The organism is Psychrobacillus soli, assembly GCF_006861775.1.
In the GTDB taxonomy this organism is placed as follows: Bacteria; Bacillota; Bacilli; order Bacillales_A; family Planococcaceae; genus Psychrobacillus; species Psychrobacillus soli.
The window spans coordinates 1-97922 of the sequence record NZ_VDGG01000010.1; the positions used below are offsets into that span (position 1 = coordinate 1).

A 97922-nucleotide genomic window follows, 5' to 3' on the forward strand; every position below is an offset into this window, starting at 1 on the left:
TAACCATTGTTTTCAGCTCCTTTTGATGTGGGTGGGTATTGATGGAAGTTCTGTGATTGGTACTTCTTGTTTACCCTGAAAACAATGGTTTTTAACTTTGTTATCTATCTATTTAACATTGTAGGGATAAAATTCAGTCCTGATATTGGTAATCGAACAGAAGTCATAAGCCGCCCTCTTTTCCAATAACTGAAAATAAAGATATATACCCTTCCGTTTTTACAGTATAATTTAACCAATCTGTTTTAAAAAGTGAGGTGGGATTCCGTTGTTGGACTTGCTTGTTATAATGCTTGAGAGGGTTGGCATGCTTGTTGCGGTTGCCTTCATTTTGACTCGTTTTCAGTTTTTTAAAAACTTAGTGCATCGGGATAAATTGAATCGTAAGCAGGAGATTGCGGCGATTTTGTTTTTTGGCTTTTTTGGCATTGTGGGTACGTATTTTGGAGTCGCGCTTGATACGAATACACTGCATTTTAATAGTGTTGCAGCAGTATTGGGTTCAGAGGAGGCGATTGCGAATTCGCGTGTCATCGGGGTGGTTGTTGCAGGTCTGTTAGGTGGTTACCGTGTGGGAATTGGTGCAGGGCTGATTGCAGGTATTCATCGTATGACATTGGGCGGATTTACAGCTGTCTCCTGTGGTCTTTCAACCATCATTGCGGGAGTGGTTGCAGGCATTTTTTATCGAAAAGGGAGAGCACTTAAACCAATTACAGTGTTTGGTATCGGGGCACTTATGGAAGCAATGCAAATGTCTATGATTTTGTTGATATCCAAACCATTTGAGCAAGCGCTTACACTGGTTAAGGTCATTGGTTTACCGATGATTTTAGCAAATGGTGTTGGAACTGCACTATTTCTTTTGATTGTCCATAATGTGATCAGCCAACAAGAGAAAGTAATGGCATTGCAGGCGCAGAAAATGTTGCGCATTGCGAATCAGACACTAAGTTACTTGCGTACAGGTATGAACACTGACACGGCACAAGCTGTTTGTAATATTTTATTCCGTGAATTACAGCCAAGTGCTGTTGCCATGACCAATCAAACAGACATTCTTGCGCATATTGGGCTCGCCAGTGATCACCATAAGGTAGGCAGCTCGATACGGACGGATGAAACCAAGGATGTCATTCAACATGGAGAAGTGGTTGTTGTCAATGATGGCACTATTCACTGCGATTATCCTGGTTGTCAATTAGGAGCAGCGATCATTGTCCCACTCATTCAGCGAGGCGAAACTATTGGGACACTTAAACTGTACTATCCATCTGAAAAAGTCATTACAGATGTTAATATTGAATTAATCGTCGGATTGAGTTCTCTACTAAGTAACCAACTTGAAATTGCCGAAACCGATCATGCTTACCAGTTGGCAAAAGAGGCTGAAATCAAAGCGTTACAGGCACAGATTAATCCCCACTTTTTATTTAATTCGATGAATATTATTGTGTCGTTGATTCGCACAGATCCTGATCAGGCAAGGAAACTACTGACGTCATTATCCTACTTTTTGAGGCAAAATGTCACAGGGACAACTGCGTCTCAAATAACACTTGAGCAAGAACTTTTGCATGTGAAAGCATATTTGGAAATTATAGAAGCTAGATTTATAGATCGACTGACGATTTTATATGACGTGGATGAGAATCTATTGCATGAAAAGATTCCGCCTTTCACATTACAGCCCATTGTTGAAAATGCTATCCACCACGGCATTAATGATATGGAGAATAATAGTGTGGTTCGAATGACGGTGCGTGACCTTGGTGCAGAAATTGAAATTAAGGTGGAAGACAATGGGAAAGGGATATTGCCTGAACGACTCGCTGTTTTGGGCAAAATGCAGCTTGAGTCTGAATCGGGAACTGGTGTAGGACTATTCAATATTAATAGTCGCCTACTAATGACGTTCGGAGACCAAGCAGCTTTAACGATTGCAAGTAAAGAGAATGAAGGAACTACTATTTCCTTTCGAATTCCTAAATTGGGGGTGTATGTCTAATGGGGCCGATTAGTACTTTGATTGTAGATGATGAACGATATGCACGTGAAGAATTAACGTATTTACTAGGCAAGTTTCCGGACGTTCAAGTGTTTGGTGAGGCTGAGAGTGGGGAGGCAGCTATTTTAAAGGCGTTACAGCTCCAGCCGGATGTTGTTTTTTTGGATGTCGAGATGCCTAAAATGAATGGAATCGAAGTGGCTAAAACTTTGGTGGAATTAAAAAAAGTGCCACTCATCATTTTTGCGACCGCTTATCCACAATTTGCGGCGGAGGCCTTTCGAATTAATGCCGTCGATTATTTATTGAAACCATATGATGAAAGGCAGCTAAAGCAGACGATAGAGCGAATTGAAAAGAGGTTATATCCCGCACAAACGGTTGACAATACGGAGAAACTTGGCAAATTGGCGATAGAAACAGGCGGCGATATCGATTATATTCTGCCGCAGGATATTTTGTATATCTATCGAGATGACAAAGTAACGAAAATCATTACGAAAACCGATGACTATGTTGTGCGGACAACGTTGAAGGAGCTTGAAAGTCGCCTATTACCTTTTTCATTTTTTCGGATTCATAAAGGGTATCTCGTTAACTTGAAATACGTCAGCCGATTAACACCATGGTTTAACGGTGCGTATCAGCTTGAATTGGAAGGGTTAGATGAGAAGCTTTCTGTCAGTAGAAATTACGTGAAAGATTTACGACAGCGCTTGGAATTGTAATAACCTGTTATCCCCCTCTATGTGCATGTTAAACACTTAAACTTGCATGATAAACCGAAAAACTCCTATTTTTGAATATTTGCCATAAACTAAATATATGGGGTAGTAAGAAAGGTAGACAAATAGGGGAAACTAGGGGGAATTCACATGATTACATTTTTTAGCGCAATTGTACTGTTAATTATTGCATACTTTACTTATGGGAAATTCATTGAAAAGATTTTTGATCCTACGGATGCTCGAAAAACGCCTGCATATACAAATGCAGATGGTGTCGACTATGTGCCGATGCATAAACAAAAAAATGCGCTCATTCAGCTGTTAAATATAGCTGGAACAGGTCCCATTTTCGGACCAATTATGGGTGCTCTATTTGGACCAGTCGCTTTTATATGGATTGTTTTCGGAGCCATTTTTGCAGGGGCTGTACATGACTATTTAACGGGTATGATCTCCATTCGTAACAAAGGTGCACATATTCCAGAGCTAGCTGGAAAGTTTTTAGGTAATGTTTCGAAACATATTGTAAACGTTTTCGCGTTATTGCTTCTATTATTAGTCGGAACCGTATTTGTGACGACGCCGGCTTCATTATTAGCCATATTAATGGATGGTAAAGTAGCATTATGGACAATCATTACAGTTATTTTTATTTATTATTTCTTATCTACGATTCTGCCTATTGATAAAATTATCGGAAGACTGTACCCATACTTTGGCGCAGTACTATTGATCGGTACTGTGGGGGTTGGGGCTGCTTTACTGTTCTCTGATTATACAATTCCAGAATTGTCGTTAACGAACATGCACCCGGATAATGTGCCGATTTTCCCGATTCTATTCTTTACGATTACATGTGGTGCATTGTCAGGATTCCATGCGACGCAATCACCAATTATTTCTAGAACAGTCGAAAAAGAATCACAAGGTCGTTATGTATTCTATGGCATGATGATTACGGAAGCGGTCATTGCGATGATCTGGGCTGCTGCTGCAATGAGTATGTTAGACGGACAAACATTAAGTGAGTTTATCAAAACAGGCACGCCTTCTGCGGTTGTCAATGAAGTATCTATGACTTTGTTAGGGGCTATTGGTGGAACAATCGCGGTACTAGGTGCTGTTGTACTGCCGATTACTTCAGGCGATACAGCATTCCGTGCTGCACGTTCAATCATTGCAGATTACTTGAAAATTGATCAGAAAAAAGTGGCGAAACGTTTGATGATTGCAGTTCCATTGTTTGCTGTATCTGCTCTGTTAACGCAAATTGACTTCAACCTCTTGTGGAGATACTTCTCTTGGGCAAACCAAGCAACTGCGGCAATCGCCTTATGGATTGCGACAATGTATTTGTTCATTAAAGGGAAGAACTACTTTGTATCGCTAGTGCCGGCACTGTTTATCACTTATATGGTCTTTGTCTATATTTTAAACGCGAAGATTGGCTTTAGCTTAGACTTGCAGCTATCCTTCTACGTAGGAATTGTATTAACGGCTATTTTGACAATCATGTTCTTTATTAAAGCAAAAAACAATAAAGCAAATAAGATTGAAACAGATATTGTGGTGGATGATGTAGACGTGAATAAAAGTAAATTGGCTTGAATGGACTCACGGAGAAATGAAATAATTTCTCCGTGAGTTTTTTTGTGGTGATTTGACTACTAAAGTGTATAAATTAGGCTTATAACTTTTCTTTTATTTTAGCTCATTACAAGTATAATCTAACTAAAATTAGAAAAGAGGCGAATCAGAATGATGGTTAATCAATTAGTGCGTACTATGCTACTAGCATTAAAGAGTTCAGATGAATTTGAAATGTTCCCACCAAAGGAGAAAAGAAGATTAGAAGAGATTTTAGCATTTGTTGGTGGGGAAGAAATTGATGAACTGTTTGAAAGATTGGAATCAGTCCCGGAGGCTTTATATCAAATAAAGGTGTCATTGAAAGGATCGAAACCACCGATTTGGAGGCGAATTATTGTGCCATCCGATTATACTTTTAGTGATCTACATGATGTGATTCAGACGTCGATGGGGTGGATGGATATGCATTTATACAGTTTTGAAGTAGGGGATATATTAGTAGAGGAAGAGTATGAAGATGATCCATTTGGCGGTTTTAGCATGCGAGAAAAGATGGATGCAGAAACAACGCTCATTGGAGAGTTGTTGTCTAAAGAAGGAGATAAGTGCTTATATATGTATGACTTTGGTGATGATTGGCACCATACAATTTTGTTGGAAAAAGTACTGCCATTTGATGAATGTTTTACTAGTCCGGTTTGTACTAAAGGCAAAAGAGCATGCCCTCCAGAAGATTGTGGTCGAATATATGGATATGAGAATCTATTAGAAGTATTAAGTGGTCCTGATGGAGGAGAGAAAGAGGAACTCCTTGAATGGTTGGGGGATGATTTTGACCCAGAAGCATTCGATATTGATATGGTTAATACGATGTTGGCGGAAGAATTTTAAAACAAAGTAGGTGCACCAATGAATATCAAGACATTCGAACAACAATTTAATAAAACTATCTTAAACCGTGGGTACGATTATTATGTAGACGGTCATGTAGAAGACATCGTGCAAATTAATGCGCATAATTGGCAAGCGGAAGTAGATGGCACATCTAATTAGTAGCATTGGTTACCAAGGTATGCCAAAATCATTCCTCCATTAGAGCAGAGCTTGAGATGCTATTAACAAAACCGGGTGATTCTATAAAAGTTGCCGAAAATCTAATCTTACATCATATACATGACGCTCAAGACCGACGTGGTGGCTTCATACCTTGAAACCGAACGTCCAATGCATTAAAAGGTATTGATGCAAGTGCAGCAAGGGCATCTGACCGTAAACGCTATCGGGATGTTTGTCGTACCATTAAGGCGATGAGAGGAGCAGGTTATGAATTTGAGGTAAGACAATTGATTTCAGACTTATTGCAAACCTATCCAAGACGGCGCGCTTTTGTAGATGAACTGCGGAAGGTGCAGTGATAATCTCTTCCCTACGTCAGACAAAGTTCAAATAACTCTGAGTATCAAAGTTTGTACAGATGGACGTTTACGTTTGTTTTAGAAACGAAAGAATGTTCACATGTAAATAAAGGAAAGCACACATACTGAATGCGTGCTTCTTTTTATTCAGGGATTCTTTCTTAATTTAGAAGTAGAAATAATTAGATAATTTTCATAAACTGTTCCCAATTAACTGAATCATTATTAACAATTCTTCAAAATTCATTGATATATTGCATCAAATATTATATATTATAACGTATTAGCATACTAAAGTGTTAGATCGTTAAGTCGGAATTTCTTAAATGAAAGGGTGGTTTATATATATGGCATCAAATACAGTTCTTCAACAAATAGAGGATGTTTATCAAGAGGTAATTGGGTGGCGCAGACATTTACATCAGCATCCAGAACTTTCATTTCAAGAATACAACACATCTCAATATGTGTATGATCTACTCGAAAGTTTTGGTGGTTTTGAATTATCAAGACCTACTAAAACGAGCGTAGTGGCTCGATTAAAGGGTGCTCAGCCTGGAAAAGTGATTGCACTTCGTGCGGATATGGATGCTCTTCCTATAAAAGAAGAAACTGCGTTGCCATTTGCATCTATAAATGATGGTGTAATGCATGCGTGTGGACATGACGGTCATACGGCAATGCTTTTAGGAGCAGCAAAAGTGTTAAAAGATAACCGGAATGATTTAAGTGGTGAAGTGGTTTTCATCTTCCAACATGCCGAAGAATTACCGCCGGGTGGAGCACAAGAAATGGTTGCTGCAGGCGTACTTGATGGGGTAGATCAAGTGGTGGGCGTTCATTTATTTTCAACGGTTCCAACTGGTACTATCCATATTCGTTATGGTGCTGTTACGGCAGCAAGCGATGTATTTGAAATGACTGTTCAAGGAAAAGGTGGACATGCTTCCACACCAGAATTGACGGTAGATCCTCTTGCTACAGGTGCACAAATTGTAACAGGGTTGAATCATATCATTTCTCGATCAGTAGCTCCTTTAGAAGCGGGGGTAGTGTCTGTCACTAAATTTACTGCTGGCGGTGAAGCACTGAATGTTATTCCCGATACAGTGGAAATTGGTGGGTCTGTTCGAACGCTTAGCACGGACGTCCGTGAACTTGTCAAAAGTCGCATTATAGACGTTGCGGAAGGAATAGCAAAAGCAAATGGTGCAGAAGTCAATGTTACTTATACGTATGGCTATGGGTCTGTCATGAATGATAAGGAAGTAACAGACCAAGTAGTGGGTGTATTAGAGGAGCATTTATCGGAAAATAAGCTTGAATGGGTTGATCCGATACTTGGAGGAGAAGACTTTTCTGCTTTTAGTGATGAGTTGCCTGCTTGCTTCGTTTTTATAGGTGCTGGAAACGTAGAAAAGGGTATAACGTATCCACATCATCACCCGAAATTTGACATTGATGAAAATGCTTTTATGGACGGGTTAAAATTCCATGTGTTTACTGCCTTAACTCTAACCAAAAATAAATAAGCATCTTAGAAGGAGAATTTATGGCTCAAAATACAGAGAAAAAGAAAAGGTCATTTTTTGACCGAATGCTCGATTCAATAGAGTTTGCCGGTAACAAATTGCCGGATCCGATTGTATTATTTATCATTCTTTGCGGGATCGCTTTAGCGGCCTCTTTTGTTACCTCGTTATTTAATGTATCTGCAATTCATCCAGTTACTGGAGAAACGGTAAAAGCAACTAATCTCTTAACTGGTGATGGTCTAGTTAATATTTTGACGAATTCCGTTACGAACTTTAGTTCATTTGCTCCGCTTGGTATGGTTCTTGTCATGATGATTGGGATTGGACTAGCAGAACAAAGTGGTTTCTTTGCGGTACTTATGAAGCGTGCAGTAATGGCGACACCTAAAAAGTTGATCATTCCAAGCGTGATTCTTATTGCCATTATTGGGAATGCTGCGGGAGATGCAGGTCCAATCGTTTTACCACCGCTTGCGGCCGTAGTTTTGATGGCGTTTGGTTATCATCCTTTAGTTGGATTAGTTGTCGCATATGCTTCGACGTTAGGGGCGTTTGCGGCTAACTTAATAATCGGTATGTCGGATACGCTAGTTGCCGGATTTACAGGACCTGCTGCGCAAACAGTGGATCCAAGTTATGTAGCAAATCCTGCTATGAATTATTATTTTATCGCTGTATCAACTGTTGTGCTTTTATTTGTTTCTTTATGGGTTACGCATAAGTTTACGATTCCTCGTTTTGGCACTTATACAGGCGAAATAGAAGAAATGGAAGTTGTCTCTTCTGAGGAAAAGCGAGGACTCCGATGGGCTGGTATTTCTGTTGTTGTTTTTGTGCTTATTCTATTAGCAATGATCATTCCTGAAAACGGGCTTTTACGTAATCCTGAAACAGGTTCTATTATAGAGGGTTCCCCATTAATTACTGGAATTGTACCACTATTAACAATCTTTTTCTTTATTCCGGGATTGTTTTATGGAATTGGTTCTAAGTCCATTAAAAGTTCAAAAGACTTCGGGAATATGTTAGGGAAGTCTATGAGTACTATGGGACCGTATATTGTATTGGTATTCTTCGCTGCTCAATTACTCTCGTTCTTCGCAGCTAGCAATCTTGGTCCGATTATCGCAATCAAAGGGGCAAACATTCTGGATAGTGCTGGGATTACAGGTATTCCTTTAATCGTCCTATTCATCATTTTTGTTGCATGTGTGAACTTATTGATCGGAAGTGCATCCGCAAAGTGGGCCATTTTAGCTCCAATATTCGTGCCGATGTTCATGTACTTGGATTATGATCCAGCATTTACGCAAGCAATTTATCGTGTTGGAGATTCCATTACAAATCCAATTACTCCGATGCTTCCATATTTAGTATTATTATTATCATTTGCGAAAAAGTATGATAAAAATATTGGTTTGGGAACTTTAATATCCGCCTTATTCCCATACACTGTATTCTTTGGAATCGTATGGATTATACTTGTTATCGTTTGGTACTTATTAGGATTTCCTGTTGGACCTGAGGGACCTATTCATTTATAGACTAAAGCACCCTGGAAATTTTCCAGGGTGCTTTTCAAATCTATTCTATTTATACGGTTAGTTTTTGTGCTTCTAATGCTTTTTCTAGGAATTTGGCTAGCTCCAGCATGCCGTACTTGCCTTCCTTCGCTTCTGCATCACTATTATAGTTTGTGTTTGTATTAATGTCATAAGTGTACACTGAACCATTCTCATCCGAAATAAATTCAATCCCTGCCACTGTGATTTTGTTGGTCTGTAAAAAAGCTTCGTATTGTGCAATTTGTTCTGAATCAACCTCGTGAATGATTTCGAATTTCGGCTTTTCTTCCACTTGTTCGCCAACAGGGCAAAATAGATCATCGATTTGGCAAGCGTCTGCTGGGCAAAGTTCGAAGCCGTTTGATGTGTCCACTTTAACTGCATAAACAAATTTTCCGCCTACAAATTCAGCACGGGTAATAAACGATTCTGGTGCTTTAATGTATTCTTGAATTAACGTAATGCCGTCCACTGGTTCTTCATATAGTTCGCTTTTTAAATAAGCCTTTAACGCATCGATGGAGTGGAATAATTGTACGCCTAATCCTTTTCCAGCCCGATTATGTTTTGTAATAAAGGAAGCTTTCCCTAATTTTTCAGCAGCTTTTATGACTTGCTCTTTCCCAACTGCACCGATTGTTTTAGGAGTACGAATGCCTGCTTTTTCTAATGCAAGATATTGGTTAATTTTACTTAATTCTAACGATAGTGCACTCGTGCCATTAAATACTGCACGTCCGTGAAACTCCAACCATGCAAGCACTCCAGCTGTTAGTTCCGGTGCATAACGGTGATTGCGTGTATGGGATGAGGCACTCATGCGGCTATAGAAAACACCTTCTGGAGGCGCTACTGTTAAATCAACAATTCCCTCATCTAAATGCCATACTTCGTAAGGGACTTTTAGTTCTTCTAATCGTTTCGTTAAATGAATTGTCCATTCATCATTTTCGTGGATAACATAAATTTTTGACATATTAAAGAGCTCCTAACTTTTGGGATCTAAGCTGTTCAACAATTGGCATTACTTTCTCAGAGAAGCGTTGCATTTCCTCCAGTTGTGGAGAAAATTGAAGAATAAGTAGGTTCACTCCTACCTCTTCATATGCTAATATTGTTTTCGCGATTTGCTCTGGTGTTCCAATTAAATTCGGACGTAAACCACGGTTTGATACGGAATAATCCTCTAAGCTAACTTTGACATTTAGCTGAGATTTGCTAATGAAATCTTGATAGCCCGCATAACCTGCGCTTTCCTCTTGTATATTTTGAATGCGTGCTAGCTCTGCTTGAACCTCTTCTTCTGTATCGCGGCAAACAATATAAGCAGACATTCCAAACGTATCAAATGGTATTTTGCCAAGTTCTAAACGTCGTTTTCTCATATCTTCTATTTTCTCTTGCACCTCTTCAATCGTGCCACCATGCATAACGTATGAGTCACAGTCTTTAGCTATTACTTGTTTTCCTGCTTCACTTTCTCCTCCCGCATATAGGGGGATATGTTGATTGCGAACTGGTTTAGGCGATAAGTACGCATTTTCATATTCGTAAAATTTCCCTTTGAATGAGTAAGGTGTTTGTGTCCATAAGCCCTTTAATACTTCAAGGAACTCCTCTGTACGAGCATAGCGCTCATCATGAGCAGTGAAAACACCACCATATTGGCGCGCTTCCTCTTCCCACCAAGCGGAGACAACATTTAAAGAAATTCTACCCCCACTAATATGGTCGATATTTGACGCCGTTTTTGCAAACAATGCTGGATTGTAAAACCCTGGGCGGATAGCAGTTAAAATTTCTAATTTATTCGTAACCGCTGCAATTGCCGCGGTTGTAGACCATGCATCTAATGTAGGGGCTTCCACTCCTTTAATATCATTCAAGTTTAACTCTGCAATGAGTGTCATATCATAGCCTAAGTTTTCCGCATTTTGTGCCACATTTTTAACATAATCAAATGTAGCGGGCATATTTTCATCCTCTACATTACGTAGCCATCCTCCGAAAACCGGCAACCAAAAACCATATTTCATTAGTTAATCCACCTTTTTGTTTTATTAGAATTATCAGTCTATTAAATACAGATTAATCCTACCATATAACTTGTGTTTTTAACAATGAAACTCTTTAAAATTTAGTTGAAAAGTTGACTTTTTATACATTTGGCCTAACTACTAAAATAATTCTGAATTGCATTAGAACCCAGTACCTTTCAGGGAATCTAGCATGATACAATAACGATATTAAATGAGTGGAGGAATTTATATGTATAGCTTCAAGAATGATTACGCTGAAGGGGCACATCCTAGAATTTTACAGGCTTTATTAGATTCGAATTTTGTACAAGAGGCAGGCTATGGAGAGGATAGCTTTACTCAAAAAGCAATCGAGCTTTTGAGGGAGAAATTAGGAAGACAGGACGTTGATATACACCTATTATCGGGTGGAACCCAAACAAACTTAACGGCAATTTCCGCTTTTCTTCGACCACATGAAGCGGCAATTGCTGCTAGTACAGGTCACATTTTCACACATGAAACAGGTGCGATTGAAGCTACTGGACATAAAGTCATATCGGTAGAAACAAAAGATGGAAAACTGAATCCCTCTCTAATAAAAGAAGTTCTGGACCTACATACAGATGAACATATGGTAAAACCAAAGTTGGTTTACCTATCAAATTCAACAGAAATTGGCTCTATTTACATAAAGAGTGAACTGACGGATTTAAGGGATTTTTGTAAAGAGCAGAATCTTCTATTGTACATGGATGGGGCAAGACTGGGATCAGCACTATGCTCTGATGATAATGACTTAAAGCTAAGTGACATTCCATCACTTGTGGATGCTTTCTATATTGGTGGGACCAAGAACGGTGCGCTTTTAGGAGAGGCGTTAGTCATCTGCTGCAATTCTTTAAAAGAAGATTTTCGTTTTCATTTGAAACAAAAAGGGGCACTTCTAGCAAAAGGGAGACTTTTAGGTAGTCAATTTTATGAACTGTTCCGGGATGATTTGTTTTTCGAATTGGCTCAACATGCGAATAAGATGGCAACCATTCTTAGAGAAGAATGTAGCAATGCCGATTTTTCATTTTTGACCTATTCTCCATCAAATCAAATCTTTCCAATATTACCGAATGCACTAATCGCGGAGCTTCAAAAAAATTACGCATTTATTGTATGGGAAAAGGTTGATTCTACCCATTCAGCTATTCGATTAGTAACATCATGGGCGACGAAAGAGGAAGAGGTAAGAGCTTTTGTGGAGGATATGAAAAAATCTAATGAGCTGTGAAAGTGATTTTTTGTCCCTGTGTCGAAAACAATTTAGAATTGTTTCTGACACAGGGACATTTTTTTTATATCTCTTTCAAAATACCTTTAACCAATCCAACAAATTTTACCTTTACCTGACTAGCAACTTCAATTACTTCATCATGGTTCAACGGTTGGTCTAATATTCCACATGCCATATTCGTTAAGCAAGAAATACCAAGTACTTTCATCCCGCCATGAGTAGCTACAATCGCTTCTGGTACTGTAGACATACCGACAGCGTCAGCTCCTAATGTACGAATCATGCGGATTTCTGCTGGAGTTTCGTAAGTAGGTCCACTCCACCAAGCGTAAACGCCTTGTTGTAATTGCATGTTTTGTTCGTTCGCTACTTTAGTTGCAATACTACGAAGCTCCTTGTTATATACGTCTGATAAGTCAGGGAAACGAGTTCCTAATTCGTCGTTATTTGGCCCGATTAACGGATTAGCGCCTGTCAAATTGATATGGTCTGAAATTAGCATTAAGTCTCCTGGGTTAAAGCTTGTGTTTACGGCACCGCAAGCATTTGTAATAATGACGTTCTCTATACCTAGCGCTTTCATCACACGTACTGGGAAAGTTACTTCATCCAAAGTAAATCCTTCATAATAATGAAAACGACCTTTCATCGCAGCTACAATCTTTCCGTTTAGTTCGCCAATAACAAGTTCATTTGCATGTCCAATTGCTTCGGATTTTGCAAAGTGTGGAATCTCGCTATAAGGAATTTTGACAGCATTTTGAATGTCATCGGCAAGACTTCCTAGCCCCGAGCCTAAAATAAGTCCAATCACAGGACGTTGGTCTGTCTTACTTATAATGAAATCTCTAGTTTCTATAATCTCTTGAATGTTATGCATGTATAAATCCTCCCTGTAACGTGTTGTTAAGTGTACGTCCTCTTTTTAAAAAAAGCATGTTGTCCATAAAAGTTTAATGGAGGGAAGGAACATTGTAAAGAAAACTCCATAAATATCGCTGTGTTACAAACAACTGTATTGCTAGAACATTAATTCTCCAAAAAATTAAATACGTGATCCTAAAGCAATTCTATTTGTTTTAGGGTATTTTTTTGTATGAACTTGCAGAATTTGAGTAGTTACAATTACACAATTTACGGATACTGTCTACTACACTTAAACAAAAAAATAAATAGAAAGACTATTGACGCTAGTAAGTCAGCGATGTTAATATCAACTTGTACACATAAGTGGTCAACTACTAAAATGTGAATGAGGAGGATTAGAATTGCTAGATAAGAATGATTTTACTCCTTTGTATATTCAACTACATCGTCAACTGAGATTGAAGATAGTAAATGGTGAGTACAAACAAGGGGAAGCGATTCCATCTGAAACTGAGATGATGAAGTTGTTCGATACAACGAGAGGCACGATTAGAAAAGCGTTGTCATTGTTAGTGAATGAGGGGTTAGTCCATCAAGTTCGTGGGAAAGGTACTTTTGTACGTCTAAGTCCACTTCAATACAGCATTACTAATTTTGGTGGTTTTACTGATTATTTGAAAAACCGAAACGAAGAAGCTATTTCGAAAGTATTAGAGCAAAGTAGGCTGATAATTGATGGAACAGAATACTATCAGTTGACGCGAGTTCGCGGTGTGAAAAAGGAAGATGTAGTTAGTTATTTAATGATTGATACCTCATTGATACCAGTGAGCTTATTTCCAGACCTGGACAAAAATAATTTTGAAAACGAATCGCTTTACAAAATACTGCGTGAACAGTATCGAGTTAGCCCGACGCGTTCAGAAATCTCTTTGTCTCCGGTTTTAGTTGATGATCAAATGAGGAAAATACTAGAGTTAAAAGATGAAGAAGTGGCGTTATTGAAAGCGGAAGGAAATATATACGATCAAAACAATGTAAGAGTAGAAAAAGTGAAAATTATTTATGCTCCCTCTATTGAATTCAATATAATGACGAGCATTAATGCGTCTATATAAAAAAGCTTGATTTAGATAGAGACACCTATAAATTTGTGGAAGCGTATACATTTCGATAAGAGCTATATCCAGATGGTAAAGATTAAATAATTTTATTTAATTTCTATAAAAAAATTGAATGGGGGACGTCATGTGAAAAAGATGAACAAGTTAACAATCTTTTTAATTCCTATTGGTATCGCAGTCAACTTTATCGGAGGTCAAATCGCACTCTTATTAAAATTACCACTCTATTTGGATTCAATAGGAACGATTACAGTAGGAGCACTTTGCGGAGGAATTCCAGGAGCACTCGTTGGAGCAATCACAAATGTGAGTATTTCCGTAACAAATCCTACATCACTAGCTTACATTTGGTTGAATATTGGCTTCGGTTTACTCGCAGGTTATTTATCGAAAAAAGGTGTATTTAAAAAACTATGGAAGACAGTTATTGCTGGTTTTGGTTTCGCCATTATTGGTGGAGGCGTTGGGTCAATGATCACCATATTACTATTTGATGGATTAGGTGCTGGGACGACGGGCATGATTACTGGAATGTTAATGACGATAGGCTTTTCGGTACAGGCAGGTGCTTTTATTTCGGAGTTGTTTGCTGATTTACTGGATAAAATTCCGACATTAATTATTGTATTTTTCATTCTCAAAAGTATTCCAGTTAGAACATTGGCGAAGCTTCCACTTGGACATGTTCTGATTGATATGGATAAAGTGCAAGGTGCATCTCGAAAAGTAGCATAACAGTGATAGGATTTATAATTCATTCGCTTATCCCCGCATGTAACGTATTTTTGCATGTGGGGTAATTTGCTATATCTAAGTTGGAATAGATTCAAATGTTGAGTAGTTCTATGATTTTGAAAAGGAGACATGAAAATGGATTATGAGTTTATCAATTCGTTTAAAAAGCCACAAGTACAAAATAATTGGTTTTTGGATCTTAATCCACTAAGTAAGTTAAATATTATCCTCATTTTAGCTATCATTCCGATTGTTGTTAAACGTTGGGAAGTTAGCGTGGTAATCATTCTCTTTTACTTCTTAATTGCAGCAGCGTCCAGTCGACTTAAACAATTCTCGAAGGTCTACGTAAGGTTAGCGTTATTGATAGGTTCATTGCTCTTCATTATGCGAGCGATGTTCATACCTGGAGAAGATGTTTTGATGAAAATTGGCTTCCTCACAATAACACAAGAAGGAGTGGACCATGGTTTACAGTTTGCTACATTAGTCGTGGCAATTTGCGGAGCACTTGTATTGTATAGTGTTGCAACGCAAGCAAGAGACTTAATGCTCGTTCTAGAAAAAAAAGGTGTACCGCACACAGCTACCTACGTAATTCTTTCTTCGCTCCAGTCCATTATTGACCTTGGGAACATGTCAAAGCTAATCATGGAATCACAGAAAGCACGTGGAATAGAGACAGAGGGAAAAGTCACTAATCGAATCAAATCATTTTTCCCGATACTAGGACCGTTGTTTTTAGGAGCCATTTCAAATTCAGAAGAAAAGGCAATTGCGATGGATGCAAGAGCATTTTATGCACCCGGAAAAAATACGCATTTGCGAGAATTGCGTCCAGTTTCTCTGTCTGAGAAGTCCGTTTTGATACTTATCAATCTTGTTTTTGTAGGATTTATCGTATGGAGGGTTGTTGGATGAACTGTATTTCAGTTAAAAATGTATCTTATAAATATCCATATACTGAAGGTTTTGCCCTAAAAGAGCTTAACTACGAGTTCGAGAAAGGGAAGTGTTATGGAATTATTGGAGCTAACGGTAGTGGGAAAACCACATTTTGTAATTTGCTCAGAGGAATGATTCCACATTTCTTTGAAGGTGAGCTTACTGGTGATGTATTTATTGAAGAGACCGATGTACGCAATTGGGATAGTAATTTATTGTCCACGAAAATAGGGTATATCTTTCAAAATCCGTTTACACAAATAAGTGGCATTAAAGAAACTGTCTTTGAAGAAATCGCACTCGGCCTTGAAAATCTAGGAATGGAAAAAGAGGCGTTGATCGATAGAGTCATAGAAGTTGTGAAGCTTCTCAAACTTGAACAGCTAATAAAGAAGAATCCGAATAATCTTTCGGGTGGTCAAAAACAACGAGTTGCATTTGCATCTATTATTGCAATGAATAACGATATTATTGTGATTGATGAGCCGACTTCACAGCTTGACCCAGAAAGTACTGCTGAGATTTTTTCAATTATTAACTTGCTTAGAAATCAAGGGAAAACCATTTTTCTAGTTGAGCATAAAGTGGATTTGATAGCTGAATATTCGGATGAGGTTATTGTGTTAAAGGATGGACAGATTACTTTAAGTGGTTCTACGCAAGAAGTACTTTCCAATATGGACCTACTTCAAATGGGTGTCATGCTTCCGCAAGCATCTATGCTCAGTTACGATATGCAAAAGGCAAATAAACAACTAGATTCAATAGCGATAACGAAATCTCAAGTAATTGAACAGATCAAACAAAGGGTGGGTGTGTAAATGGAAGCAATTGAATTAAAAAACGTTTCGTTTGCGTACCCTGATGGACATGTTGCCAACGAAGAGCTAAATTTGATCATTCAAAAAGGGGAAAGAGTAGCGATTGTCGGACAGAATGGAGCAGGAAAGACGACGGCAGTGAAGCTAATGAATGGATTGAACAAGCCAACAAGCGGTGATGTACTCATCAATGGCATGAATACCAAAACGCAAACTACAGCTCAAATTTCAGCGTATGTTGGCTACGTCTTTCAAAATCCAGATGATCAGATTTTTAATAGCAATGTCCAGAAAGAAATCGAATACATGCTCCATTATTTGAAACTAAATCCACAAGAAATCAAACGACGTGTCAGTCGGGCGGTTGAAATGACTGGGATTGAGGGGTATCTACATATGAATCCTTTCGATGTTCCCTATTCGACCCGTAAGTTTGTAACCATCGCAATGGTTTTGGCACTTGAAACCCCGTATATCATTCTTGATGAACCAACTGCAGGACAGGATTTACATGGAATTAAAACACTATCAAATCTGTTAGATAGATTACAAGATGAGGGAAAATGTGTTATTACTATTACTCATGATATGGAGTTTGTAGCAGATAATTTTACACGCGTAGTAACGATGGCGAATAAAAGGATTATAGCAGATGATTCGGCACGGAATATATTTTGGTCCAAAGAAATAATAACGGAAGCGAGGCTTAAAAAACCTCAAATTGGTGAGATTTCCGAGGAACTCGGATTAGACGGGAATATCATTTTCCGACATGAATTGGTGGAACTACTGAAAAGGTAGTTATGAACTGGGAAACAAAAATATTCGTATGAGGTGAAGGGCTTGCGTATTCAAACAGAGGATTTTCTAAGCTTATTTAATGTAAAAAAACCTATATTGGCAATGATCCATTTAAAAGGCGAAAGCGATAAAGAGAAAATTGACATTGCGAAACATGAAATCGATCAATTGATTGACAATGGAGTTGACGCGGTTATCATTGAAAACTATTTTGGCTCTCCTGAGGTTGTCGAGGAAGTACTAAGTTATATATGCCAAAACAGGAAAAATATTATATACGGTCTCAACGTGCTTGATGACGATAAGAAGGCATTTGAGCTAGCTAATAAATACGATGCTAAATTCATCCAATTAGACTCAGTTGCGGGACATCTAAAGCAAGAGGATGATCGAGAGTTTGAAAAATGGATTATGAACGCACGTAAACAAACGAATGCTTTTGTACTTGGTGGTGTCAGATTTAAATATCAACCTTATTTGTCTGGAAGGTCATTAGAAGAGGACTTACAAATAGGAATGGACAGATGCGATGCAATTGTCGTAACAGGCGAGGGAACAGGTCTTGAAACAGATATTACGAAAATTGAGGAGTTCAGAAGAATTATGGGGAATGACTTCCCGCTTGTTGTCGGTGCAGGAATTACTGCAGATAACTTTAAAGAGCAACTAGAAGTAGCGGATGCTGCAATTGTAGGAAGTTATTTGAAAGATACATTTAAAGATGATGGAAATGTTAGTGTTGAAAACGTTCAACATTTTATGGAAAAAGTAAAAAACATACGATAGGCTTTTCTAATCGGTAGTGGAGGGATATAGATGAAAAAGGATTATTCTTTTTTTGTAGGAGACATTGCGTTAGACCAATATTATAGATCTCCATATTGGCCGGGGATTCGTGAAAAAGTCCTTGTTGAAACATTAGACGCCTACGTAGGTGGAATGATAGCGAATGCAGCAAGTGTCTATGCGTCTTATAATGAAAATATTTACTATCTTGCTTTACTAAATAGTGGAAGCATTACACAAATTCTATGTAAAGATTTACAGGATAGGGGAATAGACACACGCTATATTCTCCGTGATGATACGCTGCCAGATGCGAAGAATATGATTATACTGGCAGAAGGTGACCATACATTATTTATCCCTACAATGGGTATTACACATTTTGAAATAACGGATGAAATTATCAATGCCATGTGTCAGGCAAAATACGTCTATACTTGTATTTCAGAAATCAGGCCTTTACGCTGTGGAGATATGAGTGCACTTGATATTATTAGGAAAGTTAGAGCAAGTGGTGCGAAGATGGTTTATGACCTGGATGTAGCTCATTTAGAAGCTGGTGACGAACGATTTATTGAAGAGATGGACATCGTATTTTTTAACACGATTGGTTTTGATGTGTATAGAAACGGAAAGACATCTGAAGAAGCAGTAGCTCAATTGATGGAATTTGGAACTGAAATTGTAGTAGTAACACATGCAGAAGATGGATGTGTCGTATATACAAAAGATCAGCAGATTAGTGTTCCAGGAATTTCAGTTGAGGTTGTTGACGTAACTGGAGCAGGCGACACATTTTGTAGTTCATTTATTCATGCGTTAAATAAAAGTGATAATCTGGCACATGTGGCCCAGTTTGCAAACGCAGCAGCTGCCCGAGCAGTGACTGTAATGGGTCCTCGTGGGGGAGTAGCTTCAAACGGGGAGATTCTCGAATTTATGAAGGCGCAAAATCTTCTCGTAGACAATGCGTTCGACTGTTTCTTAGTTTAATAGAAATACGTATGGCGGAGGGGTACTGAATGAAGATAATTGCGCAACCTGTTTCTTCAATGAATTTTTCTGAATATGGTAAGTACTACAATATGAGTAGTCAACAACATAATGTAGTATGTTCAGAAGATATCAAAGCAATCATTATTCATCCAGGGGATGTTGTTGTGTTGAATGAAGGGATTTGGCATGATGCCTGTCATGGGATTAAAAGCGTTGTGCCTTATTACTGGTTCGCACAAGTCCTAGATACCCCAACTGAATGGATAGAAATAGCAGATGGTCCAGTTGAAATTCGGGTTAATGCTCACTAAAATGCACCTAATAATTTGCATGCAATTGGGCTATATTTGTAATAAATGTTGTGCATAGGTATATTAAACTAAAGTCTATTTGACTTTTTCGAAAGTATTCTATATCTAAACAGGTAGCCGAATTTAATGGGGAGAGATCATAGCTGATACTCTCTATAAAAAACTATAGATACATAACGTTTCGCCATGTCCATATTTGGGCATGGCTTTTTTATTTTTATCCTATATATTTGCGATTGACTGGTTAGAGGTAACTCTTTAAAAGTTATTTTATTATGTCTGGCAAAAGCCAAGGTTTAAAGGATTTAACATTGTTAGGTAATAGAGCGACTTGATGTTCTTTTGAGTATACGCCAGAGGAATTGGAGTCGGTGGATAATCTTTATTTATATCATGGTTATGCCTGAAGTTTAATTGTCCAAAGTTCACTAGGGGTTATGTCCGATTACACTTCAGCCTGATTTGCAACTATGTATATCTCGTACTTACTGAATAAATGTAGATCATTAAAACTAAAAATTAGTACATATGAGAAAAAAATTAATAGAAGAGAAAATTAATTGAACCTTTAAAAAAATGAAATAATTTTTACGAAAATCCCATACTTTGTTAATAGAGGGTAATTAAACTAATATAGAATTCGATTTATAGAGGAGGAAATTTGGTTTGATGAAAAAATATATGTATTTGGGAGTTACATTTTTAATTGCACTTTTTTTAGTTGCATGTGGAAATGATGAAACTCCAGCAGAAACAGAAACGGAGACAGAAACAGAAACAGAAATACAAACTGAATCAAGTGAAGATACTAATGAAGAAATGATCTCCCTTGAAAAACTATCGATTGGATTTGTTCCTTCAAGAGATCCAGAAGAAATTATTACAGCAACGGAACCATTGAAAAATTTATTAACAGAAGAATTAGCGACACTTGGTTATAAAGTAGATGAAGTAGATATCACTGTAGGTACAAACTACGAAGCAGTAGGAGAGGCACTTTCAGCTGGAACTACTGATATCGGTCTAATCCCAGGGGGTACGTATGTACTATATGATGACGGCGCAGAAGTAATTTTAACTTCTACTCGTGCAGGACTAAGTAATGATTCAGATTCGGCGAAAGACTGGAATGACAATGAGCCAACAGAACCAACTGACACGCAAACAACTTCTTATCGTGCATTAATTATTGCAGGCCCTTCAGAAAAAGGGAAGGCAATTGCTGCAAAAATTAATAATGGGGAAGAGTTAACGTTTGACGATGTAAACAACGCAAACTGGAGTGTTATGTCCTCTTCATCACCAGCGGGCTATATTTACCCTGCACTATGGTTACAAGAAAATTTCGATAAAACGATTACGGATTTGGCGAATGTTGTGCAAGTTGACTCTTACGGAAGTGCATTTGCTCAATTAGCAGCTGGACAAACGGACGTATTAGTAACATATGCGGATGCTCGTCGTGACAATGAAGAAAAGTGGACTTCCGAGTTTAGTCGTACGGCTTCCATTTGGGAAGAAACAGATGTGATTGGTGTGACACCAGGAATTTATAATGACACAATTAGCGTAAGTAAAAACGCTGAAATTATGGATGATGCTCTAAAACAAGCTTTGCAACAAGCTTTCATTAACATATCCCAAACAGATGCAGGTAAAGAAGTTATTTCTATCTACAATCATGAAGGATACAAAGAAGCGGTTGATGCAGATTATGACAATGAACGTAAAGCACAGGAACTCGTACAACAATTAGGATCAAAATAAAATAGGTAATTATTTATAACGAAAGGATGGGAACATATATATGATGTTCTCATTTTTTTAACGTATTAACATATTGATTGGAGATTATCATGATTAAATTTAGTAATGTGGAGAAAAAATATCCAAATGGTTTATTAGCTTTAAATGATATCAATTTGACGATAGAAAAAGGGGAATATGTTGCTGTCATTGGATTATCTGGTGCAGGGAAGTCGACGTTCATCCGATGTATTAATCGTATGCATGACATTACGGATGGAACGCTCATCGTAAATGATGTGGAAGTAGCGGGATTAAAAGGGAAGGAAGTTCGCCAATTTAGAAGAAATATCGGCATGATCTTTCAATCTTTTAATCTCGTTACACGTACAACGGTATTGAAAAATGTTCTAGTTTCCTTCGTACCTGATCTGCCATTTTGGCGTAAAATCTTCGGTCTATTTACGAAAGAACAAAAAATGCAAGCTTTATCTGCACTCGATCAAGTAGGCATTTTAGATAAAGCATATACACGAGTAGACCAACTATCAGGTGGACAACAGCAACGAGTGGCACTCGCACGAACTTTAGCACAAAATCCCGATATTATTTTAGCGGATGAGCCAGTAGCTTCATTAGACCCTGTAACAGCGGGTCAAGTAATGGATGATTTTAAAAAAATTAATCAAGAAATGAATATTACAGTCATCATGAATATTCACCATGTCGACTTAGCATTAGCATATGCAGATCGTATTATCGGCATCAGAAAAGGTGAAGTAGTCTTCGATGGTAAGTCTTCCATGGTGAATCAAAGCGTGCTAGATCACATTTATGGACGTGCACAATCGATTGAAGTTAGAAAAGAAGGGGCAAAGATGAATCATGTTTGACAAAATATTTGTTCCGAAGAAAATTATATTACCTAACGGAAAGGTAGTTTTGGAAAAAAGATCTTACACCCCATTGATACTATTAATATTACTCATCGCTACAATATTTTCTGTACATATTACAGGATTTAGTATGGAAGTAATAGTGAAAAGAATCAAAGAGTTTTTTGTCATTTTAGATCAAATGATTCCCCCGAACTGGGAATATACCCCTAAGCTTTGGCAGCCATTAATGGACACGATAAAGATGTCATTACTTGGTTCAGCGTTAGGGGCAATTGTGGCGTTGCCTGTTGCTATTCTAGCTTCTTCCAACATTATAAAAAGTTCGATAGTCGTTTCTATTGTTAAACTTTTACTTAGTATTCTTCGTACTTTGCCGACTTTAGTTTCAGCGCTTATCGCCACATTTATATTTGGATTAGGCACGATGGCGGGTACTGTGGCAATTTTTTTATTTACGATCGCGTATGTTGCAAAGCTCTTGTATGAGCAAATTGAAAATGCCAATATGGACGCATATGAAGCGATGGAGTCCATTGGTTTAACACGTATTCAAGCATTTCGATACGCAATATTTCCTCAAGTTTTGCCCAACTATTTATCTACTTCTTTATTCTGCTTTGAAGGAAATGTTCGTTACGCCTCGATTTTAGGATATGTAGGTGCAGGTGGTATTGGACTTCTATTAAGCGAGGGAATAGGCTGGCGAAATTATGCAAATGTCGGCATCATTCTACTCATGCTTGCCATTACAGTATTCATCATCGAAAACTTAAGTGAACATTTCAGAAAGAAGTTAGTTTAAGGAGGAAGTTGTATGAATGCTATTGAAAAGCAGCTGCTGTCAGAAAAGAAGAACTATCAATATATCACCTGGATCTTCGTTATCGTTTTTGTTCTATTTATTTGGTCACTTTCGGCAATTCAATTGAATAATATGGGAACAAGTGGCTTAACGATTGCGAAAAATATTATAACTGGTATTTTACACCCAGATTTAGATTTACTCTTTAATATTACGGAAAAAGGTGTCGCTTATTTACTCATTGAAACAATGGCGATTGCCTTTTTAGGAACAATTATTGGTGCTATTTTAGCAATTCCACTAGCTTTTCTATCAGCTTCCAATGTTGTGCCAAAGCCGCTTGCCTTTGTGACGAAAATATTATTAATTGGTATACGTACAATTCCAGCAATTATTTACGGATTAATGTTTATTCGTGTAACAGGCCCAGGCCCGTTTGCGGGTGTTTTAACGATGTCATTAATATCCATAGGAATGCTATCGAAATTATACGCAGACGTGATTGAAGACTTAGATACTAGCGTCTTAGAGTCGATGACATCCATTGGTTGTACAATGTTTGAAAAAATCCGTTATGGCATTATCCCACAATTATTGGCGATGTTTTTATCCATTGTTATTTATCGGTTTGACATGAATTTACGCGATGCATCCGTGTTAGGACTAGTTGGAGCTGGAGGAATCGGTGCACCACTTATTTTTGCGATGAGATCCTATCGCTGGGAGGAAGTTGGATCTATTTTAATAGGGTTAGTACTCCTCATTTTGATTGTTGAATTTATATCCAATAAAATTCGAAATAAATTAGTTAGAGGATATTAGATTAAGAGCGGGTTACATACAGCTGAGTCGTAATGGGGCGCGGTTCTTTCCTCAAAACAAATTAATCAAATACTAATGTAAGATATCACTAACTATTGGGAGTAAAAGTACGTTGAAAAACGTATGCATGGTATAATTTAAATATAATAGATAGGTAACTCAAGGGTGGTCGGCTCACTCCCGCTTGAAAGGGGGTGGTGCTGATGTCAGTATTCGAAGCATTATCATTCGCAGTAGCTTTTGCAACATTGATCGTAGTAATTCTGTCATTTAACCATAAAAAATAACCCATCCTTGAGTTGACAGCTCAGATGGGTTAATCCTATTTGCTAGCCAATCCCCTTGAGGGGAAACGCTATTATATTTGACCGCTTGATCTTAGCCCATCAAGTGGTCATTTTTATTTTACTCAGTTGTTACTACTAGTATACGTATGAATGGTTTGTTTTTCAAGAAATCTTTCTCCTAGAATGAAAGTAATCAGATTCTAAAATAATTTAGATTCTTTTAGAATGCTTATTTGACCTTTTGCAAAGTATTCTATATCATAAACAAGTACCCGAACTTAATCGGGAGAGGTTCATAGCTGATACCCTCTATAAAAAACTATGGATACATGACGTTTCGCCATGTCCATATTTGGGCATGGCTTTTTTGTTTTTATCCTATATGTTTGCGATAGACTGGTTAGAGATGCCTCTTTAGAAAGCATTATATTAGGAGGTTTTTATTATGTCTGGCAGAAGCCAAGAAGAAGGTTTAAAGGATTTAACGTTGTTAGGTAATCAGGGGACTCAATATTCGTTTGAGTATGCACCGGAAGTGTTGGAGTCGGTAGATAGTCTCCATTCCAATCGTGATTATTTCGTGAAATTTAATTGTCCAGAGTTTACTAGTTTATGCCCAATTACACAACAGCCTGACTTTGCGACGATGTACATTTCGTACATACCGGATAAAAAGATTGTAGAAAGTAAATCGTTAAAATTGTATTTATTTAGTTTCAGAAATCATGGCGATTTCCATGAAGATTGCGTCAACATCATCATGAACGATCTAATTAAACTACTTGATCCTAGGTATATTGAGGTTTGGGGAAAATTCACACCGCGCGGAGGAATTTCCATTGATCCTTGGTGCAATTATGGGAGACCAGGTACTAAATATGAAGAAATCGCAAATTATCGTTTGATGAATCATGATCTTTACCCAGAAAAAATAGATAATCGATAAATTGAATAGTTCGCATTATGAAGGAAGAGGTTTTTAGCTACCCTCTTTAAAAAACTAAGAAGAAAACGGCATTCTTTTTAGTGTGCCGTTTTTTTCGTTATAAGGAGTTTTACAGATGAAGCAGGAAAAAGCAATCATTGTATTTAGTGGAGGTCAAGACAGCACAACTTGTCTGTTCTGGGCAAAAGAACGTTTTAGAGAGATCGAGGCAGTGACTTTTGATTATGGGCAAAGGCATCGTCTTGAAATTGAGTGTGCGAAAGCAATAACAGAGGAGCTTGGTATCAAGCATCACATTCTGGATATGTCCCTTTTGAATCAGCTTGCACCGAATGCATTAACTAGAGATGACATAGAGGTTGAAGATGGAGAAGAAGGCGGATTGCCATCGACTTTTGTACCAGGGAGAAATCTGCTCTTTCTTTCATTTGCAGGGGTTTTAGCGAGCCAAGTAGGAGCCAAGCATATTGTGACTGGGGTTTGTGAAACGGATTTTAGTGGTTATCCGGATTGCCGAGATATTTTTGTTAAATCTTTGAATGTAACTTTAAATTTATCCATGGACGATACCTTTGTAATTGATACACCACTCATGTGGCTAAACAAGGCGCAAACATGGGAGCTTGCAGATCAACTTGGGGCACTTGAGTTTGTTCGGAAAAGAACGTTGACTTGTTATAACGGTGTGATTGCAGATGGTTGCGGGGAATGCCCTGCTTGTAAGTTGCGAAAAAGAGGGCTTGATGAGTACTTAAGCTTTAAGAAGGAGTCTTAAGGCATGACTGATTTTAGAATTGTCGATAAGCTCCAAAAAATAGAGGAAGATATTCAAAGCAATCAATTAAAGTATCATACAAAGCGAGTTCTCGTCAGCAAGGAATTCACCTTCGATGCTGCCCATCATTTACACAACTATGAAGGGAAATGTAAAAATCTTCACGGTCACACGTACCGAGCTGTTTTAGGGTTAAGTGGATACACAGATGATCGTGGTTTGATGATTGATTTTGGTGATATAAAAGAAATTTGGAAACAAAAAATAGAAATTTATTTGGATCATCGTTATTTAAATGAAACGCTTCCGCCGATGAATACGACGGCTGAGAATATCGTTGTCTGGATTTACGAAAAATTAACGGAAGCATTGCTTGATGAACAAAGATATGACGGGGCACGTGTAGAATTTATTAGGTTGTATGAAACTCCGACAAGTTACGCTGAAGCGAGACGGGAGTGGATGGAAGTTGAGTAAAGTACCCGTTATGGAGATTTTTGGGCCGACCATTCAAGGTGAGGGAATGGTAGTAGGTCAGAAGACGATGTTTGTAAGAACTGCTGGCTGTGATTATTCTTGTTCCTGGTGTGATTCATCATTTACATGGGATGGCAGTGGTAAACATCTTATAGTCCAAATGACTGCAGAAGAGATTTGGTCTGAGTTGAAGCGTCTTGGGGGAAATGGTTTTTCATTTGTCACAATTTCAGGTGGAAATCCGGCTCTTCTTCGAAATTTGGAATCACTCATTGCTGTTTTAAAAGAAAACGATATTAAGATCGGAGTAGAGACACAAGGAAGTAAATGGCAGGAATGGCTCCACGAAATTGATGAACTGACGATTTCACCAAAGCCTCCCAGTTCCGGAATGATTACGGACTTTTCAGTACTCTCGGATATCATTAGAAAACTTAAAAATCGAAACAGCGAGCAGCATATTTCCCTCAAAATAGTCGTTTTCAATCAAGCGGATTATGAGTATGCCAAGCAAGTTCACTTGCGCTACCCGACAATCCCTTTTTATCTTCAGGTCGGTAATGATGAGATTACTTCGACTGACAACCCACAGCTGATCAGCCACTTATTAGAGAAATACGGAGTGCTGATAGACCGGGTGATTGCAGACGAGCAATTAAGAGATGTCAAAGTACTACCACAGCTTCACGCGCTTGTTTGGGGAAATAAAAGAGGCGTATAGCCACAAAAATTACTTGAGGAGTAACATCATGAGAATATTATTTTATTTATTATCTATCGTCACCGCTAATGTAGTAACAGCAGCATTTGCACCATTGCAGCTTGGCATGTTTATCGTCCCTATGGGAACGCTTTTGATCGGAGCAACTTTCATTTTCCGAGATCTTGTTCAAAATAAATACGGAAGAGCAAAGACGTATTTATTTATTATTATAGCTTTAGGTTTATCCGCGTTGGTTTCATTTATGCTAGGGGACACATTATTGATTGTGGTGGCATCCGCATTGTCGTTTGTTGTCGCTGAAACAGCGGATACCGAGATCTATACACGATTGAAACTGCCAATGGCTTGGCGTGTGTTCTACAGTGGACTTGTTGGAGGATTTCTAGATTCTGTCATTTTTGTCGTTATTGGCTTAAGTCCACTTGGAGCTAACTTTCTCCCTTGGGAAGCCGTGCCTTTTGCCATTTTGGGGCAAATTATTGTGAAGACGGTTATTCAAATGTTCGGTGCGCTCATTTTGAATCAGGTTTATGTTAGTAAGGGAAAGCGTCTTATTTCAGAGTAATAGTAACAGGATGTCTCAAAGTAAACTTTTTGAGACATCCTCTCTTTTTGATGATTTATGAATATTAGAAATAGATTTAAGCTCCAAATCTCTTCCGATAACCGCATTTCCTGCACATTTCTTCCACAGCTTCTCTTCTAGAAAAGCCATCATAAAGATTATTTGCTCTTTCACCTTCGATAATTTCTGAGAAAGGTTTGTCATTAATATTTCCGAGGTCAATCACACCTTCTCCGTCTAAACAGCAAGGTACTACCGTACCATCGACAAGGATGGCTGCTTGACTGCGTAGGGCGTGACAAAATCCTTTGCCGTCATCTTCTGGTGCGAGTAAACTTGGCCATTGGAATTCATGGTCTTGGTTAATGTAAATCCGGTCTGCAATTTTCACTCCACTTCCAGGTACAACTTTTTCTTCAATTTTGTAATCTAAATTAAATTCTTTTTCCAAAATATCCAATGTTTCTTGGTTTTTTCTCTTTTGTTCACTTGTTGCATGAACCGGGTCTAAATTCCATAAACGGAAGGAGATGAGAACCCCTTGTGCGGCTGCTTCTTTTGCAAATGAAAGAATTTCCGCTAAGTATCCTTCTCGGTCGGTGGAACCTTCATGTCCATCAAAACTATGGAGTGAGAAGTTCATTTGTCGTAGCGCTGGTTTGCCTAACAATTTATGTCTATTCTTTTTGAGTAATGTCCCGTTTGTTGTAATATTTACTTTAAATTCTTTAGCATGAGCTGCATCTAGCAATTGATCGACTCTAGGATGGAGAAGGGGTTCTCCTTTTACATGTAGATAAATATATTTCGTATGTGGTTTGATTTGATCAAGTATTTCATTAAATTTATCTACTTTGAGAATATTTGCTTTCCTAGCAGTCGGAGGGCAGAAGCTACAAGCGAGATTACATACACTTGTGATTTCGATATACATTTTTTTAAATGTTTTCAACGTTTATTCACCATTCCAGTTCTAATTTTTAAGATACTATCCTCATTTTAACAGAACTACGTGTCGGATTGTTAATAGTGATATTTTTATCCTACTGGTATAATTTTGGGAGATATATTTTCTTGAGAAATGTATTTAATTGTGTAGAATATCTTTAGAAACACTGTCGCTCTCTACGAGTAAGGAGGTTTATAGATGATTGAAGTGATAACAATAGTAAACTTTGTGATAGAAGTAGCAAATGCAAAGGACTATCCAAAAAATGTGGAGAATGCATTGCAGTCAAATACTCCGATGATTCAATATATAGAAACAGTAAGCATTTCTTCTATAAATGAATACATGAAAGTAAATGCCTCAGCGAAATATAGAGTATTAATAGAAGAAAGAAAAGATAATAAATTTCTAGATGACTATGTAGGTCTTGTTCTTCCAATGTTTTATAATCGTTTTAATGGTATGCCGGTAAGTAATCTGATTTACAAAATATCGCGCATTGAAAGATAAAATAAACACCCATTTGAGTAGCGACTCAGATGGGTGTTTATTTCAGTTTTTTTATCGTTCAACAATAGTTCCATCGAAAGCTGCTTTATAAATCGCAAAAATATCGTCTTTTTGTAAAGGCATAGGACTTCGTGCTAATATACGTTTTTGCTCAATTGCGTCATTCGTTAGGCTCTCTAGTGCGTCTTCTGTAATGTTAAAGCCTTTTAATGTAGATGGAATGTTCACGTCTTCTACTAAACGTTTTAGTTCTGTAACACATTTATAAGAAGCTTTCTCTTGTGAAAGATTGGCAGAACTAAATCCCATCGCATCGTAAATATCTTTCATGCGTTTTTCACAGCTTTGACGAATATACCCCATAACATAAGGAAGTAATACAGCATTTGAGTCACCATGTGCGATGTGGAACTGACCACCTATCGGATAAGCTAATGCATGAACGCCGGCAACTCCTGCATTGAAGAATGCAAGACCAGCAAGATAGCTTCCGTAGCTCATGTCTGTACGAGCTTGTTTGTCTTCACCATTCGACACTGCAGTACGAATAGCATTACTGATTAAGCGAATTGCTTGTAAAGCAAGTGCATCAGAAACAGGGCTAGCATTTTTCGATATATATGCTTCTACCGCGTGGGTTAGTGCATCGACTCCTGTAGCAGCGGTTACTTTTGGTGGTAAAGAGATGGTCAATGCAGGATCTACGATTGCTACATCCGCTAATAAGTAATCATGTGTTACAACGTCTTTGGTTGTCTCCAGTGACAATACAGAAATATTTGTTACTTCTGAGCCTGTACCTGAAGTTGTTGGTATTAAGATTGTTGGAAGTCCCTTTTTTGTGACTTTTTTTGTGCCGGTTAAGTTCAAGTAATCAGCTACATTACCTTCATGCGAAGCTAATACACCTGCGAGCTTTGTTAAATCTAATGCACTACCGCCACCAATGCCGATCACCATGTCAAATTCGTTGTCACGTGTGTATGCAACGAGCTTCTCCCCAATTGCTAAAGGTGGTTCAGGTACGACATCTGTATAAACTTCTGTTGCGTAACCAGCGCTTTCCAAAGGTTCTACAACTTTATTAGTTAAACCGATATCTTTTAAGAATGGGTCAGTTATAACAAGAATTTTTTTTACATTAAAGCGATTTACTTCATCTAATAGGTGAGATAGCGAATCCCAGCCGGTATAACTAATGGGTGTGAATGTTATTTTTTCGGACATGCGGTTCACTCCTTAATTGTGATTCCAAACGACTAATTTTGTTTCTGTCATTTCATGAATTGCGTATTTTAAGCCTTCTTTACCAGTTCCACTTTCTTTCACTCCACCGTATGGCATTTGGTCTACGCGATATGTTGGAATATCGTTTATCATGACACCACCAACTTCTAATTGTTTGGAAGCAAGGAAAGCCGTTTGGATGTCGTTCGTAAAGATCCCCGCTTGAATTCCGTAATTGGAATCGTTAATTGCTTCGATTCCTTCTTCCACTGAAGAAATACGGTTAACTACGACGATTGGTGCAAACACTTCCTGACAAGATACTTTTAAAGTAGATGATACATTCGTTAAAATAGTTGGCATGAAAACACCATTTTCGATTGTTCCACCTGTTACAATTTCGGCCCCATTTTGAACCGCTTCTTGTACCCAGTCTACGGCACGATCTTGTTCACCTGGATGAATCATTGCAGAGACGTCTGTTGTTTCTTCGAGTGGACTTCCAATAACTAATTCCTTAGTAGCTGTAGTAAATTGTTCAATAAATTCATCAAATAGTTCCTCCATTACATACGTCCGTTGTAATGAAATACAAACTTGACCTTGGTTGGAGAATGCACCCATGACACATTTAGGTACGATTTGAGCTAAATCCACACCTTTGTCGATTATTAACCCAGCATTTGACCCTAACTCAAGTGCCACTTTTTTCAAACCTGCCTTATTGCGAATGCCAATACCCACAGCAGGACTTCCAGTGAAAGTAATTATTTTCACTTTATCGCTTTCCACTAAAGCATCACCAACCGTTTTACCACTACCTGTAATGACATTGAAGGTACCTTTAGGTAAAGCTGTTTGGTTAACCAATTCAGCTAAAAATAATGCTGAAAGGGGAGTTTGTGATGCTGGCTTCAATACAATCGTGTTACCTGCTGCAATCGCAGGTCCTACTTTATGTGCAACTAAATTTTGTGGGAAGTTGAAAGGAGTAATGGCTCCAATGACTCCTATCGGTTGTTCAATTGTATAACCAAAGCGGTTTGCCCCGTTTTTTGCAGCGTCCATCGGAATCATTTCACCAGTCAACCGTTTTGCTTCCTCGGCTGCAAATTTATATGTTTCAATTGTGCGATCAATTTCACCTAATGCGTACTTGATCGGTTTTGCAGCTTCTAACGAAATGATTTCAGCAGCTTTTTGACGATTGTCGGCAAATAATTGAGCGATATGCTCCAAAATTGCCGCACGTTCATAGGCAGTAAGCTCAGCCATTTGTTTTTTCGCAGAGTCAGCCACTTCTATTGCTTGTTCCACCTCTTCGCGAGTTGCTTGTGGAATGTGAGCGATAACTTCTTTTGTATGTGGTGACTTTAATTCAGCCGTTTTCTCTGAAGATTTCCATTCACCATTAATATAATATTGCTTGTTCATCGAATCATCCTTTCTTATTATGCTTCTTCTAGATCTGATTCTTGATCTTTTGAAAATGTATTATCAACTTCTCCTTTAAAGAAATCTTTACCAAATATTAAGAAGCAAAGTAATATCCCTACTCCAAATGCCCACGCAGCACCTTTAATGCAAAGAACAGCACCGATTATTCCTGCGATTCCTAAGTCACGTTGACTGCGGGATTCTAAAATTCCAACTTTTACACTTACATAACCTTGAATTAACATCGTTAAGGCTAAAGCGACCCCTAAAATTGGTTGAACCAAACTTACGATAGGTAGTAAAAATAATCCTGTATTAGTACCCCAACGGAATGAACCAACGCCTCCAAAGAATGAGTCCATCGCTTTACGACCTTTTTTAAAACGTTCAACCATTACTACTTGCATAGCTGACCATAATGGTCCACTCATCGTTACGTCTGGTCCTAAAATACTCATGACACTGTTACGTATACCGAAAATTAAGTGTGCACGGCTTGGGCTATACTCCACTTTCTCATCAGGGCGTTTTGCTGCCCCATCTTCCACTAAAGCTTTAGTCTGTAGTACGTCACCGAATAATACGATGTATGCTGCAAGTACAGTTGGTAAACCTGTAACAAACATCATAATTGGTGGGAATCCTATACCAAAGATTGTGTATTCATTCCATAATGTAATGAAATCAGGGGACGAGAAGCCCCATTGAATAGTTGGCCATGCTGCCTCACCAAATAGTGGTGCAATAACTACTGCTATAATGATTACTGGAAAAATCCCTAATTTAGCAACAGTTCCCCAGAATGGGTTACGATTTTGGAGTGTTGCGAAGTGTTTTGAGAATAAAAGATAAAATCCAATCCCAATTGCAATAGTAATTGTCCAAGGAAAGTCATCAAATTTCCCTCCAATTTGGAATACCGAAATGATTGCCGCGAAACCAGCTCCGAGAATTACACCTGACTTCATCGCAGAAGGAATTAACTTGACAACTTTTGCAGCTAAACCTGTTGCACCTAAGAATACAGAAAGAATTCCTAGCGTCATCTGGAAGGCGATAAGCGCATGCACTCGTTCTGGTCCTTCAGGGAATTGCTGACAATATAACATGATTAACGGAATTGCTGGAGTAATCCATCCTGGCACAGCCGGGTCGCCAAGTAAATGATGTAGTAAATAGAAGACTCCGTTTAAAACTACAATTGCTAAGGCAACTTCAAATGGCATTCCTAATAGTTCGATTAGAAGAGGAATGGCAGATAAGTCGACTGCACACATTAATAAACCTTGAACGTAATCAGGCCACTCAAACCGATAATGAATAAAAGGTAAACGAATTTTAAAAGGTCCTGCTGGTATGTATGGAGACTCTTCTCCATATTTCCTATCTTTCCATTTCATAAACTAATTTCTCCCCTTACAAATAAAATGAAACCCCTTACAAAAATGAATGAATATATAAAGTTATATCGCTAGATGAATACGTAACCATTTCCTCGGAAAAAATATTACTCAAAATGGTTACGTATTCATTTTTGGTAAAAAATTTAAAACAAACCTTTGAAAAGTTTGTTTTAAATTTTCTGCGTCGTACTTCTATGAAACACTTTAACAGATTCGGTGATTTGTATGCAACTATTTTTTTTATTTTCAATCATTTCAATTAACTCACGGATAGCCAGATAACCAAGATTTTGTTCGGAAATGCTACCGACCGTAGTAAGTTGGATTGAACCATGGCTACTTAAATCAACATTATCAATGCCAATAATACTAATATCTTCTGGGACAGTATAATTTTCTTGAATAGCGACGTCTATTAAAAATAAAGCAAGAGAATCTGCACCCGCACAAATAGCGGTAGGACGGTGTTCCAGTTGCATCAATTTATGAAAAGCATGTGTAATAGCTTGCTTAGATGCGTCCGTATTAATGATATATTGTTCAGGTAACGATAATTTGTGATCTTTTATTGCTTGAAGAAATCCAAGATAACGGTTGTTGAACGTGCTAACAGTCAATGTTCCACCAACCCATGCGATAGCTGTATGACCTTGTTCAATCATATGTTTTGCTGCTAAATAACCGGCTTCGAAATTGTCTATTTCTACAAAATACTCATTATTTTTGTGTTTTCTATTATATGTAATAAAAGGAATATTCATCCGAGTAAGCTTTTCGAATATCGGATCATCTAATAATATACAAGATAATATAACGCCGTCTACTTTATGTTCAATGGCAGTGGCGTATGCTTCATTTAACTTTTGATCATTCACGAATTGTACATTAACACGATAACCCATTTCATTGGCATAGTGAACTATGGCAGAAGTCGTGTCAACAAAAAATGGATTATGAAGTGGTCCTGATAAAAGAGCAATGGTCTCGGTTTTATTTTGTACGAGAGAGCGTGCATGACCATTTGGGACATAGTTTAAATCATGGATTGCTTTCATCACTTTATCAAAGGTAGGTTTTTTTACAAATTCCGGAGAATTTAGTACACGTGAAACCGTCGTTTGTGAGACGCCTGCGTGTTTTGCTACGTCTTTGGATGATACCAAAATAATCCCTCCTTATGTATGAAGTAATGTATAGTGATAACTATATAAGGAATCAGATAAGATGACTACTAAAATTTATAATATATAAGATGAACGAGGAAGAGAGGATTACAAATGTGTTTAATAAATTTTCAATTTCATGCACACCCAAACTATAAGTTGATCGTAGTAGCAAATCGTGATGAGTTTTATGATAGGAAAACAGAGCCTGCACAATTTTGGCAAGATGCTCCGAATTTGTTGGCTGGTCGAGATTTAGTAGGATTAGGAACTTGGCTAGGTATTACAAAAGAAGGGAAATTTGCGGCATTAACGAACTATCGCAATCCATCCGAAGTAAGTATTGGGAAGATTTCTCGTGGTGAAATCGTACAAAATTTTTTGGTTGGTAGTTTTTCATCTGAAGAATATCTTCAATTTTTAGATAGGGACAAAGAAAAGTACAATGGTTTCAACTTGATTTTAGGTAATCCAGAAAAACTACATTATTATAATAATATCGAGGGAGAAATTAGAGAGATTGATCCTGGAACACATGGATTAAGCAATAAATTTTTGAATACATCGTGGCCAAAGGTAGTTAAGGGCAGAGAGGGTTTGAAAACATATAGTTCAAGTAAAAAGGAGCTAGATTTAGAAGAACTATTTGCAATCATGACGGATGCAGAAGTTGCTATAGATGAGGATCTACCAAATACAGGGGTAGGTATGGAACTCGAGCGAAATTTATCACCGTTATTTATCAAAATGTCTAATTACGGTACTCGTTGCTCCACTGTTATACTGGTGGATCATACTGATCGAGTAACTTTTACAGAACGTACATACGTGAATGGAGAATTTGCGAGTGATAAACGTTTTACTTTTCAACTCGTGTAAATTAATACTGATTAATGGCAAAAAAAAATAACCGTTCTAAAGTGAAATACTTAGAAGGGTTAACAATTATAATATTGGAGCGGGTGAAGAGAATCGAACTCTCATCATCAGCTTGGAAGGCTGAGGTTTTACCACTAAACTACACCCGCATTATATGGTGGCTCAGGACGGAATCGAACCGCCGACACAAGGATTTTCAGTCCTTTGCTCTACCGACTGAGCTACTGAGCCACTACAGTTTGCACTAAACAGCGCATCACAAATCAAAAAAATGGCGGTCCCGACCGGGATCGAACCGGCGATCTCCTGCGTGACAGGCAGGCATGTTAACCGCTACACCACGGGACCATTTGGTTGCGGGGACAGGATTTGAACCTGTGACCTTCGGGTTATGAGCCCGACGAGCTACCGAACTGCTCCACCCCGCGACAATAATATAGGTAATGATTTAAAAAAGTAAAAATGGAGGAGGAAGAGGGATTCGAACCCCCGCGCGGTATGACCCGCCTGTCGGTTTTCAAGACCGATCCCTTCAGCCAGACTTGGGTATTCCTCCGTGATACTAATAATGTTTACTGATACTTATTAGCGACATGTTTTATTATATATTGTTTTTATAATAAATGCAACGTTTTTTTATAAAATAAAAATGAGGAGTTTATTTGTTTTAATTTGCCAAATAAATTATATCGTTAAAAAAGCATCTCTACCCAGAGATGCCATCTTAATCTACTCATTTATAATTTCCTCAAAGCCTACCATATTATCCAGATGGCTGGCGATCATAGCGATTATTGTACTTGCCTCTTCTTTTTTAAAGCTAAAGTTACTTTCGTCTTCGAAGAACTCGGAATCTTCCGTCCAGATACGGTTAACTCTTCGTAAAACGCCATCTCCATTAGCGCTATCAATGCCAAATTGATAAGTTACTTCAATCTTATCCTCAATTTGGAAAGCAGTAACTTCCGGAGTTTCCCACTCCACGTCAATTTCTTCAAGCGTAATTTCACCATCTAGCACTTCATATTCCTCTTCTAAATCATAATAATCGCCGTCATCCTCTTCCATAAATTCATGAAAGCTTTCATGAACAGCCTCTATTATATCCGTAATGTCATCTAACATAATTCTAATAGGTTGTTGGAGTATTGGATCAAAACTTTCTTCGTAAAATTCTTCATTATGAGGGTCGAAAAGCAGTGTAAAGAAATATTCTCTTTCATCTTTATCAGTTTCGACAAAAAATTCAATTCGTGGATGTTTGGAAGCCTGGTTTATACTCATATGTCCACTTTTGTCATATTCCTCACAAATGGATTCCAATTGTTCTTGAAGCTCACTAGCTACTCTGTTAAACCATTCCATCGACATGTCATCTCCGCCTCTTTTCTAGTATTTTTCCTCTTCTATCTTCTCCTAAATTGTTCATTTAATTCATGTTATTTTAACCATTTTTTTGTATTAATGATTATACTGAATAGTTTTAGTTTAGGTGGGCACGATAATTCCGGTATGACCTTATTGGAAAAAAGGAGGAACTAAAATGAGCAAAAATACACCAAAGCCAGATGATCGTTCAGATAATGTAGAAAAGCTTCAAGATATGGTGAAGAATACAAAGGACAATATGGAAGCAGCTGAAGAATTAATGGCTTATACCAATGGTAGCGAAAAAGAGGCAATCAAACAGAAAAATGAACGCCGTGAAGAGAGTCTTGAAGGCTTCCGAAAAGAAATTCTCGATGAAGAGAATGCACGAAAGAACGGTTATTCATCATAATTAGTAAAAAGATGGGGAAGAATTCTCCATCTTTTTTTAATTCCTTAACTTATTTCATTTATATGAACATATGTACTTCTTTTTTGGACAACATAAGAAGACAAAAAAGTTGTCTGAGGTGATGTTCATGATAATTGAAAGATCGTCTGATTGGAAAGAAGGTTTCATAAACAAATTAGAAAATCAGGAACCATGGGATAATTGGACATTATACAATATGAGTTACGAAGTAGTAAAAGCAAACCTTATTGAGGAATTTTCTGGTCTGCAATCACCTAAATACTTACCAAACCTAACACCTTTAGCTCATCAATTAGAAGTAGCTGAAACGGTCATCTCTAGGATGAATGGTAAAGCAATTCTTGCGGATGAAGTTGGTCTCGGTAAAACGATAGAGGCGGGTTTGATATTGAAAGAATACCTCATCCGTGGGCTTGTGAAAAAAGTATTAATTTTGGCACCAGCCTCTTTGATCAATCAATGGGTTGAAGAATTGCACTACAAGTTTTACATTCCCGCGATTGCTTTCAAAAAAAATACCCCAATCGATTACTACGATGTAGTTGTCATGAGTATGGATACAGCCAAAAAAAGCCCACATAAAGAACTTATATATGCACAAAATTATGACATGATTATTATTGACGAAGCACATAAACTTAAAAACCATAAAACGAAAATTTACGAGTTTGTTCAAGGTTTGAAGAAAAAGTTTTGTTTGTTGTTAACGGCTACACCTGTTCAAAATAATGTGTTTGAACTATTTTATCTCATTTCTTTGCTTAAACCAGGACATCTCGGTAATTACGAAACGTTTCAATCCTCATTTTCCGCTAGTAAACATAGTCTAGAACATGATGAATACTTAAGAGAATTGGTCAATCAAGTAATGGTAAGAAACAGAAGAGAAGAGACTGGTATTGAATGGACAAGTCGTCGTGTTCAAACAATTCCAATCGAGTTTACAAAGGAAGAAAGAGAAGTTTATGAGTTAATATTGGAGCTGAAAAATGTCTCCTCTGTTTTTTCAGGTGCATTTTCGATGATTACTTTGCAAAAGGAAATGTGTAGCAGTAAAGAAGCAACCTATTTGACGTTAACTAAAATGCGTCAAAACTGTACCACGCAAGCAGAAATTGACTTCGTTGACGGCATTATTCAAAAACTAATGGCATTGGAAACGAATTCAAAAGCGGAAAAAGCGTATGAGATTATTTCCGAAGCAAACGATAAGGTCATTATCTTTACAGAATATAAAGCTAGCCAAGTTTACTTGCAATGGTATTTAAATTCTAAAGGTATCACAAGTGTACCTTTCAACGGGCAGTTTAATAAGAGCAAAAGAGAATATATGAAGCATCTTTTTAAAGAAAAATTTCAAGTGCTAATCGCAACCGAGTCCGGTGGTGAAGGGATTAACCTCCAATTTTGTCATCACGTCATAAATTATGATTTACCTTGGAATCCAATGAAGCTAGAGCAGCGAATTGGACGCGTCCATCGATTAGGACAAGAACATGACGTTCATATTTACAATTTAGCGATCGAAAATACGATTGAAAAAGATATATTGGAATTACTTTACGTTAAATTAGATGTCTTTGAAAAAGTAGTAGGGGAGCTGGACGATATTTTATCAACTTTAAAAAAAACAATTTGAGGAGGATCAATATGTATCCACATCAAGTTCACGATTACTTACAAAAATTTTTTAAAGAAAATAATTGTGAAATAGTACATGGTAATGAGCACTACATGACGGTTCAATTAACAGTTGATATGGATAAAAAAATTATGAATCGCCCTTTTCATTGGCAGTATATTGAAAATACAAATGGAATACCAGATCCTGTTCAATTAACTTTAATCACTGATCAAACCAAACTTAGTAAGAATATGAAAGGAGAAGTGGTGCATTTCGGTTCTCCTAGACTAAATCAGCTCTTTCAAACAACGAACAAGCTTGGTGCCTATGTACAAATGTATGAACGTGTATCAAACAATTTGGAAACGAGACCTATTTTAACTCCGTGGCTAGGAGTGAATTATAAAGTATCGTATTATTGTGACCGAACGAAAGAAATGCTCTATTCATTAGGCATTAATTTAATGACTGGCGAGGTTATAAATAGTTTCCAGGAATCGTTAGTGACGAAAGAATTGGATGCACAAAAGTCAGAAAGGGCATTTTTATTACCATATATTATCAAGCCTCTTCGTGCGCTAGATAGGTTAGATGCTGTAATTGAAAATATAATCCAACAGGAAGATCACGCATGGGCGGAAGAAGCAAAAAGTAGATGGCAAAAGGATCAAGCCATATTAGAACACTTTTACGAAGGAGTAGAAGACAAGCCGGAATGTTATGAGATGGAGAAAAGAGCAATGGAAGAACAATACGAAGCGAGGATTAAAATTGACGTAGTAAATGGTGGATTATTTTACATGAAATGAAAAAAGGTACTGCTAAGGGATTTCCCGTTAAGCAGTACCTTTTTTCGGTTGATCAGTCTTATGAATCGCTTTCTGAATCGTTCATGATTGGGACGAGATCGAAAATCTTTTGGTCTTCAAAGACATCTACCAAACGTTCGAGCCACTCATAATAATTTTTAATGTATTTTAGTTTTTCGATATCGATTTGGACTTCTTTTTGTAATTCCTCACTAGCTGTCGGATCTATTGATAATTGCTCGAGTTCAGCTAATGATTTTTTTATCGCAACTAGATGAAGTGTAACGGATCTCCGCCATTTGATCGAAAACAGATCAATAAAGCTTTGGTACCAATCATCTGTTACTTTATATAAATCCTTTCGAACTCCTTTTTTCCAAGCGCGTTCGACTAATTTTAAATCAGACAAAGCTCTAACGGAAGTACTCATGCTTGTTTTACTCATCCCAAGCTTTTCCGTCATGTCATCTAATGTTAATGGTTCATTTTGAAAAAACATCATTCCGTACTGTCTACCTGCAGAAGGTACCAAACCGTACAGATGTATATTTTGTGCAATTGTCTCGATAATGCGTTCTCGTGCTTTTTCGAGTTTTTCATGACCTTCCATTTCCGTCTTCCCTCCACTGAAATCAGCTTCTCTTCACTAAACTAGCCGACTTTATTAAATGTATTATATCCTTCGTTAAAAAGCAATTTTTTTCTTTATAGTTTGTACGGTTTTTACTGTACAAACTATAATAAAAGTTATTACGGTTGTTTTGCAAACATATTACATATATAATAATTAGGTGTTCATTTAATATGAGCAGTTAGGAGTGTGTATATGAACGAACAAAGTATCAAGAAAAAAATCGTAGTAAAAGATACTACGAAAGTTTTCGGAAAGAACGTGAAGCGAGCAGTACAGCTTCTAAAAGAAGGAAAATCGAAAAGTGACATTTTAAAAGCAACTGGCGCAACAGTAGGTGTTAAAAATGTAACTTTTGATGTGAATGATGGGGAAATTTTTGTCATCATGGGACTGTCAGGAAGTGGGAAATCCACTTTGGTTAGGATGTTAAATCGTTTAATCGATCCGACGGTGGGGCAGATTTTGCTAGATGGTGAAGACATTGTGCAGATGAGTAAAGAGCAGCTACGCGAAGTGAGACGAAAAAAAATAGGTATGGTTTTTCAAAATTTTGCTCTTTTTCCACATAAGACAATTGTTGAAAATACCGAATATGGTTTGGAAATCCAAGGAGTACCAAAAGATCAGCGCCGAATAAAAGCGATCGAATCTTTAAAACTTGTTGGTCTTGCTGGATATGAAGATCAATACCCGAACCAACTGAGCGGTGGAATGCAACAACGCGTGGGACTTGCAAGAGCACTAGCCAATGATCCAGATATACTACTAATGGATGAAGCTTTCAGTGCACTAGATCCCCTTATTCGGAAAGATATGCAAAATGAACTCTTACAGCTTCATAGTGATATGGGAAAAACATTTATTTTTATCACCCATGACTTAGATGAAGCTCTTCGAATTGGAGATCGCATCGCATTGATGAAGGACGGAGAAATTGTTCAAATTGGAACGCCAGAAGAGATATTAATGAGTCCTTCCAATGAATACGTAGAACGTTTCGTCGAGGATGTGGACTTAGCAAAAGTATTAACGGCAAGACATATTATGAAAAAAGCAGATACGATACAAGTGGACAGAGGACCTCGCGTTGCCCTTCGTTTAATGAAACAACTCGGAATTTCTTCTATATACGTTGTAGATAAAAGTAATCGTTTAATGGGAGCAGTAACTGCCCAAGATGCAGTAGCAGCTTCAGAAACAGATAAGTCACTAGAAGATGTCATAATTTCTAATCTACCGATGATTACACCAGATACTGTGTTGACTGAGCTTTTTGATGTTGTATCCACTGCATCCATTCCGGTAGCAGTTATTAGTGAAGATCAAAAATTACTTGGAATTATTATTCGCGGTGTACTGATTGGTGCGTTATCGGGTGACAACCAGTTTATTAATAATGATGGAATAATTGAACCAGCTGACCAAACGAATTCGGAGGTGGTATAAGATGAATGAATTATTACCAAGACTTCCGTTTGCAGATTGGATTGATAGTGGTGTCGATTGGCTCGTTTCTACATTCGGTTCCGTATTGGACGGTATTGCGGATGTATTAGGAGGGGTTGTGGAAGGAGCGGTAACCGTTCTAGATATGGTCCCATCGATTTTACTTGCGATTATCTTCGCATTACTCGCTTATTTTATTTCCACGCGAAAAATTGCCTTGTTTACGTTAGTTGGGCTTTTATTCATTGATTATTTAGGTTATTGGTATCCAATGCTTCAAATGTTAGCCCTCGTATTGACTTCGGTCTTTTTGGCCGTCGTAATCGGTATTCCGATTGGTATTTGGGGCTCGCAAAAAGCGAGTGTTCGTAAGGTAGTAAATCCGCTACTAGACTTGATGCAAACAATGCCTGCATTTGTTTACTTAATACCTGCAATCTTCTTCTTTAATATTGGAGTAGTTCCAGGAGTGGTAGCTTCGGTCATTTTTGCAATGCCTCCGACGATTCGATTAACTATGTTAGGAATTGAGCAGGTACCAAAGGATTTAATAGAAGCGACAGAAGCATTCGGTTCTACGACTGGGCAACGATTATTGAAAATACAAATTCCACTCGCTAAACCAACGATTATGGCTGGTGTCAATCAAAGCATCATGCTTGCCTTGTCCATGGTTGTTATTGCATCTATGGTTGGTGCACCAGGACTCGGAGAAGAAGTTTACCGATCTGTGACACAGTTGAAAACCGGTGTAGGTGTTGAAACTGGGGTTTCTATCGTTATTGTTGCCATCATTTTAGATCGTATTACACAACAAGCAGGAACAAGAAAGAAAAAAATAGGGGGAAAATTATCATGAATTTAGCTAAAAAGATTACAGGTTTAGGAGCAATCGCTCTACTATCCATCGGTCTTGCTGCATGTGGGTCAGATGAGGATGCAGGTACCGCAGGAGCAGGTTCCGTGGGAGAGTCAGTCAAATATAAAATTACTGGAATAGATCCAGGTGCCGGGATTATGGAAGCAACTGAACGTGCTATAACTGATTATGAATTAGACAAATGGGATTTAGTTTCTGGTTCTGGTGCAGCTATGACTGCTGCTTTGAAAAAGGCGTATGATGCAGAGAAACCTATCATTATTACAGGTTGGACGCCACACTGGAAATTTGCAAAGTACGATTTGAAATATCTTGAAGATCCAAAAGGTTCGTATGGTGGAGAAGAAGAAATTCATACAATCGGTCGAACTGGCTTACAAGAAGATTTACCTGAAGCTCACCAAATCTTATCCAACTTCAGCTGGTCAGAAGAGGAGATGGGTGAAATTATGATTGCCATCCAAGAAGGTGAAAAACCTGAAGTTGCTGCGCAAAACTGGGTAGATGCAAATGCAGATAAAATTGCCTTATGGACAGATGGTGTTGAAAAGGTTGATGGTGATGAAATCAAGCTTGCATATGTCGCATGGGATAGCGAGATCGCTAGCACAAATGTGATGAAAATTGTGTTAGAAGATATGGGCTATAAAGTAACAACAGTACAAGTAGAAGCAGGCCCTATGTGGACTGCAGTTGCTGATGGTAGTGCAGATGCATCTCTAGCAGCATGGTTACCATTAACGCACGCAACGTATTCAGAGAAATTTGATGGGAAATTTGAGGATCTTGGTGTTAGTATGACTGGTGTAAAAATCGGTTTAGTTGTCCCTGCTTATATGGACATTACATCTATTGAAGATTTACAAGAATAAAAAGTATATAGAAAAGCTCATCATTCGTAACGGATGATGAGCTTTTTTTGAATTAAAGGCAGTATGGGGATACAGTGTCGTAGTGAGCTCTATAAAGAGCCCGCTATATTTCCGCCGGGCGAGTGACGAGCCGCTACGTCGCTAACGCTCTTGCAGGGTCTCACACCGACATGCAAAATTCCAAAGTTATGTAGTTATTAATTAATAAATTCCAAAGAATGGCTAAGGGAAATCAAAAAGCTATTGAAAGCAACTAATTTCAGTATGAAAGCAACTAAAATCAGCAGAAGAGCAACTAAATTGCCGATGAAAGCAACTAATTTCTTACAATAGCAAGTTTACTTGGATTGAGACGACCATGATTTGGACCCATTATAGGAATAATAGGTCGAAGAGCCCGCCGAACACGCCTGGTCGGCATCTACTCGACTAGTTTGTCGTTTCCATTTGCTAGATCGGACCAGAGACTGGCACTTTGGTCTTTTTTTACTTTACACTCGGTAATAATTTATTCAATATAATTGCAACGATGGCAGCAGTTGCAACGGGTGAGTTAAATAAATATTGTAATGTAGTAGGTAAAGCGTATAAGAAATCATCAGGAATGAATGTTAAAGCTAATGTCAAAATCATTGGCACAGCGATGACATACATTTCTTTTTCACCGATACGCTCATTTTTCATCACTTTCATTCCACTAATAGCAATCACACCACAAATGATGACGAAAACGCCACCGATTACGGCAGATGGAATAGACGATATTAGAGCCGATAATTTACTTGAAAAACCAAATAATACAAACCAGACACCAGCTACAATAAAAACAATTCGGCTAGCAACACCGGTAATTGAAATGATTCCTGCATTCGTTGAATAACCAGTTACAGGAGTCGTACCCAATAACGAAGCTACTAGACAGCCAATCCCCTCACCGATAACTCCACGATTAATGTTTTGATCGGTTAATGGTTTGTCTATTACATTACTTACCGCAAACCACGTGCCAGTTGTTTCTGCCATTAACACAACGTAAATAATAATCATTGTTATGATCGCAGATGGGTTAAAAGAAAAACTAAAATCGATAAAAGGAATTTGGGGAAGACTAAACCATTTTGCTTCTGCAACAGCAGATAAGTCCAATACTCCCATAAAACTAGCCGCCATACACCCGACGATTAGCGATATAATAACCGAAGCAATACGGAAAATGCGACCATTATTTTGAAACAAAGAACCTAGCATCACACATAGAATAAGCATAGTACCTGAGATAAGTGCTAAATACACGTTTTGGGTAACAGTAGCACCAACAGCATTATAAATATTATCATTTAAGGCAACAGGCATTAAGGACAGACCGACTACAAAAATGATGGTACCCCCAACAATTGGAGGTACAAAAGATTTAATCAATTTATGGAAGATGCCAGTAAATCCTAAAATAATTACTAGAATAGCGGCAATTAAGCTAGCACCTAAAACCGTACTCCATCCATTTATTCCACCACCACTAGCAGCGTATATACCTACGATAGCCCCGATTGGAATAAAAGAAGGCCCTTGAGCAACAGGTAGTTTCATACAGAAATAGGTTTGTATAATTGTTGCAATCCCAGCAGCTATAAAGGTAGATTGTATTAAAGCTGTTGATTGACCAGCCTGTAGAGAAATCAGCATGGCGATAATAAAGGGAACTACGTATACGTCCATAGCTAATACATGTTGTAAACCGAGTAAAATAGACTGCCCGCGTGAGACTTTTTCGTCGGGTCCAACCGTTAAGTGTTGATGGTTACTTTTTTCTTCCGTTTGTTTATTTATTGGTACTACCATTTTGGGTGAACACTCCTAAACGTTCGTATTTATTTAATATATTTGATATTATAGAGTAATATATAACGATTATCTACACTAAAAGCGAACTATTTTTATTTTATAAAAAAGAAAGTTTGTGTTTTTGGGTGGTTGCAAAATGTTCGGAATCAAATTTTATGATTACAATCATGATTTCAATGGAATTTTAGTTCAACTATTCATTCGTTTGAAGTATGGTCATAATTTGTAAATGAAATTACATACAATTCGATTGCAAGTTGCATTTCATTGGAATACCATGAAAAGAAGGAAAAAGTCGTTTGAAGTTTTAAGGGGGTTACGAAAATGGATGCAATAGAAGTACTAACGAATTTAGATAAATTAAAAGTGTGTTTTCAGCCGATTTTTAGTGCGGATGAGCATATAGTTGTTGCATATGAAATCTCTGGTAAGCTTATTGTCGACGATAACCAGGTGAATTTGAATTCATTTGCCTACGATGAGGATATTCCAGAAGAGTATCGAGTGGAAGTGACACATAAAATTTGGAGTCTTGGCCTTTCTCAATTAGCGATGGAAGCAAAAGATTTCGATATTTATTTACCGTGCAATGCCAATTTGCTCGTACTAGACTATGGGGAAAGTTATTTTGATATCATTAAACAGTATATTTCAGAAGATAAGTTAGAGCGAATCGTTGTTGTCGTTTCGGAGCATGATTTTAAAGGAGCATTTAAAGAACTAAATAATGTGCTTCGTTATTTCCGGACATACGGGATCAAAATTGCTATAAACCAAGTTGGCTCTGAAAGTCATTTAGATTATATAAATATGTTATCTCCTAACATTTTGAAGTTGAACATAGCAAAGTTGAGTTATGAGTCTTGGGGTGTGGAAAATGATTTGTTCACATCACTTAGTACAATGGCGCGTAGAATTGGTGCAAATATGTTATTTGAAGGCATCGATAGTGTTCATCAGCTTCAATTTGCATGGAAAAATGGTGGACGCTATTATCAAGGAAAATATTTAGCCGATGTACATACAACAACAATTCCACGAGATCAATTAAAAGAGAGTTTCAAAGAAAAATGTCAGCAGTTCATCTCTGCAGAAAAACGTCTTCTGGAAGGAAATTACAATGAGCTAAAAGCGTTGCAGAATATATTAGAGAAATCCGTCCACCGTTTAAAGCCTGTGAGTAATGATGCGGAGCAGCTTCTTGCACTTGCTCATGCACTTGATGATTATTCCTTCCGTCTTTATATTTGCGATGAAGAAGGTTTTCAAACATCTCCTAATATTATGCGAATCGATAACGAATGGCATATACAAAAAGAAGCGATCAATAAAAATTGGAGTTGGCGTCCATACTTTTTGAAAACTATTATTACTATGCGTAATGATCAAAATGGTGTTTTTTCCGACGTGTATAGCGACATTGACACGGGGGAAATGACGCGTACTTTTTCAGTACCAGTTAATGCGAATAGGTATTTGTTCATCGATATTTCCTACGAATACTTATTTAAACGTAATATTTTTAGATAAAATAATAAATTTACATCACGGAATAAATAATTCAAATGCTGAAAGAGAAATGAATGAAGAAGTTCTTGTCGAAAGTTGAATAACCTTAGTAACTCCATTTATGGCTAATCGTCATAGATGGAGTTTTTTTACGTGGAAAAGATCGCATAATACCATTAAATGCTAGTTGAAAAGGGTTATAGTAACTATATTTTTGTGAAAATATTGTAAAATATAAGTTTTATTTCGTGAAAATTCCATGTGCAATTTATTGTAATTATCGACAAAATACTAGTTCTTAAGAATCACAAATTATGTTGACAAAGCTGTTATGCCTGAAGTAATATTCAGAATATATTCAAAAATGGAAAATTGGATTTGAGAGGAGAATCGTAGTGGAACCTATTTTAGAGATAGAAGCCGTGTCTTTACAATTTGGGGGAGTAAAGGCATTAGATGACGTCACCTATCATATAGAAAAAGGGGAGATCTTCTCACTTATTGGCCCTAATGGTGCTGGGAAAACAAGTATGCTCAACTGTATTAGCGGTTTATATCAACCAACTAGCGGTTCCATCCGTTATAAGGGTCAGGAAATAGTTAACAAGAAGCCTTACCATCGGACAACACTTGGGATTGCGCGGGCTTTTCAAAATATTGCACTGTTTGCTCATATGTCTGTACTTGATAATTTGAAGTTAGGTAGACATACATTAATGAACTCAGGTGCAATAAGTGGAGGAATGTATGTTGGTAAAGCGGCTAATGAAGAAATTGAGCATCGCAAAAAAGTAGAAGAAGTCATTGAGTTTCTAGAACTACAAGATATTCGTCATACGCCAGTTGGAACGCTTCCTTACGGATTACAAAAACGAGTGGAAGTAGGTAGAGCGCTGGCATTAGGACCGGAGTTAATATTATTAGATGAACCAATGGCCGGGATGAACAATTCTGAAAAAGATCTAATGGCTCGTTTCATATTAGACATGCATGAGGTGATGGATATAACTGTTGTACTAATCGAGCATGATTTAGGTATTGTCATGAATTTATCCGATCATATTGCAGTTTTAGATTTTGGAAAACGTATTGGATTTGGTACGCCGGAAGAAATACAGAAAAATCCGGATGTAATCCGAGCTTATATTGGAGAAGAAACCGTTATTTAGAAAGGTGGAACAAGCGTGGGGTCAGAAAAAACATTACCTAATCTTTTAGCGGAACGTGCGTCCAAGAACGAACACGAAGTTGCATTAAGACAAAAACATCTAGGGATATGGAACGAAATCACTTGGGGGGACTATTTTCAAAAAGTAGAGCAACTGTCCATTTCACTTACTAAAAAGTTGAATTTCCAAAGCGGGGAAAAACTCGCAATTATAGGGGAAAACCGCCCACAGTGGCTCTATTCTCAAATGGCTACACAAAGTTTAGGTGGTATTTCGGTTGGGATTTATCAAGAATCGCTTCCAGAGCAGCTTATATACTATTTAAATGATTGCCAGGCCCGTATTGTTGTCGTGGAAGATCAGGAACAAGTAGATAAATTGCTAGAAATTGAAAAAGAAATTCCACTTGTCGAACATATCATTTTTTACAATAAACAAGGAATGCGCCATTATAAACATTCGAAGCTAATAGATTTCGAGGATCTATTGGATAATGGGGTCAGTTTAATAGAAGATAATCGTCACTTTTTTCAAGATAAATTGGCGCAAAGGCTTGGAGACGATCATGCAATGATTGCTTATAGCGCAGCAACAACTGGAAAACCAAGGGGGGTATTGCTTACACATGAAAATCTACTAGAAGCCGCCAAAAACCTGGCGATGGTAGACCAAATGGAAAACAAAGATGATTACTTTTCGTTTTTACCACTTTCTTGGATTAACGAGCAAGTGCTAAGTAGCGTTATGCCATTATTAACTGGAATCGTCGTAAACTTTCCAGAAAAGGCGCATACGGTGATCGGTGATTTACGTGAGATAGGACCAAAAATGCTTCTAGCATCGCCAAGGGTTTTTCAAAAGATCATGTCTGATTTTACGATAAGAATGGAAGGGGCAAGTTGGTTTAAGAAAAAGGTCTATCAAACTTTTAAGAAGTACGGAGACAAAATGGCACGAGCGAAGCTAAATAAGCAAACGCTTTCATTTGGAGAGAAGTGCATGTACCAACTTGGTGATTTCCTTGTTTTCAGTGCGATTCGAGATCATCTTGGATTAGCTAGGATAAAAAGGGCTTATATCGCAGGAGCTGCACTTCAAACAGAGGCATTTTATTTTTTTCATAGTATTGGAGTGAATGTAAAACAAACATATGGGGGGACAGAGTTAGCTGGAATCGCATTTGTTCAGCATGATGAGAATATTAAGGTGGAAAGTTCGGGTGTACCTCTACCTGGAACGGAAGTAAGAATTGGGGAAGATGGGGTCATTTACGTAAGAAACTCTTCTATTTCTACACAGTATTTACATGAGGAAGATCGCCAGACAATGACCGATGGATGGACTACTCTCGGGGATTGTGGCCGCTTAGGAACAGATGGGCATCTTTATATGCTCGATCGACAAGAGGATATTATTAAGGATCAAAATGACAAACTTATTTATCCGAGAATAGTAGAAAATACATTGAAAACAAGTCCGTATATCCAAGAGGCTGTCTGTTTCGGTAAGGATATGCCGTATATGACAGCTATTTTGAATATCGACTTGAACAGTGTAGGACGTTGGGCAGATAAAAATCGAATTGTTTATACCGAATACTCCGATTTAGCTAGAAATCCTCAAGTTGTAGAGTTTATCGAACAACAAGTGACAAAGTTAATGGACCAGATACCTTCTTACGCACGAGTAAAAAAATTTACTATTTTACACAAACAGTTTAGTGCGGATGATGGTGAACTTACTCGTACATTAAAAGTAAGAAGGAGTTTCATAGAGGATAAGTATCAAATGCTTATAAATGGTATGTATTCCGAGACTCAAAAAGTAACGATGACTAATTTTGAAAAAGAATCTATTGGGGAGATCAGTTTGCAAGTTATTCAGTTGAACATGAAACAGGGGGTGGCTTAAACATGACTTTTTTTCTACAAATGCTCGTAACAGGAGTGGTTGTCGGTAGTATTTATGGACTGGTTGCATTAGGGTTTGTCTTAATTTATAGAGCTAGCGGTGCATTGAATTTGGCAAATGGAGAATTCGTTATTATTGGACCTTATATCTGTTTAATCTTAATGACTGCTTATAAAATTCCATTCATGTATGCATTACTTATCACACTTGTGTTCAGTGCTGTTCTAGGGCTTGTTGTGGAGAGGTTGGTTATTAGACCTATACAGAATGCACCGGTTGTATCCGTCATTATGGCCACCATAGGATTGTCGAGCCTGCTCGGTGGAGCGGTGCATATGATCTGGGGTCACAAGACACGTACATTTCCACCGGTTTTTCCACAAACCCCAATAAATATTGCGGGAGTGATCATCACTCCTGTTTATCTTTGGTCATTTGTCGTGGTTGTTGTGCTACTGGTCATTTTTTCTCTGTTCTTCAAGTTTTCTAAAATGGGGAATGCGATGAGAGCGGTTGCCGATGATCGTCAAGCGGCACTATCAATGGGGATGAGTGTGAAATACGTCTATGCTGCAACTTGGATGATTGCTGCAGTTGTAGCTGCTGTTGGGGGAGTACTTCTAGGGAACATAAATGGTCTAAGCCCTACTATGTCCGCTATAGGTTTAACCGTTTTACCAGTCGTTATTTTAGGAGGCCTGGATAGTGTTTTAGGAGCAATTATTGGAGGATTTATCATTGGGATCGTTCAAAACTTAGCTGGAGGTTATTTGGACCCGCTTGTAGGAGGGGGGCTAAAAGATGTTGTCCCTTTTATCATTGTTCTCCTTATTTTGATGTTAAAACCACATGGCTTATTTGGTAGTCGAAGAATTGAGAGGGTGTGATAGAGTGCGTAATTTATTTGTAAGAGAAAGCGGGAATTATAAAACTTCCTATAGCGACGATATGAAGTTGTTTGGGACTACTGGAGCTAAAGTGAAAGCCCTGCTCATTGTGCTTATCGTTCTCACACTGCCTCTTTTTGTGTCCAATTACTGGATAGGACTATTTACACTATGTGCCATAGCGTCTGTGGGGGCAATCGGTCTTAATATTTTGACCGGTTTAACAGGTCAAATATCGATCGGAGTAGGAGCCTTTCTAGGGGTGGGAGGGTATACTTCGGCCATATTGACATCCACTTATGGTATAAGCTTTTGGATTGCATTGCCAATAGCTGGAATTGTGACGGCATTAATAGGCGGTCTATTTGGGATCCCTTCTTTACGATTAAAGGGCTTGTATTTAGCTATTGCCACTCTAGCCGCTCAAGTTATTATTCTATTTGTTATTAGCAGATGGGATAGTTTAACAGGTGGAACGGCAGGAATGGTCCTTAACCGACCTACAATCGGAGAGTTTTCTTTATCAACAAATACAGGGTATTACTATTTATGTGCCATTATTCTTTTATTAACGGTATTGTATGCGACAAATTTAATAAGAACACGAACTGGACGAGCTTTTTTAGCGGTCCGTGATCGTGATATTGCGGCACAAATTATGGGGATTAATCTATTCCAATATAAAGTAATGGCATTTGCGATTAGTTCCTTTTTTGTTGGAATTGCAGGTGCATTACTTGCCCATTACACGATGATCGTTAGCCCGGAACTTTATAATTTTCATGTATCAATAGAATATTTGGCAATGATTTTGATCGGTGGTTTAGGTAGTGTATTCGGTTCCATTTTGGGAGCTGTTTTTATCACGCTATTGCCAGTAAGTTTAAGCTCAGTTATTGATATGTTGGCTGCTTTTGCGCCGGATTTGTACCAACTGCTTTCCGCTTTTAAAGACTTTGTATTTGGTGCAGTTATTATTATATTTTTAATATTTGAACCAGGGGGGCTAGCTCATATTTGGCTCAATATAAAAAAATACTTTAAATTATGGCCGTTTTCTTATTAGAATTTCTTTTTAAAAACAGAGGGGGATATTCATGAAAATGAGAAAAAGTATGTTGACAAGTTTGTTTATGGGAATCATGTTCGTATTATTGCTTGGTGCGTGTTCATCAGATGAAAAAGTAGCAGTAAGCGGAGATGTGACAAAAGGGGAGAGAACGGTTGTAATTGGTGGACTTTATGATATTACTGGAGGAACTGGCGATGTAGGGACACCTTATGCAGAAGGGGAGCAAGCGTATTTTAAGTATTTAAAGAGTAAAGGTGGAGTAGAGGGTCTAACTATTGAATTGACTGGAAAAGATTACGCGTATGAAATTCCACAAGCGCAGAAAATTTATCAGGAACTTCGTGATAAGGAAAAAGTTTCTGCTGTACTTGGTTGGGGAACTGGAGACACGGAAGCTTTGCGTCAACAAGTAGCTAGCGATAAGCTGCCATACTTTTCTGCTTCTTATTCGGAAAACTTAAAAAGTCTTGAGGAAAGCCCGTATAATTTCTTGGCCGCTGCGTCTTACTCAGACCAAGGCCGCTCCGTTTTGAAATGGATTAAAGATAATCATAAAGGATCTGCTCCAAAAGTTGCATTATTGTATAATGATACTGCATTTGGACGTTCGCCGATTGAAGATATTAAAGCATATGGTGCGGAAATAGGCGTCGAAATTGTTGATGAGCAAATCGTTGATGTGCAAGCAACAGAAGCACAATCTCAATTGCTGAATATGCAAAAGAAAAATCCTGATTATGCAATTATTCAAGAAACATGGGGAGCAACTGCTACCATTTTAAGAGATGCTAAAACGCTTGGTATTGAAACGCAATTTATCGGTTTGAACTGGGCATCCGGTGAAGGAGTAATTGATATTGTTGGTAATGACATTGCAGAAGGTTATATCGGAATTCTTTCCCATGCAATGCCATCGGAAGACCTTCCAGGAATGGCGGAAGTGAAAGAATATTTAGAAGCAGAAGGAAAGACATTAGAAGACATTAACCAGAAATTCATTCAAGGATGGACTACTGCGAAAATTTTAGTTGCGGGGATTCAAGAAGCTGCCAAAAAACATCCAGAAGGTGAATTGACAGGGGAAGAAATTCGTTCAGGTATAGAGTCATTAAAGAATTTAGATCTTGGTGGTTTAGGAGCTCCCGTCAGCTTTAGTGCAGATAACCATACAGGTACGGAGCAAACTCGTCTTGGCGTAGTTAAAGGTGGAAAATGGGAGCCGTTGACTGACTATTTCAGCCACAAAGATTAAGGAATGGATACAAATAAATGAATTTGGTGGAGAGGAGAATACGATGCTCCATGTAAATAATATTGAAGCGGTCTATTCGAAAATTATTTTAGCGTTGAAAGGGATGTCACTTCACGTACCGGAGGGAAAGATCGTTGCACTTTTAGGTAGCAATGGAGCGGGAAAATCGACAACCTTAAAATCCATTTCTGGACTGATTACTGGCGATGGGGGACAAATCACGGATGGTACAATTGAGTTTCAAGGAAAAAATATAAATAATATTACGCCAGATGTAATTGTAAAAAATGGCATATTCCTTTGCATGGAAGGTAGGCATGTATTTAGAGACTTAACAGTAGAAGAAAATTTAATGGCAGGAGCATATTCTCGTAAAGATCGCGCCAATCTGAAAGGAGATATAGAAAAGATATTCGCCTATTTTCCAAAACTAAAAGCTTTACGGTCAAGAAAAGCGGGTTTTTTGTCTGGTGGCGAGCAACAAATGCTCGCAATTGGCAGAGGTATTATGGCTAAACCAAAGCTATTATTATTGGATGAACCATCTTTGGGGATTGCACCGTTGCTTGTAAAAGAAATTTTTCAAATCATTAAGCAGATCAATGAAGAAGAAGGTACTTCCATGTTAGTAGTGGAGCAGAATGCTAATGTTGCACTATCTATAGCAGACTATGGATATATTATGGAGAATGGTAGGGTTGTCATGCAAGGAAATGCAGACTATCTATTATCCAATGAAGAGGTGCGCGAGCATTATTTAGGGATAGGAAAAGAAGAAAAGAACTATAAAGAGAATAAAGTATATAGACGCAAACAAAGGGTGGTGTGGTAATCTCATTTTTCAGCGATCTGGGATTGTGAGCAGACAAAGCATGGAACCTTATCTTGTTTTGCGGTCAGCGTAATATATCTTGTCATATAAATGAAATCTCCTTCTCATGATTCTGCAATAGTATTGACATCTTTGAATGTTAAACTAAGTGTCGTTAGTGAAAAGGAGGAAATTCATTTTATGAAAAAACACATTGTTGCACTAACCGCAATCGCAGCACTATCAGTAGGAGCAGCGGGACAAGCATCCGCATCGAGCGTTCATACGGTAGAAAAAGGAGAAACACTCTGGTCTATTTCAAAAGAGGTGAATGTAACTGTACAAGACCTACAAGCATGGAATGGACTTGACTCAACTGTTATATTTCCATCTCAAGAGTTAAAAATAGAAGAGATGTTTGAAACGCATGTCGTTGTTTTAGGGGATACACTTTTTGATATTGCCGAACAACATAATCTTTCCGTGGATGAGTTAATGGAGCGCAATCAACTTACTAGTGATTTAATCCATCCTGGAGATGAATTAGTAATTGAAGGAACTAAAAAGGTTGAACAGAAAGTAAGTGCGGCTTCTTTACCTAGCACAAGTGTATCGAATGCGACAGCTAAAACTTCGGCACCTGCTGCGGCTAAACAATCAGTTCCTGCAGCATCAACGGCAAAAGAACTGACTGTTACATCAACCGCTTATACAGCAACTTGTGAAGGATGTTCAGGTGTAACCGCGACAGGGATTGACTTACTTGCAAATCCAGAACAAAAAGTTATATCAGTAGATCCTTCTGTTATTCCACTAGGTTCAAAAGTTTGGGTAGAAGGCTATGGTGAAGCGATTGCTGGAGATACTGGTGGGTCGATTAAAGGAAATAAAATAGATATTTTCATTCCTTCAAAAGAAGAAGCGATCAATTGGGGTAAGAAAACCGTTAAAGTGAAAATTTTAGATTAAGAGAGTATGAAAAGATGGGTCTTGCCACTCATCTTTTTTGTGTTTTAGGAGATAATCAATTATAGAATAATGTGTCGTGGAAAGTTCTATTAGATAACCGCCTGCAGCGAAAATCGATGGAAAACACTAGCTTATCGGGATCCGATATTCACTACGAACGCAACAAACCAGTCTATCAGATGCTAGCCCTGCGAGTTTGGCTGGCTTTAATACATATTATTCCTTTAATATGTCGAAATATTAGCCGTTTCACTTCAAGTCCACCTGCTATATTGAGAATTGGTTGCTTTCATCGGCATTTTGGTTGCTCTCGGACTTGATTTGATTGCTTTTCGAGTAAAACTGGATGCTTTCCATGATCAATTGGTTGCCCTAAGCCATTTACTGGATACAGGCAATGGAAAAACTGAATAAAATTTTGTTGTTTAACGAGTAGACACTGATATTTAAGCAATTTCCGTTGATTTACGCTACAATCACCCAATAAAGTTCTCTTCATCGTAATACCCCCATAATGAGTCACAGGTTTTGTCGTCTCACTCCAAGTCCACTTGCTATATAGAGAATTGGTTGCTTTCCGAGTAGAACAGAATTCATGCTTTTCCATTCATTGAAGAAACGAGAGACAAACTATATAATAACTGGATAGGCTAAACACTATGTATACTAATGATACTGAAGGCGTGAAGTGAGTTTATGGGTGTTTCAATGAAAAAAACACGAGTGACGTTATTGACACAAATGACGTTACTTATAATAGTTGTTGTTTTAATCAGTACATTGCTAGTAAGCATCCTTTTTTCTACGATGCTCGATGATATTGTGGAAAACAATATGGGGAAACAAGCGATGACTGTCGCAAAACTAACTGCACAAAATCCTACCATTATTGAAGCATTTGAAGACGAAGATCCATCCAAACGCATTCAACTAATTTCAGAAACGATACGTAAAACAACCGGAGCAGATTACGTAACAGTTGCTAATGATCAAGGAATACGTTATTCGCATCCTAATCCTGAAAATATCGGAAAGCCAACCGTCACGAGTAATGATGCACCCCTTCGTGAACACAAATCCATTATTTACAGAGGTAACGGGATATCAGGGCCAGCCATAAAAGCAAAAACGCCTATTTGGAACGATAAAGGGGAAGTTATAGGGGTCTCTTCTGTTGGATTTTTAGTAAATAGCATAGAACAACAAGTGCTCGATTATAGAAAGCATGTGATTCAACTAGCTATTATTCCGCTTCTAATAGGAATAGGCGGTGCAATATTAATAGCGAGAAGATTAAAAAAACTGACGTATGGACTAGAACCAGCGGAAATATCCTTTCTATTTACAGAAAAAGAAGCAACGCTCGAATCTATTCGAGATGCAACGATTACCGTCAACATCGAAAAGAAAATTACTTCGATGAATCGTCGAGCACGTGAATTATTCCATGATCAGCAGCTCCTAGTAGGTTCGATTATTGCAGACAACCAACTAAAAAAGTATATTAATGAAGCAATTGCAACAAAAGGAAGCAATACGAGTAAAAAGCTGTTGCTTAACCAACAACTTTATGTACTAGATGCATCTCCAATACTAATTGAGGAAGAGATTTTAGGGGTTGTTTTAACGATAAGAACTGTGTCGGAAATTGAACAATTAACCGAAGAATTCTCGAAAATAAAAACCTTCTCGGAAAACATGAGAGCCCAAAACCATGAGTTTTTGAATAAATTAAACACGATTTATGGATTGCTGATTTTGAAAGAATATGACCGAGCGATTAACATCGTCTCTTCCGAAGTGAGTGAACGACAAAATATTGTTTCTTTCCTTATGGAGTCAGTAAAAGATCCTTTAATCGCCGCTTGTTTGCTTGGTAAAATGAATCGTTCCAAGGAATTACAAGTCACTTTGAAAATTGATCCTGATAGTCGATTAGATAGCATTTTAGATAATGCAAAGTCGAATCATTTCGTCCCAATAATTGGTAATATAATAGACAACGCAATGGAGGCGGCTAGGAAAAAGAACGAACATAAAGGTGTAGTTCAAGTTTCTTTTACCGATTTAGGTAAAGAAATCATTTTTGATATAGAAGATAACGGACCGGGTGTACCTATAATGATGGAAAATGTTATTTTCCAAGATGGATACACAACTAAAAGTGGTGAAAATCATGGGATTGGCTTGGCAATTGTGAAAAACTCGATTGGATTATTAAATGGACAGATTTATGTCGATAAAAGTGAATTAGGTGGTGCAAGATTTACTATTGTTATTCCACAAAATAGTTGGGCTAAAAAGGATGTGTGAATATGTCGAATGATACGATAAACGTAATTATAGTGGAAGACGATGAAGATGCGGCAAATATTTATAAGCAGTTTACTAATCAACTTGATCATTATAATGTCATTGCGACAGCAAGTTCAGGAAGTCAAACATTGCAACTGTTGAAAGTCATACAACCTCAACTCATATTGCTCGATGTTTTTTTACCTGATATGAATGGAATAGAATTGCTAAGGGAGATTCGGAAGCAGTACAGAGGTATAGATGTAATTATGATCACCGCTGCAAATGACACCGAAACAGTTAGCGAAGCAATACGCGGTGGAGCATTCGGTTATCTCATAAAGCCCATCATCATCGATAAGTTTATTGCCGCATTAAAGCAATACGACGAAGTGAGAGAACAATTACATCTAAATCCATTAGTTAATCAGGAAAATATAGATGATTTATTCCGTTCGAACAATAAATTAAAGTCAGTATCTGGTACTAAACAAGTTACTTATCCAAAAGGAATCGATAAACATACATTGAAATTAGTTCGAAGTAAAATTGTGCATATCAATGAAAGTTTAAGTGCAGATGAATTTAGTCAATTAGTTGGAATCAGTTATTCAACTATGCGCCGCTATTTGGAGTATTTGGTTTCATTGGAAGAAATGGATGTAGAAGTTTTATATGGCAGTGTGGGAAGACCGGAGAGAAAATATAAACGACTAATCAAATAAACCTCTGTTAATGAACCTTTTGATACGTTTCTTAACAGGGGTTTTTCACGTGAAAAACCAGAACTTAAAGGCACTTGTCGTACATCTCGGTTCTCAAAACGTTAATCTATCAATTTAGAGTAGTACCAATAAAAGAGGGGATGGTGAAGAGGATGCGGAGGGAAGAACGCGAAGAGTTTTAAAGATGTATATATTATTTGCATCAAGTATAAGAATCTACTTTTTTGAACAGGCTTCGAGTATTAAATTATACTCTTAGGATGTGAAATTATGATTGTTAAATGTCCATCATGTGGGAAAAAAATTAAAATAAAAAACAAAAAATCAGCAAGATGCAGTTGTGGGGCACATGTAAAAATAATACGTGAAAAAATAGGTGGATGACATAGAAAACTATTTCTATGTATAAAAAAATGGTGGTTTTGATGTTTAGAGATGGACTTGATGTGGTTAGTGTGTAACAATAACATATATATTTATATATAAAGGGAAGTGATATATATGAAACATTTACATAAAAACTACCATGAAATGGATAGCAAAGATTTCAACTCATGTTATCAAAACAGAATTTCCTATGAATCTGCTTGCAAGCTTGATATTCAGATAAAACCAATGGATCAACCAAACTCATATCCACTTTACTATATACCTACTAATAATATAATAAATAAAATTAGTGAGGCATATAAAGCCTCCAAAAAACTAGAATTTATTTTTATGAATCTACCGGACGTTGCAAAGAATCAATTTGTAATGGAATGTTTAGTTGAGGAACTTTATAATACAAATGAGTTAGAAGGGGTTAAAAGCAGTAGGGAAGAGATAGCACGAAGTGCAAAAGAAATTAAATTAAACAGGAAAAGTAAGAAGAGATTTAATAGCATGATTAAATTGTATCTAAATTTATATTCTGGGGAAATTGGGATTCCACAAAAACCAGAGGATTTTAGATATATCTATGATGAAATAACTAAAGGTGAAATTGATGAATCGGAGCTTCCAGATGGTGAGATTTTCAGAAAAGAGCAAACGTTTGTTTTGAAAAAATCTGGAACTGGTAAAGTCATCCATCATGGTATAGTACCAGAAGAAAAATTAATTAAAAGTGTTGAATCTCTATTAACTTTTCTTAATGAAGAACAAGGAGTTCCTGATTTAATTAAAGTGGCAATAGGTCATTATTATTTTGGATATATTCATCCTTTTTATGATGGAAATGGAAGAACCTCAAGATTTATAAGCAGTGTGTATTTAACACATGTTTTAGGAAAAGTATCTGCATTTTCTCTTTCAAGAGGGAGTAATAAGTATAGAAATAAATATTTAAATGCTTTTGAGATAACTAATAGTTTAAAAGGTAGAGGAGAATTAAATTACTTTATTGATATATTCTTAGATATAATTGTTAAAACTTTAATAGAAATGACTTCAGAGCTAAAAGAGAAGGTTGAATTGTTAAACTTAGCATATGAAAAAATAGATAATGAGTCCATGCTAAATGATGTATCTCATTCTTATAAGGAAATATTATTTGTACTGGCCCAGAATTATTTCTTTGATCAAGCTAAAGGTATGACAGTTAAAGAAATATCAGAAGAATTCAATTGGTCGACTGCAACTGCAAGGAAGAAAATCAAAGAATTAATGGAAATATCACTAATAGAACAATTTGGAGAAAGACCCGCTATATATACAGTCAAAGAAGGCTACTTTGATAATTAACTAGTCTATCCCAGCCAACTGGAGGACGACATTTGAATACAGCAAACGCTGTGTCACTTGTTGTCCTTTTTTTATTAGATAGGAATGAGAACGATTCGCGCAGAACTTATGGAAAAAAGTTACAAGAGATAAATGAAAGAATGTAAAATAGTCGTGAAAAATATGAATTTAATAATAACAATAAAAAAAATACCCATTATTATCTTTTTGTATTTAAAATATTTTAAAGCTGATAAGATTATAAAAATTAGAAAAAGGTGAAGAAAGCGCTATCATTTAGTTGAGACGACGGGGATGTTAAATGAAAGCGAGCACGTTTTCGAAGTAATGGGGGTTAGTATATGTTATCACTTTTAGGTTTTTCAATGGTTGCAGTATTTATGTATTTAATCATGTCGAAGCGACTTTCAGCTTTAGTGGCTATTATGATAGTACCAATTATATTTGGAATTATAGGTGGATTCCTAACAGATTTAGGACCAATGATGGCAGCTGGTGTAGAAAAAGTGTCCATGACAGCTATAATGATTTTATTTGCTATTTTATATTTTGGAATAATGATCGATACGGGTCTATTTGATCCTTTAATCGCTAAAATATTGCAGTTAGTAAAAGGGGATCCCCTAAAGATTGTTATTGGGACTGCAGTACTTTCTATGATGGTAGCGTTAGATGGAGATGGGACAACTACTTACATCATCACGGTATCTTCATTGTTGCCACTGTATAAACGACTAGGTATGAATCGTTTAGTGTTAGCGACAGTAGCTATGTTATCTATGGGCGTTATGAATATGACGCCATGGGGTGGAGCATCCGCGATGGCGATGGCTTCATTAGGGTTAGAGTCTTCTGAATTGTTTATCCCAATGATTCCAGTAATGGGAATCGGGCTTGTTTGGGTCCTTGTAGCAGCGTTCATGTTAGGGAAAATGGAACGAAAAAGAGTGGGTGTTATTGAGCTTGAACCAATTCAGAAATCTGGAGCAAATCAGTTTGGTGCAAATCCTGAGCTAGCTGCAACAGCAGAAGTTGCGGATTATAAACGTCCGAAACTAGTATGGTTCAACCTTGGTTTAACGATTCTATTGATGGTTTGTCTAATTTTGGACTTCATGTCATTAGCTATCTTGTTTATGATTGCATTCGGAATTGCGTTGCTAGTAAACTATCCAGAGTTGAAATTGCAACAAGAACGTATTGCAGTTCATTCGAAAAACGCATTAGCGGTTGTATCTATTGTTATTGCAGCTGGTATTTTCACTGGTATTATGAGTGGTACCGAAATGATTGATGCAATGGCAAATACTTTAGTTGCGATTATTCCTGATGCGATGGGACCTTACCTAGCAGTAGTTGTTGCTTTTCTAAGTGCTCCATTTACTTTCTTCATGTCGAATAATGCATTCTACTTTGGTGTATTACCAATTATTTCGCAAGCTGCCGAAGCGTATGGAGTGAGTGCAGTAGAAATAGGACGTGCATCGTTACTTGGTCAACCAGTTCACGTACTAAGTCCTTTAGTGGCAGCCGCGCATTTATTGATTGGCTTAGTTGAAACGGAGTTTGGTGACTTACAACGATTTGCATTGAAATGGGCTTTTGGAACGGTTGTTGTTATGACGATCGCTGCATTAGTAATAGGTGTTATTACAATTGGATAATATAGAAAATGACGATGAATCCAAAAGATTCGTCGTCATTTTTTTAGGTAGATCTTAAAAGAATAGTAGCTGTTGTTTTTGCGAGATTCATTACAGTATCTAGTCTCGTGCTGTTTAACGAATTTATCGGGTAGTCTCGATCTAAATAATTCACAATTCCTTTTAAATGATAGTTCCCCACTGCAGGTAATAGGTTGTTGATAGCATACCCAGGAGTAAGTGGACCATCTTTTAATATGATGGAACCAATTTGGTGATTATCCCCTAAACAGGCATCCACACCAAAAATAATAGGATTTCTAAATTGATGATGAATTTCTTCTAGTACGACTTTTAAGTTTAGTGCATGAACAGGTTTTGCAATTGTTCCAAAAACATGGAAGGGAAAATTTTGTTCTTTTAACATCGTTCCCACAAAAGGGCCATAGGAATCCCCAGTGGAACGATCCGACCCAATGCATAGAAAGATGATATCGCTATTGGACGATCTACATAATGTTCGTAGAAGACGAGACATCTCATTCATGTCTTCTTCGGTCGATGATTCTGTGGAATAACGGTAGTACAATGTATTATTCTGCACGTTCACTCTTTCTCTTCTTTTAAAAGGAAACAATTTGTCACGCTCCCCTCGGCTGAAAGTTCACTTAAGAAATTTTTATACTTTCCGGATGTAACTGAATCTATTAGTTGTAGTATAAGTCTGAATTGTTTGAATTTCAAGTGAGGTTTCTTGGCTTTATTGAAGAGGTATTATGTTTCTAGCACAATGCGCATAGAATAATTAGTACGAACAATATGAAAGGGGCGATTTGATGTATTTTACGAACGTTCAATATCCTCCAATACGGGTTATAACAGTGACAGGGAATGGAAAAGTTGACGCACAGCCGAACTATGCGCAACTCCAGTTAGAAGTAAGTACTGAGGGGGAAGATTTAAGTGTGGCTCAACAAGAAAACGCCAACACGATGAACCAAGTCATTCAGTCTATTTTAGCATTAGGCATTCCTAGGGAAGATATTCAAACTTCGGCTTATAACATAGTTCCTAATTATGACTTTGTAGACGGTAGACAAGTATTTCGGGGGTATGAAGTGAGGAATGCGATTACTGTAAAAGTAACAGACACGAGTCAAGTTGGTACTGTCATCGATACTGCTGTACAAAACGGTGCAAATCGCGTATCATCTGTTCAGTTTAGAATTGATGATACGACCCCATTTTACCAGCAAGCTCTTCGCTTAGCGCTCCAAGATGCACAAACGAAGGCAAAAACAATAGCGGAGACTATGCAATTACCTTTGCACCCACATCCAATAGAGATTGTGGAAGAGAGTCAGAGTCAACCTGTAGCATATAAATCAGTCGCAATGGCGGAACAGAGCTTCACAACTCCAATCGAACAAGGACTAATTACGATTAACGCAACTGTGAGAGTTAAGTTTCAATATTGAATAATGAACAAAACAGTTTAGTTACATGAAATCTAGCAGATTAAAATACTGCTAGATTTCTATTTGTTTAAAATACGAAATTCATGTGCCGAACTTTTAAAGGTCGTCAAAATGGATTTCATATACTTTTTTAGGGCGTCCTCGCAGTTTTTTCTGCAATTGAGTAGTTACAGTGGCAGCCCCATTTTCCTCTAATTTCTTGAGTATGCGGTTTGCGGCTCTTGGTGTAATTCCTAAATGAATGCTTAAATCTTCTGACGCGACCATGTTAGATTGTAGTTTATCCATTACAGCGATAATTTTCTGTATTTGTAAAGGAGAAGTATTAAGCTTTACGCTTAATTTCTCAATTTCCAAATCATATTGTGTATCTACTTTTATCCAATCTTTGTCGCCTAGTGGGCCAATCAATGTTTCCTCCTTGGACAAAATATAGGACTGCGTTTCTGAAGCTGCACCTATTTGTGAAGCTTTATCTGCATTAAGTTGCGCTTCTTGAATAGAATTGCCAATACCCCACCCGATGTGTATAGGAAATTGTAATTCTTGTGTAAGGAATGAGGCCAATTGACAGCTTTGCATCTCGTTTGTGATCAATTTGAAGTCACTATAATTTGTAATAATTTCATAATAAAAAACATTTCGATGGATAATAAAGGACATTTGATTGTTCTTACTAAAATCGAGAATAGCTTTATGTAATGACATCTGTCGATATTCTAAATCCCCTACATTCTCCCGGTTAATAGCCATTTCTAAGTGAGCAATAACTACTTGATTTTCGATTAATTGAATAAGTTGTATTTCCTTTAAGAGAGTCTCGATAATCATGATCATACTTCGTTCAGAAGGAACAACTGATAATGGTTTAATACCGTATGGCTCTAACAATTCATGTAAATTGCCTAATCGCGTTATGCTAACATCTACTTTGTTTTGTCTCCACATTTCCACGTGAAAGTCACGCATTTTTTCATATACATCCGCATCTGCATATGCCTGAATGCTTGTAGTGAAAATATACGGGGCATCATCTTTCGTCGTCCATTCATGGATGCCTAAATAATTATTTTCTTCATATAAAAAATCGACTAAACATCTTTTCATTTGAAAGTCTTTATGTTTATAAATATATTCGGATAAAGTTCTATAAAAATCCTCTTGTGTGACGTCAAAATGTAACATTGGAATAGGTATATCGGTAAAATGTTGCTGAATATAAAAATAGGGAATTTGTCCACTGAACAATATACCATCCACTTGTTGAATTTTTTCTAAAAATATTTCTTTTAAATGTGCTAGTGAATCATAAATAGTAAATTCAAAATTACATGGTTCGATGCTTAATAATTCTACATTCTTTACCCATTTTAATGAATTTTTTGTAGTGAAAATACGAATTCTTGGCATTTTTATACTTTTCTCCTTTTTCTAAAAATACATTGATATTTTTTTTGTATTAGTTTACTCTGTTATTTAAAGACATATCACAAAGGGGTCTTTTAATCGAAAAAGGGGTGGATTTTATTGCAACAGGTATTTACTAAAAATGAAAAGAACGATGAAAATAGATTTTCAAAATTCTTGTCTATCATTGAGAAAGTAGGAAACAAGCTTCCTCATCCGTTTATCTTGTTTTTCTATTTAACAGTTACTCTCGTCATTCTATCATGGATTTTAAGTTTATTTAAGGCAGCGGTTGTCCATCCGAATACACAGGAAATGGTTGCGGTTAAAAGTATTTTATCAAGTGAAGGTATCCAGTTTATATTATCTGATACGCTTAAAAACTTCACTGGTTTTGCTCCTTTAGGTTTAGTTCTAACGGTTATGTTAGGTATAGGTTTGGCGGAAAAAGTAGGTTTGCTAGAAATGCTTATGAAAAGAGCTATTCTAAGTACGCCTAAAAAAATCATTACATTCGCAGTATTCTTCATAGGAATTTTAGGAAATGTTGCTTCAGATGCAGCTTTTGTTGTAATTCCTCCTTTAGCAGCGCTTGTTTTCTTGTCAGTTGGTCGCCATCCAATAGCCGGTTTAGCTGTGGGTTTAGCTAGTACAGGTATTGGTTTTACTGCGAATATATTAATCGCGGGTACAGACGCGCTTTTATCTGGTATTTCTACTGAAATTGCTCAAGCGATTAATCCAGAGGTTATGGTGACACCACTTGATAACTGGTTTTTTATGAGCGTTTCTACATTTGTTCTAGCAGGTATTGGTACGCTGATTACTGAAAAGTATGTAGAACCGCGTTTAGGAGTTTATCAAGGTAAACAACAAACGATTTCCAAAGAAATTAGTCTTGAAGAAAAAAGAGGTTTACGTAATGCCTTAATATCTGCAATCGCTTTCATTGCTATAATTGCCGTGGGTATGCTTGTTCCGAACTCACCGCTTTTGAATGAGGACGGTACCATATTGCGCTCCCCATTTTTATCGGGTATTGTGCCAATTCTATTTTTATTCTTTTTAGTAGTTGGTATTGCTTATGGTGTTAGTACGAAAAAAATTCAATCATCTGGTGATATTCCGAAACTGATGACAGAAGCTATCGGAAGTTTATCGGGATATATTGTATTAATCTTTATGATTGCTCAGTTTGTAGCTTACTTTAACTGGAGTAATATTGCCATTTGGCTTGCAGTACATAGTGCTGAATTATTAACCACTTTGAATATGACAAATGTATTTGTTATTGTGCTATTTGTTTTATTAACGGCATTCCTAAGCTTGTTTATTATTAGTGGTTCCGCATTATGGTCATTAGTTGGTCCAGTATTTGTTCCACTGTTTATGGTGCTAGGCTATCACCCAGCATTTATTCAGTTGGCGTATCGTATTGGGGAATCTTCTACCAATATGGTGACACCTTTGAATCCATATTTTGCGATCATTCTATCATTCATGCATGTGTATGATAAAAAAGCAGGTATAGGTACGCTTATGTCCCTTATGATCCCTTATACAATCGGGTTTCTTATTATTTGGATTATATTAATGCTAGTGTTTGCTTTATTTGGTATCCCGATTGGACCAGGTGTTTCATTACATCTGTAATTTACTTAATCTAAGGAGTGGTAAGGTTGGACATTTTCACAATGAATCCCAATTTGACTGAACAAATGCTTACATGGAGAAGAGATTTTCATCAATATCCTGAAGTAGGTTGGACAGAATTCCGCACTGCCTCCATTATCGCGCATGAATTAAGTCAATTAGGATTTCAAGTGCAGGTAGGAAATGAAGTATTATCAGAAAGTAGGATGGGGGTACCTTCTGAAGAACAGCTAGCATTTTATTATGAGAAAGCTAAGAGTACCGGTGGTTATTTAGAATATATGGAAAAAATGGTCGGGGGATATACAGGAGTAGTTGGAACGATTAAAGGGAAGAAATCAGGACCTACTATTGCTTTCCGTTTTGATATGGATGCATTAGAAATAGAAGAATCTCCTGAGTCTTCTCATATTCCCCAGCAATATGGTTTCCGTTCACAGTATGAAGGAAATATGCATGCTTGTGGTCATGATGCTCATTGTGCAATTGGTTTAGGGTTAGCGACGGTACTTGCAAATAATACAGATCATATTGAGGGAACTATTAAAATCATCTTTCAGCCTGCAGAAGAAGGTGTTCGCGGTGCAAAATCGATGGTTGATGCAGGAGTAGTAGACGGTGTAGATTACTTTTTGGCTATGCATGTAGGAGCAGGTTCGCCGCTAGGTACAGTGCTGGCTGGGACAAATGGATTTTTAGCAACAACTAAAATAAATGCGAAATTTACTGGAAAAGCTGCACACGCAGGGGCAGAGCCTGAAAAGGGCAAAAATGCTTTACTTGCTGCAGCTTCTGCAATCTTAGGGCTACATGCGATTCCACATCATAGTGGTGGTGCATCACGAATAAATGTAGGTACTTGTATAGCTGGAGATGGACGTAATATAGTGCCAGCGCATGCTTCTTTACAACTTGAAACGCGTGGGGAAAATAGCGACGTACATATGTATGTTCATGAGCAAGCACTAGCTGTGTTAGAGGGAGCATCGAATATGTATGGGACGGAACTTTCCTATGAAATAGTTGGAGCTGCCAAAACTTGTTCCTCTTCCGAAAAGTTAATAGAATTAGTTGCTAAAGCAGCTAGAAGTGTTCAAGGGGTAGAAGAAATCATTCCAAGTTCTAAATTTGCTGCTGGATCAGAGGATGCGACTTATATGATGGATCAAGTGCAAAAGCAAGGTGGACATGCTACCTACGCAGTTTTCGGAACAACATTAGCAGCTGGACATCATCATGAAAAATTTGATATTGACGAAGCGGTACTCTCTATCGCTTTGAGCACTTGGTTAGAAACAATTGAACAAGTTTATCAAAATGAAGGCGGGCAATTCTAAATGGATAATATGATAGATGTAATCGGTTCTTTAATAGATGCAAAAAGTAAGGAAATCACGGAGTTAAGTGATCGAATTTGGGAAACGCCCGAAACACGTTTTCAAGAATATCAATCTGCCAAAGTATTAAGTGATTTTTTGGAAGACAATGGTTTTTCTGTAGAACGTGGAGTGGGAGGCATTGAAACAGCTTTTACAGCAACATTCGGACAAGATAAACCCGTAATTGGGATACTTGGTGAATTTGATGCGCTTTCAGGACTGAGTCAAAAAGAAGCTTCCGATGTAAGAGAAGCAATTGAGGAAAACGGAAATGGGCATGGATGCGGTCATAACTTATTAGGTACTGCGGGAATTGCAGCGGTTGTTGCGATAAAAAAACTCATAGAGGAAAAGAAAATAACTGGTTCTATTAAATACTTTGGATGTCCTGGAGAAGAAGGTGGATCAGGAAAGACCTATATGGTCCGTGATGGTGTTTTTAGCGATATTGATGTAGCACTTACATGGCATCCAAATTCATACTCTGGCGTCTTTTCATTCTCATCTCTAGCAAATTATCAAGTATATTTCTCTTTTGAAGGGAAAGCATCGCATGCTGCGAATTCACCTCATCTTGGGCGAAGTGCGTTGGACGCAGTTGAGTTAATGAATGTAGGGGTCAATTACTTACGTGAACATATAATATCCGAAGCAAAAGTGCACTATGCTGTTACAAATACCGGTGGTTCTTCTCCAAACGTCGTTCAATCGGATGCGGAAGTATTGTATTTAATACGGGCTCCACATATTAAAGAAGTAGAGGATATTTATCAACGTATTATTAATATTGCTGAAGGAGCGGCTTTGATGACCGGAACAAAGGTTACGGTGCGCTTTGATAAGGCATGCTCAAATTACATTCCAAATGATACGTTAAATATTGTTTTACAAGATAAGTTGGAAGCTTTCGGATTGCCGAATTACGACGAAAAAGAACTTAGTTATGCATACAAAATGGCTAGTACTATTACAACTGAGGAAATAGATAGCGCTATTTTAGATGCAGAAAAACTATCTAATTATCAAATAACGGAGCAATTTTATACGCCAGATTATCCATTTTTCAATGAGGTCATCCCTTATGCTAAAACGCGTGAAGTTATGCAAGGATCCACGGACGTAGGAGATGTTAGTTGGATTGTACCGACAGCTCAATTTTTTACAACATGTTTTGTAGCAGGAACTCCTCTCCACACATGGCAACTTGTTTCGCAAGGGAAAACATCGTTAGCACATAAAGGACTACTATATGCTGGTAAAGTTCTTGCTGCAAGCGCTGTAGAGATTTTTGAAAATCCTAAGTTAATTGAAAAAGCGAAAGAAGAACTAGTTAAACAAACAAAAAATGCTTATCAAAATCCATTACCAAAGGTTTTACAACCAAGCATTTAGTAAGTAAGTAGAATTTATGGCTTATAATATATAGAAAAGGTACCAGGCTATGATTGTCTAATAGCTCGGTACCTTTTTTTATCATTACTATTTAATCTGCTGTTTAAAACTCAGTTATCATCATCATCCAGATCAAGCTCTAACACTTCGCCAGTAGTAGCGTCGATTGTAATGTCAGCTTCCCCGTTTTTTGTACGAAGTTCCATTTCATATTCATATCTATTGTCATCTTCGTCCAATTCGATTTCAATAACATCGCCGTTCACTTGTTTTTTAGCAATAGCTATTGCTTCATTTTTAGTAATTAATGATTTTCCAGATGGCGATTTAGTAAGGGCTTTACGATCATCACCGTCATAGCGATCATCATCTAACTTTTGTTCAAGCACTTTGCCGGTAGTAGCATCGATTGTAATGTCATAATCCTCTTTGGCTGTTCGAATATCTAACTCATATTCATATCTATTGTCATCTTCGTCTAATTCAATTTTAATAACATCGCCGTTCACTTGTTTTTTAGCAATAGCAATGGCTTCTTTTTCAGAGATAAGTGTTTTTGTAATGCCCGTGAGTTGTTTGCTTTCTAATTTACCATCATCTTCTTGTGCATAAGCGTGAATTCCGATTGCACCGCTAACTAAAAGAGTAGTTGCTAATGAACCAATAATTATTTTTTTCATTTTTTATTTCCTCCTAAGTTTGTTTTGTCTTACAGTTAATACTATAAACAGACAAAACTAAAGGACGGGGAACGGAAGGTTAAAATATGGAGAGAAAAAGACTCGTTTTTTTTCATAAATGATAAAGCGACGGACACATCCTTCGATGTATCTGTCGCTTTTAAAGTAAGGGATGGGTGGAGTAGATCAGTCGTCCCAATTAACGGATTTTACTTCACCTGTGTATGCATCGACTTGGACGGTGGCTTCACGGTCATCGTCTCCGTTCTCGATTTCCACTTCTACAAGGTAATATGGAGTTTGACCAGGTATTTGGTGAAACTCAGTATCATCACTATCTGCCGTTCCTTTAAGATGCTTGGTTGCTATGTCTATCGCTTCTTGTATAGTTATTACGCTTACTTCGGTAGGTTCATTTGCAGATGTTTTGTCTTCTATTATTGGTTCTTTTCCTTCATTTGATGATTGTTGAGGTATTTCTTGGACGGGTATTTCTACTTTTTCCGTTTGAACTAAAGATAGAACATCTCCGCTTTTTGCATTTATTTTAATGACATAAACACCAGTTTCGAGCTTCATCTCTATTTGATATTCGCTTTCGGTCTTTGTTGTTTTTATTATATCTCCGGGATACTTTTCGAGTACCATCGAATTTGCTTCTTGTTCGGTTAGGTCCTTTGCTGAAATAGAAGGGGCTATCCATAACCCTAAGCAAAAAACAAGGAGAATACCTCCTATTGACCATATCCATTTCTTATTCTTCATCCTCTATCACTCCATGTACTAATTTGTTAGCAATAGTATATAACCTGAAAGTAAGAAAATGATGAGAAAGCTAGTGGTTAATTTAGCTATTTTCTATTGGTTTGAAAAAAAAGCGTAATAGTCGTTCCAAGGTTTTCTAAGCTATCCAGTTCAATCCGTATTTCAATTGCATCGGCTATTTGCTTTGCCATCGTGAGTCCTAGGCCAGATCCACCTTGTTTTCTGCTTCTTGCCTGGTCTACACGGTAAAAGCGGTCAAAGACATGAGGTAAATCATGCTTTGGAATTCCCATTCCTTTATCTTTAATTTGGATATATGTCTCATCGGATGCTTGACCGACATAAATCGTAATTTGATCCTCGCTATATTTTCGAGCATTATCTAAAAAGATATAAAGTAGTTGTTTTAGTTTTTGTGCATCGGTGAAACCAGTTGTTATTTCATTGCTATCGACTAATACGTTTCGTAGATAGGTGTTTTGGAATGTGTTTGCAGTTTCTTTGACAAGTTCTGTTATGTTTATTTGTTCTAATTGTATATTCCATTGCTCTTGCTGCCGAGCCAGTTGTAATAACTGCTCGGTCATTTCTCTCATCCGCACTGCTTCTGAGTAAATGGCATCAATAGATTCTTCAAACAAGTCGGGTCTTTCCAAACCTCTCCGCTTTAGCAGGTCAGCGTAGTTTTCAATAATTGTAAGGGGAGTTCTTAACTCATGTGAAGCATTGGAAACGAATTGTTCTTGTTTTTCAAAGTTTGACTGGAGTATATCAATCATATGATTAAACGTTTCTCCCATTTCCACTAGTTCACTTTCCGAAGTTTTTTCCAGTTCTAGTCTTTTAAATTGAGCACTTTTTTGAATATCTTTCATTGTATCAATCATGGACCTAATTGGTTGGATAATTAATTTACTCAAAACTCTACTAGATAAGAAAACGGGAATCATAGCGATAATAGTTACTACAATAAGTATGATTCGGAGTATGTTGATCATGTCATCCGTCGCTTGAATACTGCTTGTTACTTGGAGGTTCACAACACTTCCATCATTCCAAACGACTGGGTAGGAGACGAACACATAGCGCTTATTTTCGAGGGTCATTACTTCACTAATTTCGCCAGCTAAAAAATGCTTAGGTCGTGATTCTAATGCTGGCTCGGAAGGGGAAGTAATTTTTGCGTTACTTGTTAAATCATTATTCACTACTCGAATCATCCCGTCGACGGGAACATAGGCAAGAAGCAGTTGATTAGGGGGAATACTATCCTTCGTCCTTCCGATATCAGCTACAATCTTTTCGACACTAGCTACTGCTCTATTGACTTCGTTTGTCGTCATTAAATGACTGAAAAGAAAGTAGATAGAAGCGTTCATAAGGATTAATAAAACAATAAATAACACCGAAGTATATAAATTAATTTTATTTCGAAGTTTCATGTTGCATCCTTTAAGACGTAGCCGACGCCTCTAACTGTGTGGATAAGTGCTTGATCATATCCTGCATCTATTTTTTTTCGTAAGTACCGAATGTATACATCTACTATTTTCGTTTCTCCATCATAATCATAGCCCCAAACCACTTCTAAAATTTGATTTCGTTCTAAAACTTGCCGCTTATTTTTCAATAAGTATAAAAGTAAATCATATTCTTTAGGTGTTAACTCAATATCGTTTTCTTTTCGTATGACTTCGCGTGTTTTCTCATTTACCTTCAAATCCCCAGCATGCAACCATTCATCTTGCACCACTTCTGCGGTGGAAGTTGTAACTTGCTTCATTCGTAAGACTGCTCGAATTCGTGCAAGTAATTCTTCCATTCGGAAAGGCTTTGTAATGTAATCGTTAGCACCGAGATCTAAACCAGATACTTTATCTTCAATCGAATCTTTAGCTGTAAGCAAAATAACCGGGATGAAGGAATCTTTTAATCGAATACGACGAAGTAACTCGATTCCACTCATACCGGGTAGCATTACATCTAATAATATTAAATCCCAGCTTCGCGAACGATAAACTTCAAAAGCGTCATGACCATCCATGGCTTTACCTACTTCATATCCTTCATAATCAAGTTCGATTTCCAGTAATCTTAAAATTTTTTCTTCATCTTCTACAACTAAAATAGATTCTTTGGACAAAAGCTATTCCACCCCTTGTTCTAGATCAATGTCTATATTCTACATTACTCGGGTGCATAATAAAAAGAAGTTGATATAAAATTATGTAAATAGCTCAATTGATTGATCACGTACCAATTGAGCTATACTTACTTTTTCATTTTAGACATGAATCTACATAGTGAGACGATAGGAGGTGGTAGTTTTTTGTGATCAATTAACAGAATTCAATTGAGATAAGTCTTGTGCAATCTGCTATATAATCACCTCCGAATTGCAAGTTTTCTCTCCTGTTAGAGAGATTAATATACTATATTAAATCTATTTGCTAATGCTTAGGTTCCTATCTTGAATAGAAAAAATCCTTTTTGTAAAAGTAAACTAAGGAAAGTGATTTTGAGTAAACTATCTATTACTTGTTTAGTTAGATAGTTTGGGGGAGGGTGGATAAAAGTGTATTTATGCTTCCTTTTACTTGTAAGACACTTTCTAATAAATTTTTCACTTCTTCAAAAGCTTCATCTAGCTGTAATTCTTGCTGTTTCATGTTTTTTAGAATGATTTCATTTAATTTCTGGAGTGTCTCTTGTTTCTCCAAGGATGTTTGGTTATCTAGTTGGTTTTTTTGCAGTTGATTCCAAATGGTTTCCAAATAGTTATCGTGTTTGTTAACGCTTTGTTGCAGTCTGTTTAATAATTCATACTGTTTATGTGATCGTTTCGTGAGTAACTTATTAAAATTATCCTGCTTATTTATATGTTCATTCATTGTAAGAAGGGAGTGCTCTTGTTTTTTTATATAGCTTTTGTAACTGTTAGATGTTCGAGCCATTTCAAGAAAAATATCTCTTAGATGCAGGTAATTTTGTCTCTGGATTTTCTTTTGAAGGTTAAAAGCTTGTTCTTGCTTACGAATATCTCCTAATATTGTTTGACATGTATTTTCTAGTTGGGTAATGCAGTTCATCACATGAAGATTAGCGGCTTTTTGCTCTTCTAAAGAATCTTTGTATTGATCCGTAACAAAAAGACGCTGGTCCTTATTCATTGCAAGCGCTGTGGAAAATATCTGTACCTTTGACTCTTTCATTTCTACATACTCCTTTTAAAAGTAACTGGTCGACATACCTTATGTTATGTGCCTACTTCTGTTTGGGTGAAGAATTCGCTGTAGCTTATTCAGAGCCAAGTTGTTGTCGAATGTTTGGATTTGGAAGGAAATTGGTGTTTTTTGTCGAATATAAATGTAAATCAATAAATAAAATTGGTTGCATTGGCATACTTTAAAAGAGGAAGAAATTAACTGGGGGGAGTAGTTTGAAAAAGGAAGAATTTGAAGCGCTAAATCCGTTTTACTCCATTTGGCTTTCTACAAGAGAAACGATTCGTTATGTGCTAGATTATAAGGATTTAAGATATTCGTTAACGATAGCCGCTATTGCAGGTATACCTAGTGCAATAAATGCTGCAGATAAGTTGTGGGAACGTTTTGATATTTCATTGTGGTTAATGCTAATCGGCATTATTGTACTTGGTCCTTTACTTAGTTTAGTTGGGGTGTATATTGGAGCCGCAATTTACACATGGATAGGGAAATTGTTTGGAGGTATAGGTAAGTACAAAGAGATGCTTCAGGCCATTGGAATAGTAATGGTTACACAAATTTGGATGGCTCCGTTTTGGATATTATCCGCTATTTTTGTTTATAATGATTTCCTAGTAATTGATGTAGTTTCGGGGATTAATCCAGGTGCAATTATTTGGTTTATCATTTCATCTTTAATCACGATTACGTTTTCCATTTGGGTGATTATCATCCAAAGTAAAGCAATTGGTGAAGTCCACCAGTTTTCTAGTTGGAAAGGATTTGCGACATTAATCATTCCTTCTATCGTAATTGGTATTATTGTATTTATAATTACAATCATCATTGTATTTTCATTTATTGGAGCTTCCACATACTAAAACTTTCAAAGTGCTAACACTTTAACTATTTTGAATAGTGAAGTTTTGGCGCTTTTTTCATGTTATTATGGAAACAATAGAGGGTAATGTTTAAAAGAAAATATATAAAGTGAGGATTACATAGGAGGATAAAGCAATGAGACAAATTATTGCAATGGGGGGCGGCGGTTTTTCAATGGAACCGGAAAACCCATTATTAGATCGATATATATTGAAGCAATCATCCAAAAAAAGACCCAAAATTTGTTTTATCGGAACAGCTAGTGGGGATGCAGATAGTTATATTGAAAAGTTTTATCATTTTTTTCAACAAGAAGTATGTGAACCGACACATTTATCTTTATTTAAACCTCCTACGCGTGATATTCAGAAATTCATCCTGGAACAGGACATTTTATATGTAGGTGGTGGCAACACCAAAAATCTAATGGTTCTTTGGAAAGAGTGGGAACTAGACATAGCTATTCGACAAGCTTATAACAATGGAACCATTTTATCAGGTATTAGTGCCGGCTCGCTGTGTTGGTTTGAAGAAGGGGTGACGGATTCATACGGTGACGAACTGGAGCCTATTTCTTGTCTTGGATTAATAAGCGGAAGCAATTGTCCACATTATGATGGAGAGGAAGATAGACGTCCTGTTTATCAAAAATTTATCGAAGAAGGCATTATTGGGGCGGGATACGCTGCCGATGATGGTGTTGCCCTACATTTTGTTAATGAAAAATTAAAAGATGTAGTGAGCTCTCGTCCACAAGCAAATGGATATCATGTGGATACGGGCATAGAAACAAAGTTATCCACAACATATTTAGGTACTGAACATCAATAGAAGAAAGATGATTCCTGAAAACATATCGAATTACATTGAGATAATAAATTGTAATGTGTAGTTTTTGATAAAGAGGCGATTTTTAGAAATGGATTATATACAAAAAGGAACGCGAGATTTTAAAAAAACGAATTTGGCTTTATTTGCAGCGGGGTTTATTACATTTGCTAATTTATATAGTACACAGGCTGTGCTCCCAGAGTTTTCAAGGGAATTTCAAATTTCTCCTGCTGTGGCGAGTTTGTCCTTGTCCTTTGCGACTTTTGCATTAGCGATTAGCCTCGTGATTTTTGGATCGCTTTCAGAGGCATGGGGACGTAAACGATTGATGACGCTTTCTATTGTTTCGGCATCTGTTTTAACATTGGCAATAGCTTTTTCTCCTAGTTTTGAATTTCTCCTCGTTTTGAGGGTCATTCAAGGAATCACATTTGCAGGTCTTCCCGCTATTGCGATGGCATACTTAGGGGAAGAAGTGGAGGCGAAGAGTCTCGGAGTTGCTATGGGTCTTTATATTAGTGGTAACTCGGTTGGAGGATTAGCTGGTCGTATTATTATGGGGACGATGACCGACTTGTTTAGTTGGAAAGTTGGAATGATTTTTCTTGGACTTCTGAGCATTGCGATTAGCATTTACTTTGTTGTAGCCTTGCCTAATTCTAAGCATTTTGAACCGCGAAAATTACAGTTTAAAGCGTTGGTAAGTTCACTACTAGCGCATTTAAAAGATCTAAAAATGCTGTGTCTTTTCGGTATTGGCTTTACATTGATGGCGAGTTTTGTTTCTTTGTATAACTATATTAGTTTTAAGCTACTTGCTCCTCCGTATTCATTGAGTACGACAATTGTTGGCTGGATTTTTATTATTTATTTGGTTGGAACGTTTAGTTCTACATGGTTCGGTAGCCTTGCTGATCGTTATGGACGTCCTAACGTCTTGATAACAGGTATTCTTATCATGTTTGCGGGTAGTCTTATTACACTAGATATTCATCTGGTACTTAAAATTGTTGGGATTACAATATTTACTTTTGGTTTCTTTGGTGCACATTCGATTGCAAGCGGTTGGGTGAGTCATCGAGCAAACCATGATAAGGCACAAGCTTCTTCCCTTTATTTATTTTTTTATTATTTTGGCTCGAGTATCGGTGGAACTACGGGAGGTGTTTTTTGGGAGAAGTTTGGCTGGGTTGGCGTCATTGGCTTAATCGCTTGTTTTCTCCTAGGTGCAATTGTTCTTTCGTACTGCCTTCGTCGTTTTTTAGAGCGTGAATGAAACGACATTTACTAGCCATATTAAAAGGGAACAAATGATAGGAAAAGGGGCTTTTAATATGTCTAGTGAAAATTATAAAAAAGCGAGTAAATACACGAATTCGTTAAATCCGAACGCTAAAAACAAAAACGTGAAGGAAGAAATTTCGATTGAGCTAGCTGAGTTTGACAGCTTGTTACCGAAGCAGGAACCGATGACACCGAACCAACGTAAAGAAGGTTTGGCAGATAAAATGTACAAAGATAAAGGCTAATGAGGCACAAGAAGAAAGGGCTATCCACAAGTCATTTTTGACAAGTGGATAGCCCTAAATTCGTTGTCGTTTTAGTTTAGTCCAAATTCGTTAATTAATGCAGCTAACCCACCTTGGAAGCCGCTACCGATTGCATTGAACTTCCATTCGTTGTTGTGTCGGTAGATTTCACCGACTACGAGCGCTGTTTCAATTGAAAAGTCTTCACCTAAATCATAACGAACGATTTCTTCATTCGTATCTTCGTTGACAATTCGAATAAAAGCATTGGAAACTTGCCCAAAGTTTTGTTTACGCTGATCTGCATCGTGAATAGTAACTGTAAAAACGACTTTTTGTACCACACTAGGAACAATAGGTAATTTTACAAGTAATTGTTCGTCATCTCCATCGCCGACTCCAGTACGGTTATCCCCAGTGTGGATAACAGATCCTTCTTCGCTTTGTAAATTATTATAAAAGATAAAACTTTTCTCATTAAAAGCTTTTCCATTACCGTCCACGATGAAAGCGGATGCATCTAGGTCAAAATCTTCACCGCCACTGTATCTATTTGTATCCCAGCCCAATCCGACTAAGACATTTTTTAAACCTGGATTCGTTTTCGTTAAATCAATTTTTTGACCCTTTGAAAGGTTAATAACTGACATGTTGTTTCCTCCTCATCCATTTTGTTAATCAAATGCGCCTTGACATATTTGCTTACGCTGCAGACTTTAACTTTATTCAGTAGGGATTTGAACGCCTACTGAATAAAGTTAATTATTTTCTTTGACCGTCCTCGTATTTCTTTTGTAGCTCTTCTAGTCGAAGGCGACCTTGTTCTCTCATTTTGCGATTTTCTTCTTCGATCGCTTTTGTTTCGTTCATCCCACGCATAATCGTATCCCATGTTTGTTCGATTGTTTCGATTTTAATGCTTGGTTGCCCGGACATTCTAGCGATATCCACACTTTGTTTCGAAATATCATTGGCATTGCGAAGGAGCATTTCATTTGTTCGGCGATCTAATTCACTCATTGATTGTGCTACAAGGTTTTGTCTTTTTGCAGAAATGGCATTAATCAGTCCGGTTTTAAAAATCGGAATAGTTGTTACAAACGCTGAGTTTATCTTCCCGATTAGCTTTGTATTACCGCGTTGAAGCATTCTAATTTGTGGTGCGGATTGATAGGAAACTTGTTTAGCCATTTCTAAATCATAAATTCGTTGATCGAGTAGTTCAATTGCGTTTTGTAGGCTATTTAGTTCCATTAACACAAGCTGATCACCAGATTCTGCTTTTTGTTGTAAATTAGGGACAAGCTGTCTTAACTGGTTTACTTTAAGTTCACCTGCTACGATATATTTTTCTAATTCCATAAAGTAGTTAAAGTTTTTATCGTACAATTCTTCTAGTGTAGCTGTTGAGCTTTTCATCTCTTTTTCGTATTTTGTTATTTCTACAAATACTTTATCGATTTCACTGCCCATCGTTTGGTATTTGTTAAATAACTTTTCGATGATTTTTTCACCTTGTTTAAATATTTTACCGAAGAAAGAAGGCTTTTCAACGAAATCCTTTTTGTCGAATTTATCCATAATTTTACCGAGCTGTTTTAAAAGTTCGCTTGATTCTTCCATACTGCTCGATTTAATAGTACTTAAAATTTTTCCTGTAAATGTGGATATTTCATTTGCAGGTTCACGTCCGAACTCTAAAAGCTCGATTTGGTTTTTAGGATCTATTCTAGCTACTAGTTGTAATACTTGAGGGTCTCTTTTCAGTTGTGCTTTTAAATCGGTACTTTCCTCTAATAACTGCTCTTGTTGGTCTATTTCTAACTTTTGTAGTTCCATTTCTTTTTCCTCCTCATACTAGCGAAACTTTTTAAAGATTTTTTGTACGACGCTCGGATTTTTAAATGGTTCATTAAAACTTCGATCATCCATCCAATGTAAGTCAAAAGTACCTTCCTGTACCCATTTTTCAATGTCCAGATGACCTTTTGGGTTAACGATGACGACGTCAAGTCCTAATAAATGCATCATACATAATGCGTTTGCGTCGGCTCTACTTAACTCCGGACCATTTTCCTCATTGTAGAGAAAGATGGTAGGAACGAATTGTGGATAGTCAAAAGTTTGCAAAAGGCGAATTACAAAATTCGGTAAAACCATTGATTGAGCAAATGCATATAACTGAAGATCTTCCATTGTTTCACTTCCTTGGCGAAGTAAAATTGGATCTTCGGCATGTTTTGCAATGGCTTCCCCAATGACAGTTTGGGTTCCTACAGGTAGTTTATCGTATGTCCACCAATTGGCAGCTCTCATTTTTTCGGGATTTAGTATGCCGTTTGCTCCTAGTGCATCTCGATAATGAAATAATTGATTTGTTTTTTGCTCTTTTGTGAATGGAAAATGCCGAATGACATGTGTATCTTCACGTTCAGTTAAAGAGTGCACATTATTCCAGAAGCGTTTTCGGTTTTTATCAATTCCCATCATTTTAGCAAACACAACGGGGATCGTTACTTGTTTGTTGCTTACCTCGAAATAAGGACGAATCATTGCTCTTTCTTTTGCGATTAAAAATACTTCATCCTCCGTCGTTTTTAACCGGATAGAGTTTGTGGAAAAAGATTTAAATTGGAACGGTTTATATAGTCCTGAATTTTCATGATGTAATAGTTCATTAATTTCTTGCGTTGCTTTAAATGCAACAGTTCCTGCAATTTTCGGCATTTCATCTGGTAATGGTTTTAATTCCGTTTCTATTTTGGGGAATCGATAGCTATGTTCTGCATCAATTCCTAGCATTTGTTTTGGCCATGGCTCATCAGAAGGATTAAACAGCACGACATGAAAGCCGAAGTTAGCTAAATATGTAAGGAACCACTTTTCACTTGGTGTAGCATTCCCATACCAAAGATATCCAGGAAGTCCTGTTTTAAAGTCTATTTTTTCTATAACAGGCTCAACATGATTGAAAATCCATTTCACAAGATCTGTCGTAATCCGCCGATACTCATGATGTAGTGTACCTTCCGCATAAGTAGCTTGAAGCTTCTTCAATATATCTATCAATGTTGTTCTAATTCTTCTATTTAGACCTGCATCTTTTAGGGTAGGTAGTAATGAATACCCATCTAAAAAGGCAACCATACGATTTGGAGATAATCCTTTTTCTTTTCGATGCATATCGAATAGTTGGTTGATCGAGCGTAACCTATCTGCTGTGATTTCCTTATTAAGCGCATCAGAGAGGATTGTTAACATGCCAGAAGATTCGTTTACTTGTGTATGCAGGAAAGAGAAATATTCATCTTCATCTAAGGACATTCCGACGTATTGGCACACTAATTGAGGGTAAGTTAGTCGTTCCCCGTCAATAGAAACTTGCGTAGGATCTCCTAAAGAGTCTTTTAACCAATTTCCAATATTGGATGAATCCCACGAGTTCATCCGTTTTGGATTTAAATTCACCATGGGTTCTCCCCCTATTCATACCTATTATAACAAATATTCACACACTTTTTTTACTATTTCTTCACCAGCAAGCACTCCACTATTGTTTGTAACGAAAATATGAGGGGGGAGCAGTTCCCTCTGCTTAACTGCTTCGCCGTGAGAGGGGATATAGCCTTGATCGGCACTCATAACCATGTCAAAGTCAAGCATGGAATCTCCAGCTGCAAGGACCGTTTTTGCCCCAATGCGTTCTTTTACAAATTGAAGTGCCGTTGATTTATTAATACAATTTGGCATAATATATAATTTTCTACCTTGATGGGAAAGCGTAAAGCCTTGCTCATAAAAAATTTGCGAAAGATTTTCGAGTTCTTCCACCGAGAACATTTCTTCATCGATAATCATATATACAAACCAGGACTCTGCGTGTAAAACACGAAGAACGAACTCTTTTTTAGCATATGCCTCTAATTGGGGCATTACATGTTCGATCGTCGTGCAGTCTAGCTGGAGTTGTCTTTTCACTTTGTCTGACCACTCGTTAAGAGGCCGTCCATTTTCTAAAATAACAGCACCATTGGAAACAATCGCATAAGTTGGTTTTTCAGATGGTTTAAAAATGCCTGTAATTCGATTATATTGATCCGCAGTCCTTGTAGTAACAGGTACAAAAGTGATTACGGGTGAAATTTTATGAAAGTATTTAATTTCTTTAGTAGTCATAAAAGCAGTTGGTTTTTCATCGACCCATTCTACAGCAGCAAGGTCCTGTTCGTGGACCTCCGTACCTCTGGAGTTTTTGCTGTAAATAAGTGTTCGATCTAAATCACTCGCAAACAGGATGGTCATAATAGATCCTCCGATTCAATCAGTCCAATGGCAAGATAAAATAACTCCGGAACAACTTCTATTGGAATATTTTTTTCCTTGCTTAACTGTAAGATATGTCGAACTGATTCGTGGTTAGTATCTCGTATTAATATTTTATATGGCTTTCTTCTCAATAATACCCTTGTTGTTTCTCCGACACTTGGTTTTACTTTACTAATATCTACTGTTTTGTAGAACTGTTTAGCAATTGCTTCTACTTCCTTCATGCCTCTCCAAGTTCTTTCGTTTTTGATGGGGAAGCCAGCCGCTAATTTGTTGATAGTTTCTTCCTGACTAGAAAATCGATTAGAAATATTATCTATAAAATCATTAGAAACATCTTCTTCTTCAAGCTCTGCATAATATTTGGCACCATGATAATCACCAGATTGTTGAAGTTGTTCATTTAAAACGGTGCGACTGACTAGTCCAGAAACGGTTGAGTTTAAACAAGCGTTTGGAATGAGGAAATCTTCCCTTGTGCCAAATAGAGAGGCACATTCGCCAGGGTCCGATAAAACAGCCAAATCATCATTTAAAAGAAATTGGTATGTTTCATTTAAATACTGAACTGATTTTGTCAGCTCGTTTTGGATTGCACCTTTTCCTGTCCAACCATCGACAAATTGAAGATGGCTATTCGGGTATAGTTCTCTAATTGTTTTAACTGCTTCCACATCGATTCCTTTTCCCCTTAGTATAGATATACTAAAATGTGGCCAATTAAGTTTCAAAAAACTTTTTGCGTATCTTTTCATTAATATGCCAATTGGACTTCCTGCTCGTGCAAGGGAGACGAGTACGACATCGTCTGTGTTTGCGAATTTTCTTACTCGTCTTGTTAAAATGCCAACTAGTTGTGCGACATAGTCAGCAGAATCCTCTAATGCTTCATCATAAATTTTCGTATATTCAGCAGTAGGACGATATTCAACAGGTAAAGACTCGGCATAATGAGATCCATTCCGAAAAGACTTTTCCCGTGATTCAATAGATGACTCGATTTGTACATTTGATAAATCCTTCAATAAAAACGTAATATCGTCGGGAGAATAGCTTGTTTTTACTAACTCATTCGTATGTAACTTCATCTTATTCTACTCCTTCAAATGGCATAGTAAGGGATATCCATGTAACAGGTGCAAAAGTTTCCAGATGAGTTAAGAGAGGGAACCAGGTAGTACTTTCTTTCACGGATTCTGCTACCACGATAATTTGTTCGGCTTCTACGTCTGAGAGGTTGTATACATATTGATCAATTCCGTTTGAGTCCGGTAAAGTGAATTTACATTTATGTTTAATTGGATATAATTTTTCGTTTTTTGCGTAAATAGGACTTCTTGTTGTTGTTTGCACTTTTGTCTTTTCACCAAGGGCTAAAGCAAATCTAAGTGGAATATATATATTTTCTCCAACACCAATCACGAGAGTGGATTTCTTTCTATCAATGGAAGGTAGCTTGTGTATCAGTTTTTGAATCCAGATTTCCATTTCATCGTGATGATCATCGGTTAAACCAAATCTGCCTGTGAAAGTGTTGTATGCTGCATGTGCACTATAATAGGTAGAAGTAACTGGCGTTGCTAATGCCTCGTCTGCAAACACGTCAAATTCCTTATATTCGTTAAGGTAAGTCAGTTCATTTTCTTCAATCGATGCATCATTACTCAATGAAAATTGCCCAGAAAGCATGGAAATAACTTCTGCAGAAATACTACGAGCTTTCATGACGTGATCAAATTCACTTCGTTGGTCGTCGTTACGCCAATCTAAAATAGACAATACTTTATATCGTTTTCTAGGAAATGATTTATTTAAGGCAGCGATTAAATTGATTGCTGTAAGACCTGTCGTAATTTCATCATCCACAAGTACAATCGTTTCTGCTTCCATAAGTATCTCTTCAGGCGCATAAACACGGTGCGAAGTAGCATGTGAATGTTCCTCTTCAAAATAAAAAGAAGGCTCCAAATGGAGTATTTCTTCTCTCGTAGTATGGATATATGCCGCGTCATGAAAGTGGTTGAATACCGCATGTCCTAAACCAGTTGCAGTTTCTGCAAATCCTATAAAAACGGTTTTTGTCGGTAATTTCGCTTTGTATGCCAAAGATGTTGCACTTAACGCTCGATCTGGGACACCTGAATTCACCATTTGCACTATTTCATTTAACTGTGGATGAGGTTTTTCACCTTCGCTTTCCAAAAGCATGGACGCCAAAATAGAACCGGTTCCAAGAGCAATAGCAGGATCTACTGCTAAATGCTTTCCAAGTAAGCGGCTTACGAATAAAAAGTTCCTCTTTTTGTTGATTCTTATACCCATTTCAAAAAGAGAGTCAGGAGAGAAATTATTTGGATTATTTTTTATCTCAATCGTTAATTTTAAGTCTCCATGTAAGTTATACGTTTTTAATGTGTTGGAGGAAGTCGAGTGATGTAACATTTTCTTTGAGCACCCCATAAATTTCTGCTTGGATTAGTATTTTTAAAGCCCAGTTATAATGAGGCTTTACTTCATTCATTTTGTTTCTAGCCGAACTTCGTAAAACTCCATTCGTTCCCTGTTTATTTCCAACGATTAAACGTGCATCATCGTATATTTCTTTTGTTACTATGTAAGCGGTATTTACAATTTCAATTTGTGAAGGGTGAACACAGGTTTTCCCTGAAAATCCATTGACTACATCTAATTGCACTTCCTTCCACAAAACAGCTTCAAAATCACTTAAGGTTTTTGTGGAATTCATGTGGTTTTGCGGTTTAAAATAGTCGTAGACAGGACCAGAAATGACAAAGTTATCTTCGTATCGCGTGAATTTATTCAAAATGGCAGTTAAACAATCTGCAATGAGCTTTATATCATATACCGTTAGATTGCCCGGACGTCTTAAACTGAAAAGACTTGTAAAATCAGTTGCGCCAACACGAATTTTTAAAATAATGTCTTCGAATCGCTTAAACAGCTTGTACAGATTATCGAGTTCTTGTTCTCTAGTTTCCGTATAAATTATTTCTTTTGTTTCTAAAATAGGTAAGGCATATAAATGTGTTGAATAATGCAGATTAATCATTTGTAAGCAAGCCAAAAAAATTTCTGCATTAGCAGCGGTACACTTGGGAAAAACTATCCCGGTAAAAAGACGAATGGTGCTTCCTAATTGTTCTGCTAGTTTTTGAAGTTGCTCTATGTCCCGAATTCGAAGGAATAGAAGGGGGAGTTCCAGTTCTGTAGTACTGTCATTTTCAAAAGCTTGCTCTATTAAGCGGAGCTCATGTATCACGTTATTTTCTGCTTCGATTAGTTCCGAGTCAGCTATCGAATCTTCTAAACAAATAATCGTGTTCGTTAAGTTTTTTAAATGATCGTTTGTTAACTTTAATGAGATATTGGGCATGGAACCAGGAATATATAAGGTGGCCCCTAGTGCAATACCTAATTTTTTTCTCTCTAGATTTCTAGAGAATTCTTTAGGTGGTACATGAAAAAAATGGTGTATTTCCTCTTCATGCACGCTTCTAAAATGCTTCATGAATTTCACTCCTAAAAAATGAAGAACACCATGTTAGGTTCACCTGGATTCCACTTTTGATATACTTTTTGTAAAATAAAAAGCAAGGAAAAGTACCCTTGCTTTTTGTTCTTGCCATTTTAGTTTAGGCCAAAGTCAGTAACTAGAGCTCCTAAACCACCTTGGTATCCACTACCAATTGCGTTGAACTTCCACTCGCCGCTATGACGATACAATTCTCCTACAACAACAGCAGTTTCAATAGAGAAGTCTTCCCCAAGGTCATAACGGATTAATTCTTCTCCAGAATCTGCATTTAAAATTCGTACATATGAGTTATTTACTTGACCGAAGTTTTGTCCACGTGCTTCTGCGTCGTGAATCGTAATGCTGAATGCAATTTTTTCAATGGAAGCAGGTACTGTAGATAAGTTAATATTTACTGCCTCATCATCCCCAGCACCGTCTCCAGTGCGGTTATCTCCAGTATGAACAACAGCACCACCTGCACCTGTTGTATTATTATAGAATACGAAGTCACTTTCAGAAGAACATTTTCCGTTGCTTCCGAGTAAGAATACAGAAGAGTCTAGATCGAAATCATTACCACCGTCGTATTTATTTGTATCCCATCCTAATCCTACTGTTACATTCACCAAACCTGGGTTTGTTTTTGTTAAATCTACCTTTTGTCCTTTTGATAAGTTAATGCCCATTAATAAACCACTCCTTATAAGTATTTGTTTGCAATTGAACCAATGTCTAAATCTGATGTTCCTTCACCGACAGCGGAGAATTTCCACTCAGAGCCGTGACGGTATAATTCTCCAGGGAAAAGAGACGTTTTTCCAGCATAGCTTTCGGATAGATTATAATGTACTAACTCTTCTTTACTGCCGTTATCCACGAGACGAATGAAGGCGTTTTGAATAAGTCCAAAATCTTGCTTTCTTTGGCTTGCTTGATAAATATTCACTACAAACACCAATTTATGTACAGATGGTGAAATAGCATTTAAATTCACATTAATTACTTCGTCGTCGCCAGCACCATCGCCGGTGCGGTTATCGCCTGAATGAACGACACTACCATCTTGACTCGTTTTGTTTCCAAAATACACTAAATTTTGTTTTGATAATAACTTTCCTTTTTCATCTAAAAGTAGCACAGAAGCGTCACAGTCAATTTCAGCGCCCCCAGCAGTACTGCCACCTAATAGTCCGCCTAAAAATCCACCGCTTTTTTTCTTTTCTTTAACTACCGGATCCCAGCCTAAACCAACCATAACGCTTGATAAGGAAGATCTTCCTTTCGTTAAATCTATTTTTTGACCTTTTACCAAATTAATGCCCATTCATATCCCTCCATTTAAAAATAGCCTTATAAATGATACGTTGTTGCGTGCAAAAAGTTTCAAAAAATAGAACTAATAATACATTCTGTTTTTTTTTTGATAGAGCAGATAAAGAATGCTTTTCAAAATTTTTTACCTATTACTATTATTACCACAAAAAGAGTGGAACTTCACTTAATATGAAGTTGTGCTGTAATCATTTTTGATTTTCTTTTTGCTACATGTATTCCATAACCTATTACGGTCCCGATCAATGCAGGAATAATCCATCCTAACCCAAGTGCTGCAAAAGGCAAATAGCTCATATAAGTATCAACAATTCCAAAGGTGAGTCCAAATGCTTTTAACCCATCATACAACGCAACTACTCCGGTAAAAATCATTGCACTCATGTAAACGGATGACGAGCCTCCAAATAACGGGTGAAATAAAGAAATCACGATTAACACAATTGTTAAAGAGTAAGTAGCCACTAAGAATGGAACACTCACCGATAAAATGGTGCTTAGTCCAAAGTTTGCTAATCCAAAGCTTATTAGTGTAAAAAACAGCGCAATTTTTTTGTAACTAACTTTTGGAATTAGAGAGTGGAAATAGTTACCACAAGCAGAAACTAATCCTACGCAGGTAGTGAAGCAAGCTAATACAAAAATGATGCCAAGCAATACATTGCCCCATTGTCCGAACAGTAATAAAGAAGCAGAAGAAAGTAGAACACTTCCGTTTTCAAATGATCCTAATCCCCCCATTTTTACGCCGATATAACCTAAGGAAAAATACACAACAGTCAGTAATAGCCCTGCTAGAAGACCCGCCTTTAGCATCTCTCTTCGCATCATTTTTCCTTCCGTAACTCCTTGCTGTTTCAACGTAGTTAAAATGACAATCCCAAAAGCAAGTGCAGCAAGTGCATCCATTGTGTTATAACCTTCCAAAAATCCTTTTAGGAAAGGGGAGTTTACATATTCTGGAGTTGTAGGGTCCAATGCTCCGTTTTTTAATTGAATAAAGCCCACCACAACTAATGCAAACATACTTAGTAATAAAAGAGGTGTTATTATTTTTCCCATGAGATCTACCATTTTACTTTGGTTTAAGCTAACTAAAAAAACTAGAAGGAAAAACACTGCTACAAAACCTGCTAAAGCGTAGGGAGAATCAGTAATAAAGGGTTTTAACCCCATTTCATATGCAAGCGAGGCATTACGCGGGATAGCTAGAAATGGCCCAAGCGACAAATAGACAATAAGCGTAAAAGTGATACCGAAAACAGGATGGACTCTACTAGCTAGCGTACGAACCCCGCCTTCCACAAATGACAAAGCAGTTAGTACAAGTAGTGGAAGACCAACTGCAGTAACGATGAAACCAATCATAGCGAGCGGAAAATTTGTCCCTGCATTTGCACCTAAAATTGGGGGGAAAATTAGATTACCAGCCCCAAAAAACATTGAAAATAACATTAATCCAACAAAAACAGTTCTAGATTTACTCATTTCATTCACTCCTTTAATCAAATAATCCATATTCAGTGAAAAAATAGGCACAAAAAAAACTCGCCCCTATAAAAGGGACGAGATTACTCGCGATACCACCCTAATTCCAGAAATCTGTTTTTCACAAAATTTCTGGCACTCAGCCAACGTACAAACATACGTGATCCCATGATAACGGGGGATAAACCGGCAAAATCTACTAATAGTTCAACTTTGCTTCTCCGAGATTACTTCCGAAATAGGCTTAAACATCGACTTTCAGCAAGCGTCGACTCTCTTTAGATTAAGTGACCATTCGTACTTATTCTCTTCAACGAATTTGGATTTGAGTAATAGCTTATCAAGTGAAAAATAAAATGTCAATACTATATGAAAAGTTGTATTATTCTATCAATTGATGGTCGCGGTATGATGAAATGATATATGTTGCGTCATATACTTCTCTATTAGTAAGATGACGATAACAGGTTTAGGAGGTGACCGTAATGGATGAGCGATTAAAGGATTTTCATCTACGGATACAGAAAATTGGTTCTGTTGACCGTGAAGTGAATCGCGGAATCGAGTTTGTTTTAGTAATCGAGGGTAAACTCACGATTGAAACGAACAGTCGAATATATCAACTGAAAGAGAAAGACCTACTTGTCATTAATCGAAACGAGCTTTTTGAAATGAAAGGAAATAAGGAGAACAGTGTTTTACGTTTTACTATTTCTGATTCGTATATGGATCAATCCTATAAAGAGTATCGACATCAACGGTTTGAATGCTTTTCGCAGGATATTGATATCGGTCGTGAAGCATTGGTGGATCAGCTTCGTACGTTCTTTGGTGAAATGGTCATTACGTACTTTCGTAAAGACGATATTTACACGATTGAAATGCAACGAATCGTGAGTGAAATTCTTCTAATACTTATTCGTCGTTTCAAAGAGGAAGGAAATGCGTTGGGGCAGTTAGATGCTGAAGATGATAGAATTGTTCAGCTGATTGATTATATGGAGAGACATTATCAAGAACCAATTACTCTAGAACAGATGGCACAAAAGTTATATATGTCTCCGGGGTACTTATCGCGTTATTTCAAGCGAAAGATGGGAATAGGATTTAGCCGTTTTTTAATGGATATTCGATTAAAACACAGTATGAAAGACTTGCTTTATACGTCAGACTCTATTGCTTCTATTGCGATGAATAATGGTTTTCCAAACACCAAGTCGTTTACAAGCTTTTTTAAGGAATTGTATGAGGAAACACCAAAAGTATACAGGGAACGTCATATGAAAGAGAAAATGAACATCGATAAAACAGCTAGCATAAAGGGTGTTGAAACACTTACTAACTCATCCGCTATTTTTCTCCAATTGGGTTCATTGCTCGCGGAAACAAATAAAACATATAGTAATACGGAAACTCGTTTCGAGGAGTTGCATATGGATGTATCCATTCTGTCAAGTGACAAAATTACTCGTCCAGATCATGTTTTAATCATTCGGGAATTGAAAGAGCTTTTAAAAGAAGATATACGGGAACAAGTATTAGCAGTTAAAGAAGAGTTGCGACTTAGTTATATAGGCATTCAAAACTTAGTCAGTAGTGCTTCATTTCTTCCGACTGTTGAAACAGATGAAACCATTGCTACCTCTTCTCCTTACTTTAAAGCAGATATGGCGATTAACTTTTTGATAAAGCATGATCTTGCCATTTTTAGTCGCGTCAGCTACCAGGATATCTCGACTGATGAAGCATCGTATTTTAAAAAATTAGATAGTTTTTTACGACATTGTCTCCAAGTGTATGGTGAAACTTATGTTAGTAAATGGCATGTTCTCTATCATGAATCGTATGTTACAGCAGTCGATAGTAAAGAACTGCGCCGCATGTATACGAAATTGTATAGTGTGGTTAAAAAAGTTGTACCTGGAATTCATATTGGTGTGTATTTGCCTTTCTCTTACGAAAAAGAACAAACAACTGAGCACCATATGTGGATTTTGCAAGAAGAGGAACATATCGATTTCATCGGCTTTCATGCCAATCAAAATGAAGTGATCGATTTTGAAGAAACAAGTAGTGATCGATTTTTACTAGCAAAGGATTATATTAAAGAAAAAACGAATAAAGTGAAATACTATTTGAAGCAACATCAAATCGACAAACCACTCCATTTAGTGACGTGGAATACGCTATCTGGAAATACACGTTATACAAATGGTACATTTTTTCGAGGGGCATTAGTGTTAAAAAGTGCATGGGATATTTCAAATGATGTACAATCTCTTGCATTTTGGATTAACACCGAATTGCATGAAGTGGATGATCAGCATCACCGTATTCAATTGGAAGGGATGGAATTGTTTCATTACTTTAACGGCAAACGTCCGGCTTTTTACGCGATGTTGTTTGCAGAAAAACTAACTGGTAGTATTGTCGCACAAGGACCAGATTTTATCATGACGGAGTATGAAAGGGGCTATCAATTAATACTGATGAATTGTATTAATGTAAACCCGTATTTCTCTATTGAAGATGCATTTTTAAAGAAGTTGAATAAGGATGTTCGTGTAATTATTTCAGGCTTGAAGCAAGGTGAGTATCAAGTGCGAAAGTATACGTACGATAAAGACAACGGAGCTCTTTATACGAATTGGTGGAATTTAGGTAGTAAACATGGGGTAGATATAGAGATTGCGGAATATATTAATCGACTAAGTCATCCATCTTTGCAAATTTTTGATGAAACAATTGACGGAGACTGGTCTTTCTATTCATATTTAACGATTAACGCCATTCATTTTTTTGATATACGAAAATCGTTCATATAACGATAATGATATAGATGTTCCTGAACACACCAGTGAATACTAGCATAGCTAGTGTCCACTAGTGTGTTTTTTTGTATTTTACGAAGTGGTGGAATTTATGATTTTATCACCAATGAAAGTGAGTCACGTTCAACTAATTACTGGAATATTCCCACTTGTTCTTCGTCATCTCACTCCAAGTAAACTTGTTATTTAAAGAATTGGTTGCTTTTACCAGCAATTTGGTTGCTCTCATGTTTTTATGGTTGCTTTCCGAATCGAATTGATTGCTTTCAATGATCGGTTAGTTGCGCTAAGCCATTTACTGGATTCACACAGTTGAAAAAACTGTATGTAATCTCAGTGAGTCGACACTGATAAGTAAGCAATTTTCTTTGATTTTCACTGCAGGCGGGGACGGCTCATCGCTTACCCGACTGCAGCGAAAGTCTTAGCGGTAACTTAGTAATACGCAGTATTTCTAAGTTGCTCAGCTAACCTTTGAAGGAAGCCTCGTAGACCAAGTTTTACTCGAAGGTAAAATATTGACCGTCTTTTTTGTACCTATTATTTCACCAATCAAAATAATATCCACTTTTATAGAGAAACACATCGAAAAAGGCATGATGAAGAAATGATTTTTCTTTTAGAATGTAGCTATAGGGAAGCTTACCTAACAACTTATTAAAAGGCCTTTTATTAAATTCTTAAGTATTCTGCATGAATCAGCACTTTTAACAAATAATCAATAAGTAAGTGATACAAAATCGAAGGAGTGTGTATGATGGAAACAACCTACAAAGGTACAAATAAAATGATTACAGGTATTGTTTTTGGGGTATTAACATTTTGGTTATTCGCCCAAGCAATGGTTAACGTAGTTCCTGCTATACAACAAGATTTAGGAGTTTCGATGGGAACCCTAAATATAGCGATAAGTTTAACGGCATTATTCTCAGGTATTTTTATCGTAGCAGCAGGTGGTCTTGCTGATAAAGTAGGACGTAAGAAAATCACTAATTTTGGATTAATTTTAAGTATTGTCGGTTCACTTTGTATAGTATTGGCAAATGGTGCGACATTACTCATTATTGGTCGTATTATCCAAGGGATTTCAGCAGCATGTATTATGCCCTCTACAATTGCATTAATGAAAGCATATTTTGAAGGAGCAGACCGCCAACGTGCACTAAGTTATTGGTCGATTGGTTCATGGGGTGGATCTGGTTTTTGTTCGCTATTTGGCGGTGCTATCGCAACATATATGGGATGGAAATGGATTTTCATCTTCTCCATCATCTTCGCTATTCTTGCGTTATGGTTAATAAAAGATACACCAGAAAGTAAAGCAAAAGATACAGGTAATTCAAAATTTGATATTAAAGGATTAATTGTTTTCATTATTACTATGTTGGCGTTAAATATTTTCATCACACAAGGTGCTGAGATAGGTTGGACAAACTGGATTACAATCGTTTTAATCGTAGTGGCAATTATTGGTGCGGTTATCTTTGTAAAAGTTGAAAATGGTAGATCAAATGCATTAATCGATTTTGGATTATTTAAAAATGCACCATATACAGGTGCAACAGTTTCCAACTTCTTGCTTAATGCGGTTGCTGGGACATTAGTTGTTGCAAATACGTATGTGCAAGAAGGAAGAGGATTCACATCTTTCCAATCGGGTATGCTATCTATAGGCTATCTCATTGCTGTCCTAGGTATGATCCGTGTAGGTGAAAAAATCCTTCAAAAAATCGGTGCGAAAAAACCAATGCTTTGGGGCGCATTTTTGACGCTAATCGGTGTTGGCGTAATGGGCTTAACATTCTTACCGGACGTAGCATATACAATCGTCGTATTTATAGGTTTTGCATTATTTGGTCTAGGTTTAGGACTTTATGCGACACCATCTACAGATACTGCTGTATCGAATGCACCAGATGATAAAATTGGAGCCGCTTCTGGTATTTATAAAATGGCTAGTTCACTCGGCTCAGCTTTTGGAGTTGCGATTTCTGCGACTGTGTATGCAATGATTGCAGATAAAAGCGGGGTTGATGCAGCAGCAACTGGTGGTATTATAACAAACGTAGTTTTCGCAGTTATTGCATTGTTATCGATTCTCTTCATGGTTCCTAATAATGCCGGTAAAAATGAAGTTAAATAAGGGAGAGTGCAAATAATGAAAGAAAAACTAATGAAAATGTTAGAAGAACGGGAAGAAGAAATTATTCAAATTCGTCGCTATTTACACGAAAATCCTGAGTTATCCTTTAAAGAAGAAAAAACGGCTAAGTATATTGAAGACTTTTATAAAGGAAAAGACGTGGAAGTTCAAACAAATGTAGGGAATGGATACGGTATTATTGTAACGATTACAGGGGCTAAAGCTGGTAAAACAATTGGACTACGTGCAGATTTTGATGCACTCCCAATTGTAGAAGAAACACCCGTCCCATTTAAGTCAAAAAACGAAGGTGTCATGCATGCTTGTGGTCATGATGGACATACAGCGTATTTATTAGTATTAGCAGATTGTTTAATCCAATTGAAATCAGAGTTAGCTGGAACGATTAAAATCATCCATCAACATGCAGAAGAGGTTCCACCAGGTGGCGCAAAAAGTATTGTAGAGTCCGGATTGCTCGATGATTTAGATGAAGTGTATGGAATTCATTTACTTCCAATGGGACCAGCAGGATTAGTTGGCTATCACGCAGGGTTTTCTTTCAATGGAAGAGCATACATGAAGTTGACAATACAAGGTAGAGGCGGACATGGTTCCTCTCCACATTTAGCAAATGATGCAATTGTTGCAGGTGCCCATTTTGTTACAGCAGTTCAAACGATTATTAGTCGTAGATTAAGTCCATTTGAAATCGGTGTTATCACAATCGGTTCTTTTGATGGGAAAGGTACATTTAATGTCATTAAAGACAGTGTGGAGCTAGAAGGTGACATTCGTTATATGACTGTTGAAACGAAAGAAAAGATCGAAAAAGAAGTAAAACGTATTGTAAAAGGGTTGGAGGAAGAGTTCGGCGTTACTTGTGAATTAACGTATGAAACGGATTATCCACCACTATACAATAATCCTGAATTGACAGCGAAAGTGGCAGAAACGCTTAAAAATGCGAATGATCCACATATTAAAGAAGTGAGAGAATTCCCAGCATTAGCTCCATCGGAAGACTTTGCATATTATGCGGAGAAATTCCCGGCGTGCTTCTTCTATATTGGTTGTACACCTGAAGGAGAGGAAGATCCATATTTCAATCATCATCCAAAGTTCGATATAGATGAAGCATCATTGTTAGTCGCAGCAAAAGCTGTAGGACAAGTTGTATGTAGTTTGCAGGAGTAAATGGAACAAGGCTATCTCAAGGTCAGTTTTGACTTAGAGATAGCCTTGTTTCTATAATCATTCCACTATTAATTCTCTTGCAAAAAAGCAATTAAATCTTGATGATTTTCCGCTGTTACGCCGTGCCCATCACTGTAAGTTTTAAACGTCACATTTGCTCCGAGCGATTCGAAATAGTCTTTGCTTTCTGCCCCCCACTGAGATGGGATAACGTAATCATAATCCCCATGTGAAATAAAGATACTTAAATGATTAACAGGACGCTTACTATATTCTACTTTCACAAAACCTGGCACATAGCCGCTTAATGCCACAACCCTGTTAATAGCATTGCCCATCGTTAGTGCGATAGATTGTGCAAGAATCGCTCCTTGGCTAAAACCTAATAACGTAATATTGTTTGGATCTAGGTCGTATTCTACTTTCGCTTCGTTGATAAATGATTGAATATATGTTACTACTTTATCAAACACGTCACGATCTGGTTTACCTACTTCTGCAATTGTAAAAAATGCATATCCTGGATTGTGAACAATCGGACCACGTAAACTGAAAATATGGTGGGTTTCCTCGAAATTTTTGACTAGCTGTGGTAAATCTTCTTCATTACTTCCCATACCATGCAGTAAGAAAAGTGCAGGCATTTTTTCAGAAGTTACTTTTGGTGCTGAATATTTAAATGTAAAAGGAGATTTCATTTCTCATTCTTCCCTTCAAGCTTAAGTATATCTATTTTAACATAAGCATCTAATTCTTTCGTATAATCGCTTTCAGGGAGAAACTCTAACAGAGGCAAAAAGTGTCTGGAATAAGTATTTGAAAGGGTGTGTGTTAGAACATTTAAGGGCTAGGGCATACCCTTTTTTGTATTATTTAAGCTTATCTTCGTATATATATAGTAATAGATTCGTAGAATAGAATAATGAAATGGTGAATGGGGGGTGCAGATGCGACAATATGTTAGGGAAGAATTGCAATTGTTATTCCAAGTTTTTTTAGGACTATTTTTAGTATTTGGTTTCAGTTGTTTTTTACGTGCAACTACCGAGCAATTTCCGTGGCTATCTCTAATAGGATCGGCAATTGGGTTAACAATTATTTTATTTTTTTTGTCGGGGAAAAAGTACCGTGCATTTTTAATTTCTCTATTAGTGTTTTCAATAATAATGAGCGTGATATTTAATTGGTATTCTATTTTCAACGTGCATTGAAGCATTTTTAAAAAATAGCTTAAAACATTCCGCATTGGATATCCTAATATAGAAGTGAAGAAATATTTCTAAAAAGTTATTTGCCATGTTAGGAGATAAGAATGTGAAAGAATTCAAAGTAACTTATTTTTTTGATGAAGAGCATTATATTCGTAGATTTATCCATTTAGAATCCCAAGAAAAAGCAGAAGAGCTCATTCAAAGTGAGCGAGAGCAATATATTTCGTTTACAGATAGCAGAGGAATTTACCATGAACTGCATACCCGAGATGTTCGGGTGATTCAACTATCGGAATATCATAGAATAGATAAAACGAAAAAAGTATCGGGTTCAAATGAAACCTGATACTTTTTCTATTTTAAAGCTAGTTGCAGAATCAGGAATGTGAACTCCGTCTTCTTCCATACAAATGTACGATAAGCACGCCTAAAATCGCGATGAATCCTCCGGCTATAGAAAGAATTGCGGGTAATTCTCCTAACCACAACCAAGCAACTACTATGGCAATAACCGGTTCTGCATAAAGCAGGCTAGATATTGAACTAGCTTTACTCATGGATAGAGCTATTGCCCAAGTTAAATAGGCAATAGCTGTCGGGAATACCCCTATGTAAATTGCGGACAAATTTGCTTCCAGTGTCGCATGCCCAATGTCTTCTAGCAGTCCAGGAGCAAATACAAGAAAAGGAATAGTACCAGCCCAAGTAAAGTAAGCAGTTAGCTCAATTGGATTGTATTTTAATAATAAAGGCTTTTGGTAAACAAAAAATATGGACGTCGCAATAGCAGCTATAATAACTAAAAATACACCAGGGGAGATGTTGAATAGCGAGTCCCCAGTACCTATTCCGATTAACAAAATACCGACAAATCCAAACCCTAACCCAAACCACCCAATCTTTCCAAGTCGTTCTTTTAACACGAGAACGGCAATAACAGTTGTGAAAATGGGTGCTGAACCAATCAGCATACCTGCCGTGCCTGCTGTAATAGTTAATTGTCCAAATGTTACACATATATGATATACGCTAATTCCAATCCAACTGAGAAGAAAAATTTTGAAAATATCCTCTTTTTTCGGCAACTGAAAATTTATTCGAGGCCAAAAAGCAATAATACCGAATAGGAAGGAAGCAATAATAAAACGAAATAAAATCAAATGCCCAGCTGAATAGCCCCCGTGTAAACTAGCGCTTATAGATGCAAAACTAGATCCCCAAATAAATACGGTAAACGCAGCTAAGATGAAAGCTTTCATCTTCATTTTTCTACACCAAACTTTCTCATACTAAATAAAAGAAGAATCAATTTAAATGACAGAATTAGAGTAAGCAATTAATCCTACATTAAATTTCATCATATAACAACCTATTAAAAAGTTTTAACTTTAAAAAAGGTGTACCAGCATAATTGTCTATTTGGTGGGCAGAGGTAGTTGCCAAAACGTTATTTTATACATATTTTATAGATGCAAGTGTACCAATGAATGGGGGGGCGCATATAAAAACAATTGTATTTATTGGAAGTTACAAGTTCGGAACAAGTAAGGAAGCCTTGATGAGTGCAAAAGAAATGGGATATTACGTTGTTTTATTTACGGACAAGACAAGTAATCTAAATTTCTTAGAAGTTGATCAGTTTGTAATTATGGAACACTTGCTGGATGAGCAGCTGGTGATGGAAGAAATAACAAAGTTAAAGGAACGCGGGAAACAAGTTTGCGCATGCATTAGCTTCATTGATCCATATGTTTCCTATGCGGCCAAATTATCTAACCATCTTGGATTATCCCAAGTTTCGGTAGAATCATTGGGTTTAATGGAAAATAAAATAGCGATAAGGGAAAAGTTGGAAAACCTCTCGATTACCCCTTTTTTTACAATTTTTCATCCAAATGATTCCCCGAAAGAGTTTAAAGAAAAACACAAATTCTCTTTTCCCTTCATCTTAAAACCACCTATTTCCAATGGCTCAAAGGATGTATTACTTGTTGAAACTACCGAGAAGTTTGTAAATGCTTTAAAGTTGGTGCAAAAAAAACATCCAAATAGTCCCCTATTAATAGAGGAGTTTATACAAGGAACACAGTATCTTGTGGAAGTTTTAGTTTACAAAAGTGTTATAAAATTTGTAGGGCTAGTTGAGCAAGAAGTCAAATACAATGGCAGATTTATTGTGACTGGTTATAAGTATCCAGGATTGGTTGACGCAGATGAATATAGTAGACTATATGCTTGCATTTTAAGCATTATAGAACAAACAGGTCTTTCGAATGGCTCTTGTCATATTGAGATGAAACTTGCTCAAGGCCATTGGAAATTAATCGAGATCAATCCCAGAATGTCTGGCGGAGCGATGAACAGAATCATAGAAGAAGGAACAGGAATTAATCTTGTAAAAGAGATTTTAAAAGTATATCTAGGCGAGGAGCCTATTTTAATAGAACAGAGAAAAAAGCATGTATACGCCAGATATTTAACAATAGGTTCTCGGGGGAAGTTACTCAGAGTCACTGGTAAAGAACTGGCATTAATGCACGATGGAGTCAAATATGTTCATATTAAACCTCTCGAAGGAAGAATCCTCACTACCCCATATTCGATGGGGAATCGGTATGCATGCATTATTGCTGTTTCAGATACAGCGGAGCAAGCAGAAGCAAGTGCAATAGTAGCCGCAAAGGAGATAAAGTTTTATCTAGAACCTTTTTGAGCGTCAAATTAAGTAGATCCGGTAAGCTTCTTAAGCCTTAATAAGGGGAAGAAGGAGGTTGAAAAATAAATTGAGCGGCGAAAGAGAAAGTAACCATTGTTTATGTGATGCACTTTACGAATTGAAATCGTTCCAGGATTTACTAGAAAGTTCCAAAACAAGATTTTTTGGACATTTATTTGCCAAAATAGCAGGCACCGATACAATTCCCTTACTCTTAATAAGTAAAAATGGAGAACCTTTAAGTTTCAGTAGTACGGAAGAATGTTTTGAAACAAACTATTTTCGAATCGAGTCCATTGATAGAGATACTTGCTGTACAACAATTTCGTTACTGCGTCCTTTAGATATTGAAGGTAATTTCTCTAATTCTTTTTGTGATGTCGTTAAATTAGAGAAAACGTCTATATGCAAGACCGTTGATTTGTCATGTATATGTGCTATCCAACTGTTGGAAACCGAATTGTTAACAAGAAAAATTATTATTGAGCCGAAATGGTAATGATAGATCTACACCCTAAGCGTATTGGGGTGTTTTTTATGCTCTTGGAATTTATAAAAATCTAGACATGTGCATAATTTTTTTCAAGTAATATAGGTATGCCATTTTTTATATCGAACGTGGTATAGGGATACTGCGTGGGAGTGCGTCAACTAGTATCCGCTAGGATTTTCGCTGCAGTCGAGCGCTTTCCGCCGGGTGAGCGATGAGCCATCCCCGCCGCTAAGGCGTCGTAGGGATGTCTCATTTGCTCACAGAGGAACAAAGGCTAAGAGCGCCACATCGTGTGGCAACGCCTTCGTGACCAACATCCTGTTGGCCTCGGCAGGAGTCGTCGACTGTAGCGAAAATCTATAGTAAAGACTAACTTATCAGAATCTAATATAAAGAATAAATGGTTGAACGAGACAATATTCCCTTTG

Annotated in this window: 91 protein-coding genes, 5 tRNA genes, 2 riboswitches and 1 other annotated feature; of the genes, 60 read left to right on the forward strand and 36 right to left on the reverse strand. The window is 37.2% G+C overall.

From position 1 onward, the window contains the following. The first annotated feature begins 289 nt into the window (after positions 1-289). The 7 genes from FG383_RS05975 to FG383_RS06000 all read left to right on the forward strand — a co-directional run bounded on the left by FG383_RS05975 (position 290) and on the right by FG383_RS06000 (position 8820). Positions 290-2008, forward strand: a complete 1719-nt coding sequence (locus tag FG383_RS05975; protein ID WP_246096877.1) for a sensor histidine kinase — start codon at positions 290-292, stop codon at positions 2006-2008. Further along, positions 2008-2736 (forward strand): LytR/AlgR family response regulator transcription factor, encoded by a 729-nt coding sequence (locus FG383_RS05980; protein ID WP_142605960.1) that lies wholly within the window; start codon positions 2008-2010, stop codon positions 2734-2736. Before FG383_RS05975 ends, FG383_RS05980 begins: the two co-directional genes overlap by 1 nt. Positions 2737-2883: 147 nt before the next feature. After that, positions 2884-4344 (forward strand): carbon starvation CstA family protein, encoded by a 1461-nt coding sequence (locus FG383_RS05985; RefSeq protein WP_142605962.1) that lies wholly within the window; start codon positions 2884-2886, stop codon positions 4342-4344. Positions 4345-4494: 150 nt separating this feature from the next. After that, positions 4495-5217, forward strand: coding sequence for a plasmid pRiA4b ORF-3 family protein (locus FG383_RS05990; RefSeq protein WP_142605964.1), 723 nt, complete (start codon positions 4495-4497; stop codon positions 5215-5217). Between the two features lie 18 nt (positions 5218-5235). Continuing rightward, positions 5236-5379, forward strand: coding sequence for a hypothetical protein (locus FG383_RS20850; RefSeq protein ID WP_185907862.1), 144 nt, complete (start codon positions 5236-5238; stop codon positions 5377-5379). Between the two features lie 709 nt (positions 5380-6088). Next, positions 6089-7273, forward strand: coding sequence for a M20 metallopeptidase family protein (locus FG383_RS05995; protein WP_142605966.1), 1185 nt, complete (start codon positions 6089-6091; stop codon positions 7271-7273). Positions 7274-7293: 20 nt separating this feature from the next. Further along, on the forward strand, positions 7294-8820 hold the full coding sequence (locus FG383_RS06000) for an AbgT family transporter (protein WP_142605968.1): 1527 nt from the start codon (positions 7294-7296) through the stop codon (positions 8818-8820). Positions 8821-8869: 49 nt separating this feature from the next. Here FG383_RS06000 and FG383_RS06005 read toward each other — a convergent pair whose 3' ends face one another. Continuing rightward, positions 8870-9817, reverse strand: a complete 948-nt coding sequence (locus FG383_RS06005) for an ATP-grasp domain-containing protein (protein WP_142605970.1) — start codon at positions 9815-9817, stop codon at positions 8870-8872. 1 nt (position 9818) lies between these two features. Next, positions 9819-10877: an LLM class flavin-dependent oxidoreductase gene (locus FG383_RS06010; RefSeq protein ID WP_142605972.1), complete on the reverse strand. Its 1059-nt coding sequence runs from the start codon at positions 10875-10877 to the stop codon at positions 9819-9821. Positions 10878-11109: 232 nt separating this feature from the next. Between FG383_RS06010 and FG383_RS06015 the strand changes: the two genes are divergently transcribed. Beyond that, positions 11110-12141 carry a threonine aldolase family protein gene (locus tag FG383_RS06015; protein WP_142605974.1) on the forward strand — a complete coding sequence of 344 codons (1032 nt, stop codon included), beginning with the start codon at positions 11110-11112 and terminating at the stop codon, positions 12139-12141. A gap of 64 nt (positions 12142-12205) precedes the next feature. On the opposite strand, the gene FG383_RS06020 is transcribed toward FG383_RS06015, so the two are convergent. Beyond that, positions 12206-13024 (reverse strand): purine-nucleoside phosphorylase, encoded by an 819-nt coding sequence (locus FG383_RS06020; RefSeq protein WP_142605976.1) that lies wholly within the window; start codon positions 13022-13024, stop codon positions 12206-12208. Between the two features lie 388 nt (positions 13025-13412). Here FG383_RS06020 and FG383_RS06025 point away from each other — a divergent pair, with 388 nt between their 5' ends. From FG383_RS06025 to FG383_RS06105, 17 genes are all read left to right on the forward strand, one after another. After that, the gene (locus tag FG383_RS06025; protein ID WP_142605978.1) at positions 13413-14129 is read left to right on the forward strand and encodes a GntR family transcriptional regulator; all 717 of its coding nucleotides are present in this window, start codon (positions 13413-13415) and stop codon (positions 14127-14129) included. A 132-nt stretch (positions 14130-14261) separates the two neighbouring features. Then, a complete protein-coding gene (locus tag FG383_RS06030; protein ID WP_142605980.1) occupies positions 14262-14870 on the forward strand; it encodes a hypothetical protein in 609 nt (202 codons plus the stop codon). Between the two features lie 135 nt (positions 14871-15005). Beyond that, complete coding sequence (locus FG383_RS06035) at positions 15006-15791, forward strand: energy-coupling factor transporter transmembrane component T (protein ID WP_185907863.1); 786 nt, start codon at positions 15006-15008, stop codon at positions 15789-15791. Next, on the forward strand, positions 15788-16636 hold the full coding sequence (locus FG383_RS06040) for an energy-coupling factor ABC transporter ATP-binding protein (protein WP_142605984.1): 849 nt from the start codon (positions 15788-15790) through the stop codon (positions 16634-16636). The genes FG383_RS06035 and FG383_RS06040 overlap by 4 nt, the downstream gene beginning before the upstream one ends. Then, positions 16637-17437 carry an energy-coupling factor ABC transporter ATP-binding protein gene (locus tag FG383_RS06045; RefSeq protein ID WP_142605986.1) on the forward strand — a complete coding sequence of 267 codons (801 nt, stop codon included), beginning with the start codon at positions 16637-16639 and terminating at the stop codon, positions 17435-17437. Positions 17438-17479: 42 nt separating this feature from the next. After that, positions 17480-18223, forward strand: a complete 744-nt coding sequence (locus FG383_RS06050; RefSeq protein WP_221887507.1) for a BtpA/SgcQ family protein — start codon at positions 17480-17482, stop codon at positions 18221-18223. A 30-nt stretch (positions 18224-18253) separates the two neighbouring features. Next, complete coding sequence (locus FG383_RS06055; RefSeq protein WP_142605988.1) at positions 18254-19216, forward strand: carbohydrate kinase family protein; 963 nt, start codon at positions 18254-18256, stop codon at positions 19214-19216. Positions 19217-19245: 29 nt separating this feature from the next. Next, positions 19246-19530: a hypothetical protein gene (locus tag FG383_RS06060; RefSeq protein WP_142605991.1), complete on the forward strand. Its 285-nt coding sequence runs from the start codon at positions 19246-19248 to the stop codon at positions 19528-19530. 669 nt (positions 19531-20199) lie between these two features. Beyond that, positions 20200-21297 (forward strand): phosphate/phosphite/phosphonate ABC transporter substrate-binding protein, encoded by a 1098-nt coding sequence (locus FG383_RS06065; protein WP_185907865.1) that lies wholly within the window; start codon positions 20200-20202, stop codon positions 21295-21297. An 89-nt stretch (positions 21298-21386) separates the two neighbouring features. Beyond that, positions 21387-22169: a phosphonate ABC transporter ATP-binding protein gene (phnC, locus tag FG383_RS06070; RefSeq protein ID WP_142605995.1), complete on the forward strand. Its 783-nt coding sequence runs from the start codon at positions 21387-21389 to the stop codon at positions 22167-22169. After that, on the forward strand, positions 22162-22977 hold the full coding sequence (phnE, locus tag FG383_RS06075) for a phosphonate ABC transporter, permease protein PhnE (RefSeq protein ID WP_142605997.1): 816 nt from the start codon (positions 22162-22164) through the stop codon (positions 22975-22977). Before phnC ends, phnE (FG383_RS06075) begins: the two co-directional genes overlap by 8 nt. 12 nt (positions 22978-22989) lie before the next feature. Further along, complete coding sequence (gene phnE / locus FG383_RS06080; RefSeq protein WP_142605999.1) at positions 22990-23799, forward strand: phosphonate ABC transporter, permease protein PhnE; 810 nt, start codon at positions 22990-22992, stop codon at positions 23797-23799. A 569-nt stretch (positions 23800-24368) separates the two neighbouring features. Beyond that, positions 24369-24415: riboswitch (PreQ1 riboswitch) on the forward strand. Between the two features lie 116 nt (positions 24416-24531). After that, positions 24532-25032: a preQ(1) synthase gene (gene queF, locus FG383_RS06085; protein ID WP_093271502.1), complete on the forward strand. Its 501-nt coding sequence runs from the start codon at positions 24532-24534 to the stop codon at positions 25030-25032. Between the two features lie 20 nt (positions 25033-25052). Beyond that, positions 25053-25096: riboswitch (PreQ1 riboswitch) on the forward strand. Between the two features lie 51 nt (positions 25097-25147). Beyond that, complete coding sequence (gene queC / locus FG383_RS06090; protein WP_142606002.1) at positions 25148-25807, forward strand: 7-cyano-7-deazaguanine synthase QueC; 660 nt, start codon at positions 25148-25150, stop codon at positions 25805-25807. A 3-nt stretch (positions 25808-25810) separates the two neighbouring features. Continuing rightward, a complete protein-coding gene (gene queD / locus FG383_RS06095; protein WP_142606004.1) occupies positions 25811-26284 on the forward strand; it encodes a 6-carboxytetrahydropterin synthase QueD in 474 nt (157 codons plus the stop codon). Continuing rightward, positions 26277-27005 (forward strand): 7-carboxy-7-deazaguanine synthase QueE, encoded by a 729-nt coding sequence (queE, locus tag FG383_RS06100; RefSeq protein ID WP_142606129.1) that lies wholly within the window; start codon positions 26277-26279, stop codon positions 27003-27005. The genes queD and queE overlap by 8 nt, the downstream gene beginning before the upstream one ends. A gap of 28 nt (positions 27006-27033) precedes the next feature. Continuing rightward, positions 27034-27573: a VUT family protein gene (locus tag FG383_RS06105; RefSeq protein ID WP_142606006.1), complete on the forward strand. Its 540-nt coding sequence runs from the start codon at positions 27034-27036 to the stop codon at positions 27571-27573. 76 nt (positions 27574-27649) lie between these two features. Here FG383_RS06105 and FG383_RS06110 read toward each other — a convergent pair whose 3' ends face one another. Beyond that, positions 27650-28525: a radical SAM/SPASM domain-containing protein gene (locus FG383_RS06110; protein ID WP_142606008.1), complete on the reverse strand. Its 876-nt coding sequence runs from the start codon at positions 28523-28525 to the stop codon at positions 27650-27652. Positions 28526-28720: 195 nt separating this feature from the next. On the opposite strand from FG383_RS06110, the gene FG383_RS06115 reads away from it, so the two are divergent. After that, positions 28721-29032 carry a hypothetical protein gene (locus FG383_RS06115; RefSeq protein WP_142606010.1) on the forward strand — a complete coding sequence of 104 codons (312 nt, stop codon included), beginning with the start codon at positions 28721-28723 and terminating at the stop codon, positions 29030-29032. Between the two features lie 51 nt (positions 29033-29083). Here the strand turns inward: FG383_RS06115 and FG383_RS06120 are convergent, their stop codons facing one another. The 4 genes from FG383_RS06120 to FG383_RS06135 all read right to left on the reverse strand — a co-directional run bounded on the left by FG383_RS06120 (position 29084) and on the right by FG383_RS06135 (position 34262). Then, on the reverse strand, positions 29084-30259 hold the full coding sequence (locus FG383_RS06120) for an iron-containing alcohol dehydrogenase (RefSeq protein ID WP_142606011.1): 1176 nt from the start codon (positions 30257-30259) through the stop codon (positions 29084-29086). 12 nt (positions 30260-30271) lie between these two features. After that, a complete protein-coding gene (locus FG383_RS06125) occupies positions 30272-31693 on the reverse strand; it encodes an aldehyde dehydrogenase family protein (protein ID WP_142606013.1) in 1422 nt (473 codons plus the stop codon). A 17-nt stretch (positions 31694-31710) separates the two neighbouring features. Then, a complete protein-coding gene (locus FG383_RS06130) occupies positions 31711-33096 on the reverse strand; it encodes a hypothetical protein (protein ID WP_142606015.1) in 1386 nt (461 codons plus the stop codon). A 173-nt stretch (positions 33097-33269) separates the two neighbouring features. Continuing rightward, on the reverse strand, positions 33270-34262 hold the full coding sequence (locus FG383_RS06135) for a LacI family DNA-binding transcriptional regulator (protein ID WP_142606017.1): 993 nt from the start codon (positions 34260-34262) through the stop codon (positions 33270-33272). A gap of 114 nt (positions 34263-34376) precedes the next feature. On the opposite strand from FG383_RS06135, the gene FG383_RS06140 reads away from it, so the two are divergent. Next, a complete protein-coding gene (locus FG383_RS06140) occupies positions 34377-35141 on the forward strand; it encodes an NRDE family protein (protein ID WP_142606019.1) in 765 nt (254 codons plus the stop codon). Positions 35142-35216: 75 nt separating this feature from the next. On the opposite strand, the gene FG383_RS06145 is transcribed toward FG383_RS06140, so the two are convergent. The 6 genes from FG383_RS06145 to FG383_RS06170 form a co-directional block, all read right to left on the reverse strand. After that, positions 35217-35290 (reverse strand) — tRNA-Gly (locus tag FG383_RS06145). Between the two features lie 6 nt (positions 35291-35296). Beyond that, positions 35297-35372: transfer RNA gene (locus tag FG383_RS06150), tRNA-Phe, on the reverse strand. A 41-nt stretch (positions 35373-35413) separates the two neighbouring features. Then, a tRNA-Asp gene (locus tag FG383_RS06155) sits at positions 35414-35489 on the reverse strand. A 3-nt stretch (positions 35490-35492) separates the two neighbouring features. Then, positions 35493-35569: transfer RNA gene (locus FG383_RS06160), tRNA-Met, on the reverse strand. A 35-nt stretch (positions 35570-35604) separates the two neighbouring features. Next, positions 35605-35697, reverse strand: a tRNA-Ser gene (locus tag FG383_RS06165). A gap of 173 nt (positions 35698-35870) precedes the next feature. After that, positions 35871-36512 (reverse strand): hypothetical protein, encoded by a 642-nt coding sequence (locus FG383_RS06170; protein ID WP_142606021.1) that lies wholly within the window; start codon positions 36510-36512, stop codon positions 35871-35873. A gap of 172 nt (positions 36513-36684) precedes the next feature. On the opposite strand from FG383_RS06170, the gene tlp reads away from it, so the two are divergent. From tlp to FG383_RS06185, 3 genes are all read left to right on the forward strand, one after another. Then, positions 36685-36921, forward strand: coding sequence for a small acid-soluble spore protein Tlp (tlp, locus tag FG383_RS06175; RefSeq protein ID WP_142606023.1), 237 nt, complete (start codon positions 36685-36687; stop codon positions 36919-36921). Between the two features lie 121 nt (positions 36922-37042). Further along, positions 37043-38581, forward strand: a complete 1539-nt coding sequence (locus tag FG383_RS06180) for a DEAD/DEAH box helicase (RefSeq protein ID WP_142606131.1) — start codon at positions 37043-37045, stop codon at positions 38579-38581. Between the two features lie 11 nt (positions 38582-38592). Continuing rightward, the gene (locus FG383_RS06185; protein WP_142606025.1) at positions 38593-39375 is read left to right on the forward strand and encodes a YqhG family protein; all 783 of its coding nucleotides are present in this window, start codon (positions 38593-38595) and stop codon (positions 39373-39375) included. Between the two features lie 58 nt (positions 39376-39433). Here the strand turns inward: FG383_RS06185 and FG383_RS06190 are convergent, their stop codons facing one another. Next, entirely contained in the window at positions 39434-39985 is a 552-nt protein-coding gene (locus FG383_RS06190) for a GbsR/MarR family transcriptional regulator (protein ID WP_142606027.1), read from the reverse strand. Between the two features lie 216 nt (positions 39986-40201). Here FG383_RS06190 and FG383_RS06195 point away from each other — a divergent pair, with 216 nt between their 5' ends. Genes FG383_RS06195 through FG383_RS06205 form a run of 3 tightly spaced genes read left to right on the forward strand, consistent with a single transcriptional unit; the run spans position 40202 to position 43207 of the window. After that, positions 40202-41455: a quaternary amine ABC transporter ATP-binding protein gene (locus FG383_RS06195; protein WP_142606029.1), complete on the forward strand. Its 1254-nt coding sequence runs from the start codon at positions 40202-40204 to the stop codon at positions 41453-41455. Between the two features lies 1 nt (position 41456). Beyond that, entirely contained in the window at positions 41457-42314 is an 858-nt protein-coding gene (locus FG383_RS06200) for an ABC transporter permease (protein WP_142606031.1), read from the forward strand. Next, positions 42311-43207, forward strand: coding sequence for a glycine betaine ABC transporter substrate-binding protein (locus FG383_RS06205; RefSeq protein WP_142606033.1), 897 nt, complete (start codon positions 42311-42313; stop codon positions 43205-43207). Before FG383_RS06200 ends, FG383_RS06205 begins: the two co-directional genes overlap by 4 nt. Before the next feature lie 486 nt (positions 43208-43693). On the opposite strand, the gene FG383_RS06210 is transcribed toward FG383_RS06205, so the two are convergent. After that, the gene (locus FG383_RS06210; RefSeq protein ID WP_142606034.1) at positions 43694-45046 is read right to left on the reverse strand and encodes a uracil-xanthine permease family protein; all 1353 of its coding nucleotides are present in this window, start codon (positions 45044-45046) and stop codon (positions 43694-43696) included. A gap of 327 nt (positions 45047-45373) precedes the next feature. Between FG383_RS06210 and FG383_RS06215 the strand changes: the two genes are divergently transcribed. The 8 genes from FG383_RS06215 to FG383_RS06250 all read left to right on the forward strand — a co-directional run bounded on the left by FG383_RS06215 (position 45374) and on the right by FG383_RS06250 (position 54629). After that, positions 45374-46579 (forward strand): EAL domain-containing protein, encoded by a 1206-nt coding sequence (locus tag FG383_RS06215; protein ID WP_142606036.1) that lies wholly within the window; start codon positions 45374-45376, stop codon positions 46577-46579. A gap of 374 nt (positions 46580-46953) precedes the next feature. After that, positions 46954-47727, forward strand: coding sequence for an ABC transporter ATP-binding protein (locus tag FG383_RS06220; protein WP_142606038.1), 774 nt, complete (start codon positions 46954-46956; stop codon positions 47725-47727). Between the two features lie 15 nt (positions 47728-47742). Then, positions 47743-49638 carry an AMP-dependent synthetase/ligase gene (locus tag FG383_RS06225; protein WP_142606040.1) on the forward strand — a complete coding sequence of 632 codons (1896 nt, stop codon included), beginning with the start codon at positions 47743-47745 and terminating at the stop codon, positions 49636-49638. 2 nt (positions 49639-49640) lie between these two features. Further along, complete coding sequence (locus FG383_RS06230; protein WP_142606042.1) at positions 49641-50525, forward strand: branched-chain amino acid ABC transporter permease; 885 nt, start codon at positions 49641-49643, stop codon at positions 50523-50525. 4 nt (positions 50526-50529) lie between these two features. Continuing rightward, positions 50530-51591: a branched-chain amino acid ABC transporter permease gene (locus tag FG383_RS06235; protein ID WP_142606044.1), complete on the forward strand. Its 1062-nt coding sequence runs from the start codon at positions 50530-50532 to the stop codon at positions 51589-51591. A gap of 31 nt (positions 51592-51622) precedes the next feature. Next, on the forward strand, positions 51623-52849 hold the full coding sequence (locus tag FG383_RS06240) for an ABC transporter substrate-binding protein (RefSeq protein ID WP_246096878.1): 1227 nt from the start codon (positions 51623-51625) through the stop codon (positions 52847-52849). A 43-nt stretch (positions 52850-52892) separates the two neighbouring features. Continuing rightward, positions 52893-53681, forward strand: a complete 789-nt coding sequence (locus tag FG383_RS06245) for an ABC transporter ATP-binding protein (RefSeq protein WP_142606046.1) — start codon at positions 52893-52895, stop codon at positions 53679-53681. 180 nt (positions 53682-53861) lie between these two features. Continuing rightward, positions 53862-54629, forward strand: coding sequence for a LysM peptidoglycan-binding and 3D domain-containing protein (locus FG383_RS06250; RefSeq protein WP_142606048.1), 768 nt, complete (start codon positions 53862-53864; stop codon positions 54627-54629). Between the two features lie 289 nt (positions 54630-54918). Here FG383_RS06250 and FG383_RS06255 read toward each other — a convergent pair whose 3' ends face one another. Beyond that, positions 54919-55128 (reverse strand): hypothetical protein, encoded by a 210-nt coding sequence (locus FG383_RS06255; protein WP_142606050.1) that lies wholly within the window; start codon positions 55126-55128, stop codon positions 54919-54921. Positions 55129-55337: 209 nt separating this feature from the next. On the opposite strand from FG383_RS06255, the gene FG383_RS06260 reads away from it, so the two are divergent. The 4 genes from FG383_RS06260 (at position 55338) to FG383_RS06275 (ending at position 61038) form a co-directional block, all read left to right on the forward strand. Next, positions 55338-56942 (forward strand): ATP-binding protein, encoded by a 1605-nt coding sequence (locus tag FG383_RS06260; protein WP_246096880.1) that lies wholly within the window; start codon positions 55338-55340, stop codon positions 56940-56942. 2 nt (positions 56943-56944) lie between these two features. Beyond that, positions 56945-57649 carry a response regulator gene (locus FG383_RS06265; RefSeq protein WP_142606053.1) on the forward strand — a complete coding sequence of 235 codons (705 nt, stop codon included), beginning with the start codon at positions 56945-56947 and terminating at the stop codon, positions 57647-57649. A gap of 501 nt (positions 57650-58150) precedes the next feature. After that, positions 58151-59374, forward strand: coding sequence for a Fic family protein (locus tag FG383_RS06270; protein ID WP_142606055.1), 1224 nt, complete (start codon positions 58151-58153; stop codon positions 59372-59374). Positions 59375-59715: 341 nt separating this feature from the next. Then, entirely contained in the window at positions 59716-61038 is a 1323-nt protein-coding gene (locus FG383_RS06275) for a CitMHS family transporter (protein WP_142606057.1), read from the forward strand. A gap of 43 nt (positions 61039-61081) precedes the next feature. Here FG383_RS06275 and yyaC read toward each other — a convergent pair whose 3' ends face one another. Further along, on the reverse strand, positions 61082-61654 hold the full coding sequence (gene yyaC, locus FG383_RS06280) for a spore protease YyaC (protein WP_142606059.1): 573 nt from the start codon (positions 61652-61654) through the stop codon (positions 61082-61084). A gap of 199 nt (positions 61655-61853) precedes the next feature. Between yyaC and FG383_RS06285 the strand changes: the two genes are divergently transcribed. Beyond that, positions 61854-62495: an SIMPL domain-containing protein gene (locus FG383_RS06285; RefSeq protein ID WP_142606061.1), complete on the forward strand. Its 642-nt coding sequence runs from the start codon at positions 61854-61856 to the stop codon at positions 62493-62495. A 96-nt stretch (positions 62496-62591) separates the two neighbouring features. Here FG383_RS06285 and FG383_RS06290 read toward each other — a convergent pair whose 3' ends face one another. Further along, positions 62592-63905, reverse strand: coding sequence for a helix-turn-helix domain-containing protein (locus FG383_RS06290; protein ID WP_142606063.1), 1314 nt, complete (start codon positions 63903-63905; stop codon positions 62592-62594). A gap of 117 nt (positions 63906-64022) precedes the next feature. Here FG383_RS06290 and FG383_RS06295 point away from each other — a divergent pair, with 117 nt between their 5' ends. The 3 genes from FG383_RS06295 to FG383_RS06305 are packed head-to-tail and all read left to right on the forward strand — an operon-like array spanning position 64023 to position 68326. Next, positions 64023-65555, forward strand: coding sequence for an AbgT family transporter (locus FG383_RS06295; protein WP_142606065.1), 1533 nt, complete (start codon positions 64023-64025; stop codon positions 65553-65555). Positions 65556-65581: 26 nt separating this feature from the next. Continuing rightward, on the forward strand, positions 65582-66892 hold the full coding sequence (locus tag FG383_RS06300; protein WP_281285292.1) for an amidohydrolase: 1311 nt from the start codon (positions 65582-65584) through the stop codon (positions 66890-66892). Beyond that, a complete protein-coding gene (locus tag FG383_RS06305; protein WP_142606067.1) occupies positions 66893-68326 on the forward strand; it encodes a M20 family metallopeptidase in 1434 nt (477 codons plus the stop codon). Positions 68327-68436: 110 nt separating this feature from the next. Here FG383_RS06305 and FG383_RS06310 read toward each other — a convergent pair whose 3' ends face one another. The 5 genes from FG383_RS06310 to FG383_RS06330 all read right to left on the reverse strand — a co-directional run bounded on the left by FG383_RS06310 (position 68437) and on the right by FG383_RS06330 (position 72983). Continuing rightward, complete coding sequence (locus FG383_RS06310) at positions 68437-69006, reverse strand: PepSY domain-containing protein (RefSeq protein ID WP_142606069.1); 570 nt, start codon at positions 69004-69006, stop codon at positions 68437-68439. A 186-nt stretch (positions 69007-69192) separates the two neighbouring features. After that, entirely contained in the window at positions 69193-69771 is a 579-nt protein-coding gene (locus FG383_RS06315; protein WP_142606071.1) for a PepSY domain-containing protein, read from the reverse strand. Positions 69772-69857: 86 nt separating this feature from the next. Next, positions 69858-71213, reverse strand: coding sequence for a sensor histidine kinase (locus FG383_RS06320; RefSeq protein ID WP_142606073.1), 1356 nt, complete (start codon positions 71211-71213; stop codon positions 69858-69860). Then, the gene (locus FG383_RS06325; RefSeq protein ID WP_142606075.1) at positions 71210-71914 is read right to left on the reverse strand and encodes a response regulator transcription factor; all 705 of its coding nucleotides are present in this window, start codon (positions 71912-71914) and stop codon (positions 71210-71212) included. The genes FG383_RS06320 and FG383_RS06325 overlap by 4 nt, the downstream gene beginning before the upstream one ends. A gap of 403 nt (positions 71915-72317) precedes the next feature. Next, positions 72318-72983 carry a hypothetical protein gene (locus FG383_RS06330; protein ID WP_142606077.1) on the reverse strand — a complete coding sequence of 222 codons (666 nt, stop codon included), beginning with the start codon at positions 72981-72983 and terminating at the stop codon, positions 72318-72320. Between the two features lie 227 nt (positions 72984-73210). On the opposite strand from FG383_RS06330, the gene FG383_RS06335 reads away from it, so the two are divergent. The 4 genes from FG383_RS06335 to FG383_RS06350 all read left to right on the forward strand — a co-directional run bounded on the left by FG383_RS06335 (position 73211) and on the right by FG383_RS06350 (position 76219). After that, entirely contained in the window at positions 73211-73858 is a 648-nt protein-coding gene (locus FG383_RS06335; RefSeq protein ID WP_142606078.1) for a Yip1 family protein, read from the forward strand. A 136-nt stretch (positions 73859-73994) separates the two neighbouring features. Then, positions 73995-74690 carry a Type 1 glutamine amidotransferase-like domain-containing protein gene (locus FG383_RS06340; protein WP_142606080.1) on the forward strand — a complete coding sequence of 232 codons (696 nt, stop codon included), beginning with the start codon at positions 73995-73997 and terminating at the stop codon, positions 74688-74690. Between the two features lie 88 nt (positions 74691-74778). After that, positions 74779-75966 carry an MFS transporter gene (locus FG383_RS06345; RefSeq protein WP_142606082.1) on the forward strand — a complete coding sequence of 396 codons (1188 nt, stop codon included), beginning with the start codon at positions 74779-74781 and terminating at the stop codon, positions 75964-75966. Between the two features lie 58 nt (positions 75967-76024). Beyond that, on the forward strand, positions 76025-76219 hold the full coding sequence (locus tag FG383_RS06350) for a hypothetical protein (RefSeq protein ID WP_142606083.1): 195 nt from the start codon (positions 76025-76027) through the stop codon (positions 76217-76219). A 71-nt stretch (positions 76220-76290) separates the two neighbouring features. On the opposite strand, the gene FG383_RS06355 is transcribed toward FG383_RS06350, so the two are convergent. From FG383_RS06355 to brnQ, 10 genes are all read right to left on the reverse strand, one after another. Then, a complete protein-coding gene (locus tag FG383_RS06355) occupies positions 76291-76869 on the reverse strand; it encodes a TerD family protein (RefSeq protein WP_142606084.1) in 579 nt (192 codons plus the stop codon). Positions 76870-76981: 112 nt separating this feature from the next. Then, the gene (locus FG383_RS06360) at positions 76982-78058 is read right to left on the reverse strand and encodes a toxic anion resistance protein (RefSeq protein ID WP_142606086.1); all 1077 of its coding nucleotides are present in this window, start codon (positions 78056-78058) and stop codon (positions 76982-76984) included. 18 nt (positions 78059-78076) lie between these two features. Further along, positions 78077-79690: a YceG family protein gene (locus FG383_RS06365; protein ID WP_142606088.1), complete on the reverse strand. Its 1614-nt coding sequence runs from the start codon at positions 79688-79690 to the stop codon at positions 78077-78079. Positions 79691-79714: 24 nt separating this feature from the next. Beyond that, a complete protein-coding gene (locus tag FG383_RS06370; RefSeq protein WP_142606090.1) occupies positions 79715-80521 on the reverse strand; it encodes an HAD family hydrolase in 807 nt (268 codons plus the stop codon). Continuing rightward, positions 80518-81633 (reverse strand): cysteine protease StiP family protein, encoded by a 1116-nt coding sequence (locus FG383_RS06375; RefSeq protein WP_142606092.1) that lies wholly within the window; start codon positions 81631-81633, stop codon positions 80518-80520. The genes FG383_RS06370 and FG383_RS06375 overlap by 4 nt, the downstream gene beginning before the upstream one ends. 1 nt (position 81634) lies before the next feature. Next, positions 81635-82987 carry a phosphoribosyltransferase domain-containing protein gene (locus FG383_RS06380; protein ID WP_246096881.1) on the reverse strand — a complete coding sequence of 451 codons (1353 nt, stop codon included), beginning with the start codon at positions 82985-82987 and terminating at the stop codon, positions 81635-81637. After that, the gene (locus FG383_RS06385) at positions 82944-84074 is read right to left on the reverse strand and encodes an HpcH/HpaI aldolase/citrate lyase family protein (protein ID WP_142606094.1); all 1131 of its coding nucleotides are present in this window, start codon (positions 84072-84074) and stop codon (positions 82944-82946) included. Before FG383_RS06385 ends, FG383_RS06380 begins: the two co-directional genes overlap by 44 nt. Positions 84075-84193: 119 nt before the next feature. Then, positions 84194-84769: a TerD family protein gene (locus tag FG383_RS06390; RefSeq protein WP_142606103.1), complete on the reverse strand. Its 576-nt coding sequence runs from the start codon at positions 84767-84769 to the stop codon at positions 84194-84196. 14 nt (positions 84770-84783) lie between these two features. Further along, a complete protein-coding gene (locus tag FG383_RS06395) occupies positions 84784-85407 on the reverse strand; it encodes a TerD family protein (protein WP_142606105.1) in 624 nt (207 codons plus the stop codon). Positions 85408-85577: 170 nt separating this feature from the next. Then, positions 85578-86903 carry a branched-chain amino acid transport system II carrier protein gene (gene brnQ, locus FG383_RS06400; RefSeq protein ID WP_142606107.1) on the reverse strand — a complete coding sequence of 442 codons (1326 nt, stop codon included), beginning with the start codon at positions 86901-86903 and terminating at the stop codon, positions 85578-85580. Positions 86904-86973: 70 nt separating this feature from the next. Next, positions 86974-87226: a binding site (T-box leader), on the reverse strand. Positions 87227-87388: 162 nt separating this feature from the next. Here brnQ and FG383_RS06405 point away from each other — a divergent pair. The 3 genes from FG383_RS06405 to FG383_RS06415 all read left to right on the forward strand — a co-directional run bounded on the left by FG383_RS06405 (position 87389) and on the right by FG383_RS06415 (position 93074). Next, positions 87389-89728: a helix-turn-helix domain-containing protein gene (locus tag FG383_RS06405; protein WP_142606109.1), complete on the forward strand. Its 2340-nt coding sequence runs from the start codon at positions 87389-87391 to the stop codon at positions 89726-89728. 760 nt (positions 89729-90488) lie between these two features. Beyond that, positions 90489-91877, forward strand: a complete 1389-nt coding sequence (locus tag FG383_RS06410) for an MFS transporter (RefSeq protein ID WP_142606111.1) — start codon at positions 90489-90491, stop codon at positions 91875-91877. Positions 91878-91892: 15 nt separating this feature from the next. Next, positions 91893-93074, forward strand: coding sequence for an amidohydrolase (locus FG383_RS06415; RefSeq protein ID WP_142606113.1), 1182 nt, complete (start codon positions 91893-91895; stop codon positions 93072-93074). A gap of 68 nt (positions 93075-93142) precedes the next feature. Here FG383_RS06415 and FG383_RS06420 read toward each other — a convergent pair whose 3' ends face one another. Continuing rightward, the gene (locus tag FG383_RS06420) at positions 93143-93772 is read right to left on the reverse strand and encodes an alpha/beta hydrolase (RefSeq protein WP_142606115.1); all 630 of its coding nucleotides are present in this window, start codon (positions 93770-93772) and stop codon (positions 93143-93145) included. Positions 93773-94021: 249 nt separating this feature from the next. Between FG383_RS06420 and FG383_RS06425 the strand changes: the two genes are divergently transcribed. Continuing rightward, positions 94022-94285 (forward strand): hypothetical protein, encoded by a 264-nt coding sequence (locus FG383_RS06425; RefSeq protein WP_142606118.1) that lies wholly within the window; start codon positions 94022-94024, stop codon positions 94283-94285. Positions 94286-94388: 103 nt separating this feature from the next. Continuing rightward, positions 94389-94631, forward strand: coding sequence for a hypothetical protein (locus tag FG383_RS06430; protein ID WP_142606119.1), 243 nt, complete (start codon positions 94389-94391; stop codon positions 94629-94631). Positions 94632-94662: 31 nt separating this feature from the next. Here FG383_RS06430 and FG383_RS06435 read toward each other — a convergent pair whose 3' ends face one another. Continuing rightward, a complete protein-coding gene (locus FG383_RS06435; RefSeq protein WP_142606121.1) occupies positions 94663-95550 on the reverse strand; it encodes a DMT family transporter in 888 nt (295 codons plus the stop codon). A 146-nt stretch (positions 95551-95696) separates the two neighbouring features. On the opposite strand from FG383_RS06435, the gene FG383_RS06440 reads away from it, so the two are divergent. Together FG383_RS06440 and FG383_RS06445 are read left to right on the forward strand one after the other, a co-directional pair. After that, positions 95697-96998 carry an ATP-grasp domain-containing protein gene (locus FG383_RS06440; RefSeq protein ID WP_142606123.1) on the forward strand — a complete coding sequence of 434 codons (1302 nt, stop codon included), beginning with the start codon at positions 95697-95699 and terminating at the stop codon, positions 96996-96998. 58 nt (positions 96999-97056) lie between these two features. Then, a complete protein-coding gene (locus FG383_RS06445; RefSeq protein WP_185907864.1) occupies positions 97057-97500 on the forward strand; it encodes a CotY/CotZ family spore coat protein in 444 nt (147 codons plus the stop codon). The last annotated feature ends 422 nt before the right edge of the window (positions 97501-97922 follow it).

What these genes read in the sequence shown, in the direction of transcription:
- FG383_RS05975 (WP_246096877.1), top strand. Translation starts at nt 290, where the DNA reads ATGCTTGAGAGGGTTGGCATGCTTGTTGCGGTTGCCTTCATTTTGACT.
- FG383_RS05980 (WP_142605960.1), top strand. Translation starts at nt 2,008, where the DNA reads ATGGGGCCGATTAGTACTTTGATTGTAGATGATGAACGATATGCACGT.
- FG383_RS05985 (WP_142605962.1), top strand. Translation starts at nt 2,884, where the DNA reads ATGATTACATTTTTTAGCGCAATTGTACTGTTAATTATTGCATACTTT.
- FG383_RS05990 (WP_142605964.1), top strand. Translation starts at nt 4,495, where the DNA reads ATGATGGTTAATCAATTAGTGCGTACTATGCTACTAGCATTAAAGAGT.
- FG383_RS20850 (WP_185907862.1), top strand. Translation starts at nt 5,236, where the DNA reads ATGAATATCAAGACATTCGAACAACAATTTAATAAAACTATCTTAAAC.
- FG383_RS05995 (WP_142605966.1), top strand. Translation starts at nt 6,089, where the DNA reads ATGGCATCAAATACAGTTCTTCAACAAATAGAGGATGTTTATCAAGAG.
- FG383_RS06000 (WP_142605968.1), top strand. Translation starts at nt 7,294, where the DNA reads ATGGCTCAAAATACAGAGAAAAAGAAAAGGTCATTTTTTGACCGAATG.
- FG383_RS06005 (WP_142605970.1), bottom strand. Translation starts at nt 9,817, where the DNA reads ATGTCAAAAATTTATGTTATCCACGAAAATGATGAATGGACAATTCAT.
- FG383_RS06010 (WP_142605972.1), bottom strand. Translation starts at nt 10,877, where the DNA reads ATGAAATATGGTTTTTGGTTGCCGGTTTTCGGAGGATGGCTACGTAAT.
- FG383_RS06015 (WP_142605974.1), top strand. Translation starts at nt 11,110, where the DNA reads ATGTATAGCTTCAAGAATGATTACGCTGAAGGGGCACATCCTAGAATT.
- FG383_RS06020 (WP_142605976.1), bottom strand. Translation starts at nt 13,024, where the DNA reads ATGCATAACATTCAAGAGATTATAGAAACTAGAGATTTCATTATAAGT.
- FG383_RS06035 (WP_185907863.1), top strand. Translation starts at nt 15,006, where the DNA reads ATGGATTATGAGTTTATCAATTCGTTTAAAAAGCCACAAGTACAAAAT.
- FG383_RS06040 (WP_142605984.1), top strand. Translation starts at nt 15,788, where the DNA reads ATGAACTGTATTTCAGTTAAAAATGTATCTTATAAATATCCATATACT.
- FG383_RS06045 (WP_142605986.1), top strand. Translation starts at nt 16,637, where the DNA reads ATGGAAGCAATTGAATTAAAAAACGTTTCGTTTGCGTACCCTGATGGA.
- FG383_RS06055 (WP_142605988.1), top strand. Translation starts at nt 18,254, where the DNA reads ATGAAAAAGGATTATTCTTTTTTTGTAGGAGACATTGCGTTAGACCAA.
- FG383_RS06060 (WP_142605991.1), top strand. Translation starts at nt 19,246, where the DNA reads ATGAAGATAATTGCGCAACCTGTTTCTTCAATGAATTTTTCTGAATAT.
- FG383_RS06065 (WP_185907865.1), top strand. Translation starts at nt 20,200, where the DNA reads ATGAAAAAATATATGTATTTGGGAGTTACATTTTTAATTGCACTTTTT.
- phnC (WP_142605995.1), top strand. Translation starts at nt 21,387, where the DNA reads ATGATTAAATTTAGTAATGTGGAGAAAAAATATCCAAATGGTTTATTA.
- phnE (WP_142605997.1), top strand. Translation starts at nt 22,162, where the DNA reads ATGTTTGACAAAATATTTGTTCCGAAGAAAATTATATTACCTAACGGA.
- phnE (WP_142605999.1), top strand. Translation starts at nt 22,990, where the DNA reads ATGAATGCTATTGAAAAGCAGCTGCTGTCAGAAAAGAAGAACTATCAA.
- queF (WP_093271502.1), top strand. Translation starts at nt 24,532, where the DNA reads ATGTCTGGCAGAAGCCAAGAAGAAGGTTTAAAGGATTTAACGTTGTTA.
- queC (WP_142606002.1), top strand. Translation starts at nt 25,148, where the DNA reads ATGAAGCAGGAAAAAGCAATCATTGTATTTAGTGGAGGTCAAGACAGC.
- queD (WP_142606004.1), top strand. Translation starts at nt 25,811, where the DNA reads ATGACTGATTTTAGAATTGTCGATAAGCTCCAAAAAATAGAGGAAGAT.
- FG383_RS06105 (WP_142606006.1), top strand. Translation starts at nt 27,034, where the DNA reads ATGAGAATATTATTTTATTTATTATCTATCGTCACCGCTAATGTAGTA.
- FG383_RS06115 (WP_142606010.1), top strand. Translation starts at nt 28,721, where the DNA reads ATGATTGAAGTGATAACAATAGTAAACTTTGTGATAGAAGTAGCAAAT.
- FG383_RS06120 (WP_142606011.1), bottom strand. Translation starts at nt 30,259, where the DNA reads ATGTCCGAAAAAATAACATTCACACCCATTAGTTATACCGGCTGGGAT.
- FG383_RS06125 (WP_142606013.1), bottom strand. Translation starts at nt 31,693, where the DNA reads ATGAACAAGCAATATTATATTAATGGTGAATGGAAATCTTCAGAGAAA.
- FG383_RS06130 (WP_142606015.1), bottom strand. Translation starts at nt 33,096, where the DNA reads ATGAAATGGAAAGATAGGAAATATGGAGAAGAGTCTCCATACATACCA.
- FG383_RS06140 (WP_142606019.1), top strand. Translation starts at nt 34,377, where the DNA reads ATGTGTTTAATAAATTTTCAATTTCATGCACACCCAAACTATAAGTTG.
- FG383_RS06170 (WP_142606021.1), bottom strand. Translation starts at nt 36,512, where the DNA reads ATGTCGATGGAATGGTTTAACAGAGTAGCTAGTGAGCTTCAAGAACAA.
- tlp (WP_142606023.1), top strand. Translation starts at nt 36,685, where the DNA reads ATGAGCAAAAATACACCAAAGCCAGATGATCGTTCAGATAATGTAGAA.
- FG383_RS06180 (WP_142606131.1), top strand. Translation starts at nt 37,043, where the DNA reads ATGTTCATGATAATTGAAAGATCGTCTGATTGGAAAGAAGGTTTCATA.
- FG383_RS06185 (WP_142606025.1), top strand. Translation starts at nt 38,593, where the DNA reads ATGTATCCACATCAAGTTCACGATTACTTACAAAAATTTTTTAAAGAA.
- FG383_RS06190 (WP_142606027.1), bottom strand. Translation starts at nt 39,985, where the DNA reads ATGGAAGGTCATGAAAAACTCGAAAAAGCACGAGAACGCATTATCGAG.
- FG383_RS06195 (WP_142606029.1), top strand. Translation starts at nt 40,202, where the DNA reads ATGAACGAACAAAGTATCAAGAAAAAAATCGTAGTAAAAGATACTACG.
- FG383_RS06200 (WP_142606031.1), top strand. Translation starts at nt 41,457, where the DNA reads ATGAATGAATTATTACCAAGACTTCCGTTTGCAGATTGGATTGATAGT.
- FG383_RS06205 (WP_142606033.1), top strand. Translation starts at nt 42,311, where the DNA reads ATGAATTTAGCTAAAAAGATTACAGGTTTAGGAGCAATCGCTCTACTA.
- FG383_RS06210 (WP_142606034.1), bottom strand. Translation starts at nt 45,046, where the DNA reads ATGGTAGTACCAATAAATAAACAAACGGAAGAAAAAAGTAACCATCAA.
- FG383_RS06215 (WP_142606036.1), top strand. Translation starts at nt 45,374, where the DNA reads ATGGATGCAATAGAAGTACTAACGAATTTAGATAAATTAAAAGTGTGT.
- FG383_RS06230 (WP_142606042.1), top strand. Translation starts at nt 49,641, where the DNA reads ATGACTTTTTTTCTACAAATGCTCGTAACAGGAGTGGTTGTCGGTAGT.
- FG383_RS06240 (WP_246096878.1), top strand. Translation starts at nt 51,623, where the DNA reads ATGAAAATGAGAAAAAGTATGTTGACAAGTTTGTTTATGGGAATCATG.
- FG383_RS06245 (WP_142606046.1), top strand. Translation starts at nt 52,893, where the DNA reads ATGCTCCATGTAAATAATATTGAAGCGGTCTATTCGAAAATTATTTTA.
- FG383_RS06250 (WP_142606048.1), top strand. Translation starts at nt 53,862, where the DNA reads ATGAAAAAACACATTGTTGCACTAACCGCAATCGCAGCACTATCAGTA.
- FG383_RS06255 (WP_142606050.1), bottom strand. Translation starts at nt 55,128, where the DNA reads ATGAAGAGAACTTTATTGGGTGATTGTAGCGTAAATCAACGGAAATTG.
- FG383_RS06260 (WP_246096880.1), top strand. Translation starts at nt 55,338, where the DNA reads ATGAAAAAAACACGAGTGACGTTATTGACACAAATGACGTTACTTATA.
- FG383_RS06265 (WP_142606053.1), top strand. Translation starts at nt 56,945, where the DNA reads ATGTCGAATGATACGATAAACGTAATTATAGTGGAAGACGATGAAGAT.
- FG383_RS06270 (WP_142606055.1), top strand. Translation starts at nt 58,151, where the DNA reads ATGAAACATTTACATAAAAACTACCATGAAATGGATAGCAAAGATTTC.
- FG383_RS06275 (WP_142606057.1), top strand. Translation starts at nt 59,716, where the DNA reads ATGTTATCACTTTTAGGTTTTTCAATGGTTGCAGTATTTATGTATTTA.
- FG383_RS06285 (WP_142606061.1), top strand. Translation starts at nt 61,854, where the DNA reads ATGTATTTTACGAACGTTCAATATCCTCCAATACGGGTTATAACAGTG.
- FG383_RS06290 (WP_142606063.1), bottom strand. Translation starts at nt 63,905, where the DNA reads ATGCCAAGAATTCGTATTTTCACTACAAAAAATTCATTAAAATGGGTA.
- FG383_RS06305 (WP_142606067.1), top strand. Translation starts at nt 66,893, where the DNA reads ATGGATAATATGATAGATGTAATCGGTTCTTTAATAGATGCAAAAAGT.
- FG383_RS06310 (WP_142606069.1), bottom strand. Translation starts at nt 69,006, where the DNA reads ATGAAAAAAATAATTATTGGTTCATTAGCAACTACTCTTTTAGTTAGC.
- FG383_RS06315 (WP_142606071.1), bottom strand. Translation starts at nt 69,771, where the DNA reads ATGAAGAATAAGAAATGGATATGGTCAATAGGAGGTATTCTCCTTGTT.
- FG383_RS06320 (WP_142606073.1), bottom strand. Translation starts at nt 71,213, where the DNA reads ATGAAACTTCGAAATAAAATTAATTTATATACTTCGGTGTTATTTATT.
- FG383_RS06330 (WP_142606077.1), bottom strand. Translation starts at nt 72,983, where the DNA reads ATGAAAGAGTCAAAGGTACAGATATTTTCCACAGCGCTTGCAATGAAT.
- FG383_RS06340 (WP_142606080.1), top strand. Translation starts at nt 73,995, where the DNA reads ATGAGACAAATTATTGCAATGGGGGGCGGCGGTTTTTCAATGGAACCG.
- FG383_RS06345 (WP_142606082.1), top strand. Translation starts at nt 74,779, where the DNA reads ATGGATTATATACAAAAAGGAACGCGAGATTTTAAAAAAACGAATTTG.
- FG383_RS06350 (WP_142606083.1), top strand. Translation starts at nt 76,025, where the DNA reads ATGTCTAGTGAAAATTATAAAAAAGCGAGTAAATACACGAATTCGTTA.
- FG383_RS06355 (WP_142606084.1), bottom strand. Translation starts at nt 76,869, where the DNA reads ATGTCAGTTATTAACCTTTCAAAGGGTCAAAAAATTGATTTAACGAAA.
- FG383_RS06360 (WP_142606086.1), bottom strand. Translation starts at nt 78,058, where the DNA reads ATGGAACTACAAAAGTTAGAAATAGACCAACAAGAGCAGTTATTAGAG.
- FG383_RS06365 (WP_142606088.1), bottom strand. Translation starts at nt 79,690, where the DNA reads ATGGTGAATTTAAATCCAAAACGGATGAACTCGTGGGATTCATCCAAT.
- FG383_RS06370 (WP_142606090.1), bottom strand. Translation starts at nt 80,521, where the DNA reads ATGACCATCCTGTTTGCGAGTGATTTAGATCGAACACTTATTTACAGC.
- FG383_RS06375 (WP_142606092.1), bottom strand. Translation starts at nt 81,633, where the DNA reads ATGAAGTTACATACGAATGAGTTAGTAAAAACAAGCTATTCTCCCGAC.
- FG383_RS06380 (WP_246096881.1), bottom strand. Translation starts at nt 82,987, where the DNA reads ATGTTACATCACTCGACTTCCTCCAACACATTAAAAACGTATAACTTA.
- FG383_RS06385 (WP_142606094.1), bottom strand. Translation starts at nt 84,074, where the DNA reads ATGAAGCATTTTAGAAGCGTGCATGAAGAGGAAATACACCATTTTTTT.
- FG383_RS06390 (WP_142606103.1), bottom strand. Translation starts at nt 84,769, where the DNA reads ATGGGCATTAACTTATCAAAAGGACAAAAGGTAGATTTAACAAAAACA.
- FG383_RS06395 (WP_142606105.1), bottom strand. Translation starts at nt 85,407, where the DNA reads ATGGGCATTAATTTGGTAAAAGGTCAAAAAATAGATTTAACGAAAGGA.
- brnQ (WP_142606107.1), bottom strand. Translation starts at nt 86,903, where the DNA reads ATGAGTAAATCTAGAACTGTTTTTGTTGGATTAATGTTATTTTCAATG.
- FG383_RS06405 (WP_142606109.1), top strand. Translation starts at nt 87,389, where the DNA reads ATGGATGAGCGATTAAAGGATTTTCATCTACGGATACAGAAAATTGGT.
- FG383_RS06410 (WP_142606111.1), top strand. Translation starts at nt 90,489, where the DNA reads ATGATGGAAACAACCTACAAAGGTACAAATAAAATGATTACAGGTATT.
- FG383_RS06415 (WP_142606113.1), top strand. Translation starts at nt 91,893, where the DNA reads ATGAAAGAAAAACTAATGAAAATGTTAGAAGAACGGGAAGAAGAAATT.
- FG383_RS06420 (WP_142606115.1), bottom strand. Translation starts at nt 93,772, where the DNA reads ATGAAATCTCCTTTTACATTTAAATATTCAGCACCAAAAGTAACTTCT.
- FG383_RS06425 (WP_142606118.1), top strand. Translation starts at nt 94,022, where the DNA reads ATGCGACAATATGTTAGGGAAGAATTGCAATTGTTATTCCAAGTTTTT.
- FG383_RS06435 (WP_142606121.1), bottom strand. Translation starts at nt 95,550, where the DNA reads ATGAAGATGAAAGCTTTCATCTTAGCTGCGTTTACCGTATTTATTTGG.